106 protein-coding genes (2 of these 106 only partly in view) are annotated in these 114,701 nt (G+C 61.0%); 46 read left to right on the top strand and 60 right to left on the bottom strand.

Annotation, left to right across the window (positions count from 1 at the left end; translation table 11 throughout):
- Positions 1-2,481, top strand: partial view of an ABC transporter permease gene (locus tag GGI48_RS24545; RefSeq protein ID WP_179600408.1) — the 3' portion only. 24 nt of this gene lie to the left of the window's left edge; the window shows 2,481 of its 2,505 coding nt (coding positions 25-2,505); the start codon falls outside the window, past its left edge; it ends in the stop codon at positions 2,479-2,481.
- A 33-nt stretch (positions 2,482-2,514) separates the two neighbouring features.
- On the opposite strand, the gene greB is transcribed toward GGI48_RS24545, so the two are convergent.
- Positions 2,515-2,988, bottom strand: a complete 474-nt coding sequence (greB, locus tag GGI48_RS24540; RefSeq protein ID WP_016967434.1) for a transcription elongation factor GreB — start codon at positions 2,986-2,988, stop codon at positions 2,515-2,517.
- Between the two features lie 301 nt (positions 2,989-3,289).
- Between greB and GGI48_RS24535 the strand changes: the two genes are divergently transcribed.
- Entirely contained in the window at positions 3,290-3,919 is a 630-nt protein-coding gene (locus GGI48_RS24535) for a response regulator transcription factor (RefSeq protein WP_016967435.1), read from the top strand.
- A 138-nt stretch (positions 3,920-4,057) separates the two neighbouring features.
- Here the strand turns inward: GGI48_RS24535 and GGI48_RS24530 are convergent, their stop codons facing one another.
- The 3 genes from GGI48_RS24530 to GGI48_RS24520 all read right to left on the bottom strand — a co-directional run bounded on the left by GGI48_RS24530 (position 4,058) and on the right by GGI48_RS24520 (position 6,623).
- Complete coding sequence (locus GGI48_RS24530) at positions 4,058-4,366, bottom strand: hypothetical protein (protein WP_016967436.1); 309 nt, start codon at positions 4,364-4,366, stop codon at positions 4,058-4,060.
- A 298-nt stretch (positions 4,367-4,664) separates the two neighbouring features.
- Positions 4,665-5,099: a DoxX family protein gene (locus tag GGI48_RS24525; protein ID WP_016967437.1), complete on the bottom strand. Its 435-nt coding sequence runs from the start codon at positions 5,097-5,099 to the stop codon at positions 4,665-4,667.
- Between the two features lie 102 nt (positions 5,100-5,201).
- The gene (locus GGI48_RS24520) at positions 5,202-6,623 is read right to left on the bottom strand and encodes a transglycosylase SLT domain-containing protein (RefSeq protein WP_016967438.1); all 1,422 of its coding nucleotides are present in this window, start codon (positions 6,621-6,623) and stop codon (positions 5,202-5,204) included.
- 235 nt (positions 6,624-6,858) lie between these two features.
- Here GGI48_RS24520 and GGI48_RS24515 point away from each other — a divergent pair, with 235 nt between their 5' ends.
- The 3 genes from GGI48_RS24515 to GGI48_RS24505 all read left to right on the top strand — a co-directional run bounded on the left by GGI48_RS24515 (position 6,859) and on the right by GGI48_RS24505 (position 9,707).
- Positions 6,859-7,665: a TatD family hydrolase gene (locus GGI48_RS24515; protein ID WP_179600406.1), complete on the top strand. Its 807-nt coding sequence runs from the start codon at positions 6,859-6,861 to the stop codon at positions 7,663-7,665.
- A gap of 85 nt (positions 7,666-7,750) precedes the next feature.
- The gene (locus GGI48_RS24510) at positions 7,751-9,232 is read left to right on the top strand and encodes a methyl-accepting chemotaxis protein (protein WP_016964069.1); all 1,482 of its coding nucleotides are present in this window, start codon (positions 7,751-7,753) and stop codon (positions 9,230-9,232) included.
- Positions 9,233-9,344: 112 nt separating this feature from the next.
- Positions 9,345-9,707 carry a terminase gene (locus GGI48_RS24505; protein ID WP_179600404.1) on the top strand — a complete coding sequence of 121 codons (363 nt, stop codon included), beginning with the start codon at positions 9,345-9,347 and terminating at the stop codon, positions 9,705-9,707.
- Positions 9,708-9,711: 4 nt separating this feature from the next.
- Here GGI48_RS24505 and GGI48_RS24500 read toward each other — a convergent pair whose 3' ends face one another.
- The 3 genes from GGI48_RS24500 to GGI48_RS24490 form a co-directional block, all read right to left on the bottom strand.
- Complete coding sequence (locus tag GGI48_RS24500) at positions 9,712-10,509, bottom strand: acyl-CoA thioesterase (RefSeq protein WP_103739936.1); 798 nt, start codon at positions 10,507-10,509, stop codon at positions 9,712-9,714.
- A 107-nt stretch (positions 10,510-10,616) separates the two neighbouring features.
- Complete coding sequence (locus GGI48_RS24495; protein WP_179600402.1) at positions 10,617-11,384, bottom strand: CHAD domain-containing protein; 768 nt, start codon at positions 11,382-11,384, stop codon at positions 10,617-10,619.
- Positions 11,385-11,521: 137 nt separating this feature from the next.
- The gene (locus GGI48_RS24490; RefSeq protein WP_016964073.1) at positions 11,522-11,800 is read right to left on the bottom strand and encodes a hypothetical protein; all 279 of its coding nucleotides are present in this window, start codon (positions 11,798-11,800) and stop codon (positions 11,522-11,524) included.
- Positions 11,801-12,021: 221 nt separating this feature from the next.
- On the opposite strand from GGI48_RS24490, the gene GGI48_RS24485 reads away from it, so the two are divergent.
- Complete coding sequence (locus GGI48_RS24485) at positions 12,022-13,059, top strand: patatin-like phospholipase family protein (protein WP_016964074.1); 1,038 nt, start codon at positions 12,022-12,024, stop codon at positions 13,057-13,059.
- A gap of 25 nt (positions 13,060-13,084) precedes the next feature.
- Here the strand turns inward: GGI48_RS24485 and GGI48_RS24480 are convergent, their stop codons facing one another.
- The 6 genes from GGI48_RS24480 to kdpF form a co-directional block, all read right to left on the bottom strand.
- Entirely contained in the window at positions 13,085-13,780 is a 696-nt protein-coding gene (locus GGI48_RS24480; protein WP_016964075.1) for a response regulator, read from the bottom strand.
- A gap of 100 nt (positions 13,781-13,880) precedes the next feature.
- Positions 13,881-16,532: a sensor histidine kinase gene (locus tag GGI48_RS24475; protein ID WP_016964076.1), complete on the bottom strand. Its 2,652-nt coding sequence runs from the start codon at positions 16,530-16,532 to the stop codon at positions 13,881-13,883.
- A gap of 68 nt (positions 16,533-16,600) precedes the next feature.
- The gene (kdpC, locus tag GGI48_RS24470) at positions 16,601-17,146 is read right to left on the bottom strand and encodes a potassium-transporting ATPase subunit KdpC (RefSeq protein WP_016964077.1); all 546 of its coding nucleotides are present in this window, start codon (positions 17,144-17,146) and stop codon (positions 16,601-16,603) included.
- Between the two features lie 95 nt (positions 17,147-17,241).
- Positions 17,242-19,326, bottom strand: coding sequence for a potassium-transporting ATPase subunit KdpB (kdpB, locus tag GGI48_RS24465; protein ID WP_047305549.1), 2,085 nt, complete (start codon positions 19,324-19,326; stop codon positions 17,242-17,244).
- 10 nt (positions 19,327-19,336) lie between these two features.
- Positions 19,337-21,031, bottom strand: a complete 1,695-nt coding sequence (gene kdpA / locus GGI48_RS24460; protein WP_047305550.1) for a potassium-transporting ATPase subunit KdpA — start codon at positions 21,029-21,031, stop codon at positions 19,337-19,339.
- A gap of 11 nt (positions 21,032-21,042) precedes the next feature.
- Positions 21,043-21,132 (bottom strand): K(+)-transporting ATPase subunit F, encoded by a 90-nt coding sequence (gene kdpF / locus GGI48_RS24455; RefSeq protein ID WP_016964080.1) that lies wholly within the window; start codon positions 21,130-21,132, stop codon positions 21,043-21,045.
- A gap of 332 nt (positions 21,133-21,464) precedes the next feature.
- Between kdpF and eat the strand changes: the two genes are divergently transcribed.
- Both eat and GGI48_RS24445 read left to right on the top strand, forming a co-directional pair.
- Positions 21,465-22,829: an ethanolamine permease gene (eat, locus tag GGI48_RS24450; RefSeq protein ID WP_016964081.1), complete on the top strand. Its 1,365-nt coding sequence runs from the start codon at positions 21,465-21,467 to the stop codon at positions 22,827-22,829.
- Positions 22,830-22,960: 131 nt separating this feature from the next.
- Complete coding sequence (locus tag GGI48_RS24445) at positions 22,961-23,128, top strand: DUF2897 family protein (RefSeq protein WP_080963123.1); 168 nt, start codon at positions 22,961-22,963, stop codon at positions 23,126-23,128.
- Between the two features lie 43 nt (positions 23,129-23,171).
- Here GGI48_RS24445 and GGI48_RS24440 read toward each other — a convergent pair whose 3' ends face one another.
- A complete protein-coding gene (locus GGI48_RS24440) occupies positions 23,172-24,023 on the bottom strand; it encodes an urea carboxylase-associated family protein (protein ID WP_179600400.1) in 852 nt (283 codons plus the stop codon).
- 15 nt (positions 24,024-24,038) lie between these two features.
- The gene (locus GGI48_RS24435) at positions 24,039-24,692 is read right to left on the bottom strand and encodes a GntR family transcriptional regulator (RefSeq protein WP_047305552.1); all 654 of its coding nucleotides are present in this window, start codon (positions 24,690-24,692) and stop codon (positions 24,039-24,041) included.
- A 188-nt stretch (positions 24,693-24,880) separates the two neighbouring features.
- Between GGI48_RS24435 and GGI48_RS24430 the strand changes: the two genes are divergently transcribed.
- The gene (locus GGI48_RS24430; RefSeq protein WP_179600398.1) at positions 24,881-25,441 is read left to right on the top strand and encodes a TetR/AcrR family transcriptional regulator; all 561 of its coding nucleotides are present in this window, start codon (positions 24,881-24,883) and stop codon (positions 25,439-25,441) included.
- Positions 25,442-25,687: 246 nt separating this feature from the next.
- On the opposite strand, the gene GGI48_RS24425 is transcribed toward GGI48_RS24430, so the two are convergent.
- From GGI48_RS24425 to mtnA, 14 genes are all read right to left on the bottom strand, one after another.
- Positions 25,688-26,017 (bottom strand): ComEA family DNA-binding protein, encoded by a 330-nt coding sequence (locus GGI48_RS24425; RefSeq protein ID WP_016964086.1) that lies wholly within the window; start codon positions 26,015-26,017, stop codon positions 25,688-25,690.
- A gap of 111 nt (positions 26,018-26,128) precedes the next feature.
- Positions 26,129-28,123: a nucleoside-diphosphate sugar epimerase/dehydratase gene (locus GGI48_RS24420; protein WP_181957002.1), complete on the bottom strand. Its 1,995-nt coding sequence runs from the start codon at positions 28,121-28,123 to the stop codon at positions 26,129-26,131.
- Positions 28,124-28,214: 91 nt separating this feature from the next.
- Positions 28,215-29,234, bottom strand: a complete 1,020-nt coding sequence (locus GGI48_RS24415; protein WP_179600396.1) for a glycosyltransferase family 4 protein — start codon at positions 29,232-29,234, stop codon at positions 28,215-28,217.
- 94 nt (positions 29,235-29,328) lie between these two features.
- Positions 29,329-30,291, bottom strand: a complete 963-nt coding sequence (locus tag GGI48_RS24410; RefSeq protein ID WP_179600394.1) for an SDR family oxidoreductase — start codon at positions 30,289-30,291, stop codon at positions 29,329-29,331.
- A gap of 359 nt (positions 30,292-30,650) precedes the next feature.
- On the bottom strand, positions 30,651-30,938 hold the full coding sequence (ihfB, locus tag GGI48_RS24405) for an integration host factor subunit beta (protein WP_068587689.1): 288 nt from the start codon (positions 30,936-30,938) through the stop codon (positions 30,651-30,653).
- A gap of 141 nt (positions 30,939-31,079) precedes the next feature.
- On the bottom strand, positions 31,080-31,364 hold the full coding sequence (locus tag GGI48_RS31230) for a hypothetical protein (RefSeq protein WP_260620533.1): 285 nt from the start codon (positions 31,362-31,364) through the stop codon (positions 31,080-31,082).
- 187 nt (positions 31,365-31,551) lie between these two features.
- Complete coding sequence (gene rpsA / locus GGI48_RS24400; RefSeq protein WP_007931318.1) at positions 31,552-33,246, bottom strand: 30S ribosomal protein S1; 1,695 nt, start codon at positions 33,244-33,246, stop codon at positions 31,552-31,554.
- Between the two features lie 122 nt (positions 33,247-33,368).
- A complete protein-coding gene (gene cmk, locus GGI48_RS24395; protein WP_011062580.1) occupies positions 33,369-34,058 on the bottom strand; it encodes a (d)CMP kinase in 690 nt (229 codons plus the stop codon).
- Positions 34,055-36,262 (bottom strand): bifunctional prephenate dehydrogenase/3-phosphoshikimate 1-carboxyvinyltransferase, encoded by a 2,208-nt coding sequence (locus GGI48_RS24390; protein ID WP_181957241.1) that lies wholly within the window; start codon positions 36,260-36,262, stop codon positions 34,055-34,057. Before GGI48_RS24390 ends, cmk begins: the two co-directional genes overlap by 4 nt.
- Positions 36,263-36,290: 28 nt before the next feature.
- Positions 36,291-37,403 carry a histidinol-phosphate transaminase gene (hisC, locus tag GGI48_RS24385; RefSeq protein WP_016964091.1) on the bottom strand — a complete coding sequence of 371 codons (1,113 nt, stop codon included), beginning with the start codon at positions 37,401-37,403 and terminating at the stop codon, positions 36,291-36,293.
- Between the two features lie 10 nt (positions 37,404-37,413).
- Entirely contained in the window at positions 37,414-38,508 is a 1,095-nt protein-coding gene (gene pheA, locus GGI48_RS24380; protein WP_016964092.1) for a prephenate dehydratase, read from the bottom strand.
- Positions 38,508-39,593, bottom strand: a complete 1,086-nt coding sequence (gene serC, locus GGI48_RS24375) for a 3-phosphoserine/phosphohydroxythreonine transaminase (RefSeq protein ID WP_042940789.1) — start codon at positions 39,591-39,593, stop codon at positions 38,508-38,510. The genes pheA and serC overlap by 1 nt, the downstream gene beginning before the upstream one ends.
- 64 nt (positions 39,594-39,657) lie before the next feature.
- Complete coding sequence (gyrA, locus tag GGI48_RS24370; RefSeq protein ID WP_016964094.1) at positions 39,658-42,327, bottom strand: DNA gyrase subunit A; 2,670 nt, start codon at positions 42,325-42,327, stop codon at positions 39,658-39,660.
- Between the two features lie 365 nt (positions 42,328-42,692).
- Positions 42,693-43,769 carry an S-methyl-5-thioribose-1-phosphate isomerase gene (gene mtnA, locus GGI48_RS24365; RefSeq protein WP_047305559.1) on the bottom strand — a complete coding sequence of 359 codons (1,077 nt, stop codon included), beginning with the start codon at positions 43,767-43,769 and terminating at the stop codon, positions 42,693-42,695.
- Between the two features lie 108 nt (positions 43,770-43,877).
- On the opposite strand from mtnA, the gene GGI48_RS24360 reads away from it, so the two are divergent.
- The 5 genes from GGI48_RS24360 (at position 43,878) to GGI48_RS24340 (ending at position 48,735) form a co-directional block, all read left to right on the top strand.
- Complete coding sequence (locus GGI48_RS24360) at positions 43,878-45,209, top strand: TRZ/ATZ family hydrolase (RefSeq protein WP_179600390.1); 1,332 nt, start codon at positions 43,878-43,880, stop codon at positions 45,207-45,209.
- 62 nt (positions 45,210-45,271) lie between these two features.
- Positions 45,272-45,970 carry a bifunctional 2-polyprenyl-6-hydroxyphenol methylase/3-demethylubiquinol 3-O-methyltransferase UbiG gene (ubiG, locus tag GGI48_RS24355; protein WP_016964097.1) on the top strand — a complete coding sequence of 233 codons (699 nt, stop codon included), beginning with the start codon at positions 45,272-45,274 and terminating at the stop codon, positions 45,968-45,970.
- 3 nt (positions 45,971-45,973) lie between these two features.
- Positions 45,974-46,645, top strand: coding sequence for an N-acetylmuramic acid 6-phosphate phosphatase MupP (gene mupP, locus GGI48_RS24350; protein WP_179600388.1), 672 nt, complete (start codon positions 45,974-45,976; stop codon positions 46,643-46,645).
- A 55-nt stretch (positions 46,646-46,700) separates the two neighbouring features.
- Positions 46,701-47,441: a YciK family oxidoreductase gene (locus tag GGI48_RS24345; protein ID WP_179600386.1), complete on the top strand. Its 741-nt coding sequence runs from the start codon at positions 46,701-46,703 to the stop codon at positions 47,439-47,441.
- A 367-nt stretch (positions 47,442-47,808) separates the two neighbouring features.
- Complete coding sequence (locus GGI48_RS24340; protein WP_016964100.1) at positions 47,809-48,735, top strand: GGDEF domain-containing protein; 927 nt, start codon at positions 47,809-47,811, stop codon at positions 48,733-48,735.
- Between the two features lie 93 nt (positions 48,736-48,828).
- Here GGI48_RS24340 and GGI48_RS24335 read toward each other — a convergent pair whose 3' ends face one another.
- The 7 genes from GGI48_RS24335 to GGI48_RS24305 form a co-directional block, all read right to left on the bottom strand.
- On the bottom strand, positions 48,829-49,581 hold the full coding sequence (locus GGI48_RS24335; RefSeq protein WP_181957240.1) for an iron-containing redox enzyme family protein: 753 nt from the start codon (positions 49,579-49,581) through the stop codon (positions 48,829-48,831).
- Between the two features lie 77 nt (positions 49,582-49,658).
- Positions 49,659-52,118, bottom strand: coding sequence for an EAL domain-containing protein (locus GGI48_RS24330; RefSeq protein ID WP_016964102.1), 2,460 nt, complete (start codon positions 52,116-52,118; stop codon positions 49,659-49,661).
- A 200-nt stretch (positions 52,119-52,318) separates the two neighbouring features.
- Entirely contained in the window at positions 52,319-54,103 is a 1,785-nt protein-coding gene (locus GGI48_RS24325) for an ABC transporter ATP-binding protein (RefSeq protein WP_179602114.1), read from the bottom strand.
- 28 nt (positions 54,104-54,131) lie between these two features.
- Positions 54,132-54,734 (bottom strand): DsbA family protein, encoded by a 603-nt coding sequence (locus tag GGI48_RS24320; RefSeq protein ID WP_177435195.1) that lies wholly within the window; start codon positions 54,732-54,734, stop codon positions 54,132-54,134.
- Positions 54,735-54,770: 36 nt separating this feature from the next.
- The gene (locus GGI48_RS24315; RefSeq protein ID WP_016964104.1) at positions 54,771-55,712 is read right to left on the bottom strand and encodes a rhodanese-related sulfurtransferase; all 942 of its coding nucleotides are present in this window, start codon (positions 55,710-55,712) and stop codon (positions 54,771-54,773) included.
- A 105-nt stretch (positions 55,713-55,817) separates the two neighbouring features.
- Positions 55,818-56,117 carry a BolA family protein gene (locus GGI48_RS24310; RefSeq protein WP_016964105.1) on the bottom strand — a complete coding sequence of 100 codons (300 nt, stop codon included), beginning with the start codon at positions 56,115-56,117 and terminating at the stop codon, positions 55,818-55,820.
- 12 nt (positions 56,118-56,129) lie between these two features.
- The gene (locus GGI48_RS24305) at positions 56,130-56,645 is read right to left on the bottom strand and encodes a DUF2059 domain-containing protein (RefSeq protein WP_042940787.1); all 516 of its coding nucleotides are present in this window, start codon (positions 56,643-56,645) and stop codon (positions 56,130-56,132) included.
- A 194-nt stretch (positions 56,646-56,839) separates the two neighbouring features.
- On the opposite strand from GGI48_RS24305, the gene GGI48_RS24300 reads away from it, so the two are divergent.
- Positions 56,840-58,234: a class II fumarate hydratase gene (locus GGI48_RS24300; protein WP_179600384.1), complete on the top strand. Its 1,395-nt coding sequence runs from the start codon at positions 56,840-56,842 to the stop codon at positions 58,232-58,234.
- 72 nt (positions 58,235-58,306) lie between these two features.
- Here the strand turns inward: GGI48_RS24300 and GGI48_RS24295 are convergent, their stop codons facing one another.
- From GGI48_RS24295 to pap, 3 genes are all read right to left on the bottom strand, one after another.
- Positions 58,307-59,266 (bottom strand): DMT family transporter, encoded by a 960-nt coding sequence (locus GGI48_RS24295; protein WP_103739913.1) that lies wholly within the window; start codon positions 59,264-59,266, stop codon positions 58,307-58,309.
- A gap of 159 nt (positions 59,267-59,425) precedes the next feature.
- Positions 59,426-60,610 carry a thiolase family protein gene (locus tag GGI48_RS24290; RefSeq protein ID WP_047305567.1) on the bottom strand — a complete coding sequence of 395 codons (1,185 nt, stop codon included), beginning with the start codon at positions 60,608-60,610 and terminating at the stop codon, positions 59,426-59,428.
- A gap of 103 nt (positions 60,611-60,713) precedes the next feature.
- Positions 60,714-62,228, bottom strand: coding sequence for a polyphosphate:AMP phosphotransferase (gene pap, locus GGI48_RS24285; protein WP_179600382.1), 1,515 nt, complete (start codon positions 62,226-62,228; stop codon positions 60,714-60,716).
- A gap of 148 nt (positions 62,229-62,376) precedes the next feature.
- On the opposite strand from pap, the gene mnmC reads away from it, so the two are divergent.
- From mnmC to GGI48_RS24260, 5 genes are all read left to right on the top strand, one after another.
- On the top strand, positions 62,377-64,353 hold the full coding sequence (gene mnmC, locus GGI48_RS24280) for a bifunctional tRNA (5-methylaminomethyl-2-thiouridine)(34)-methyltransferase MnmD/FAD-dependent 5-carboxymethylaminomethyl-2-thiouridine(34) oxidoreductase MnmC (protein WP_179600380.1): 1,977 nt from the start codon (positions 62,377-62,379) through the stop codon (positions 64,351-64,353).
- Positions 64,354-64,556: 203 nt separating this feature from the next.
- A complete protein-coding gene (locus tag GGI48_RS24275) occupies positions 64,557-66,329 on the top strand; it encodes an N-acetylglutaminylglutamine amidotransferase (protein ID WP_179600378.1) in 1,773 nt (590 codons plus the stop codon).
- 3 nt (positions 66,330-66,332) lie between these two features.
- On the top strand, positions 66,333-68,078 hold the full coding sequence (ngg, locus tag GGI48_RS24270; protein ID WP_103739909.1) for an N-acetylglutaminylglutamine synthetase: 1,746 nt from the start codon (positions 66,333-66,335) through the stop codon (positions 68,076-68,078).
- Between the two features lie 125 nt (positions 68,079-68,203).
- The gene (locus GGI48_RS24265; protein ID WP_179600376.1) at positions 68,204-69,388 is read left to right on the top strand and encodes an osmoprotectant NAGGN system M42 family peptidase; all 1,185 of its coding nucleotides are present in this window, start codon (positions 68,204-68,206) and stop codon (positions 69,386-69,388) included.
- 86 nt (positions 69,389-69,474) lie between these two features.
- Positions 69,475-69,702 (top strand): YheU family protein, encoded by a 228-nt coding sequence (locus GGI48_RS24260; RefSeq protein WP_016964114.1) that lies wholly within the window; start codon positions 69,475-69,477, stop codon positions 69,700-69,702.
- A 35-nt stretch (positions 69,703-69,737) separates the two neighbouring features.
- On the opposite strand, the gene GGI48_RS24255 is transcribed toward GGI48_RS24260, so the two are convergent.
- A complete protein-coding gene (locus GGI48_RS24255) occupies positions 69,738-70,070 on the bottom strand; it encodes a YnfA family protein (protein WP_016964115.1) in 333 nt (110 codons plus the stop codon).
- A 64-nt stretch (positions 70,071-70,134) separates the two neighbouring features.
- Entirely contained in the window at positions 70,135-70,950 is an 816-nt protein-coding gene (locus GGI48_RS24250) for an SDR family oxidoreductase (protein WP_016964116.1), read from the bottom strand.
- Between the two features lie 306 nt (positions 70,951-71,256).
- Between GGI48_RS24250 and GGI48_RS24245 the strand changes: the two genes are divergently transcribed.
- Positions 71,257-71,409 carry a DUF3309 family protein gene (locus GGI48_RS24245; RefSeq protein WP_007945780.1) on the top strand — a complete coding sequence of 51 codons (153 nt, stop codon included), beginning with the start codon at positions 71,257-71,259 and terminating at the stop codon, positions 71,407-71,409.
- A gap of 97 nt (positions 71,410-71,506) precedes the next feature.
- Here GGI48_RS24245 and GGI48_RS24240 read toward each other — a convergent pair whose 3' ends face one another.
- The 9 genes from GGI48_RS24240 to GGI48_RS24200 all read right to left on the bottom strand — a co-directional run bounded on the left by GGI48_RS24240 (position 71,507) and on the right by GGI48_RS24200 (position 82,679).
- Complete coding sequence (locus GGI48_RS24240) at positions 71,507-72,472, bottom strand: fimbrial protein (protein WP_179600374.1); 966 nt, start codon at positions 72,470-72,472, stop codon at positions 71,507-71,509.
- A 7-nt stretch (positions 72,473-72,479) separates the two neighbouring features.
- The gene (locus tag GGI48_RS24235) at positions 72,480-75,158 is read right to left on the bottom strand and encodes a fimbria/pilus outer membrane usher protein (protein WP_260620526.1); all 2,679 of its coding nucleotides are present in this window, start codon (positions 75,156-75,158) and stop codon (positions 72,480-72,482) included.
- Positions 75,159-75,200: 42 nt separating this feature from the next.
- Positions 75,201-75,941 (bottom strand): fimbria/pilus periplasmic chaperone, encoded by a 741-nt coding sequence (locus tag GGI48_RS24230; protein ID WP_218872814.1) that lies wholly within the window; start codon positions 75,939-75,941, stop codon positions 75,201-75,203.
- 96 nt (positions 75,942-76,037) lie between these two features.
- Complete coding sequence (locus GGI48_RS24225; RefSeq protein WP_179600371.1) at positions 76,038-76,559, bottom strand: fimbrial protein; 522 nt, start codon at positions 76,557-76,559, stop codon at positions 76,038-76,040.
- A 342-nt stretch (positions 76,560-76,901) separates the two neighbouring features.
- A complete protein-coding gene (locus GGI48_RS24220; protein WP_179600369.1) occupies positions 76,902-78,989 on the bottom strand; it encodes an LTA synthase family protein in 2,088 nt (695 codons plus the stop codon).
- A gap of 313 nt (positions 78,990-79,302) precedes the next feature.
- Positions 79,303-79,494 (bottom strand): PLDc N-terminal domain-containing protein, encoded by a 192-nt coding sequence (locus tag GGI48_RS24215; protein ID WP_047305577.1) that lies wholly within the window; start codon positions 79,492-79,494, stop codon positions 79,303-79,305.
- An 84-nt stretch (positions 79,495-79,578) separates the two neighbouring features.
- Complete coding sequence (locus tag GGI48_RS24210) at positions 79,579-80,109, bottom strand: hypothetical protein (protein ID WP_179600367.1); 531 nt, start codon at positions 80,107-80,109, stop codon at positions 79,579-79,581.
- Between the two features lie 115 nt (positions 80,110-80,224).
- A complete protein-coding gene (locus GGI48_RS24205; protein ID WP_016964125.1) occupies positions 80,225-80,743 on the bottom strand; it encodes an ankyrin repeat domain-containing protein in 519 nt (172 codons plus the stop codon).
- A gap of 97 nt (positions 80,744-80,840) precedes the next feature.
- Complete coding sequence (locus GGI48_RS24200) at positions 80,841-82,679, bottom strand: long-chain-acyl-CoA synthetase (protein WP_016964126.1); 1,839 nt, start codon at positions 82,677-82,679, stop codon at positions 80,841-80,843.
- Positions 82,680-82,805: 126 nt separating this feature from the next.
- On the opposite strand from GGI48_RS24200, the gene GGI48_RS24195 reads away from it, so the two are divergent.
- Together GGI48_RS24195 and GGI48_RS24190 are read left to right on the top strand one after the other, a co-directional pair.
- Complete coding sequence (locus GGI48_RS24195) at positions 82,806-83,126, top strand: hypothetical protein (protein ID WP_179600365.1); 321 nt, start codon at positions 82,806-82,808, stop codon at positions 83,124-83,126.
- Between the two features lie 233 nt (positions 83,127-83,359).
- Positions 83,360-83,638 (top strand): DUF3509 domain-containing protein, encoded by a 279-nt coding sequence (locus GGI48_RS24190; RefSeq protein WP_016964127.1) that lies wholly within the window; start codon positions 83,360-83,362, stop codon positions 83,636-83,638.
- Between the two features lie 72 nt (positions 83,639-83,710).
- Here the strand turns inward: GGI48_RS24190 and GGI48_RS24185 are convergent, their stop codons facing one another.
- Genes GGI48_RS24185 through aroC form a run of 3 tightly spaced genes read right to left on the bottom strand, consistent with a single transcriptional unit; the run spans position 83,711 to position 86,530 of the window.
- Positions 83,711-84,256 (bottom strand): 1,2-dihydroxy-3-keto-5-methylthiopentene dioxygenase, encoded by a 546-nt coding sequence (locus GGI48_RS24185; protein ID WP_179600364.1) that lies wholly within the window; start codon positions 84,254-84,256, stop codon positions 83,711-83,713.
- A complete protein-coding gene (locus GGI48_RS24180) occupies positions 84,253-85,410 on the bottom strand; it encodes an MFS transporter (RefSeq protein ID WP_179602107.1) in 1,158 nt (385 codons plus the stop codon). The genes GGI48_RS24185 and GGI48_RS24180 overlap by 4 nt, the downstream gene beginning before the upstream one ends.
- A 28-nt stretch (positions 85,411-85,438) precedes the next feature.
- Positions 85,439-86,530, bottom strand: coding sequence for a chorismate synthase (aroC, locus tag GGI48_RS24175; RefSeq protein WP_047305582.1), 1,092 nt, complete (start codon positions 86,528-86,530; stop codon positions 85,439-85,441).
- 142 nt (positions 86,531-86,672) lie between these two features.
- Here aroC and GGI48_RS24170 point away from each other — a divergent pair, with 142 nt between their 5' ends.
- Together GGI48_RS24170 and GGI48_RS24165 are read left to right on the top strand one after the other, a co-directional pair.
- Positions 86,673-87,626, top strand: coding sequence for an alpha/beta hydrolase (locus tag GGI48_RS24170; RefSeq protein ID WP_047305656.1), 954 nt, complete (start codon positions 86,673-86,675; stop codon positions 87,624-87,626).
- Positions 87,627-87,724: 98 nt separating this feature from the next.
- Positions 87,725-88,516 (top strand): hypothetical protein, encoded by a 792-nt coding sequence (locus GGI48_RS24165; protein WP_103739901.1) that lies wholly within the window; start codon positions 87,725-87,727, stop codon positions 88,514-88,516.
- Between the two features lie 50 nt (positions 88,517-88,566).
- On the opposite strand, the gene prmB is transcribed toward GGI48_RS24165, so the two are convergent.
- A complete protein-coding gene (prmB, locus tag GGI48_RS24160) occupies positions 88,567-89,475 on the bottom strand; it encodes a 50S ribosomal protein L3 N(5)-glutamine methyltransferase (protein ID WP_016962780.1) in 909 nt (302 codons plus the stop codon).
- 240 nt (positions 89,476-89,715) lie between these two features.
- Here prmB and GGI48_RS24155 point away from each other — a divergent pair, with 240 nt between their 5' ends.
- From GGI48_RS24155 to GGI48_RS24135, 5 genes are all read left to right on the top strand, one after another.
- Positions 89,716-90,306: a cysteine hydrolase family protein gene (locus GGI48_RS24155; protein WP_016962781.1), complete on the top strand. Its 591-nt coding sequence runs from the start codon at positions 89,716-89,718 to the stop codon at positions 90,304-90,306.
- A 129-nt stretch (positions 90,307-90,435) separates the two neighbouring features.
- The gene (locus GGI48_RS24150) at positions 90,436-90,756 is read left to right on the top strand and encodes a hypothetical protein (RefSeq protein WP_016962782.1); all 321 of its coding nucleotides are present in this window, start codon (positions 90,436-90,438) and stop codon (positions 90,754-90,756) included.
- Between the two features lie 74 nt (positions 90,757-90,830).
- Positions 90,831-91,388: a Smr/MutS family protein gene (locus GGI48_RS24145; protein WP_103739899.1), complete on the top strand. Its 558-nt coding sequence runs from the start codon at positions 90,831-90,833 to the stop codon at positions 91,386-91,388.
- 77 nt (positions 91,389-91,465) lie between these two features.
- Positions 91,466-92,011: a GTP cyclohydrolase I FolE gene (folE, locus tag GGI48_RS24140; RefSeq protein WP_011062625.1), complete on the top strand. Its 546-nt coding sequence runs from the start codon at positions 91,466-91,468 to the stop codon at positions 92,009-92,011.
- A 101-nt stretch (positions 92,012-92,112) separates the two neighbouring features.
- Positions 92,113-92,484, top strand: coding sequence for a glutathione S-transferase N-terminal domain-containing protein (locus GGI48_RS24135; protein WP_047305584.1), 372 nt, complete (start codon positions 92,113-92,115; stop codon positions 92,482-92,484).
- Positions 92,485-92,539: 55 nt separating this feature from the next.
- Here GGI48_RS24135 and GGI48_RS24130 read toward each other — a convergent pair whose 3' ends face one another.
- Positions 92,540-93,142, bottom strand: a complete 603-nt coding sequence (locus GGI48_RS24130; protein ID WP_016962785.1) for a glutathione S-transferase family protein — start codon at positions 93,140-93,142, stop codon at positions 92,540-92,542.
- A 10-nt stretch (positions 93,143-93,152) separates the two neighbouring features.
- Positions 93,153-94,319 carry a PLP-dependent aminotransferase family protein gene (locus GGI48_RS24125; protein WP_179600362.1) on the bottom strand — a complete coding sequence of 389 codons (1,167 nt, stop codon included), beginning with the start codon at positions 94,317-94,319 and terminating at the stop codon, positions 93,153-93,155.
- Between the two features lie 82 nt (positions 94,320-94,401).
- Between GGI48_RS24125 and GGI48_RS24120 the strand changes: the two genes are divergently transcribed.
- Both GGI48_RS24120 and GGI48_RS24115 read left to right on the top strand, forming a co-directional pair.
- Positions 94,402-94,845 (top strand): MarR family transcriptional regulator, encoded by a 444-nt coding sequence (locus GGI48_RS24120; RefSeq protein WP_179600360.1) that lies wholly within the window; start codon positions 94,402-94,404, stop codon positions 94,843-94,845.
- 284 nt (positions 94,846-95,129) lie between these two features.
- Positions 95,130-96,479 (top strand): NCS2 family permease, encoded by a 1,350-nt coding sequence (locus tag GGI48_RS24115; protein WP_179600358.1) that lies wholly within the window; start codon positions 95,130-95,132, stop codon positions 96,477-96,479.
- A gap of 246 nt (positions 96,480-96,725) precedes the next feature.
- Here GGI48_RS24115 and uraH read toward each other — a convergent pair whose 3' ends face one another.
- Positions 96,726-97,079 carry a hydroxyisourate hydrolase gene (uraH, locus tag GGI48_RS24110; RefSeq protein WP_016962788.1) on the bottom strand — a complete coding sequence of 118 codons (354 nt, stop codon included), beginning with the start codon at positions 97,077-97,079 and terminating at the stop codon, positions 96,726-96,728.
- A gap of 425 nt (positions 97,080-97,504) precedes the next feature.
- Here uraH and puuE point away from each other — a divergent pair, with 425 nt between their 5' ends.
- From puuE to GGI48_RS24080, 6 genes are all read left to right on the top strand, one after another.
- Positions 97,505-98,431 carry an allantoinase PuuE gene (puuE, locus tag GGI48_RS24105; protein WP_016962789.1) on the top strand — a complete coding sequence of 309 codons (927 nt, stop codon included), beginning with the start codon at positions 97,505-97,507 and terminating at the stop codon, positions 98,429-98,431.
- Positions 98,428-98,943 (top strand): 2-oxo-4-hydroxy-4-carboxy-5-ureidoimidazoline decarboxylase, encoded by a 516-nt coding sequence (uraD, locus tag GGI48_RS24100; protein WP_016962790.1) that lies wholly within the window; start codon positions 98,428-98,430, stop codon positions 98,941-98,943. The genes puuE and uraD overlap by 4 nt, the downstream gene beginning before the upstream one ends.
- An 88-nt stretch (positions 98,944-99,031) precedes the next feature.
- Complete coding sequence (locus GGI48_RS24095; protein WP_016962791.1) at positions 99,032-99,535, top strand: ureidoglycolate lyase; 504 nt, start codon at positions 99,032-99,034, stop codon at positions 99,533-99,535.
- Between the two features lie 51 nt (positions 99,536-99,586).
- On the top strand, positions 99,587-100,909 hold the full coding sequence (locus tag GGI48_RS24090) for a urate hydroxylase PuuD (protein WP_016962792.1): 1,323 nt from the start codon (positions 99,587-99,589) through the stop codon (positions 100,907-100,909).
- A gap of 172 nt (positions 100,910-101,081) precedes the next feature.
- Entirely contained in the window at positions 101,082-102,440 is a 1,359-nt protein-coding gene (locus GGI48_RS24085; RefSeq protein WP_179600356.1) for a nucleobase:cation symporter-2 family protein, read from the top strand.
- Positions 102,441-103,091: 651 nt separating this feature from the next.
- Positions 103,092-103,877: an outer membrane protein OmpK gene (locus tag GGI48_RS24080; protein WP_179600354.1), complete on the top strand. Its 786-nt coding sequence runs from the start codon at positions 103,092-103,094 to the stop codon at positions 103,875-103,877.
- An 86-nt stretch (positions 103,878-103,963) separates the two neighbouring features.
- Here the strand turns inward: GGI48_RS24080 and GGI48_RS24075 are convergent, their stop codons facing one another.
- Both GGI48_RS24075 and GGI48_RS24070 read right to left on the bottom strand, forming a co-directional pair.
- Positions 103,964-105,157 carry a patatin-like phospholipase family protein gene (locus tag GGI48_RS24075; RefSeq protein ID WP_179600352.1) on the bottom strand — a complete coding sequence of 398 codons (1,194 nt, stop codon included), beginning with the start codon at positions 105,155-105,157 and terminating at the stop codon, positions 103,964-103,966.
- Between the two features lie 49 nt (positions 105,158-105,206).
- Positions 105,207-106,139: a lipid A biosynthesis lauroyl acyltransferase gene (locus GGI48_RS24070; RefSeq protein ID WP_179600350.1), complete on the bottom strand. Its 933-nt coding sequence runs from the start codon at positions 106,137-106,139 to the stop codon at positions 105,207-105,209.
- A 122-nt stretch (positions 106,140-106,261) separates the two neighbouring features.
- Between GGI48_RS24070 and minC the strand changes: the two genes are divergently transcribed.
- The 8 genes from minC to GGI48_RS24030 all read left to right on the top strand — a co-directional run bounded on the left by minC (position 106,262) and on the right by GGI48_RS24030 (position 114,063).
- A complete protein-coding gene (minC, locus tag GGI48_RS24065) occupies positions 106,262-106,999 on the top strand; it encodes a septum site-determining protein MinC (protein ID WP_016963875.1) in 738 nt (245 codons plus the stop codon).
- A 200-nt stretch (positions 107,000-107,199) separates the two neighbouring features.
- Positions 107,200-108,012 carry a septum site-determining protein MinD gene (minD, locus tag GGI48_RS24060; protein WP_011062650.1) on the top strand — a complete coding sequence of 271 codons (813 nt, stop codon included), beginning with the start codon at positions 107,200-107,202 and terminating at the stop codon, positions 108,010-108,012.
- The gene (gene minE, locus GGI48_RS24055) at positions 108,012-108,266 is read left to right on the top strand and encodes a cell division topological specificity factor MinE (protein ID WP_007898843.1); all 255 of its coding nucleotides are present in this window, start codon (positions 108,012-108,014) and stop codon (positions 108,264-108,266) included. Before minD ends, minE begins: the two co-directional genes overlap by 1 nt.
- A 91-nt stretch (positions 108,267-108,357) precedes the next feature.
- Positions 108,358-108,993: an RluA family pseudouridine synthase gene (locus GGI48_RS24050; protein ID WP_016963876.1), complete on the top strand. Its 636-nt coding sequence runs from the start codon at positions 108,358-108,360 to the stop codon at positions 108,991-108,993.
- A 44-nt stretch (positions 108,994-109,037) separates the two neighbouring features.
- Complete coding sequence (locus tag GGI48_RS24045) at positions 109,038-110,150, top strand: hypothetical protein (RefSeq protein ID WP_179600348.1); 1,113 nt, start codon at positions 109,038-109,040, stop codon at positions 110,148-110,150.
- Between the two features lie 99 nt (positions 110,151-110,249).
- On the top strand, positions 110,250-111,539 hold the full coding sequence (locus tag GGI48_RS24040; protein ID WP_016963877.1) for a M18 family aminopeptidase: 1,290 nt from the start codon (positions 110,250-110,252) through the stop codon (positions 111,537-111,539).
- An 81-nt stretch (positions 111,540-111,620) separates the two neighbouring features.
- Positions 111,621-111,827, top strand: a complete 207-nt coding sequence (locus GGI48_RS24035) for a hypothetical protein (RefSeq protein ID WP_016963878.1) — start codon at positions 111,621-111,623, stop codon at positions 111,825-111,827.
- A gap of 79 nt (positions 111,828-111,906) precedes the next feature.
- Entirely contained in the window at positions 111,907-114,063 is a 2,157-nt protein-coding gene (locus GGI48_RS24030) for a mechanosensitive ion channel family protein (RefSeq protein WP_016963879.1), read from the top strand.
- Positions 114,064-114,102: 39 nt separating this feature from the next.
- On the opposite strand, the gene GGI48_RS24025 is transcribed toward GGI48_RS24030, so the two are convergent.
- Positions 114,103-114,701 carry the 3' portion of a UTRA domain-containing protein gene (locus tag GGI48_RS24025; RefSeq protein WP_060844334.1) on the bottom strand. The gene runs 115 nt beyond the window's last position, so only the last 599 of its 714 coding nucleotides appear in the window; its start codon lies beyond the right edge, outside the window; the stop codon is at positions 114,103-114,105.

Genomic DNA, 114,701 nt, shown 5'->3' with positions numbered 1-114,701 from the left:
CTGTTCAGCCTCGCCTTCCGCCAATTGCTGCGCGACGCCCGCGCCGGCGAGTTGCGCGTATTGTTCTTTGCATTGCTGGTCGCCGTAGCGGCAAGTACCGCCATCGGCTACTTCGGCGCCCGTCTCAATGGCGCCATGTTGCTGCGGGCCACCGAGTTTCTCGGCGCTGACCTGCTGTTAGAAGGCAGCTCGCCGGCCCGCCCGGAACAAATCGACAGCGGGCGCGAACTTGGGCTTCAGCATGCGCGCATTGTCGAGTTCTCCAGCGTCATCGCCACGGACAACGGCATCCAGCTGTCGAGCATCAAGGCCGTGGACTCCGCCTACCCGCTTCGCGGCCAGCTCAAGAGCGCGGCAGCTCCCTACGCCACAGAGGAATCGGGCGGGGGGCCGAAGGCGGGCGAGGCCTGGGTCGAGTCGCGACTGTTGACCGCCCTGAACCTGAAGATCGGAGACAGCATCGATGTCGGCCTGCAGACCTTGCGCCTGGCGCGGGTCCTGACCTATGAGCCCGACCGAGCCGGCAACTTCTACAGCCTGACGCCCCGGGTGCTGATCAGCCTGGACGACCTGCAAGCCACCGGCGTCGTCCAGCCTGGCAGCCGGGTCAGCTACAAGGAGCTCTGGCGCGGCCCTGCCGCAGCCCTCGAACGCTACCGCCAATTGATCAAACCGGGACTGGCGGCCAACCAGCGACTGCAGGATGCCCGAGATGGCAACCAGCAGATTGGTGGCGCCCTGGGCAAGGCCGAACGCTACCTGAACATGGCCAGCCTGGTGGCAGTGCTGCTCTCGGGTGTCGCCGTGGCCTTATCGGCCAATCGCTTTGCCGCCCGCCGCTTCGATGCCAGCGCCCTGCTGCGCTGCCTGGGATTGTCACGCCGGGAAACCATGCTGCTGTTCAGCGTGCAATTGGCAGTGCTGGGACTGCTGGCCAGCCTCAGCGGAGCCTTGCTGGGCTGGCTGGCCCAGCTTGGCCTGTTCTATCTGCTGCATGATCTTTTGCCCAACGACGTGCCGCCTGGAGGACTGCTGCCAGCCATCGCCGGGATTGGCACCGGGCTGGTCGCCCTGGCGGGATTCGCCTTGCCGCCCCTGGCCGCGCTGGGCCGGGTCCCGCCTTTACGGGTCCTGCGGCGCGACCTGCTACCGATTCCCTCCAGCACCTGGATGATCTACGGCGCCGCGCTATTTGCCCTGGGCTTGATCATGTGGCGCTTGAGTCTGGATCTACTGCTGACCTTCGCCCTGCTCGGCGGCGGCTTGATAGCCGCATTGCTCCTGGGCGGATTGCTGCTGTTGCTGCTGCAAAGCCTGCGCCGCCTGCTGGCCCGGTCCTCCCTGCCCTGGCGCCTGGGCCTGGGCCAGTTGCTGCGTCACCCGCTGGCAGCGGCCGGGCAATCCCTGGCCTTCGGCCTGATTCTGCTGTCCATGGCCTTGATCGCCCTGCTGCGGGGCGAACTGCTGGACACCTGGCAGAACCAGTTGCCCAAAAATGCCCCGAACTACTTTGCCCTGAATATCCTGCCGGCCGAAAAGCAGGCCTTCAGTGACCGCCTGGTACAACTCTCGGCGCCCTCGGCGCCACTGTATCCAGTGGTTCCCGGACGCCTGGTGAGCATCAATGGCGAACCTGTGAGGGAGATTGTCAGCAAGGACTCCAGTGGTGACCGGGCCGTTCAGCGTGATCTGAGCCTGACCTGGGCCGCTGATCTGCCTGCCGGCAACAGCATCACCGCAGGCCAATGGTGGTCGACCCCGACCAATGACCCGGTGCCTGGCGTGTCCGTGGAGGCCAAGGTGGCACAAAGCCTGAAGTTGAAGCTGGGTGACCGCCTGATCTTCAGCGTCGCGGGAGTCGATCGGGAGGCCCAGGTCACCAGCCTGCGCAGCATCAACTGGGACAACTTCCAACCGAACTTCTTCATGATCTTCCAGCCAGGCACCTTGAAGGACCTGCCCGCCACCTACCTCACCAGCTTTTACCTGAGTCCGGGGCACGACCAGCAGATCGTCGAACTGTCCAGGGCTTTTCCGGCGGTCACCATCCTTCAAGTGGAGGCCCTGCTGGAGCAACTGCGCAGCATCCTGGCCCAGGTCACTCTGGCGGTGGAATATGTGCTGCTGTTTGTCCTGGCGGCGGGAATGGCCGTGCTGTTTTCCGGCCTGCAAGCCACCTTGGACGAACGTATTCGCCAAGGTGCGCTGCTACGCGCCCTCGGCGCCGAACGCAGGTTGCTGGTCAAGGCCCGGCGAATCGAATTCGGCCTGCTTGGAGCGGTCAGCGGCCTGCTGGCGGCCCTGGGCAGCGAACTGATCAGCCTGGTGCTCTACCGGTTTGCCTTCGACTTGCCCTGGCATCCCCACCCCTGGCTCTTGCTGCTGCCGCTGGTTGGCGCGCTGCTGGTTGGCGGGGCCGGCATTTTCGGCGCCCGCCGGGCGTTGAACGCCAGCCCCTTGAGTGTCTTGCGCGAAGGCTGAAGACTCATGGCTCGCCAGCGCCGGCTGCCGAGCCTACTTCACATACTCGATCTGGTTGATCCACCAGCAGGTTTCACCTGCCGGGGTATGAACAATGGCTTCGTCGCCCACTTCCTTCTTCAGCAGGGCCCTGGCCATCGGCGAGTCGATGGATATGTAGTCCTTGCGCAGATAGATCTCGTCATAACCGACGATACGAAAGCGCTTGATCTCGCCAGCTTCGTTTTCCACCTCGACCCAGGCACCGAAAAATACCCGGCCTTCCTGCTCCGGGGCATAGGACACCACTTTCATGTCTTCCAGGCGCTTGCGGATGTAGCGCACCCGACGATCGATCTCCCGCAGCAGCTTCTTGTTGTACTGATAGTCAGCATTCTCGCTGCGATCGCCCAGGGACGCGGCCCAGGTAACTTTCTGGGTGATATCCGGACGTTTCTCCCGCCACAGGTAATCCAGCTCCTGCTTCAGTGCGTCGTAACCATCCTGCGTGATGAGCTTGGTACTCAATTGGCTTGTCACCTTCCAGCCTTGTAGCGGCTGTTCTGTTATTCGAATTGACCGATGAACCCGGCCGATCTCGGGCGGCTGCCCTCCCCGTGAATCGTTGACGCCGCACTATCAGATTTGTCCGATTTAGATTTCAGAGAGGTCGGCCAATCATAGAGCCAAACCGCCGAGGCTTGCGGCCTCAGACACATTTTAAGCAACAGCGTTTGTACTCGGCACGTCTGACCACTTGCAATCAACCTCCGCAAAGAACCCGCCACCAACGACCAAAACCTCTAAAAAGACAAAGGGAATGCACTAAATGGGCAACATCATTATCGTCGATGACCACCCACTGATCCGACTGGCCATCAGGTCGGTGCTGGAACCCCATCACCACACCATCGTCGCTGAGGCCGACAACGGTGCGGACGCCGTGCAACTGGTGCGTAAACACATGCCGGACCTGTTGATCCTCGACCTGGGGATTCCCAACCTGGACGGGTTCTCGGTCATCGCCCATATCAAGTCCGCAGACCTGCATGTGAAGACCCTGGTTTTGACTTCCAGCGATTCGAAGAACTTCGCGTTGCGCTGCCTGCAGGCCGGAGCCGCGGGCTTTCTGTGCAAGACCGAGAATCTTCACGAACTGGCCAATGCAGTGAAAGCGATTCTGTCCGGGTACAGCTACTTCCCGGAGGACACCATCAATATCCTGCAGCAGAACACCAATGCTGCCAGCCAGGAAAGCGTACTGATCTCCCGCCTGACCGATCGCGAGATCACCGTCCTGAAACTGCTGGCCACCGGCCTGAACAATCAGCAGATCGCCGACGCCCTGCTGATCAGCCACAAGACCGTCAGTACCTACAAAGTGCGTTTGCTCAAGCGCTTCAACATTTCCAACCTGGTGGCCCTGGCTGAACTGGCAAAACGCAATGCGGTTGTTTGAATTGCGAGCCCCGATCACTTCATGAGCAAGGGGCAACCCCACAGCTGGAAATACGCCAGCCATTCTCTGCTCGATGCAATCATCATCTGAATACGGCGCAGTTCAGCAGCAAGCTGCACAGCGCCGTCGGAGCCGCCTCTAGCGGCGAATGATCAGCCCTTGGCGAGCGACGCGGGTCAATTGCTTGATGACTTCAGCGGCATGCTCGGCACTGGGCGCCGGAATGACCGCCAGATCAAAGCTGTCACTGGCAAAACGAGCCAGGGACTCGCCCTCTTCGACAAACTGAATCAGAAAGGCCGCCGGGCCCACGGAACGCCGTGGCCAGCCATCGAGATAACGCAACAGGGTGGGTTGGTGCTTGCCGCCAAGCAGGATTTTCGGGTTGCGCTGGGAAAGGCTCGCCGTGAGCGGCGCAAGACGTACAAGGGGGCGTGGTGCATTCATCGTATTGTGTCTCTGCCTCTGGTTTCTGCCGGGCAGGTGAGAGGCAACACCGAACCAGCGCTTTAGCGGTATTTCGAAGCCTGCCTGCAGCTTCTATCGGCGGTCTTGCGACTCACCTGGCGCCCCGCAAGTAGCTGTTTAAATCGGCGCATGAGCAGCATCCTAGAGAAGCTGGCCGGTCAGTGTCAAGATTTTGCAGCAACGAAAAAGGCCTGCATCGGCAGGCCTTGGAAACTTTCCTAAGGGTTGATCCAGAGCGTCCAAACGCCACCAGCGACGGATGGATAAAGCCCTCGGATCACTTGGCGATCGTCGCATCCAGCGACAGTTTGCCGGCACCTTCAAACAGCACCGCAAGGGTACCGCCCAACAGCGCCAGGGCGAATTCATAGCCGTTGTTGGCCATGAACAAACCGTTGCTGATATGCACCGAGAAGATTGCCACCAGCAAGGTGAACGACAGGCCCAAGGCAGCGGGACGCGCCAACAGGCCGATGATCAACGCCAGACCGGCGAAGAACTCGGTACCACCGGCCAGCAACGCCATCAGATACCCCGGCGCCAGGCCGATGCTCTCCATCCACTGAGCCGTTCCCGCCAGGCCACCACCACCGAACCAGCCAAAGAGCTTCTGCGAGCCGTGGGCCGCAAAGATGATGCCGACGAAAATCCGCAAAACGGTCAAGCCATAACCGGCGCGAGTGCTCAGTACGTTTTTGATCAGTGTGCTCATGCTCTGTAGTCCTGTGTAAGACGGGGAAGTTGGTCGCCATACTAATCAGTTTTTATCATGTTAAAAGCGGAATAATTCCGAGATAACAATCAGTATTTTCGATTATTTGCGAGACGCAACTTTTCGCTCCCGAGGCTCCAGAGAGTCCCGTTCACGGTCAAAGGCCAGATAGTATTTGTTGACGCTATTAACATAGCTGACCGCTCCCATACCCACCTGCTCCATGGCGATCCGCTCGACCTGGAAAAACCACTGATTGGGATTGAGCCCACGACGCCGGGCTTCGCTGCGCATGCCCTGCACCCGTTCCGGCCCCATGTTGTAGGCGGCCAGGACAAACGCCATTCGCTCACGTTCGTTGAGCTTGGGACTGGCAAAGAACTTGCGGCGAATCATCGCCAGGTACTTGGCCCCGGCCTGCACATTGCTATCGAGGGACTGGATATTGTTGACCCCGACCCGTTGCGCCGCCGAAGGCGTGATCTGCATCAGGCCGGTCGGGCCGCTACCGCTCCTGGCGCTGGGTTGCAGCGCCGACTCCTTGAAAGCCAGAGCCGCCAGATTCAGCCAGTCCATGCCTTGTTCCCCGGCATGCTTCTGCAACACCGGACGCAGTTTTTCCAGGCGCTGGCGATCGGCTTGGGCCAGGGGGTAATGCACCTGGTACTGCCGCCGATAGATGCGCAGGAACGCCACATCCTGATCCGCCGGGGTCTTATAGCTCTTGAGAAAACGATCGATGCTGGCCCGCAGCATCGATGCATCGCGCCGCACAAACCAGTGCTCCTCGCCCGGCTCGCTGATCTTCAACTGCCGGTCGAAACGCAGCTTGGGCAGGATCTTGCTCCAGCGCTCGGCAATCGGCTGCTCGACAATGGTCAGGTGAAAGATGCCCCCCTGGACCATTTCCAGCACGTCCTCCACCGCCAGACTCGGGTCCACCCACTCGACCTTGATCGGCGCCAGCTTGTGCAACGCCAGGCGCTGATTGATCTGATTCACCGCCTCGCCGGCGGCACTGCCGGTGGTCAGGGCCAGCGTCTTGCCGGACAGCTGTTCGATCCGCGTGTAACGACGCTTGCCCTTGATGCCTACCAACAGCAGCGGAACATTGCTGACGATGGGATCGCTGGAGCTGACCGCATGGCCCGGCAGAGCTTCCAGCAACTCCCCGGGCGCCACCAGATCGCCCTCGCCACGTTGCAAAGCACCCAGCAGTTGATCCTTGGCCTTGGGAATGATCTTGAGGCTGATCTCCTGACCATCACGGGCATGACCATTGAGGTATTGCTCGAACGCGCGCAGGCGGTGGTATTCGACGCCAATCGCCTGCCCTTGGACCTCACCGGAACTGTTGCGGCTCTGATTGACCAGCACCCGCAGCACGCGACTGCTGCGGATCTCCGCCAGATCCCGGACCTTGCCGGATGCCAGGGCTTCCGGCGGTCCGGCCAGGCGCGCCAGCGCCGGCAAGGGCAGCAGCAACGACAGGCACAGCGCGAGCAAGATCGAGGGTCGGGTCATCCGTTCTCCGCAGGGAATGCTGTTCAACCCTTCGTCGCTTCTTGAAGGCTTGATCGACAAAAACAGAGCGCCTTGAGCGCTGGCAAGGTGCGAAAGAGCAGCGGAACGGCGGCAAAAGGCCTGGCCGCAACCTGCTTCTGGCAACAAAAGACAGCGTTAACTCGTTGTAGTTCTTGGCTTTTCTTATAAATCTACAGCTCTGATATGCTTTCCGGCCGCAGGCGGAGATAGCACCATGCAACTCATCGATATCGGCGTCAACCTGACCAATCCCTGTTTTGCCGAAAAACACCAAGCCGTTCTCAATCGCGCCTATGAGGCCGGGGTCTGCCAATTGATCCTCACCGGCACCAGCGTCGAGGGCAGTGAACAGGCCCTGGAACTGTGCCAGCAACTGGATGCCGACGGGCACAGACTGTTCGCCACCGCGGGCCTGCACCCCCACTGCGCCAGCCACTGGAATGCCGACAGTCCGCGGCGCTTGCGCGCCCTGCTCAGCGAGCCACGGATCCGAGCGGTGGGCGAATGCGGACTGGACTTCAATCGCGACTTCTCCCCTCGCCCGCAGCAGGAAAAGGTCCTGGAAGAACACCTGGCCCTGGCGGTCGAACTGCAACTGCCGGTCTTCCTCCACGAGCGCGACGCCAACCAGCGGCTGCTGGACATTCTGCGAGACTTTCGTGACCGTTTGCCCGCGGCCGTGGTGCATTGCTTTACCGGCGAGCAACGCGCGCTGTTCAGCTACCTCGACCTGGACCTGCATATCGGCATCACCGGCTGGATCTGCGACGAACGCCGGGGCACCCATCTGCACCCGCTGGTGCGCAATATCCCCCGGGGACGCCTGATGCTAGAAAGCGACGCCCCTTACCTGCTGCCGCGCAGCCTGCGGCCGAAGCCGAAAAATGGCCGTAACGAACCCGCCTACCTGACCGAAGTCCTGCGGGAAGTGGCCCTGCACCGGGACGAGACGCCGCAAGACCTGGCCAGCCACAGCACGGCCTGCTCCAGAGCCTTTTTCAACCTGCCAGAAATTGCTTGACCCATATCAAGATTTTTCCGAGATCATGGCGGCACAATACTGGCACCTTGCCAATACTGTTTCGCTCAATCAGAGAAGACCTTCTATGGGTGCCTGGCTTAGCAATATCTCGCTGAAATACAAATTCTGGGCGGTCAATGCGGTCGCCTTCGTCACCACCCTGTTATTGGTGCTGTACGCGGTGCAACTGGAGCAGCAGGCCCGCAGTCAGGCCGCCCAGGCCGCAGCCCGCAGCCAGGCCCATCTGCTCAATGCCTGGCCTGCCGGACAGCCCTTGCCCACTGACGAGCACCTGCTGTCCTTCTCCCAGGGCCAGACTCCCAGCCTCAACGGGCAGGCCTTGCCTGAACTGAACGGCGCCAATGGCTGGGTCGAAATCAATCACCTGCCGCTCTTCGGCGACAACCCGCTGCTGGGCGCCGAGGTCATCAACCGCGCCAACGGCCAGCAGGTTGCCGTGCTGGCCCACGCACCGAGCCTGGCTCAGGTGTTCAGCGATCGCTTCACCAACTACGCCGTCGCCGTCTTCATCCTGATGTTCGCCATGCTTTGCGCCTCGCAGTTGCTGATCCGTTTTCTCCTCAGCCAGCTCAACACCCTCAAGGATGTGATGCTGCATGTGGAGAAAACCGGCGACCTCTCGGCCCGGGTGCCGCTGTCCTGCAAGGACGAGGTCGGCCAGATGGCCAGCGCCTTCAATGCCATGCAGGCCGGTTACCAACGGGTGGTGAACACCGTGGCCAACACCGCTCGCCAGCTGGATCAGGGTGCCGCGCGCCTGGCCTCGAGCATGAACGATGTACGTCACGGCATGCTCGGTCAGCAAAGCGAAACCGATCAGGCCGCCACTGCCATCAATGAAATGTCCGCCACCGTCTTCCACATCGCCCAGCACGCCGGCGCCACCCGGGACCTGTCGCAGACCGCCGACACCCTGGCCGGCACCGGCCATGAGGTGGTCGGCCGGGTGCAGAAATCCATTGCCGGACTCTCCAACGGCGTGCAGCAAACCGCCGAGATGATTCAAAAGCTCGCGGAGGACAGCCAGAAGATCAACGGCGTGGTCAACGTGATCCACAGCATCGCCGAACAGACCAACCTGCTGGCACTCAACGCCGCCATCGAAGCGGCCAGAGCCGGGGAAATGGGCCGCGGCTTTGCCGTGGTGGCCGACGAGGTGCGCAATCTGGCCAAACGGGTGCAGTCTTCCACTGATGAAATCACCGGCATGGTCGCCGCCTTGCAGGCAGGCACCCGGGATGCCGTGGACTTCATGCAGGAAAGCTCGTTCAAGGCCGACGACTGCGTGCAGCAGGCCCAGGAAGCGGGGGCGGCTCTGGCGGAGATCACCGGCGCCGTGGCGCAAATGCGGGAAAGCAACACACAGATCGCCGTGGCTGCGGAACAACAGAGCCAGGTGGCCGAAGAAATGAACCGGGCAGTGGTGAGCATCCGCGACGTCACCGAAAACACCGTGCAACAGACCGTGGCGTCGGCCACCACCAGCAGCGAACTGGCAACCCTGGCCGGCGAGCTGAGCAAGGCCATCGGCCAACTGAAGCTCTGACCCCTGCCCATTGCCTGCTGGCTATCGGAGCGATAGCCAGCCTTGATTCGCCCTCTCCCGACCTCGCCCCTATTCTTGGCTCACGAGTTTTCAAGAACCGAGGATGATCACCATGGGCAAACGTCACCCCAACCTTCCGGCCTGGCAATGGCGCGTCTACCCACAGAGCCATCAGCACCCGACCAATCTGGTGTTGCACCTGATTGCCGTACCGCTGTTCATCGTCGGTTTTCTGCTGATCGTCTCGGGGGTGTTTTCCCTGAGCTTCCTGAGCCTGGCCATCGGCGTGGTCGGCGTACTGGCCGCCCTGGGCCTGCAACGCCATGGGCATAGCCTGGAAGCACAAGCCGTCGAGCCGTTCACGGATCGTCAAGACGCCGTGCAACGCCTGCTGGTGGAGCAATTTCTGACCTTTCCGCGTTTTGTCCTGAGCGGTGCCTGGTGGCGGGCCTGGTTGCAACGCCACCGGCACTGAGGCCTCAGGCGAAGACGGTCACCGTCTGCCGGCTCAGGGCGATCAGTTGCCCCTCGGCACTCCAGAGTGCCGCCGCAGCGTGGCCGTAACCGTCGCGGGCATGTTCGGTTTCCACCCGGTACTTGCACCAGTCCAGGGTGCTCACCGACAGCAGCGGTTGCACGAACTCGATGGTCCAGGTCAGGGTGCTGCCGGCGGCCGGCTTGCTCAGGTGCGGCAACAAGGCCGGCGGCCAGGCATCCACCAGCGCCAGAATGTGCGCCTCGGTCACGGGTTCTTCCTTGACCTCACCGCGCAAACGCACCCAGCCCCCCATCTCCCGGGAACGGTTGCCGGTAAAAGGCAGGCCGCCAATGCTCCAGCGCATCGCCAGATGGCGCATGAACTCCGGCGTCACGCCCTTGATGTAGGGCAGCTCCTGACAGTCATCCCAGTGCTTCATCTCGGGCGCCGGCTCGGCGTCAACCGTCACCGAGGACTCGCGTGAAGCGCCAAAGCTGCCCTGCACCAGGGTCACCACCTGGCCTTCCTGCATCACCCGCCCCAATACCTGGCTGACCGCCTTGCCTTCACGCAGGACATCCACTTCAAAACTGACCGGTACGTCCGGCGCCACGGGCCCGACAAAAGTCACCGCCAACGAACGCACCGGGCGCTCCGCCGGAACCTTGGCGCGCATCGCTTCGTACTGCAGGGCGACCACCAGGCCACCGAAACTGGCGCGACCTTGAGCCCACTCTGCCGGAATGGTCAGCGCCTGGGGCTGGCCGCGAACGGCTTCGAGCAAATCATAGAAACGCATGAAAACCTCGGGGCAATAAAAACACTCGGCGATCTTAACCAGCGTCGTAGAGCCGCACAGCCACTATTCCGGCCAAAGCAGCGGACAGATAAGCCGCACCACGATGATCAGTTACCAAAGCAATCGTCGTACAACTGCTCCAGCACCCGATCAGCTGCGGTTTCAGCCTTGAGCATGGTGCGACGCCAGCCGGCGACACAGGGCAGCAGGTCCGGTTGCTGCTCGGCCTGAGCCAGCCATTGCCAGCAGTCATGCCAATCCCCCAAGGCGCCCTGGGCCGCCTTGAGACGCTTGATCGCCAGCGCCGGCAGGCGATCAAGCTGCGGATAGGCATCGGCCGCGTAGCGCACACGCTTGATCAACAGCCGCAAACGATGGCGATCGTGAGCGGGGTCCTGCAGCGCCTCGCCCAGGGCTTTCCACTGCTTGGCCAGGCGCTTTTCAATCCGCACCCGCAACCCCCGGAGCAAGCCCTGGCGCTGGCAAGCCCGCAGAAATCGCGGAAACGCATCCAGTACCAGGAACAGCTGGGCCAACTGCGGCCCGCCCGCCACTGCCGAATACTCCCTGCGCACCTGGGCGGTGCGCCGCTCGGCGGCAAGGTGATGGCCATGCTGGTGCAGATGAGCCGCCAGCACTTCACGGTCACGCATCGGCGTTGTCAGTTGCCCGACCGCGCTGGCCGCGGCCTCCAACTGCTCGACACCGGGCAAGCCGCGCAGCGGACGCAACAGGCTGCGCAAGCGCCGCACGGTGATGCGCAAGTCGTGCAGCGCCTCGGCATCGGTGGCAGCCGCCATGCGCGCCTGACAAGCCAGCAAGCTCACTTCCAGGCTCAGGATCTGAGCCACCAATCGATCAACCAAGGCAGACATCACGGGTTCCCCAATACGACGTGCAAGCCTGAATTCGGCTTATCCAGCTCAAGAATGAAACGTGGGCCCGTGACCGGCATTGCGCCCGGTCATGGCCCACGATGAGGTTGCAGCTTCAGCGTAGCGCCTGGTGCAGATCAGCGCCCGGCACGCGACTCACGAATGTAGAAGCGCGCCTTCTCGGCTTTCTTGGTGCAGCCTTCAAAGGCTTCGAATTGCTGCTGGGTCTTGGCGCCGGTCAGCAGGGACAGGGCCTTGGAATAGCTCACGGTGCCCGCAAACCCTTCGGCCTTGGCCAGGTCCAGCTCATGCCAGGCGGCGTCCAGCTGAGTGCCGCAACTGTCGCGGTAGGCGGTCTTGCCCGCGCAGCCGGTCAGAACCAATGCAATCAGGGGCAAACAGATCCAGGCTTTCATCAATGACACCTCAGGAATAAGAAACAGTCGTACAGGTTAAGACGATGGCAGCTGCAAAAAGTGCCTGACTCGACCTTTGGAAAATATAGCCGCAGGAGCATAGCGTCAGCGCCTTTCAGTCCCTAGGAAAAAACACTGAGGCAAGCCGCCGGCGCATCAGTAATTGAACCCTGGGGCGCTATGGGTGCATTGTTGCAGCCTGTTTGGCGAAGGGACGAATCATGAACAAACGTGTGGCATTGGTCCTCGGCTCAGGAGGCGCGCGCGGGTATGCCCATATCGGGGTCATCGAGGAGATCGAAAGACGCGGGTATGACATTGCCTGCATCGCCGGCTGCTCGATGGGCGCCGTGGTGGGCGGCATCTACGCGGCGGGCAAACTCGCCGAGTACCGGGAATGGATCGAAAGCCTGGACTACCTCGATGTGCTGCGCCTGGTGGACGTGAGCTTCCGCCTGGGGGCGATTCGCGGCGAAAAGGTCTTCGGCCAGATCCGCAAGATCGTCGGTGACATCAACATCGAAGAACTGCGCATTCCCTACACCGCCGTGGCCACCGACCTCACCAACCAGCAGGAGATCTGGTTCCAGGAGGGCTGCCTGCATCAGGCCATGCGCGCCTCAGCCGCCATTCCCAGCCTGTTCACCCCCGTGATGCAGGGCAACCGCATGCTGGTGGACGGCGGCCTGCTCAACCCGCTGCCGATCGTACCGGTGGTGTCCAGTCACTGCGACCTGATCATCGCGGTCAACCTCAACTCCACCAACCAGCGCCACTACCAGTTGCCGGTGATCCAGCGCCCGCCGGCGTTCAAGAGCCGCTTCGACAGCCTGATCAACTCCCTGGGCTCGCACCTGCCATTTCGCCGCAAGCAGGCCGAGCAACTGTTGCTGCTCGAACAGGAAGCCTTCAAGAGCGAAGCGGCCGACATCAATCCCTGGGTCGAAGGCGCCGAGCCGGAGGCCCAGCAACCGGCCGCCGCCCCGGAAACCGAAGGCGCCCCCAAGTCCGCCAGTGGTTCGTTCATCATCGACAACGTCGGCCCGGCGTCGCTGCTGGACCTGGTGAACCAGAGCTTCGAGGTGATGCAGACCTCCCTGGCGCAATACAAGATTGCCGGCTACCCGCCGGACATCCTGATCAACGTGCCCAAGCGCGTGTGCCGCTTCTTCGAGTTCTACAAGGCGCCGGAACTGATCGCCCTGGGTCGACAAATCGCCAGCGACACCCTGGACCGCTACGAACAGGAACAGCACTGAACCTGCAAGACCTGAGCCCGACGGCTCAGGAATCACCGCCCAAGAGCCGGTAGCCCACTCCGGCCTCGGTCACGATGAAGCGTGGCCGGGTCGGGTCGTCCGCCAGTTTCTGCCGCAGATGGCCGACCACGATCCGCAGGTAGTGGCTGTCGTCGGTGTGGGTCGGCCCCCAGATGTCCTTGAGCAACTGCTGCTGGGTGATCACCCGCCCGGGATGCCGTGCCAGCTGCGCCAGCACGGCGTATTCCTTGCGGGTCAAGGCCACTTCAAGACCGTCCAGAAGCACCCGGCGATAGGCCAGGTCCACCGTCAGCGGCCCCACCTGCAAGGCCGCTTCCTGCACCTCGCCGGCGGGCGCCTGACGCAACAGGGCACGGATGCGCGCCAGGAACTCCTGGATGCCGAAGGGTTTGGTCACGTAGTCATTGGCGCCACCGTCCAGGGCTTCAACCTTCTGCACTTCGCTGGCGCGTACCGAAAGCACCAGCACCGGCACCGTCGACCACTCGCGAAACTCGCGCAGGACCTGCTGGCCATCGATGTCCGGCAGCCCCAGATCGAGCACCAGCAGGTCCGGTTTGTTCAGCGCCGCCTGGGCCAGGCCTTCGGCACCGGTTCCGGCTTCAATCACTTTGTATCCTTGTGACGCCAGGCTGATGCGCAAGAACTTGCGGATCTGCGGCTCGTCGTCGATGACCAGGATGGTCGCGGTCTGGCTCATGGGTTCGATTCAAGACAAATAAGAGGCAAAAGAGTAGCGCACGCCCTGCCACATCCAAATGGCATTCGTGCACGGTGGCAGCATTGCGGACCACAGCGTGTCACACATCGTTCTCCAGCTCGGGCTGGGTCTGCAACGGCAGGTGCAAGGTGATGCAAGTACCCTGGCCGTCGATGCCTTCGGCGACGCTGATATGCCCGCCATGGGCACCGACCATGCCCTGGCAGATCGCCAGCCCCAGGCCCGTGCCCTGTCCGCCACGGTCGCCGCGGGCGGCGGTGTAGAACATGTCGAAGATCTTCGCCCGCTCCTCCTCGGGAATCCCCGGCCCTTCGTCGCTGACGGCAAAGCTCAACTCACCCTCACTGGCACTGACCCGCAGTTGCAAACGCCCCTGGGGCGGCGAAAAGCGCGCGGCGTTTTCCAGGACGTTGACCAGCGCCTGCTCGATCAGGGCCGCATGGACATAGAGCAGCGGCAGGTCCGGCGGCAACTCGGTGCTCACCCGCAACGGCGCCAGCACCACCCGCAGGCGGTTCAGGGCACTGCCGACAATGTCCCCCGGCGCCACCCAGTCCCGGGCCAGCTTCAACGCACCATGTCCAAGCCGGGTCATGTCCAGCAGGTTCTGGATGTAGCGATCCAGGCGCTCGGCTTCATCGCGCGTGCCTTCGAGCAACTCGCGCCGATCTTCCAGGGGAATCGCCTCCCCCAGGGCCAGCAGGCTGTCGATACTGCCGCGCATCGACGTCAGCGGCGTGCGCAGGTCGTGGGACACCGAGGCCAGCAAGGCACTGCGCAACTGTTCGGTTTCACCGTGCAGGCGCGCCGCCTCCAGATCCTCGGCCAGGCGCGCCCGGGCCAGGGCCTGGGCCAGCGGCTGGCTGAGGGCCGTGAGCAGGCGCCGGCGCTGGCCACTGAATTCCTCGCCTTCCCTGGGGCAGACTCCCAGCAGCCCCAGGGGGCCGTCGTCCACCGAAAGCGGCCACCACCACCAACGCCCGAATGGCAGGGTCCCGGTGCCCAGGCCCGCCGGTTGATCATGCTGCCAGGCCCAGTCCGCCGCGGCCCGCTCCGCCTCGGAAAACTGCAGCGAACCGCCGGTCTCGACTTTCCAGCCGCCCTGCCCGTCGCGATTGAGCAGGCAGATGCGCAGTTCATCGCGACCGTGCAGGTGCTGGGCAGCGGCGCTGATCACCGCCTGCCGATCGGTAGCGGCCGTGAGCTTGCGCGACAGGTCGAGCAATTCGCCGGTTTCTTCCTGGGTTTCGCGCAGCGCCTGCAGCTGCCGCCGCTGGCGCGCCGCCAGATTGCCGGTGAGCGCGGCCATCAGCAGGAAGAACAACAGGGTCAGCACATCCTCTTCACGCTGGATGGCAAACGAGAAACTGGGCGGGATAAACAGAAAGTCATAGGCCAAAAACGACAGCGCGGCGCAGGCCAGGGCCGGCCCCAGGCTGCTGCGCACCGCCACCAGCAAGACCGCGGCGAGAAACACCAGCGAGATGTTCGGCAGCGGCAGGATACTGGCCACGCCCCAGGCCAGGGCGCTGGCCAGCACGGTGGCCAACAGCGCCAGGCCATAGTCGAACCACTGCAGGGAATGCTGGCTTCGCAACCCCGGCTGATGCGGCAGGGGATCGGTGTCCAGCACATTGATCTCCAGGCCCTCGGCGTTGCGCAACAGGCGCGCCGCCAGGCCACCGCCAAACCAGCGCCGACGCCAGCGACGGCTGGACTGCCCCACCAGCAGCAGGCTGGCACGCCGTTCGGCGGCGTGCTGGATCAGAGTCTTGGCCACTTCGCCGGCCCGCAGCAGGACCACCTCCCCGCCCAGGCGCTCAGCCAGTTGCTGCGCCGCCTGCAACCGCAGGCGCGATTGCTCGTCCTGCAGCCGGCCATTGTCCACATGCACCAGGCTCCAGGGCAGGTGCCGGCGCTGGGCCACGCGACTGGCATGGCGCACCAGGCGCTCGGCCTGGGCGTCGCCATCAATGCCCACCAGCAAACGCCCGCGCACCGCCGGCGCCGCCTGGCCGAGCTGGCGATAGCCCAGGGCCAGGTCGTTATCCACCTGGGCCGCGGCTGTCTGCATCGCCAATTCGCGCAGGGCGGTGAGATTGGTCTGGGTAAAAAACGCATCGATGGCCGCCCGCGCCTGCTCCGGCACATAGACCTTGCCGTCGCGCAGGCGCTCCAGCAGTTCCCGCGGCGGCAGGTCCACCAGCAGCAGTTCGTAGGCTTCCTGCAGCACCCAGTCGGGCAGGGTCTCGCGCACCTGGACCCCGGTGATGCCGCGGACCTGATCATTCAGGCTTTCCAGGTGCTGGACATTGACCGTGGTGAACACATCGATGCCGGCCGCCAGCAGCTCCTGAATGTCCTGCCAGCGCTTGGCGTGGCGACTGCCCGGGGCATTGCTGTGGGCCAGTTCATCCACCAGCACCAGCTTGGGCTTGGCCTTGAGCAGGCCGTCCAGGTCCATTTCCTCGAGCATCACCCCGCGGTATTCCGAACGCACCAGAGGCTGCTGCGGCAAGCCGGCCAACAGCGCCTCGGTTTCGGCGCGACCGTGGGTTTCCACCACCCCGGCGAGCACCTTGACCCCTTGGCGCAGTTGCGCGTGGGCGGCCTGGAGCATGGCGTAGGTCTTGCCGACGCCGGGAGCGGCGCCGAGAAAGACCTTGAGCCGGCCACGGCCGTCCCGGGGCAGTTCAGCGAGCAGCGCATCGGCGCGACCGGAATCACTCATGGGGTATCTCTCTGCAACGAAACATTCAATTCACCAGGCACTCTAGCCGCTGCCACGGGCGCCGGCGCTTACAACTGGTCCAGGGCTTGATTCAGGGTCAGCACGTTGACCACCGGCGGCCCCACCAGGGGCCGCTGGGTATGTGCCGCCACCAGGGCCCGCAGCTTGTCCGCCGGCAGATTGCGCGCCGCCGCGACCCGCGCCAGTTGATAGTCAATTGCCTCGGGTGGCAAGTGCGGATCAAGGCCGCTGCCCGAGGTGGTGAGCAGGGCCAGAGGCACTGGGCCCTGACCCGGAACCTGGAGCTTGTGGGCATCGTCGATCACCCGGGTGGCCAGGGCCGGGTTGCTCGGCGCCAGGTTGCTGGCAGAGCTGGATACCGTGGCAAAGGCCCCCGCCGAAGGGCGCGGATGGAACCAGGCATCGCCGACAAAATCCTGGGCGATCAGGGCCGAGCCCCGCACCTTGCCCTCGGCATCACGCACCAGGCTGCCGTTGGCCTGGTCCGGGAAGGCCACCTGGGCCACTCCAGTGACCACCAGCGGATAAGCCACACCGGTGATCAGAGTCATCAACACCATCAGGCTCAAGGCCGGACGCAATACGCTAGTCATTTCTCATTCCTCGATTCATTCGGTCGCATGTAGGAGCCGGCTGGCCGGCGATCAGGCCGCAAACCTTGCTGCGTCCTGCGCCGGCCAGCGACGGGCTACACCAGGTGCAGCGCGGTCAGCAGCATGTCGATCAGCTTGATCCCGACAAAGGGCACCACTATCCCGCCCACGCCGTAGATCAGCAGGTTGCGTCGCAGCAGGTGGGCGGCGCTGGCCGCCTGGACCCGCACGCCACGCAGCGCCAGGGGGATCAACACCACGATGATCAGGGCGTTGAACACGATCGCCGAGAGGATCGCGCTCTGCGGGCTGGTCAGTTGCATGATGTTGAGCACGCCCAGCTGTGGATAAATCGCCGCGAACAGCGCCGGCAGAATGGCGAAGTACTTGGCCACGTCATTGGCGATGGAGAAGGTGGTCAGGGCGCCACGGGTCACCAGCAACTCCTTGCCGATCTGCACCACGTCCAGCAGCTTGGTCGGATCGCTGTCCAGGTCGACCATGTTGGCCGCCTCGCGGGCCGCCTGGGTGCCGTCGTTCATCGCCATGCCGACATCGGCCTGGGCCAGTGCCGGGGCATCGTTGGCGCCGTCGCCGCACATCGCCACCAGACGCCCGTCGTTCTGCTCATGACGGATGCGTGCCAGTTTCTTTTCCGGCGTGGCCTCGGCCAGCACATCATCGACTCCGGCCTCCGCCGCGATGGCGGCGGCGGTCAGCGGGTTGTCGCCGGTGACCATGACGGTGCGGATTCCCAGCTTGCGCAACTCGGCGAAACGCTCGCGGATACCGGGCTTGACCACATCCTTGAGGTGAATGGCGCCGAGCATCCGCCCTTCGCCACAGACCAGCAGCGGCGTGCCACCGCTCTGGGCGATCTTGTCGATCTCCCGGGACAGCGCCGGGGCCAGGTCGCGGCGCTCCAGGCCGACGAAGCTCAGTACCGAATCCACCGCGCCCTTGCGATAGATCCGCCCCTGGTAGTCGACCCCGGAGAGGCGGGTTTCCGCACTGAAAGGTACGGCGGTCAACACATCGCTGGCCGGCTCGGGCTGTGGATAAAGTTCGCGCAGGTACTCGACGATGGATTTGCCTTCGGCGGTGTCGTCCGCCAGGGACGCCAGCAAGGCCGCCTCCGCCAGTTCCCGGGCGTTGACCCCGGGCGCCGGATGGATGGCGCTGCAACGACGGTTGCCGAAAGTGATGGTGCCGGTCTTGTCCAGCAACAGCACGTGCACGTCCCCTGCCGCTTCCACCGCGCGACCGGATTTGGCGATCACGTTCAGGCGCACCAGCCGGTCCATCCCGGCGATCCCGATCGCCGACAGCAGGCCGCCAATGGTGGTGGGAATCAGGGTCACCAACAACGCCACCAGGAACACCAGCGGCAGGCTGCCATTGGCGAAGTGGGCAAAGGGCTGCAGGGTCACCACCACCAGCAGGAAGATCAGGGTCAGGCCGATCAGCAGGATGTCCAGGGCCACTTCATTCGGCGTCTTCTGCCGCTTGGCGCCTTCCACCAGGGCGATCATGCGATCCAGGGTCGACTCGCCGGGGTTGCTGGTGATGCGCACCAGCAGCCAGTCGGAGACCAACCGGGTATTGCCGGTCACCGCCGAACGATCACCGCCGGATTCGCGGATCACCGGCGCCGACTCACCGGTAATCGCCGCCTCGTTGACCGCGGCGATGCCCTCGATCACTTCACCGTCCCCCGGGATCATTTCCCCGGCTTCGACGCGAACCACATCGCCTTTGCGCAGCTGGGTCGCCGGCACCAGTTGATAGCCGCCGTCGGCGCTGCGGCGACGGGCGCTCAAACCCTCGCTGCCGGCCTTGAGGCTGTCGGCGCGAGCCTTGCCCCGGCCTTCGGCCAGCGCTTCGGCGAAGTTGGCAAACAGCACCGTGAACCACAGCCAGAGGGCGATCTGGGCGGCGACGAAGGTCGGCACCGCCGTGTCCGGCACGAAACACAGCACCGTGGTCAGGACCGCCGTCAGCTCCACCACCAGCATCACCGGCGAGCGCTGCAACTGGCGCGGATCGAGCTTGACGAAGGCCTGGATCAGCGCCGGACGCCACAGCGCCGAGATTGCGGTACTCGACGCTTCGGCCTTGGCCGGCTTGCTCTTGGCGAGCGTATCGGCAGCCTTGTTCGAGGCAGGAACATGCATATTCATCATCAGGTCCTCAGAAGCCCAGGCTCAGGTGTTCGGCGATAGGGCCCAGCGCCAGGGTCGGCAGGAAGGTCAGGCCCCCCACCAGCAAAATGGTCACGGTCAGCAAGGCCACGAACAACGGGCCATGGGTGGGGAAACTGTTCAGGCCGATGGGCGCGGTTTTCTTCAGGCCCAGGCTGCCGGCCAGGGCCAGCACCGGCAGGATGTAGCCGAAACGCCCGATCAGCATGCCCAGGCCCAGCATCAGGTTGTGGAACGGGGTATTGGCGCTGAAGCCGCCAAAGGCCGAACCGTTGTTGGCGCTGGCCGAGGTGTAGGCGTACAGCAACTGGCTGAAGCCGTGGGGCCCCGGGTTGCTGATGGCAGCGGCCGGGCCCGGCAGGCTGGCAGCCAGGGCGCCCAGGACCAGCACGCCAATCGGCATCACCATCAGGGTCACCACCAGCAGTTGCACTTCCTTGGCCTGGAGCTTCTTGCCCAGGTATTCCGGGGTGCGACCGATCATCAATCCGGCCAGGAACACCGCGATCAGCACGTTCAGCAGCATGCCGTAGAGACCGGCACCGACGCCGCCGAAGATCACTTCGCCGACCATCATGTTGATCAGCGCCACCATGCCACTGAGCGGGTTGAGGCTGTCATGCATGCCGTTCACCGAGCCATTGGAGGCGGCGGTGGTGGTCACCGACCACAGCACCGTGGCGGTGGTGCCGAAGCGTGCTTCCTTGCCTTCCAGAGGGGCCGTCTGTTCGACCGCTGCGTTCTGCAGCGCCGGGTTGGGCTGGTACTCGGCCCACAGCGAGGTGGCGCCGCCGATCAGGAACAGGGCGAACATGCAGGCGATGATGGCGCGGCTCTGGCGCAGGTCCTTGACGTAATGGCCGAAGGTAAACACCAGGGCCACCGGAATCAGGATGATCGACACCAGCTCCAGCAGGTTGCTCCAGGCGCTGGGGTTCTCGAACGGATGCGCCGAATTGACGCCGAAGAAACCGCCGCCGTTGGTGCCCAGTTGCTTGATGGCGATCTGGCTGGCTGCCGGGCCCAGGGGGATCACCTGATCGTTGCCTTGCAGGGTCAGGGCGTCCACGTAATGGGCAAAGGTCTGAGGCACGCCCTGCCAGACCAGGAACAGGGCCAGCAGCAGGCACAGGGGCAGCAGGCCATAGAGGGTCGCACGGGTCATGTCGACCCAGAAATTGCCCAGGGTGCGAACCGAACGCCGGCCGATGCCGCGGCACAGGGCAACCAGCACCGCCAGCCCGGTGGCTGCGCTGACGAAGTTCTGCACGGTCAGGCCCACCATCTGACTGAGGTAGCTCAGGGAGGCCTCACCGCTGTAGGACTGCCAGTTGGTGTTGGTCATGAAACTGACCGCCGTATTGAACGCCAGGGTCCACTCCTGCCCCGGAAGATTCTGCGGGTTGAGCGGCAAGTGATCCTGGAACAGCAGGATGGCGAACAGCAGGACAAAGCCGGCAAAGTTGAACGCCAGCAGGGCCAGGGCGTATTTCTGCCAGCTCTGCTCGACCTGCGGATCGACCCCGGAAACCCGGTAACAGACACGCTCCACCGGCCCCAGAAGCGGCGTCAGCCAGGTACGCTGGCCTTCCATCACCCGGTAGTAGAAACGTCCCAGCCAGGGCGCCGGCAACAGCACCAGGGCGAAAAAGGCCAGGATCAGCCAATAGTCATAACTGTGCATAACCGCAGCTCCTAGTTCCGGTCCGCGCGCAACAGCGCAACCAGTAGATAAACGAACAGGCCCACTGCCAGCAGCAGCGATACCGCGTCCAGAATGTTCATGGAATGTCTCCGAGGTACGGCGATTGCCGCGAATGCCGTCATTGTCCGCAGGGTCCCTGTAAAGGAACGAGAGCGACGGGGTGGGCAGCCCATAAAGAAAGCGTAAAGACTGGGTGGGCACGCACGCTGGCAGGACAGGCCTGAGAGGCGAACAGCGGCCGCGCCCCAAAAAGAAGCGCAAGGACAGCGCGGAGGGAAGGAAATCAGCGGCGAAAAACCGGGAAATATCCTCGATACGACGGCTTTCCCGGGTTTACGACGCGGGTTGCTGGACTGGCATGACGGCTGCAGCGGCCTGTGCCGAGCACTTTCAACCGTTCAGGGAGCCACCGATGAACACACAACTCAAACCCACCTTGGGCACGCTGCATCTATGGGGAATCGCGGTTGGACTGGTGATTTCCGGGGAGTATTTCGGCTGGAGCTATGGCTGGGGCGTAGCCGGGACACTGGGCTTTTTGCTGACCTCATTGTTGGTCGCGACCATGTATACCTGCTTTATATTCAGTTTCACCGAGCTGACCACCGCCATTCCCCATGCGGGAGGCCCGTTTGCCTACAGCCGTCGCGCCTTCGGCGAGAAAGGCGGCTTGATTGCCGGGCTGGCCACCCTGATCGAATTCGTCTTCGCCCCACCGGCCATTGCCCTGGCGATTGGTGCCTATCTGAATGTGCAGTTTCCGGCGCTGGACCCCAAGCATGCCGCGGTGGGTGCCTACATCGTCTTCATGGGCCTGAACATTCTCGGGGTGAAACTGGCGGCCACCTTCGAACTGGTGGTCTGTGTGCTGGCGGTGGCGGAACTCCTGGTCTTCATGGGCGTGGTGGCCCCGGCCTTCAGCTTCAGCAACTTCGCCCTCAATGGCTGGGCCGGCGCCGACACCTTTGGAGCTCCGGCGATCGCTGGGATGTTCGCCGCGATTCCCTTCGCCATCTGGTTCTTCCTGGCCATCGAGGGCGCCGCCATGGCCGCCGAGGAAGCCAAGGATCCCAAGCGCACCATTCCCAAGGCCTACATCAGCGGCATTCTGACCCTGGTGCTGCTGGCCATGGGCGTCATGTTCTTCGCCGGCGGCGTGGGCGACTGGCGCACCCTGTCGAACATCAACGACCCTTTGCCCCAGGCAATGAAGGCGGTGGTCGGCGACAGTTCCGGCTGGCTGCACATGCTGGTGTGGATCGGTCTGTTCGGCCTGGTTGCCAGTTTTCACGGGATCATCCTCGGCTATTCGCGGCAGTTCTTCGCCCTGGCCCGGGCCGGTTACCTGCCAGCCTCCCTGGCCAGGCTGTCGCGTTTTCAAACGCCGCACCGAGCGATCATCGCCGGTGGCCTGATCGGTATCGCCGCGATCTACAGCGACGGCCTGATCAACCTGGGCGGCATGACCCTCACGGCGGCGATGATCACCATGGCCGTGTTCGGCGCCATCGTGATGTACATCATGAGCATGCTCAGCCTGTTCAAACTGCGCCGGGCCGAACCGAACCTGCCACGCAGCTTCCGTGCGCCAGGCTATCCGCTGGTGCCCGGCATCGCCCTGGTCCTGGCCCTGGTGTGCCTGGTCGCCATGGCCTGGTTCAACGCCCTGATCGGCCTGATCTTCCTTGCGTTCATGGTGCTGGGCTTCATCTACTTCCAACTCACCGCGCAACTGCGGGCCGATGCCCCCGCGGACGCCATGCTCACCGGGCGCTAAGCATCGGCCGCCACTGACCGGAACAATCGGGCATACAATGGAACCCGTGCGAAGTGCTTTGACTCAAAGCACTACAGGCTGTGCCGGGGACGAACCTTCGTCCTCGGGAACTGCCGTTCAAGGAGAGCCCTATGCCCTGGTATGCCTGGTTGATTCTGGTGGTTGCTATCGGTTCGATCGTCGGCGGCTTGATGATGCTGCGCGACACCGCCAACAAGGTGGAGTTGACCGAAGAGCAGCGTAAACGCGTGGCGGAACGCAACGCGGAAATGGATGCCAAGGAAGCGCGAGATCGTTAAGCCCGAGCCCCTTCACCCAAGAATGAAGGGGCTTTCTGGCGCCCTACTGTTCCCATTCGGCCTTGGCGATATGCAAGCCGTGCAATCCTTTGTAGGCCGCGCGCTGCGGCTGACTCCAGCCTTTGAGCAAGCTCTCGTCGAGACGATATATCTCGACGCCCAGCGGCCGGCATACGCTCAAGGGATCCTGGGCATCCGGGCCCCACATCGGTAGCGACAGGTCACCGCCCGGGCAGGTCGATAACGCACACAGCAAGTCGATCTCGGCGAAGAACTCCAGATAATCGCCCTTCTGTGCCGGACAGGCCTTCATGAAGTACATGTCGTCATGATTCAGGCCGGTGCACTGGAAGATGTTCAAGACATCGTGCACATCAAACTCGGTCAGCCCGTGGGGCAGAACCGCCCGGGTCAGGTTGGAATGGCAGTGGTGGTGAAAGTCCTCGCCGGTGAGCATGCGGTTCACATAGGGATCACAACGAGTGCCCAACAAGTCGTGAAGGCGACCGCCGTGTTCATCGATGCCGTAATTCGCCAGGCTGTCATCGGTAATGGTGACCAGGGGCCGAAGAAAAGGCAGGTTCGACCAGAGTCGATCGTGGGTACTGACGTGAGCCCCTTGCAATTGCCGGGTCCGCGCCGCCCATAACCTTTCCCGCGGGTCGTTGGCATTCCAGACGTTGAAATCACCCACCTGCGGACCTGCCGGCGTGGTGACGCGAAACACATGCCCGGCGGGAACCTTCCAGGCACGCCCGGTGCGAATCGGCACCTCAAACTGCTCGACCAGCGTGCGCTGCTCACGACTGTCGCGAATGCGTTCATAGAATGCCGTGTCCACCTGCAGCGCCGAACCTTTACTGACCTGGTAAGCCGCTGGATAGTCTTTGTACATGGGTATCGCCCTCGCTCAGTGACGTAAGGATTGGCTGAACATGCTCAACAACAAACGCTCGGAGTCGTCCAGATACGTCTCCATGGCCTCGCCGGCGGAGGTTCTGTCCCCCTCGGCCAAGCACTGGTAAATGCTCCGGTCACGCATCAGCCAGGGCGCCTGAAACTGCGCTTCGTCCGGCGCGTTGCAAAACACCAGGCGCAACTGTGCGACCACATTGGTGAAGAACTCATCGAACAGCGGTGAATCCAGCAGCCCCACCACATGCTGATGGAAGCGCAAACCATGGGTACCGACGGCGCGCCAGTCTTCACGTTCCCGGGCCAGTTCAGCCGCTTCGATGGCATCGAGCATGAGATCGGACTGCTGCTCACGCAGGGGGCGGGCGTTGGCGATCGCCTGCAACTCGAGCGTGCGTCGGACCCGGAACAGGTCCCGAACATCGTCATGACCAAGACGGCGGACCACCACGCCTTTATGCCGGACATAAAGGGCCAGCCCCTCCTGACCCAAACGGTGCAGTGCTTCACGGATCGTGTTGCGAGAGGCGTTGTAACTGTTGACCAGCTCGCTTTCCACCAGCGGCATGCCAGGCAGCAAGCGACCACCGATGATGTCCGCACGCAGTTCCACGGTGATCTGGTCCGCCAGGGATAAACCGTTGCTCATAGAGGCGCCTCTGGATTGTTCAACAACTCTTGATCAATCAGATAACAAATATCGTGCCAAACCTTCCTGAAATTCCGAGCACCAAAACCTGTCAGAACCCTGTACCTACCAAGAAAGCCTAGAAGAAGGAGCGGCGTGATCTGACCATCCTTGGTTAAAATGGCGCTCTAGATGTGGAGGTTTCTCAAATGCGTTATTCAGCAGACCATAAAGCCCAGACTCACCAACGCATTATCAAAGAAGCTTCGGAACGCTTTCGCCGTGATGGAATAGGCGCAACGGGGCTACAGCCCCTGATGAAGGCCCTGGGCTTGACCCATGGCGGTTTCTACTCCCACTTCACATCCAAGGATGAGCTGGTAGAAGAAGCACTCAGCTCAGCGGCCCAAGACCTGGATACCCATTGCGCCACCTTGTTCGCACAAGCGCAGCCGCTAGAGGCGTTTATCGACAATTACCTGTCCGAATGGCACCGGACGTCCCCCCACCTGGGCTGCCCGCTACCGACCATGAGCGCGGAGCTCGGCCAACGTGGCCAACCCAGCCCCATCACCGATACCGTGCTTAATGCCAGGCTCGCGCAACTGGAAGGCACCCTGGAAGGCGATAACAAAGCGCAGCGCAGCCTGATGATCATGTCGACCCTGGTGGGTGCGCTGATGCTCTCGCGCAGCGTGGAAAACGCTGAATTGGGCGAGCGGATACTGGATGTTGTGGCTAATGGACTGAAGGAGCAGGAGCGCAAGTAACACCGCGCGCTCCGGGTTGGCCATTGCCCATAGCAAGCCGCGACACGGTTTTTCAAGAAATCGGAGGACGATCCAACGTTGTAGCCGAACTCCAGACAACGCACGACGGTTATGAACGCTTGCCGCCTGAAATCCCTGAGGCGCTGAAACATCCGTGATTTCGCCGCTGACCCACTTCCAGAGCAGAAGCTCCCTGACATGCCAGAGACCGGTCGAAGTCCGGCCTCTGGTGATTACAAAATCAGATCAATTAACCTCGAGCTTGTCCCGATTGCGCTCCAGGATAGTCTTGCCAATCCCCTTGACCTCCAACAACTCATCCACTGAAGCAAAGGGACCGTTCTCTTCGCGATAAGCAACAATCGCCTTGGCCTTGGCCTCGCCAATACCGAAGAGCTCGCGCTGCAGTGCGGCCTGGTCAGCGGTATTGATATTGATCTTGCCACTCTGCGCGGTTGCCAGCTCCACGGTTTCCGCAGAGCTGACCGGCGCTTTGACCAGAGGAGCCGCTTGAGTGGTAAGCGAAAGACTGGCCAGGAAGGCAAAGATCAGAGAGAGGAAATACGAGTTTTGCATAATGACGCTCCATGACATCGAGTGAGGAAAGCAGCTTTTCCGAAGCTGCCTTCCAAACCTAGGTGATGCGTGGAGCAAGTCAAAGGCGGGAAAGTTACGGCGTATGTAGATTCAGGGCTTGAGGCGTTGCTGCTGATAAACCCAGTCGACAATTTCGCCATCCGGTGTATAGCCACTCACCGTCTCACGAAGCAGTTGGCGAACCCTTGCATAATCATCTGCGTCCAGCGCAGCAAGGAGCTCACTGAGCTTGGCCTTCAGTGAATCCCAAGGCAGATGGTCTTCATTGGCGCTCATGATCATCGGATGCTGCGTAGCCACTACGTTGTCACCAATCAGCAACTCTTCGTAAAGCTTTTCACCAGGACGTAGACCGGTAAACTCAATCGCGATATCGCCGTGGGGATTTTTTTCCGAGCGTATGCTCAGCCCGGAGAGATGAATCATCTTTTCTGCCAGCTCGACAATTTTGACCGGCTCGCCCATGTCCAACACAAAAACATCCCCCCCCTGCCCCATCGACCCCGCCTGAATAACCAACTGCGCCGCTTCCGGAATGGTCATAAAGTAACGAGTAATTTTCGGATGGGTGACCGTCAATGGGCCACCAGCTTTGATTTGCTTATGGAACAGCGGAATGACCGATCCCGAGGAGCCCAATACGTTGCCGAAACGCACCATGGTGAAACGAGTTTTATTGACCCTTGAAATATTCGATGGGTCGTTGAATAAGACTGGAGCCAGTTCTTTACTTAACGCCTGCAGAGTGAGTTCCGCCAAACGTTTGGTGCTGCCCATTACATTGGTTGGGCGAACAGCCTTGTCGGTAGAAATCAGTACAAAGTTGGCAACGCCGGACTGCAAGGCGGCTTCTGCGGTATTGAGCGTACCTATCACATTGTTGAGCACACCCTCCGCGATATTATGCTCAACCATAGGCACGTGTTTATAAGCCGCCGCATGATAGACCGTAGCGACATTCCAGGTCTTCATAACCGACAACAACTTATCAAAGTTACGCACCGAGCCTAAAATCGGAAGCAGCTTTACAGTCAGCGCCTCACGCGTTCGCCTCTGTTCAAGCTCGGACAAGATACTGTAAAGATTGAACTCGCTATGTTCGAACAATATTAAGGTAGTAGGGTTCAGGCTCAGAATCTGGCGACACAACTCAGAACCAATAGATCCGCCGGCACCTGTCACAAGGACGGCTTGTCCCTGGATGCAATGCGCTAGCAAATCCCTTTGAGCGGGAACAGAGTCTCGACCGAGCAAGTCGGCAATGTCTACTTCTTGTATGTCATCTACCTTCACTCGACCACTGGCAAGATCCATGAAACCAGGAACACTACGGACATGAAGAGGGAAGCCCTCAAGGAAACCAAGGATTTCTCTACGACGACTACGGGTTGATGAAGGAATGGCCAGAAGTATCTCTTCTGCTCCGGTATCGTCGATCATTTGCTGTAAATGCTTGGGTTTATATACCTGCAACCCAGCAATCATTCTGTCAGCAATACTACTATCATCATCGATAAACGCGACTGGGCGCATTAGACGCCCTAATCGTAACGCTGCAACTAACTGATTACCTGCAGCGCCTGCGCCATAGATAGCCACTTTGGGCAAACCATCATCACGATTGGTGAACGGTACGTGCTGAGCAGCCGTGAACCAATCTCCGAGAAAGTACTGACGCATAACCAGTCTGAGGCCACCAATCATAATCATACTCAACCACCAATAGTTGAATACGATTGAGCGTGGCACTACGGTTTGATGATTGCTATACAGATAAACAACCAGAGCAAGAACCAAGGCAGACAAGGTTACCGCCTTGACTATTGCAATAAGGGCATCGTTCCCGAAGTAACGCATGACCGCACGGTACATTCCAAACTTTATGAAAAAAGGAATAGCAACGACAGGTGCGCTTGCAAAAAGCCAGAAATGCACAACAAAAGGGTTACTGAGATCATCAAAACCCAGCCTCACGACGAACGCCATCCACAATGCCACCCATACCAAAAAGATATCGGTGATCACTTGCAGGACTCGTTTTTGTCGGCGCGGGAGCCTCAAGAGACGTGTTCGTATTTTATCCATAATTGCTTCTTCGAGCCCCAGCCCCTTTCCTCGATATAAGTTTTAGCACTAATGGGGAGCTCTCTTTGGCAGCCCATTATATTGACCACTGTCAGGCGGGTCTTTCTAGTCCGCCAGCATTAAACCTAGCAGCAAGGAAAACCAGCGGCGCGTAAGCCAACACCGTACCCATAAAACCATCCAGATCGAAGAGCCCCACGCAAATGGCTATCGGCAACAACCAAAAAATATTGATTGCCATGACCGCTAAGGTCACAGGTAAATGCCTGCCAAACTGACGCGACGCGAACTGATAAGCATGACTACGATGCGCCTCATAAACTTTATCTCCACGTAATAATCTACGCATCAGTGTAAAGGTCGCATCAACGATGAATACGCCGAGAAGAATCACCCACACCCAGAGGAAGCGCGACGAAACCCAAGCAGCCTGTATTGACAAAATACCTAGAACTAGACCAAGAAAACCACTACCCGCATCCCCCATGAAGATACGCGCAGGAGGAAAATTCCAATACAAAAATCCCAAAACGGCCATAGCCAATAATAGCGGTGACCAGATCAAAGATGTATCGCCGGCCAGCCAATAGATAAGACATGCGCCAAGGCATGCAGTTACTGCCTGAACACTGGCTATTCCATCAATACCATCCATGAAATTATATAAATTAAGCATCCAGACCAGATAGAAAACAGCTAAAAGATGGCCAAACCAAGACAGATCGAAATCGACTCCCAATAACTGAACAGGTGGCAAACCACGCATCCAGAACATTGCCCAAATAGCGGCAGAGAAATGCGCAACTAGCCGCCAACGTGCAGCTATGTGCCCATGATCATCCAAAAAACCGACCACAGCTATGAGCCCACCTGCGCCCCATAGAGTCCAGATAAATGACCAAGACAAATCAGAAAAAAATGACAGGAAAGGGGCTGCCACAAGAAAACTCAAGACAATTGCTACCCCTCCTCCTCTTGGAGTAGGAACAGAATGGGAACTACGATGATTGGGAATATCCATCAAGCTGCGAGTTAATGCATAGCGCCGCAAACCCCATGTCAAAAAAAGCGAAATACCAAGTACCGCTAACATCAACCACCAAATCACCATGTAAAACTCACATCCTAAACCGAATGAAAACGATAACCAACATTGTTCCTCTTAGATACATTCAGCTCTCAACACACCAAGCAGAAATAAAAAATCAAGATCTCCCCTCAAGGAAATATTTAGCCGTAAGAATAAGCGCTGAATCTACATTTACAGGCGGAGTCCACCCCAACAATTCACGATTTTTTGTAATATCAACTTGAAGCGAACCACATAATCGCTGAGAAAGTGATGCCTTCCCTAGCAGATCAGCAAAAAACGTCAAAACACCGCTCGACACCGGCAATAAGCGAGCAGGCTTACCCAGTGCATCCCCCATTTTCCTCATCAGTGCAGTAGTTGATAAATCATCTCCATCACTGACCAAAAAAACTTGATTTGCGGCCTTAGGATGATTAATACAAGTTATAATCAGATCTACCAAATTATCCAATGCAACTAAACTTCGTCGATTGTGTATAGAGCCAAAGGGCAAGGGAACTCCTTTATACAACCACTGCATCATAGTCAAAAAATTCGCCTTAACTCCGGGGCCATACACAAGCGGTGGACGGATGATCACTACCTCCATCCCCGTTTGCGAGGCAATAGTTACAAGTCCTTTTTCCGCCTCCATCTTCGAAATACCATAAGGGTCAAGCGGGAGTAGCTCTGAATCGGCAGTATAGGGGACATCGAGTGACGTCTCCTCACCATTGACTTTGATGGAACTGATAAATATAAAACGACGCACTCCTCTCTGGGCTGCTTGTCGCGCCAAATTTAGTGTTCCTTCCACATTCACCTTTCGAAACGTAGCAAGAGGATCAACAGATAACTCTTGCATTACATGAACACGGGCTGCCGCATGTATGACAACATCACAATCAGGCAGAATCCGAGTCCAATCCGTAGCACCATCAATCTGGCTGATCTGAGCAGCATTCGTAGTAACTGCCAAGCCCTGCAATGGCTTACGTATTGCAACGGTTAATTGATGAGCTGAAACACTAGACAACCGCTCAAGGACAGCCCGTCCTACAAAACCGGAAGCGCCCGTCAAAAGGATTCTACTCATGATCTAACATACCTTACTCAACACGGCGCTACAGAGTAAAATCTGAAACACTTGAAAACTTCATTATGCGCTTACAAGGACATGACAATCCACACCCTTCACACAATACTAGAACCTGAAAAAATAAAACTTACTGATAACTCACTACAGACATCGCCCACCAAAATAGATGGAGACCATACAAAGCCTAAATACAGATCAAAAAAATCAAAAAAACAAGCATAATCTCTAAAAAATCAAAGCCATATACCGAACAACAAGCACACTACCTTGATCCTATTCACAAAACACTCTTTACATCTGCGAGACTCAAAGTAATAAAAGCACCTTATAAAGCAAAAACTCATATAGCTCTTAAATCACTCCTCATCCTCATTCACCCGATCTCTAAGCTCTTTACCAGGCTTGAAATGTGGAACAAATTTTCCATCCAAGCTAACTGATTGACCCGTTTTTGGATTCCGACCTACCCGAGGAGCCCGATAGTGAAGCGAAAAACTACCAAACCCCCTAATTTCAATCCGATCACCTGTAGCCAAACACTGCGACATTTGCTCAAGCATCGTCTTGATGGCCAACTCGACATCCTTAGATGACAGCAGCCCTTGATGGGTGACAATTCGTTCGATCAACTCCGACTTCGTCATATTTTTCCCTTCTTTTTCAAGCAGCTAGGTCAGTGCTCAAAAGGTTTTAGCACGCCCTGAAGGTTTTGAACAGCCCATGCGCAACGCAGATACAAACTCAGGACCCTGCAAAAGAAGTAGCAACCAAAATACCAACTCTCCCTATCGACACACGACCAACATCGTTCGAGTCAGATAACCCGCCGGATTCCAACCAAAGGGGTAATCCCCCTCCTCATCCCTGGCGTCGCTGGACTTGGTGATGACCTGGTATCCACGAGCCCTACACTCAAGCTCAGCACGCTCGTAACACTTGTCCCAGCCCCCCCCCAAAAATCCTGAACAGTCAATCTCTATACCGCTGCCCCCACGAACTGCATGGGTCTTTATATTAGTCACACACCCAGCCAGGAGAAGAAAAAAAACAACAATACTTAGCCTGATCATGCTCTTCCTTAGGGCAGCCAGTGCTACCCGGACAACACACCAATAGACTAAAAGCCTTAAACCTAAAGGAGTCAGCCACTAAGAAAGAGACACCCAATTGCCAACATTGGTTTCCCACTCTTTTCACCTCAAACTTCACGCACAAAAAAGGGCGACCGAAGTCGCCCTTTTTATGGTCAAACAGAACTTAGTTCTGTTTTTCCATCTGTGCACGCAGCAGGTCGCCCAGAGTGGTAGGACCAGCAGCGATATCCGAAGCAGCTGGCTTGTCGCGCAGGCTCTGGATAGCTTCTTTCTCATCTTCAACGTCTTTCGACTTGATCGAGAGCTGGATTACACGGCTCTTACGGTCAACGCTGATGATCTTGGCTTCAACTTCTTCGCCTTCTTTCAGAACGTTACGTGCATCTTCGATGCGGTCACGGCTGATTTCGGAGGCTTTCAGAGTAGCTTCGATATCGTTGGCCAGGGTAATGATGGCGCCTTTGGCGTCAACTTCTTTTACAACACCCTTAACGATTGCGCCTTTGTCGTTCTCTTGTACGTACTCGGAGAACGGATCGCTTTCCAGTTGCTTGATGCCCAGGGAGATACGCTCACGCTCTGGGTCAACAGACAGGATAACGGTGTCCAGCTCGTCGCCCTTCTTGAAGCGGCGTACGGCTTCTTCGCCCACTTCGTTCCAGGAGATGTCGGACAGGTGAACCAGACCGTCGATGCCGCCGTCCAGACCAATGAAGATACCGAAATCGGTGATCGACTTGATGGTGCCGGAAATCTTATCGCCCTTGTTGAACTGGCCAGAGAAGTCTTCCCATGGGTTGGACTTGCACTGTTTGATGCCGAGGGAGATACGACGACGCTCTTCGTCGATGTCCAGAACCATAACTTCCACTTCGTCGCCGACTTGTACGACTTTCGAAGGGTGGATGTTCTTGTTGGTCCAGTCCATTTCCGAAACGTGTACCAGACCTTCAACGCCTTCTTCCAACTCAGCGAAGCAGCCGTAGTCGGTCAGGTTGGTTACACGAGCAGTAACGCGAGTGCTTTCTGGGTAACGAGCCTTGATAGCAACCCATGGATCTTCACCCAGTTGCTTCAGACCCAGGGAAACACGATTGCGCTCGCGATCGTATTTCAGAACCTTTACATCGATCTCGTCGCCAACATTGACGATTTCGGAAGGATGCTTGATGCGCTTCCAAGCCATGTCGGTGATGTGCAGCAGGCCATCGACGCCGCCCAGATCGACGAATGCGCCGTAGTCAGTGAGGTTCTTGACGATACCTTTGACTTGCTGGCCTTCCTGCAGGGATTCCAGCAGAGCTTCACGCTCAGCGGAGTTCTCGGCTTCGAGGACGCTACGACGGGAAACGACAACGTTGTTGCGCTTCTGATCGAGTTTGATGACTTTAAACTCGAGCTCTTTGCCTTCCAGGTGCGTGGTGTCGCGCACTGGACGGACGTCAACCAGAGAACCTGGCAGGAACGCACGGATGCCGTTAACGTCGACAGTGAAGCCGCCTTTAACCTTACCGTTGATAACGCCCTTGACCACTTCTTCGGCTGCGAAGGCTGCTTCCAGAACGATCCAGCATTCAGCGCGCTTGGCTTTTTCACGGGAGAGCTTGGTTTCACCGAAACCGTCTTCAACCGAATCCAGAGCAACGTGAACTTCATCACCAACATTGATGGACAGTTCGCCAGCATCGTTGTAGAACTGCTCAAGCGGGATCAGTGCTTCAGACTTCAGACCAGCGTGAACGGTTACCCAACGCGCTTGGTAGTCGATGTCGACGATAACACCGGTGATGATGGAGCCTGCCTGAAGGTTCAGGGTTTTTAGGCTTTCTTCAAAGAGTTCCGCAAAGCTTTCGCTCATTTTAATTCCTGTTGATAAGGGCGGAGAATACGCCCATCTGCCACATCCCAGACAATGTGGGTTACGTTCATATAAAAGTAAGATCGCAGGACTATGACTGGTCCCCCCGCGATCTTCCTTGTTCACCCGGCGATATCGCGAATGGCGATCTCGCTCAGAATGCGTTGCAACACCTGATCGATGGACAACTCCGTAGAATCCAGCTGTATGGCGTCGGCCGCCGGCTTGAGTGGGGCCACCGCTCGCTGGGTATCGCGCTCGTCGCGCGCACGTATCTCATCTAGCAGACTCGACAGACTAACACCATCGACTTTTCCCTTCAACTGCAAGTAACGTCGACGAGCACGTTCCTCGGCGCTGGCCGTGAGGAAAATTTTCAACGGCGCATCCGGAAACACCACGGTGCCCATGTCACGACCATCGGCAACCAGCCCGGGCGGCTCCTGGAATGCGCGCTGGCGCTGCAACAAGGCATCACGCACGGCAGGCAGTGCCGCAACCTGAGAAGCCCAGGCGCCAACCTGCTCATTGCGCAAGTCGTCGGTCACATCATCGCCTTCGAGAATAATCCGCTGAGGATGATTTTCAGTGGCGCCCAGGAACTGCACGTCCAAATGCGCCGCCAACAACTTCAGCGACTCCTCATTGGTCAGATCGACACCATGATTGCGCGCGGCAAACGCCAGCAGCCGGTAGAGAGCACCGGAATCCAGCAGGCACCAGCCAAGATGCTTGGCCAACTTGCCAGCAATGGTGCCTTTACCGGAACCACTGGGCCCATCGATGGTGATCACAGGCGCCTTGATATTCACGACTGAGCCTCTTGTGCAACCCGAATCCCCACCTGCGCGCACAGCGCAAGAAAATTCGGGAACGAAGTCGCGACGTTCGCGCAGTCATGAATACGAATCGGCGCATTGGCCCGCAACGAGGCCACACTGAATGCCATGGCAATACGGTGATCGCCGTGACCATGCACTTCACCACCCCCAATCTGCCCACCATCAATGATGATGCCGTCCGGAGTCGGTTCGCACTTGACCCCCAAGGTCAACAAGCCGTCAGCCATGACCTGGATACGGTCCGACTCTTTGACCCGCAGCTCTTCCGCGCCACGCAGCACAGTGCGCCCTTCAGCGCAGGCCGCAGCCACGAACAACACAGGGAATTCATCGATTGCCAGCGGCACCAACTCCTCGGGAATCTCGATCCCCTTGAGTTTGGCAGCGCGCACATGCAGATCTGCAACGGGCTCACCGCCAACTTCGCGCTGGTTCTCCAGACGAATATCAGCCCCCATCAACCGCAGGATATCGATTACACCCGTACGGGTCGGGTTGATCCCTACGTGTTCAAGCACCAGTTCCGAACCTTCCGCGATCGACGCGGCAACCAAGAAGAACGCCGCGGAGGAGATATCTGCCGGCACTTCAATATGGGTCGCCTTGAGCTTGCCGCCGGATTCAACCGAAGCGGTGGCACCGTCGACATTCACCGAGTAGCCGAAGCCGCGCAGCATGCGCTCGGTATGATCGCGAGTCGGCGCAGGCTCGGTGACGGTGGTCTTCCCATCGGCGTACAAACCGGCCAACAGCAGGCACGACTTAACCTGGGCACTGGCCATCGGCAAGGTATAGGTCAAGCCCTTGAGCTTGTGACCGCCGCGAATCACCATCGGCGGACGCCCTTCGGCCGCCGTCTCGATGACCGCGCCCATTTCCCGCAGCGGATTGGCCACGCGGTTCATTGGGCGCTTGGACAGCGAGGGATCCCCCGTCAGAGTGCTGTCGAAGCTCTGTGCGGCCAGCAAACCGGAGAGCAGGCGCATCGACGTACCGGAGTTGCCCAGGTAGATCGGGCCCGGCGCCGGCTTCAAGCCGTGCAGACCTACACCGTGAATGGTCACACGCCCATGGTGCGGCCCCTCGATGACCACTCCCATGTCGCGAAATGCCTGCAGCGTGGCCAAGGCATCTTCACCCTCGAGGAAACCCTCGACTTCAGTGGTGCCTTCAGCCAGGGAGCCGAGCATGATCGAGCGGTGGGAAATCGACTTGTCGCCCGGTACACGAATCCGCCCAGACAGGCGGCCACCAGGATTTGCCAGGAAAATCAGATCGTTGGAGTTCATAGCGTCCACATAGGCCCGGCGGGCCAGGATTTTACCGAAATGCTCGCGGGCAACCCGGGCGCGAGTGAATACGCCCAACAACTGATGCCCGTCCCCTGCATCGACCGCATCGCGCAGGGCGTCGAGGTCGTTGCGAAATGTATCGAGTGTGCGCAGAACCGCTTCGCGATTGGCGAGGAAAATGTCGTGCCACATGACCGGGTCGCTGCCGGCGATTCTCGTGAAATCGCGGAACCCGCCCGCAGCGTAACGGAAGATGTCGAGATTTTCACTGCGCTTGGCCAGCGAATCGACCAGACCGAATGCCAGCAAGTGCGGCAAGTGACTGGTGGCCGCCAGGACCTCGTCATGGCGCTCGACCTGCATGTGCTCAACATCCGCCCCCAGTTCACGCCAAAGCCTGTCGACCAGATCCAGTGCATCCGGATCGGTTTGCTCCAGAGGCGTCAGGATCACTTTGTGGCGACGGAACAGCTGGGCATTGGAAGCTTCGACACCGCTCTGCTCGGAGCCGGCAATCGGATGCCCTGGGACGAAGCGCGCTGGCATGCCGGCAAACGCCTCCTGTGCCGCGCGCACCACATTCCCCTTGGCACTGCCGACATCGGTCAGCACCGCCTGCCCCAGATCCATCCTGGCCAGCAACGCCAGAAGCTTTTCCATGGCCAGGATCGGCACGGCCAGTTGAATCACGTCGGCCCCCTGGCAAGCCAGGGCCAGATCCTCCTCGCAGCGATCCACAACCCCCAGCTCGACCGCCAACCGGCGGGACTGCGGATCCAGATCAACACCGACCACTTCGCGGCACACGCCGCTTTCGCGCAACCCCTTAGCGAAGGAGCCACCAATCAATCCCAGACCGATCACCACCAGGCGACCGATCATAGGCACAGCAGATTGCGTTGGAATGACATCAACCACGAGCCAGGACCTTGGCCAAAGCCTCAAGGAAACGCGTGTTTTCCGCCGGCAAGCCGATGGTGACGCGCAAATGGTTAGGCATCCCGTAGTTAGCCACCGGACGCACAATCACCCCTTCGCGCAACAAGCCCTGAAACACGGGGGCAGCCTCGCGCCCCACATCCACGGCAATGAAGTTGCCCTTGGACGCAATCCAGCTCAAGCCCAGATCACGCAAACCCGCCTCCAGCTGCTGCATGCCCGCCTCATTCAAACGGCGGCTCTCAGCCAGGTAGTCCGTATCCTGCAGCGCGGCACAAGCCGCCGCCAGGGCCAGGCTGTTGACGTTGAATGGCTGGCGAACCCGGTTCAGCACATCCGCCACCACCGGGGTCGAGAGCCCATAGCCGACCCGCAGGGCCGCCAGACCGTAGGCCTTGGAGAAGGTCCGCGATACCAGCAGGTTCGGATAGGCCGCCAGGAAGTCCAGACCGTCCGGCAGGTCGCTGCCTTCGGCGTACTCGATGTAGGCTTCGTCCAGCACCACCAGCACATGAGCCGGGACATCCTGAAGAAACTCGTCCAACTCCTCGGCACTGAACCAGGTACCGGTCGGGTTGTTCGGGTTGGCAATGAACACCACACGGGTCTGCTCATCGATGGCCTTGAGCATGGCCGGCAAGTCATGCCCCCAATGCCTGGCCGGAACCACACGCGCCGCAGCTCCCACCGCCTGGGTGACGATGGGATAGACGGCAAAGGCGTGCTCACTGAACACCGCATTCAGCCCGGGCGCCAGATAGGCACGCGCCACCAGCTCGAGGATGTCGTTGGAGCCGTTGCCCAAAGTGACCTGCTGGATGTCCACGCCGCAGCGTTCGGCCAGCAGGGATTTGAGGGCAAAACCGTTGCCATCGGGATAACGGGTCAGTTGCGCCAGTTCGTCACGAATCGCCGCCAGCGCCTTGGGGCTGGCGCCCAGCGGGTTTTCGTTACTCGCCAGCTTGACGATGGTGGCCGGATCGATGTCCAGCTCACGGGCCAGTTCGTCCACGGGCTTGCCCGGAACGTAAGGCGAAAGTTGTTGCACGCCTGGTTGTGCCAGTGCGAGGAAGTCGCCACTCATTGTTAAAGCCTCAGAGAACCGCTTTCGGGTAGGAACCCAGCACCTTGAGTGCCACTGCTTCCTGACTGATTTTCTCCAGCACATCCTTGATCAACGGATCACGGTGGTGGCCAACGAAGTCGATGAAGAACACATAGGTCCACTTGCCGCTGCGCGAGGGTCGAGTCTCGATACGCGTCAGGTCGATGCCATTGTCATGGAAAGGCACCAGCAGCTCGTGCAAGGCACCGGGCTTGTTGCTCATGGAGACAATGATCGAGGTCTTGTCGTCGCCGGTCGGCGGCACTTCCTGATTACCGATCATCAAGAAGCGCGTGGAATTGTCCGGACGATCCTCGATCTTCTCGGCCAGGCGCGTCAGACCATACAGGCCCGCAGCCATATCACCGGCAATGGCCGCCGAGTTCCATTCGCCCTTGACTCGCTTGGCGGCCTCGGCGTTGCTGGACACCGCCACGCGCTCGACATTCGGATAATGGGCGTCCAGCCACTTGCGGCACTGGGCCAGGGACTGGGCATGGGAATAGATACGGCTGATGCTGTCGGTCTTGGTGTTCTCGCCCACCAGCAGATGGTGGTGGATACGCAGCTCGACTTCGCCGCAGATCACCATGTCGTGTTCGAGGAAGCTGTCGAGGGTATGGTTGACCGCGCCCTCGGTGGAGTTTTCCACCGGCACCACGCCGAAATTGACCGCCCCGGCCGCCACTTCGCGGAACACTTCGTCGATCGCCGCCATCGGCTTGCTGATTACCGCATGACCGAAGTGCTTCATGGCCGCAGCCTGGGTGAAGGTGCCTTCCGGACCGAGATAAGCCACCTTCAGCGGCTGCTCCAGCGCCAGACACGAAGACATGATTTCGCGGAACAAACGCGCCATCTCTTCATTGCCCAGCGGCCCCTGGTTGCGCTCCATCACCCGCTTGAGCACCTGAGCTTCACGCTCGGGACGGTAGAACACCGGCACTTCGCCTTCAGCCAGGGAAGCCATCTTCACCCGGGCAACTTCCTGGGCGCACCGCGCACGCTCACTGATCAACTCCAGGACCTTCTCGTCCAGAGCATCAATGCGCAGGCGCAGGGCCTTGAGTTCTTGCTCAGACATCAGCCGTGTTCCTTCTCGAACTCTGCCATGTAAGCCACCAGCGCATTGACGGCGTTGATGTCCACGGCGTTGTAGATGGAGGCGCGCATGCCGCCCACCGAGCGGTGCCCCTTGAGGTTGAGCAGGCCGCGAGCCTCGGCGCCAGCCAGGAACGGCTTGTCCAGGCGGTCGTCGGCCAGACGGAACGGCACGTTCATCCACGAGCGGTCGGACTTGTTGATCGGGTTGCTGTACAGGCCGCTGGCATCGATGAAGTCATACAGGGTGCGCTGCTTGACTTCGTTGAGTTTGGCGATGGCTTCCACCCCGCCCTGCTCCTTGAGCCATTCAAACACCAGGCCGGACAGGTACCAGGCCAGGGTCGGCGGTGTGTTGTACATCGAGCCGTTATCCGCGGCGACCTTGTAGTCGAGCATGGTCGGGCACAGGGAACGGGCACGCCCCAGCAGATCCTCGCGAATGATGTTCACCAGGATGCCGCTAGGGCCGATGTTCTTCTGCGCACCGGCGTAGATCATGCCGAAACGGGAGATATCCACAGGGCGCGAGAGAATGTCGGACGACATGTCGGCCACCAGGGGGACATCACCGGTTTGCGGAATCCAGTTGAATTCCAGGCCACCGATGGTTTCGTTCGGCGCGTAGTGCACGTAGGCGGCGTCTTTCGACAGCTGCCATTCGTTCTGGCCGGGAATCGCAAAGTAGTCGTAAGGCTTGGCGGTGGCCGCGACATTGACCTGACCGTAGCGGGAAGCCTCTTCGATGGCTTTCTGCGACCAGATACCGGTGTCGATGTAGTCGGCCTTGCCACCTTCAGGCAGCAGGTTCAGTGGAATCTGGGCAAATTGCTGGCTGGCGCCGCCTTGCAGAAACAGCACTTTATAGTTCGAGGGGATATTCAGCAGATCACGCAGATCCTGCTCGGCCTTGGTGGCAATGGAGACGAACTCATCGCTGCGATGACTCATCTCCATGACCGACAGACCCTTGCCATGCCAATCCAGCAATTCGGCCTGGGCACGCAACAGGACAGCTTCAGGTAGCGCAGCGGGACCTGCGCAGAAGTTATAGGCTCGTTTGCTCACATCCACTCTCGCTATGCATTCACGGTAGCGGACAGAGCAAACACTCTGCCCTGCTACGATTTATTTAGTCTTGCGACTCTTCTTCGCCTGCGGCGTCTGCCTGTTGGCTATCGGTTGCATCATCCGGTTCGGCTACCGCATCCAGCACGGTGCCCTCGATTTCAGCGCCCTCTTCACCTTCGTACTCTTCGCCCTCGATCTCCGATGGCTCCTGCACACGCTCCAGGCCCACCAGGGTTTCATCGTTGGCCAGCTTGATCAGGGTCACGCCCTGAGTGTTACGGCCCAGGCTCGACACTTCGTCGACACGGGTACGAACCAGGGTGCCCTGATCGGAAATCAGCATGATTTCCTCACCGTCCAGCACCTGCACCGCCCCTACCAGGCGACCGTTACGCTCGTTGCTGACCATGGCGATAACGCCCTGACCGCCACGCTTGTACTCAGGGAACTCGCTGATGGCCGTGCGCTTGCCAAAACCACGCTCGGAGGCGGTGAGAATCTGGCTGCCTTCTTCCGGGATCAGCATGGAGATCAGCTTCTGGCCTTCGGCCAGACGCATGCCGCGCACACCGCGGGCGGTACGGCCCATGGCGCGTACGTCGGACTCCTTGAAGCGAGTCACCTTGCCACCGTCGGAGAACAGCATGACTTCGCGCTCGCCATCAGTGATCGCGGCGCTGATCAGCACATCACCCTCGTCCAGCTCCAGGGCGATCAGACCGACGCTGCGCTGACGGCTGAAGGATTCCAGCGGGGTCTTCTTCACGGTGCCGTTGGCGGTGGCCATGAAGATGTAGTGACCTTCGGTGTATTCCTCTACAGGCAGCATGGTGGTGATGTATTCGCCATCGTCCAGCGGCAGCAGGTTCACCAGCGGACGGCCGCGCGCGGCGCGGGATGCTTCGGGAATCTCGTAAGTCTTGAGCCAGTACACCTTGCCCTTGCTGGAGAACAGCAGCAGCGTGGTGTGGCTGTTGGCTACCAGCAGGTGAGCGATGTAGTCCTCATCCTTGACGCCGGTAGCCGATTTGCCTTTACCGCCACGACGCTGAGCCTGGTACGCAGCCAGCGGCTGGGTCTTGGCATAGCCGCCGTGGGAAATGGTCACCACGCGCTCTTCTTCCGGAATCATGTCGCCCAGGGTCAGATCGAGGCGAGCATCAAGGATCTCGGTGCGGCGGGCATCGCCGTATTCGGCGCGGATCACTTCCAGCTCTTCGCGGATCACTTCCATCAGGCGCGTGGCGCTGTTGAGGATGCGGATCAGCTCGCCGATCTGGTTGAGGATCTCCTGGTACTCGGCCAGCAGTTTTTCGTGCTCAAGACCGGTCAGGCGGTGCAGACGCAGCTCCAGAATGGCTTGCGCCTGCTCCGGGGACAGGAAGTACTTGCCATCGCGCAGACCGTACTGCGGATCGAGGTTTTCCGGACGGCAGGAATCGGCACCGGCGCGCTCGACCATGGTCATCACCGCGCTGGATTCCCATGGCGTGCTGATCAGTGCTTCCTTGGCTTCCGATGGCGTTGGCGAGGCCTTGATCAGGGCAATGACCGGATCGATGTTGGACAGGGCAACGGCCTGGCCTTCAAGGATATGGCCACGCTCACGGGCCTTACGCAGCTCGAATACGGTGCGGCGGGTCACCACTTCGCGACGGTGACGAACGAAGGCTTCCAGCAGGTCCTTGAGGTTGAGGATCCGCGGACGACCGTCGATCAGCGCCACGATGTTGATACCGAACACCGCCTGCAGCTGGGTCTGGGCGTAGAGGTTGTTGAGGATCACCTCCGGCACTTCACCGCGACGCAGCTCGATCACGACGCGCATGCCGTCCTTGTCGGACTCATCGCGCAGTTCGGTGATGCCTTCGAGTTTCTTCTCTTTCACCAGCTCGGCGATCTTCTCGATCAGACGGGCCTTGTTCAGCTGGTAAGGCAGCTCGGTGATGACGATCTGCTGGCGGCCACCGACCTTGTCGATGTCTTCGATGATCGAGCGGGCACGCATGTAGATGCGGCCGCGGCCGGTGCGATAAGCCTCGATGATGCCTTCACGACCGTTGATGATCGCCGCGGTCGGAAAGTCCGGACCGGGGATGTATTGCATCAGGTCGTCAACGCTCAGCTCGGGGTTGTCGATCAGCGCCAGGCAACCGTCGATGACTTCACCGAGGTTGTGCGGCGGAATGTTGGTCGCCATGCCCACGGCGATACCGCTGGAACCGTTGACCAGCAGGTTGGGGATCTTGGTCGGCATGACCGCCGGGATCATCTCGGTGCCGTCGTAGTTCGGCACCCAGTCCACGGTTTCCTTGTGCAGGTCGGCCAGCAGCTCGTGCGCCAGCTTGGTCATGCGCACTTCGGTGTATCGCATGGCCGCCGCGTTGTCGCCGTCGACCGAACCGAAGTTACCCTGGCCGTCTACCAGCAGGTAGCGCAGGGAGAATGGCTGGGCCATACGAACGATGGTGTCGTACACCGCGGTATCACCATGCGGGTGATACTTACCGATCACGTCACCGACAACACGGGCAGATTTCTTGTACGGCTTGTTCCAGTCGTTACCGAGCTCGCTCATCGCGTACAGCACACGCCGGTGCACGGGCTTCAAGCCATCGCGCGCATCAGGCAGTGCCCGCCCGACGATTACGCTCATCGCGTAGTCGAGGTAGGACTGTTTCAGCTCGTCTTCGATATTGACCGGGAGGATTTCTTTGGCCAGTTCGCCCATGAGAAGCCTGATTCCTTTTTCTGGTGAAACTTCGTCACATCCATATGGGACGAACGAAGCTCGCCGCTGCAGGCCTAGTGCCATGCACCGACTTACGACAAATCAACAAGTTATGCCATGGATTTGCGCAGTGAAGGCAGCCGCATCGGACCACCTTGGAAACCGCCGGATGTTATCACAATCGCCGCCACGCACCTATCCCCCAGACGCGCATGGAGCATAGTTAGTTGACCGGTGACAGCCTGATAAGAGACGAGAGAGCCTCAGAGGACAAATTCGCACACATTTGACCGGTTTTTGCTGACTGGACAGCCGCCCCGGGAAGTCGCCACCAACGACTTCCGCGCACCACGATCAACGCAAGGTCAATGCAAGCGCTTGCGACACATCAATTGCGCCATCTTGGCGGCGTCCGGGCGCTCGACAATGCCCTTCTCGGTGACGATGGCATCGATCAGGTCCGCCGGGGTCACATCGAAAACCGGGTTGAAGACCTCCACCAAGGCGCCCAGCAACTGCCCGGCCACATCCAGCAGCTCGGCACCTTCGCGCTCCTCCAGGACAACATCCTCGCCACTGGCCAGGCTCATATCAATGCTCGAACTGGAGGCCACCACCATGAAGCGCACACCATGGTGCATGGCATTGACCGCCAGCTGATAAGTGCCGATCTTGCTCACCACATCACCATTGGCGCAGATCCGGTCAGCACCGATGATCACCCAGGTCACCCCCTTGGTCTTCATGATGTGCGCGGCGGCTGAATCGGCATTGACGGTGCACGCAATCCCCTCCTGGGCCAGCTCCCAGGCCGTCAAACGCGAGCCTTGCAGCCAGGGCCGTGTTTCATCGACATAGACCCGTTCCACCATGCCTTCCAGCCAGGCCGCACGGATCACCCCCAGCGCAGTACCGAATCCACCGGAGGCCAAGGCGCCGGTATTGCAGTGAGTCAACAGGGCCTGGGGATTGCCCTGATGCCGGCGAATCAGCTCCACGCCCAATTGGGCCATGGTCAGATTGGCCTCACGATCACTTTCGTGGATCGCCAGCGCCTCGGCTTCCAGGGCCGCCAGTGGACTGGCCTGATCCTTGACCCGATCCAGACGCTCGCGCATGCGATTCAAGGCCCAGAGCAAATGGCCACCGGTAGGACGCGAGTCCGCCAGCAGGTTGAAATCCTCATCCAGGGCTGCCAGCCAGTCACCGCCCGCGGCAAGGCGCGCGTCCGCTGCCAGGACCACGCCATAGGCCGCGCAGATGCCAATGGCCGGAGCACCGCGCACCACCATCGAGCGAATCGCCTCAGCCACCCCGGCCACACTGTCGCAAGCAACCCAGACTTGCTCGCGAGGCAGTTTCCGCTGATCGAGCAGATACAGAGTGCTATCTCGCCATTCAATGGCCTTGACCTTCTCCGCAGCCAACAGACGATCGCGCATCCCTCACCCCGCACTCATGAACAAAAGCGGCCGATTATAGCGATCACCCCGCCAGGACGCTCGGGTATACTTCGCCATCCTTTATATGAAGCCCTGGACCGATATTCGATGCCAAACCGTGACGTTGCGCTCGACCTGCTGCTGTTGCCGACCTGGTTGGTACCGGTGGAGCCGGCCGGGGTCGTCCTCAAGGAGTACGGACTGGGCATCCGCGACGGCCGCATCCACTTCATCGGACCACGCAGCGAAGCCTTGAAGTGCCGCGCCAGCGAAGTCCGCGAACTGCCCGGCATGCTGCTCAGCCCCGGCTTGATCAACGCCCATGGGCACGCGGCCATGACCCTGTTCCGCGGCCTGGCCGACGACCTGCCACTGATGACCTGGCTGGAGAAGCACATCTGGCCCGCCGAAGCCAAGTGGGTGGATGAAGCCTTCGTCCGTGACGGCACAGACCTGGCCATCGCCGAGCAGATCAAAGGCGGTATCACCTGTTTCTCTGACATGTATTTCTTTCCAAAGGTTGCCAGTGAACGGGTGCATAACAGCGGCATTCGCGCACAGATCGCCATGCCGATCCTGGACTTCCCCATCCCTGGCGCCCACGACGCCGACGAAGCCATTCGCCAGGGGGTGGAACTGTTTGGCGACCTCAAGCATCACCCACGGATCAAGATCACCTTCGGCCCCCACGCCCCCTACACCGTGGGCGACGAAAACCTGGAAAAGATTCGGGTGATTGCCGAAGAACTCGACGCCTCAATCCACATGCACGTGCATGAAACCGCGTTCGAGGTGCAGCAATCCCTGGAGCAGCGCGGTGAGCGACCACTGGCGCGCCTGGCTCGCCTCGGACTGCTGGGACCGCGCTTCCAGGCCGTTCACATGACCCAAATCAGCGATGAGGACCTGGCTTTACTGGTAGAAACCAACACCAGCGTCATTCATTGCCCGGAGTCCAACCTGAAACTGGCCAGCGGCTTCTGCCCGGTGGAGCGCCTGTGGCAGGCCGGGGTCAACGTTGCCGTGGGCACCGATGGCGCGGCCAGCAACAACGATCTTGATCTGCTGGGGGAGACTCGCACGGCGGCCCTGCTGGCCAAGGCCGTGGCCGGATCGGCAACCGCCCTGGATGCCCATCGCGCCTTGCGCATGGCCACCCTCAACGGTGCCAGGGCCATGGGCCTGGAGGGCGAAGTAGGCTCCCTGGAAATCGGCAAGGCCGCGGACCTGGTGGCCTTCGACCTGTCAGGACTGGCCCAGCAACCGATTTACGACCCGGTGTCGCAACTGATCTACGCCACCGGCCGGGACTGCGTGAAACACCTGTGGGTCGCCGGCAAGCCACTGCTGGAGGACCGGCGCCTGACCCGCCTCGACGAACAACAGCTGGGAGCCACCGCCCGCAGCTGGGGCCAGCGCATCAGCGGCCACGCCCAATAACCCGGGCCTTGAGCGGATACTCGAGGCCCCACACAGCATTCATTAGCTTTGGAGCACCACCCATGAGCAACGTCGACCACGCTGAAATCGCCAAATTCGAAGCCCTGGCCCATCGCTGGTGGGACCGCGAAAGCGAATTCAAGCCCCTGCACGACATCAACCCGCTGCGGGTCAACTGGATCGATGAACGGGTCGGCCTGGCGGGCAAGAAAGTCCTCGACGTCGGCTGCGGCGGCGGCATCCTCAGCGAAGCCATGGCCCAGCGCGGTGCCACCGTGACCGGCATCGACATGGGCGAGGCGCCCCTTGCCGTGGCGCAGCTGCACCAGCTGGAATCCGGCGTCAACGTCGAGTATCGGCAGATCACCGCCGAAGCCCTGGCCGAGGAAATGCCCGAGCAGTTCGACGTGGTCACCTGCCTGGAGATGCTTGAACACGTTCCCGACCCTTCATCGGTAATCCGTGCCTGCTTCCGCATGGTCAAGCCCGGTGGCCAGGTGTTCTTCTCCACCATCAACCGCAACCCCAAGGCCTACCTGTTCGCCATCATCGGCGCGGAATACATCATGAAGCTGCTGCCTCGCGGCACTCATGACTTCAAGAAATTCATCCGCCCCTCGGAGCTTGGCGCCTGGAGCCGCTCCGCCGGCCTGACCGTCAAGGACATCATTGGCCTGACCTACAACCCGCTGACCAAGCACTACAAACTGGCAGCGGACGTTGACGTCAACTACATGATCCAGACCCTGCGAGAGGAGTGAGACATGGCTATCAGAGCCGTTCTTTTCGATATGGATGGCACCTTGCTCGATACTGCGCCGGACTTCATTGCGGTCTGCCAGGGCATGCGTCGTGATCGCGGCTTGCCACCGATCAATGATCAGCACATTCGCGACGAAGTCTCCGGCGGCGCCAAGGCCATGGTGGCCGTGACCTTCTCCATGGATCCGGAGTCCCCGGGCTTCGAAGAGTTGCGCCTGGAGTTCCTGGAGCGCTACCTCGCGCATTGCGCCGTGCACAGCCAACTCTTCGACGGCATGGCCGAGCTGCTGGCCGATATCGAAAAAGCCAATCTGATCTGGGGCGTGGTCACCAACAAGCCGCTGCGCTTCGCCGAACCGATCATGCAGCAACTGGGGCTGTCCGAGCGCTCGGCGCTACTGATCTGCCCCGATCACGTCAAGAACAGCAAACCCGATCCGGAGCCGCTGATCCTGGCGTGCAAGATGCTCGACCTGGACCCGTCCACCGTGCTCTTCGTCGGCGACGACCTGCGGGACATCGAGTCCGGCCGCGATGCCGGCACCAAGACTGCCGCAGTGACCTATGGCTACATCCATCCGGACGACAACCCCCGCCATTGGGGCGCCGACGTGGTGATCAATCACCCGCTGGAACTGCGCCAGGTTCTGGATAACGCATTGTGCAGCTGCTGAGCAGCGGCATTCCCGGCCAAGACCGGGAACGTACCACTTTCTGTTGAGGCCCTTTATGTTTGATTACTCCGCTCGCCCCGAACTGCTCAAGGACCGGATCATCCTGGTCACCGGCGCCGGTCGCGGCATCGGCGCCGCCGCCGCCAAGACCTTTGCCGCCCACGGCGCCACGGTACTGCTGCTGGGCAAGACCGAAGCCAACCTGACCGAGGTCTACGACGCCATCGAAGCCGCTGGCCATCCTCAGCCCGCGGTGATCCCGTTCAACCTGGAAACCGCCCTGCCACACCAGTACGACGAGCTGGCGGCGATGATCGAGACCGAGTTCGGCCATCTCGACGGCCTGCTGCACAACGCCTCGATCATTGGCCCGCGCACGCCACTGGAACAGCTGTCGGGGGAAAACTTCATGCGGGTGATGCAAGTCAACGTCAACGCCATGTTCATGCTGACCAGCACCCTGCTGCCCCTGCTCAAGCTGTCCCAGGATGCCTCGGTGGTCTTCACCTCCAGCAGTGTCGGGCGCAAGGGACGGGCCTATTGGGGCGCTTACGGCGTGTCCAAGTTCGCCACCGAGGGCCTGATGCAAACCCTGGCCGATGAGCTGGATACCGTGGCCCCGGTTCGCGCCAACAGCATCAACCCCGGCGCCACCCGCACCAGCATGCGGGCCCAGGCCTATCCTGGGGAAAACCCGAGCAACAACCCGACCCCGGAAGAGATCATGCCGGTCTACCTGTACCTGATGGGCCCGGACAGCGCCGGGATCAACGGCCAGGCTTTCGACGCGCAGTAACCCCCTCCGTTCGTCGCGCCAGAATACTGGCGCGATGCCTCCACCCCTCCCGGTTCTCGGGGAATCTGAAGCCAAACAAGTGTCACTTGAGGCGACATACCGCCTCAACGAATCGCCAACCATTTGAATTGAAACGGTTTTTATTCAGATGAACCGAATGGCACGAGTTTCGCTCTAAGAACACTCAACACACAGTGCATCAACACTGTGGCGACCGGCTTGCGCCAAGGGCTTTATGGCCAATGGCGAGCGGCATAAAATGCGCGCATTGTCCTACGGGACTGAAGGAACAGTATGACGCGCAGCTCCGAGCCGCTCTCACCCAGGCAGTAACAGCGTACACAGTGCTCAGGGGGCTCAAGCTCAGATGAAAACACCTACCCAGACCAACGCAATTGACTTCGATAGCGCCAAATTGCAACGCCTGGGCTTTGGCCAACAGACGCCGCCGGTCAAGCACCCCATCAGCCTCGGACAATTGCGCCAGCAACTGAGCCTGCAACTGCAGACCAGCCTTGAGCCGCAACGCATCCTCGGCCTGTTCTTTCGCGAAGCGCAACGACTGGTCCCCCTTGATGCCCTGCGCTATGAGCACGCCCCCAGCGATCTGCGCCTGGAGTTCGGCCAGCGCGGGCACCACTCCATCAGCTACAGCCTGAGTCATGAAGGCGAACCCATGGGCGAGCTGGTGTTCCGGCGCAACCAGCGCTTCAGCGATAGCGAACAGGGCAGCCTGGAGTCTTTGCTGTCCACCCTGCTATACCCCATGCGCAACGCCCTGCTGTATCGCGCCGCAACCCGCAGTGCACTGCGCGATCCGCTGACCGACACCGGCAACCGCATCGCCATGGACCAGACCCTGCAACGGGAAATCGAGATGGCTCGTCGCCACCAGCTACCACTGTCATTACTGATGCTGGATATCGATCACTTCAAACGGATCAACGACAGCTACGGCCACAGCACCGGCGACGAAGTGCTCAAAGCCGTGGCGGCCTCGATCAAGGCGCAGTTGCGCAATGTGGACATGGTGTTTCGCTTTGGCGGAGAGGAGTTCCTGATCCTGCTTTCCAACACCGGGCGCGAGGCCGCGGCCATGGTGGGGGAACGGCTGCGACATGCCGCGCAAGCGCAGGAATATCGGGCCGATGAGCGTTCAATCGAACTGACGGTGAGTCTGGGATGCTCGACTCTGCTGCCGGGAGAGTCCGCCGAGAGCCTGTTGCGTCGCGCTGACAGCGCGCTGTACGTGGCCAAGCGCGAAGGTCGCAATCGCCTGGCGATGGCCGGCTAGACGCCAGGCCACACCTTACGGGCAGTTGCGGGCAACGCCATCGTCACAAGCGCCCAACGCCTGCGACCATCGACCTGCCCGCGCGCCCTTGCCTTACCCTTCAACCAGCGCGAGACGCTCGCGGGTTACCGTGGCCTTTTCCTGCTGCATGCAACGCTCCAGAAACAGGAACATGTAGTCATAGCTCTTGCAGATCGCCTGCCGCAGCTCGGCTTGCAGAGCCTTGCTCGGATTCAGGCCCGCCAGGGTGACAATGATCTCCAACGCTTCCCAGGGATGAGCATCATCGTACTGGGCATGCATCTTCAGCCACTTCATGGCGCGCTTGCGCTCCTCTTCAGGGAACGCGGCAGCATAGACACCGCTGGAGCAAACCAGGGCCGACCATTCGCCCGTCGCGCCTTCGATGGCGTAGTTGGTGGCCGCGATAGCCACGATCAGCGAATCCGCCGAGCTGGTGTGCCAGCACCAGTGACTCAGGGCGTGCAGCTCCGGCGGCACTTGCTGGGCCTGCAAGTCTTCCAGGGTCACCCCGTGGGCCCGACTCCAGTGCACCCAGTAATCGGCATGGTTGAGTTCGACACGAATGTTGCGCATCAGCCAGCGGCGCGCCATGTCCTCGCCGGGGTGGCGGGCAAAACGGGTCTTGGTCAGGTTCTGCGCCATGTACAGGGCAAACTGCTCAACCACCGGCCAGCCGCCGATCAGGTACTGGCGCATGATTTTGGCGCTGAGCTTGTTGTCGCGCATGCGCTGGTACAGCTCATGCTCCACCACACGGCGCTTACTCTCGCTGCAGTCCTGGATCAATTGCTGGGTCCAGGCGGGGTAGCTGGCAGCTTCCATGAGCGGGCCGGTTCGGTTGAATGTATCGATCACTGTCGGACTCCTTTTGATTGTGATGTGCGGACCCAAAAGAGGTTTCAACGGAAGGTGCCGGGCGCCTTGAACAACAGGGGCCGTGGTCGCACGGGCCGACACTGCAGGCTGTCACAGGTAAACAATTGCGGGCGTTCAACAATGTAGCCTTGAGCATAATCCACGCCGATCTCAAGCAAGGCCTGCTCTATCTGCGGCGTTTCGACAAACTCGGCAATCGTGCGCTTACCCATGACATGACCGATGTGGTTGATCACTTCGACCATGGCGCGGTTAATCGGGTCGTCCAGCATATCCTTTACGAAACTTCCATCGATCTTGAGGAAGTCTACAGGCAAATGTTTGAGATAAGCGAACGACGACATTCCCGCACAAAAGTCGTCCAGCGAAAAATGGCAGCCCAAGCCCTTGAGTTCATTTATAAAACGGATCGCGCTGCCCAAATTGGCAATCGCACTGGTTTCGGTTATTTCAAAGCAGATCATCTGCGGCGGTACGCCATAGACAATGAACTGCTCCCTCAGGAAGTCGAGAAACTCGTCGTCGCCAATGGTGATCCCCGACAGGTTGATCGCGCACATGGCCATGGGCCCTTCACGCCCCTCGGCGATGCACTGGGCAATGACCTTGAATACGTTCTGCACCACCCAGCGATCCAGAGAGGTCATAAGGCCGTAGCGCTCCGCCGCCGGGATAAAACTGTCCGGCAGGATCATCCGGCCGGCCTCGTCGTGCAGGCGCAGGAGAATCTCGACATGGCCACCTTCACGCTCGGTATGACCCAGGGCCGTGATCTCCTGGGAATAGAGACAGAAGCGGTTCTCCTCAAGAGCCATATGCAGGCGCTGGACCCAGGCCATTTCGCCGAATCGCAGGGAAAGCTCGGAATCGTCGGCATGGTAGACCTGAACCCGGTTGCGCCCTTTTTCCTTGGCCATGTAGCAAGCCATGTCCGCCGCTCGCAATGACGCCTCCAGGGTGGTCGGGGTCTGGGCGATATGCACCAGACCGATACTCACCGTGGTGACGAACGGCCGGCCCTTCCAGACAAAGTGCAGGTTCTGCACGGTCTGACGCAGCCCCTCGGCAATCTTTTCCGCGGCCTCCGGCGAGCAGTTTTCCAGGAGAATCCCGAACTCGTCGCCCCCCAACCGCGCCAGGGTGTCACCTTCCCGCAGACCCGACTGCAGCAGCGCACAAATATGCCGCAGCAACTCATCTCCGGCGGCATGCCCACAGGTGTCGTTGACCAGCTTGAACTGGTCCAGGTCCAGGAACATCAATGCGTGCCGGGCCGGCTGGCGGATCAGGTTGTGCAGCGCCTGCTCCAGACGGAACTCGAACTCGCGGCGATTGGCCAACCCGGTCAGCGCATCGTGGGTCGCCTGCCAGGACAGATTGGCGATGTACTGTCGCTCCTGAGTCATGTCATGCAGCACCAGCACCGTGCCACTGACCTTGCCGGCATTACGGATTGGCGCGCCCACCAGGGTCACCGAAACCGTGCTGCCATCCAGGCGCTGGATCAGCTTGGAATGTTCGCTGCCACCACTGAGCTGGCCACTGAGAATGTGCTCGATCAGGGTGAACCCATCGGTCTGGGCATTCTCGTCCAGCAGATTGAACAGGGCAGCCAGGGGCAACCCCACCGCCTGCTCAGCCTTCCAGCGGGTCAACTCTTCCGCGGCCGGGTTCATATAGGCAATGGCACCCTCGACATCCGTGGTGATCACCCCGTCGCCAATGGACTGCAGGGTAATCTGCGCACGCTCTTTCTCCAGCTGCAAGGCGTCGGCAAAGGCATGGCGCTGGGCCAACAGCATGTGGGTGCGCAGCAGCGCCAGGGCAATCAGGACCAGCGCCGTGGCCAGGTTGGTCACCAGCAACAGGCGCAGAATCACCCGCGAGCCCTCTCCCAGAGCGTCGCTGAAGGCCTTGGCCGCCGGTGTGACCCCATCGTTGATGGCAAAGATCTGACTCTTCCAACGTTGCACGTCGGCTTCGCTGGCGTTGTTGCTGCCGATCCCCCGGTGCATCTCGCGGGCCACCGTATCGAGCTGCAGCAGGTAGCCGTCGCCCACGGTCCACAAATCGATGGCCTTTTCCAGGTAACTGAAATGGCGGAAGTTGAGGTACAGCCAGATCAGACTGGGGACGTCATCCGGGTGATTGCCGCCCTTGAGAATCCCCAGCCGCGCCGCCTCGAGATCCGGCGGCTGACGATCCAGGGCCACCCGTAGCTCATGCCCGCCCTGAGGCACGGCTATGGCGTTCTGGTATTTGAGAAAGGTGCCTTCGTCGCGGCTGTCGGCGTACAGATTGAGGTAGTAGATGGCGTCCTTCTGGCCTTTGGACCACAGGCTTTCGCCGGCCACATAACCACGCACTGCCGACAGGACATAGAGGCTGAGGCCGCCCAACAAGGCTTGGAATAACACCACGGCGATAAAGGGCCAGACGATGCCCAACAACCGCGGCGTTGCGAAAGTCCGCTTTTGCTTCATGAGGGTCCTTGCTCGCGCACTGCCAAATGAACACCCAGTAGTCCCGTCCCAGCCAGCACAGATTAGGCTAATTTCCTCAGACCCGACGCAGGGCGAACGGACCTGCCCAGCAAGAGGAAACGGCCGCTGCCTCAGGCTGAAACGGTTATTCCACCAGGAAATTCAAGCACTAAGCACAGAAAGCCGGATAAAACTCAAGACTATCGAACCTGCTGCAGATGCCCGTAAAGCTTGGCATAAAGGCCGCCATCGGCAATAAGCTGCTGATGGTCGCCATCTTCGGCAATCTGCCCGCCATCGAACACTAAAACCCGGTCGGCCTGTTTTACCGCCGACAGGCGATGAGCAATGATCAGCGTAGTCCGCCCACGCAGAAAACGCGTCAAGGCTTGATGCAGGTTGTACTCGGTAGCGGCATCCAGGGCAGAGGTGGCTTCGTCGAGGATCACCACCTTGGGCTCGGCCAGGACCATCCGCGCAATGGCCAGGCGCTGACGCTGGCCACCGGACAAGCGCACGCCGGAACGCCCGACCACGCTGTCCAGTCCCTGCGGCAAGGCCCTGACGGTGCTGTCCAACTGGGCGATTTCCAGCGCCTGCCAGCAGGCGTTGTCATTGCGCTCGCGGCCCATGGTCAGGTTGGCGCGAATGGTGTCGTTGAACAGCGCAGGATGCTGCAACACCACGGCAACGTTATCGCGCACCGTTTCCAGGCCGATGTCCTGCTGGGTCGCGCCACCAAAACGGATCACCCCGGTCTGTGGCGTGTACAACCCCAGCAACAGCTGCACCAGGGTGCTCTTGCCACCGCCACTGGCGCCGACAATGGCCACCTTTTCGCCAGGCGCAATGGACAGGTTCAGGTTGTCCAGCACCCGTTCGTCGCCGTAGCCAAAGCTCAGGCCGCGAACCTCGATGCCAACGGTTTCGCAGCCCAGGAACGGATCCGCACCACCGCTGTACTGCGGCTCGTCGGCCCGCGCCAACAACTCGTTGATCCGGGTCAGGGCGCCACCGGCGGCGTAATAGGCGTATTGCAGGTTCAGCAGTTGCTCCACCGGGCCGATCATGAACCACAGGTAGCTGAATACCGCCAGCATTTGGCCGATGGACAGGTCGGAAAACAGCACCGTGAGCATCGCTGCGGCGCGGAAGATATCGATGCCGAACTGAAACAGCAGACCGCTGGCCCGGCCAGAGGCATCGCTCTTCCACTGCGAGGCCACGGCATAATCGCGCACCTCTTCGGCACGCCGTCCCAGGCGGCCGAGAAAGTAGCCCTGTCGGTTGCCGGCTCGAATTTCCTGAATCGCCTCCAGCGTCTCGGTCAGAGCCTGGGTGAAGCGCGAGGTGCTGTCGTTTTCCAGCTTCTTCAGGTGCTTGACCCGCTTGCCCAACTGCACCGTGGCAAAGATCACCAGCGGGTTGAACAGCAGGATCAGCAGCGCCAGCTTCCAGTGCATCCACATCAGGATGCCGGCCGTGCCCACCAGGGTCAGCATGGCCACCAGGAAACGGCTCAGGGTTTCCCCGACGAACTTGTCCACGGTGTCCAGATCGGTGACCAGGTGAGTGGTGACCGTGCCGCCGCCCAGGCTTTCGTATTCCCCCAGGGAAATACGCTTGAGCCGCTCGATCAGGCGCACACGGATGCGGTAGACGATGTCCTTGGCCAGACCAGCGAACAGCCGCGCCTGGACCACGTTGAACACCAGGGCGGAGCAACGCAGGATCAGGGTCGCCAGCAGCATCAGGCCGATATAGCCCGCCGCGCTCTGCCAGCCCTGAGGCAGGAACCGGTTCATGACCTGCAGCGCAGCATTGCCATGCCCCAGCAGCACCTCGTCCACCAGCAATGGCAGCAACAGCGGAATCGGCACGCTGCACAGCGTGGCCAGCACGGCCACGCCATTGGCGATCCACAGCGATTTCCGGTGGTGCAAGGCCAGACGACGGATTTCACCCCAGCTCAGACGATCGACGATTTTGCCGGGTACGCTGGATTCGACCGGCTCAGGCACAGGCGGCGCGCTCCAGCCAGCGCCCGAGCAACGGCGACAACTCGCTCAGCGGCTGATAGCCATTGGTCAGCAGCGCCAACTGGCCGTTGCGCTCCGCCAGCAAGGTGGGAAATCCAGCGATCCCCAGGTCCTGGACCCAGGTGAAGTCCGCTGCCGTGGCCGCGTGCTGCTCGGCCCGGTCGAATGCTTCTGCGAATTCGATCCGCGGCACCCCGGCCTGCTCCGCCAGCTCGACCAGCACGCTGGCCAGGGTGACATCACGGCCTTCGACATAGAACGCCCGCTGGATCAGCCCCAATAGTTTCCAGGCACAGTCCGGGGCCAGGCTCCGGGCGGTGACGATCGCCCGACAAGCCGGTTCAGTGTCATAGACAAAGCCATCGGGCAAGGCGCCCGCGAAGGTGAACGGCTGCCCCGTAGCCTGCTGCACCGCCTGCCAGTGCTCAAGAATATAGCGCCGGGTGTTGGGCTCCAGCGCCGAGCCGCTGCCGGTGCGCAAGCCGCCCACCACCAGATGCAGCTCGACGCCGGCGGCCTGGGCCTGCTCTGCCAGGGCCTGGGCCACGGGCGCAAAACCCCAGCACCATGAACACATCGGGTCCATCACATAGAGCAGGCGGGCAGACATGGCTCAAGCCTCGGAGGAAGATTGCTTGTAGTTGTAACCGATCGGGTGCGGCATGTTGCGCGCCTTGGCCAATTCGATCTGCTTCTGCCGGTCAATGGCGCTGCGGCGGGTCTTCTCGCTCAGTTTGTCCCAGCAATGCGGGCAACTGATACCGGGCACATAGTGCTCGGAGGCGCGATCCTCGACGCTCACCGGAGTGCGGCAGGCATGACATTGATCGTAGTCGCCTTCGCTCAGGTCGTGGCGAACGGTGACGCGGTTATCGAACACGAAGCAGTCGCCCTGCCACTTGCTCTCTTGCTGCGGCACCTCTTCGAGGTACTTGAGAATCCCGCCCTTGAGGTGGAACACCTCGTCGAAACCCTCGCTGAGCATGTAGCTCGACGCCTTCTCGCAGCGGATGCCGCCAGTGCAGAACATCGCCACCTTCTTGTGTTTGCTCGGGTCGAAGTTGGCTTTGATGTAGTCCGGAAACTCGCGGAAGCTGGTGGTCTTGGGGTCGATGGCGCCTTCGAAGGTACCGATGGAGACTTCGTAGTCGTTACGGGTATCGATCAACAACACTTCGGGATCGCTGATCAGGGCGTTCCAGTCCCGGGGCTCGACATAGGTGCCGACTTTCTTGTTGGGGTCGACGCCGGGCACGCCCAGGGTGACGATCTCTTTCTTGAGCTTGACCTTGGTGCGGTAGAACGGCTGCTCGTCGCAATACGACTCTTTGTGATCGATATCGATCATGCGCGGATCGTTCTTCAGCCAGGCCAGCAGCCCGTCGATGCCTTCGCGGCTGCCGGAAACCGTGCCGTTGATGCCTTCTTCGGCGATCAGCAGGGTGCCCTTGATGCCGTTATCGAGCATGGCCTGCAGCAGGGGCTCGCGCAGGCTGACGTAATCTTCGAGGGTGACGAACTTGTACAGTGCCGCCACGACAATGGGTTGTGTCATGGGAAATCTCTCCAGGTGGCTACCCTCGTAAAGGGTGAACCGGATGCAAAAAAAAAACGCGCCGACGTAAGCAGCGCGTTGCGGATTCTATCAAAAAAACCGCTATTAATGCTTGCTGCCCCCAGCGCAGGTCGGCGAAGCCGGAGCCACACCGATCTTCGACCACTCCTCGGGGGTGTAAGTGTGCAGCGCCAACGCATGGAATTGACTCATCAGCTCACCCAGGGTGGCGTAGACCTTCTGGTGGCGCTTGACGCTGTTGAGGCCGGCGAACTGCTCGCTGACCAGTACCGCCTTGAAGTGGGTTTCCAGGCCACGGCTGTGCATGTGGCTTTCATCCAGCACTTGCAGGTGCTCGGGCTGCAATGCCCCGAGCGCCGCTTCGATACGTTGTTGCATGGTCATTGCGGGCTCCGCTTACTTCTTCTTCGCCGGTGCAGCCTTGGGCTCGAGCTCGGCGGTCATGTCGGCCAGCAGCTTGTTCACTACCGGCACCGCGCTTTCCAGCTTGGCCTGGGTCATCTGCGCCGATTGCTGGGTCAGCTGGGGCATTTTTTCCAGGACTTTCTTGCCCAGTGGCGACTGGTAGAACGCTACCAGGTCCTTGAGCTCGGACTCGCTGAAGTTGCTGGTGTAGAGCTTGACCATGTCCGGTTTCAGCTTGTTCCAGCCAATGGCCTGGTCCAGGGCGGCGTTGGCCTTGGCCTGGTAGGTTTCCAGCAGGGCACGTTTGGATTCGGGGGCTTTGGTCTGTTCAAAACGCTGGGCGAACATTTGCTGGACTTGCATGTACACCGGCGTACCGAGCTTGTCCGCATGGGCCAGGGTCAGGAAGGCCTCGGCACTGGCGTTGTGGCTGGCGGTATCGGCAAGAACCTGGCCGCTGGCACACACCAGAACAACCGCGGTACAGATGGCACGAAAACGGGTCATCGAGTTTCCTTTATCTAGCAGGCGAGGTAGAACCCCAAGGGCGCCCATTCTGCGCCTATTAATCCGCGTCCCTCAACCCCACTCCCCGGCGAGCCAAGGTTTTGCCCGGGTAACCGACACAAAACCTCCTGGCACGGAACCCGAGCCGCGGATCAGGGCCTAAACTGGCCAGTCAGACTTGGAGGAATGTCACGATGAATCGAATCGAAACCGACAGCCTGGGCCAGGTTGAAGTCCCGGAACAAGCCTATTGGGGCGCGCAGACCCAGCGCTCGCTGATCAACTTCGCCATCGGCAACGAGCGCATGCCTCTAGCAGTGCTGCATGCCCTGGCCCTGATCAAGAAAGCCGCCGCCCGGGTCAACGATCGCAATGGCGATATCCCCGCCGACATCGCCCGGCTGATCGAACAGGCCGCCGACGAAGTGCTGGCCGGAGAACATGACCATCAGTTCCCCCTGGTGGTGTGGCAGACCGGCAGCGGCACCCAGAGCAACATGAACGTCAACGAGGTACTGGCCGGCCGGGCCAATGAACTAGCGGGCAATCCTCGGGGCGGCAAGTCGCCGGTGCACCCCAACGATCACGTCAACCGCTCGCAAAGCTCCAACGACTGCTTCCCCACCGCCATGCACATCGCGGCGGCCCAGGCCGTGCAGTCCCAACTGCTGCCGGCGATCACCGAACTGTCCGGCGGCCTGGCCGAACTGTCGGCCCGGCACATGAAGCTGGTGAAGACCGGACGCACCCACATGATGGATGCCACGCCCATTACCTTTGGTCAGGAAATCTCCGCCTTCATCGCTCAACTGGGCTACGCCGAGCGTGCCATCCGCAGCGCCTTGCCTGCGGTATGCGAGCTGGCCCAGGGCGGCACCGCCGTGGGCACCGGACTGAACTCGCCCCACGGTTTCGGTGAAGCCATCGCCGCCGAACTGGCCGCGTTGTCCGGCCTGCCCTTCGTCACCGCCCCCAACAAGTTCGCGGCGCTGGCCGGCCACGAGCCGCTGACCACCCTGTCCGGCGCGCTGAAAACCCTCGCGGTGTGCCTGATGAAAATCGCCAACGACCTGCGCCTGCTGGGCTCCGGTCCACGGGCGGGACTGGCCGAAGTCAAGCTGCCGGCCAACGAGCCGGGCAGCTCGATCATGCCCGGCAAGGTCAACCCGACCCAATGCGAAGCCCTGTCGATGCTGGCCTGCCAGGTCATGGGCAACGACGTGGCGATCGGCTTTGCCGCCAGCCAGGGCCATCTGCAGCTAAACGTGTTCAAGCCGGTGATCATCCACAACCTGTTGCAATCGATCCGCCTGCTGGCCGATGGCTGCAGCAACTTCCAGCGGCACTGCATCGCCGGGCTGGAGCCCGATCCCCTGCAGATGGCCACGCACCTGGAACGCGGGTTGATGCTGGTGACCGCGCTCAACACCCACATCGGCTACGACAAGGCCGCCGAGATCGCCAAGAAGGCCTATGCCGAGAACCTGACCCTGCGAGAAGCCGCGCTGGAACTCGGCTACCTGACCGACGAGCAGTTCGATGCCTGGGTGCGCCCGGAAAACATGCTGGAGGCCGGGAAACAGGGCTAGCGCGGCGTCTTTTTCGCGGGCAAGCCAGCTCCTACCGCCACACCTCTGTAGGAGCTGGCTTGCCAGCGAAGTTCACCCCGCAGCAACCCGCTGGCGCCGAGCGCGCAACCCCGCCATCAGTGACGGCCCCAACGCCGTCAAGGCCGAGCCCAGTACCACCAGCAACGCCCCGCCATAACCCAGGCCATTGATCTGTTCGGCGTGCACGTACTCCGGCCAGACCCAGGCCGCCCAGGCCACCGCGGCAAAGGTCACCAGCGGCGTGATCGCCAGGGTCGCACTGACCCGCGACGCCTCCCAATGGGCCAGGGCTTCGGCAAAGGCGCCATAGGCAATCAGGGTGTTCAGGCAACAGGCCAGCAACAGCCAGCCTTGCAACGGACTCAGCTCCAGAGCCTCCAGGGGATGCACCCACGGGGTGAGCAACAGTGCACAGAACAGGTAGATCACCATCATCACCTGCAATGAATTCCACACGCTCAACAACTGCTTCTGGCCCAAGGCATAAAAGGTCCAGACCGCCGAAGCCGCGAGAATGGTCAGAACTCCAGCGGTGTAGTCACTCAGGGAGGTCAGCAGCTCGGTCAGGCGCTGATTGAAGAACAGCCCGAAACCGAGCAGCAGCACCAGCAAGCCCAGGCCCTGCCCCAGGCTGAAGCGCTCCTTGAACACGAAGACGCTGGCGATCAGCAGCAGGATCGGCCCCATCTGCACCACCAGTTGCGCGGTGCCCGGGCTCAGCAGGTTCAGGCCCATCAGGTACAGCACGTAATTGCCCACCAGCCCCAAGACCGAGATCGGTACCAGCCATGCCCCTTTCGGGCCGAGCGCGCGCCAGCGCGGCAAGCGCCCCACCGCCGCCAGATAGAAAAACAGGCAGCCGCCGGACACCAGCAGGCGAAACCAGGTCACGGTCACCGGGTCCATCACCTGCAGTACTTGCTTGAGCTTGATGGGCAGGATGCCCCACAACAGCGCGGTCAATAAGGCGAGGAACAAGCCATAGACCCAACGACCGGACGAGACGTGCATGCGAACCCCACAAAGCCTGACGAGCAAGGTGCGCATTCTAGGCCCGGGCCAGGGGCCGACACAGAGACAGTTGCCAGCAAAGCGCAAACAAGATTGTGCAGGTCGTAAAGAACCCAAGCCGTCTCCCGCAGGAGCCGGCTTGCCGGCCAAACCCGAAACCTAGCGCACAGCCTCGAACAGCCCCGTTGCCCCCATGCCACCGCCCACGCACATGGTGACAATGCCGTACCTCAGGTTGCGCCGCTGCAACTCACGCACCAGATGCCCGACCTGGCGCGAACCGGTCATGCCGAACGGGTGACCGATGGAGATCGAGCCACCGTTGACGTTGTATTTGGCGTTATCGATCTCCAGCCGGTCACGGGCATACAGGCACTGGGAGGCGAACGCCTCGTTGAGTTCCCACAGATCGATATCGTTGATGCTCAGGCCCTTGGCCTTGAGCAGCTTGGGCACCGAGAACACCGGGCCGATGCCCATCTCGTCAGGCTCGCAGCCAGCCACGGTAAAGCCACGGAAGAACGCCTTGGGCTTGAGCCCCAGGGCCAGGGCCCGTTCCAGGCTCATCACCAGGGTCATGGAGGCGCCATCGGAGAGCTGCGAGGAGTTGCCCGCCGTCACCGAACCGTCTTCGGCAAACACCGGCTTCAAGGCCGCGAGGTTCTCCAAAGTGGTGTCGGGACGGTTGCAATCGTCGCGATCCACCACGCCGTCGAGGATCTGCACCTGCCCGGTGTTCTTGTCCTCGACCTTGTACTTGACCGTCATCGGCACGATTTCGTCGCGAAACAGACCGGCGGCCTGGGCCTGGGCGGTACGCTGCTGGCTTTGCAGGGAGTACAGGTCCTGGGCTTCGCGGCTGACGTTGTAGCGCCGGGCCACCACTTCGGCGGTCTGGCCCATGGGGAAGTAGATGCCCGGCACCTGCTCCTTGAGCAACGGGTTGATCAGGTTGTCGGTGTTGACGCTCTTCATGGTCAGGCTGATGGATTCGACACCGCCGGCGACGATGATGTCGCTGCAGCCGGAGGCGATCTGGTTGGCGGCGATGGCGATCGCCTGCAGCCCCGAGGAGCAGAACCGGTTGAGGGTCATGCCCGCCGTGCCGGTGCCCAGGGCCGAGAGCACCGCGACGTTGCGGCCGATGTTGAAACCCTGGGCCCCTTCGTTGGAGCCGGCGCCGACGATGCAGTCCTCGACGCTGGCCGGGTCGATGCCGTTGCGGGCGAGCAGCGCATTGACGCAGTGAGCGGCCATGTCATCCGGACGGGTCTGGTTGAACTTGCCGCGAAAGGACTTGGCCAGGCCAGTCCGTACGCTGTCGACGATCACCACTTCACGCATGACGCACCTCATTGTTGTTGGCGGCAGGAAAGAGCCTCGAGCATAGAGGCCCCTCGCCCACCACCGCGACAATCATTCACTGGGCGTATGCGCGACCATCGGTCTACTTCTTGTCCTTCTTGTCGTGCTTGTCGGAACGCTCGAAGGCGGCCTCCAGGGCCAGATTGATGGTGCGCAGGACCTTGACCCGGGCCCAGCGCTTGTCGTTGGCCTCCACCAGGGTCCAGGGCGCCACTTCGGTGCTGGTCCGGTCGACCATGTCGCCGACGGCGATGCGGTAGTCGCCCCACTTGTCGCGGTTGCGCCAGTCGTCCTCGGTGATCTTGAAGCGCTTGAAGGGAATCGCCTCCCGAGCCTGGAAACGCTCCAGCTGGGTGTCCTTGTCGATCGCCAGCCAGAACTTCACCACGATCACCCGGGCATCGGCCAACTGCTCCTCGAAGTCGTTGATCTCGCTGTAGGCCCGCAGCCAGTCCGCCGGCTGGCAGAACCCCTCGACCCGCTCCACCAGCACCCGGCCATACCAGGAGCGGTCGAAGATGGTGAACTTGCCGCGCGCCGGAATATGCCGCCAGAAACGCCAGAGATAAGGCTGCGCCCGTTCATCTTCGGTGGGCGCGGCAATCGGCACGATGCTGTATTGGCGCGGGTCCAGGGCCGCCGCGACCCGGCGAATGGCGCCGCCCTTGCCCGCCGCATCATTGCCCTCGAAGACCGCCACCAGAGCGTGCTTGCGCATGCGCTTGTCCCGCAGCAGACCGGCCAGGCGCGCCTGCTCGGTAATCAACTGTTCCTCGTAGTCGTCCTTGTCCAGGTGCTGGGTCATGTCCAGGCTGTCCAGCAGACTCAGCTCATCCACCGCCGTCGGCAGCGGTGCGGCGTTGACCTGGGTCGGCTTCAGCGGCTGACGGTTCAAGGCATTCTGCAACCCCTCCAGCAGGATCCGGCCCACGGTGAGGCTGCGGTAATGCGGATCGACGCCCTCGATCACATGCCAGGGCGCGTAGTCACGACTGGTGCGGCGCAACACCCGCTCGCCGTACTTGACGAACTTGTCGTAGGTTTGTGACTGCTGCCAGTCCAGCGGGCTGATGCGCCAGCTGTGCAGCGGGTCATCCTGCAACGACTTGAGGCGGTCCTTCATCTGTTTCTTGGACAGGTGAAACCAGAACTTGAAGATCAGCGCGCCTTCATCGCAGAGCATCTTTTCCAGGCGTTCGGCGCCATTGATCGCCTGGTCCAGGCGCGGGTCCTTGATCTCGCCATGCACCCGGCCCTGGAGCATCTGGCTGTACCAGTTGCCGAAGAACACGCCCATGCGGCCCTTGGCCGGAAGCATCCGCCAGTAGCGCCAGGCTGGCGGTCGCGACAGTTCCTCGTCGGTCTGCTGGTCGAACGTCCGCACCTCGATCAAGCGTGGGTCCATCCATTCACTGAGCAGCTTGACCGTCTCGCCCTTGCCCGCGCCCTCGATCCCGTTGATCAGCACGATCACCGGAAAGCTCGCCTTCTGGCGCAGCTCGAACTGGGCTTCAAGCAAGGCTTCACGCAAGGCAGGCACTTCGGCGTCGTAGGTTTCTTTGTCGATGGCGTGACCGATTTCAGCGGATTCGAACATGGGTGGCTCCCTTCCAAGAATTGTCCAAGACTAGCGGATCGACCTTGGCCAGGGAAAACAAATCCCCGAACCGGCGGCGGCTTGCCATGGATCAGGCGCTGCCTGCGCGATCGGCTAGAATGGCCGCCTTGCGCAACATGAGCCGAACATGACACCTGAACTGCCCCACGCCCAGCTCGACTGGGACGACCAAGGACGCCCGCGCTCGCGGGTCTTCGACGATGTGTATTTCTCCAGCGACTCGGGCCTGGATGAAACCCGCCATGTGTTCATCGAACAGAATCGCCTGCGCGAACGCTTTGCCGCGCTGTCGGCGGGCGAAAAATTTGTCATCGGTGAAACCGGCTTCGGCACCGGGCTGAATTTTCTCTGCGCCTGGCAGTTGTTCCAGGAGCAAGCGCCGGCCACTGCCCGGCTGCATTTCGTCAGCGTGGAAAAGTACCCCCTGAGCCCGGCCGATCTGCAACGGGCCCTGGCCCTGTGGCCAGAACTGGCGGACCTGAGCCAGCAGCTGCTCAAGCACTACGTCGCCGTGCACGGCGGTTTCCAGCGCATCATGCTGGACGACGGCCGGGTCACCCTGACCCTGCTGATCGGCGACGCCCTGGAGCAACTGCCGCAACTGGACGCGCAGATCGACGCCTGGTTTCTCGACGGTTTCGCCCCGGCGAAAAACCCCGACATGTGGACCCCGGAACTGTTCGCCGAACTGGCGCGCCTGGCCGCTCCGGGCTCTACCCTCAGCACCTTCACCAGCACCGGCTGGGTACGCCGCCTGTTGAACGCGGCGGGCTTCAAGATGAAGCGCACCCCGGGCATCGGTCGCAAATGGGAAGTGCTGCGCGGCGAATTCCTCGGCTGGCCCGAGGACAGCCCACCGCCAGCCCGGGCCAAGCCTTGGTTCGCCCGCCCACCGGCCCAGGCCAAAACCGCCCTGGTGATCGGCGGTGGGCTGGCCGGTTGCGCCAGTGCCGCCAGCCTCGCTGCCCGCGGTTGGCAGGTGCAGTTACTGGAGCGCCATGAGCAACTGGCCCAGGAAGCCTCGGGCAATCCGCAAGGGGTGCTCTACCTCAAGCTTTCAGCCCACGGCACGGCGCTGTCGCAAATGATCCTCAGCGGTTTCGGCTACACCCGGCGCCAGCTGGAACACCTGCAACGCGGCCAGGACTGGGACGCCTGCGGGGTGCTGCAACTGGCGTTCAATCCCAAGGAAGCCGAGCGTCAGGCGCAGTTGGCCGCGGCCTTCCCCGCCGACCTGCTGCGGCAGCTGGATCAGCCAGAGGCCCAGGCCCTGGCCGGCATCGGCCTGGACCACGGCGGCCTGTTCTATCCCGAAGGCGGCTGGGTGCATCCGCCAGCCCTGTGCCAGTGGCAGGCCGGGCATCCGCAGATCCAGGTCCTGGCGCACCGGGAGGTGCTGGAGTTGCGCCGGGGCGATCAGCAATGGCAAGCCTGGGACGGCGAACGGATGCTGGCCAGCGCGGCGGTGGTGATCCTTGCCGGGGCCGCAGAGATCAAACGCTTCCCGGCCAGCGCCGAATTGCCCCTCAAGCGCATTCGCGGGCAAATCACCCGCCTGCCGCAGACCGCGCAGAGCCAGAGCCTGGCCACCGTGGTCTGCGCCGAAGGCTACGTCGCGCCGCCGCGCCTGGGCGAGCACACCCTGGGCGCCAGCTTCGACTTCAACAGCCAGGACCTGACCCCAACCGCTGAGGAACATGCCGGCAACCTGGACATGCTGCGGGAAATCTCCAGCGACCTGCTGCAACGCCTGAACGCCGAGCAGTTACCCCTGGAAAGCCTAAAAGGTCGTGCGGCCTTTCGTTGTACCAGCCCGGACTACCTGCCCATCGTCGGCCCCCTGGCGGACCCGGCAGCGTTCGCTGAAACCTACGCCGCCCTGGGCAAGGACGCGCGCCAGGTCCCGGACCTGCCCTGCCCCTGGCTGCACGGCCTGTACATCAACAGTGGCCATGGTTCTCGCGGCTTGATCACCGCGCCGTTGTCCGGCGAGCTGCTGGCCGCCTGGCTGGAAAACGAGCCATTGCCACTGCCCAGAAGCGTGGCCGAGGCCTGTCATCCCAATCGCTTTGCCCTGCGCCGCCTGATTCGCGGCCAGGCCTGAGGCAGAGCGGCGGCGCTGATTTTTCAGCGCCGCCCATGAGCGCTTGCCAGCACGGCCGACTACAGCCAAAAGCTGCCCCCCGCTCAACCGCTTATAACCGATCGATCTAAAACTCCCGAGTTATGCACAGGTCAGTTTCCAGGTAGCCGCCCTTTTGGCGACTGCGGATTGACTCTCCCCAACGGAAAAACCGGTAAGGACTTATGTGCGGATTAGCTGGCGAATTACGCTTTGATCATCAACCTGCCGACCTGGCAGCGGTTGAACGAATCACCCACCACTTGGCCCCCCGCGGCCCGGACGCCTGGGGCTTTCACAGCCAGGGCCCGATCGCCCTGGGCCATCGACGGCTGAAAATCATGGACCTGTCGGACGGCTCGGCGCAGCCCATGATCGACAATCAGCTGGGGCTGTCCCTGGCCTTCAACGGCGCGATCTACAACTTCCCCGAATTGCGCGCCGAACTGGAAGCCCAGGGCTACGCCTTTCATTCCGGCGGCGACACCGAAGTGCTGCTCAAGGGCTACCACGCCTGGGGCGCGGACCTGCTGCCCAAGCTCAACGGCATGTTCGCCTTCGCTATCTGGGAACGCGACGCCCAGCGCCTGTTCATCGCCCGCGACCGCCTCGGGGTCAAGCCTTTGTACCTGTCGCGCACAGGCCAGCGGCTGCGCTTCGCCTCGGCCCTGCCGGCCTTGCTCAAGGGCGGCGATATCAATCCGATCCTCGACCCGGTGGCGCTCAATCACTACCTGAACTTCCACGCCGTGGTGCCGGCACCGCGCACCTTGCTGGCGGGCATTGAAAAACTGCCGCCGGCCACCTGGATGCGCATCGAGGCCGACGGCCGCAGCGAACAGCAGACCTGGTGGTCCCTGCCCTACGGCCCCCGTGCCGACGAAGCCCAGCTGACACTGGAAGACTGGACTGACCGGGTGCTCGATAGCACCCGCGAGGCGGTGGCCATCCGGCAACGGGCGGCGGTGGATGTCGGCGTGCTGCTGTCCGGCGGTGTCGACTCCAGCCTGCTGGTAGGCCTGCTGCGGGAAGTCGGAGTAGACGACCTGTCGACCTTCTCCATCGGCTTCGAGGATGCCGGCGGCGAACGCGGCGACGAGTTCCAGTACTCGGACCTGATTGCCCGCCACTACGGCACCCGGCATCACCAGTTGCGCATCGACGAGCGCGAGATCATCGAGCAGTTGCCGGCGGCGTTCCGCGCCATGAGCGAGCCGATGGTCAGCCACGATTGCATCGCCTTCTATTTGTTGTCCCGGGAAGTGGCCAAGCACTGCAAGGTGGTGCAAAGCGGCCAGGGCGCCGACGAACTGTTCGCCGGCTACCACTGGTACCCGCAGGTAGACGGCGCCAGCGACCCGTATGCCGCCTACCGCGCGGCCTTCTTCGATCGCAGCTACGACGACTACGCGGCCACCGTGCAGCCGCAATGGCTGACCGCCCACGACGCCGCCGGTGACTTCGTCCGCGAGCATTTCGCCCAGCCCGGCGCCGATGCGCCGGTAGACAAGGCCCTGCGCCTGGACAGCACGGTGATGCTGGTGGATGACCCGGTCAAACGGGTGGACAACATGACCATGGCCTGGGGCCTGGAGGCACGCACACCGTTCCTCGACTACCGCCTGGTGGAGCTGTCGGCCCGGGTGCCGGCGCGTTTCAAGCTGCCGGACGGCGGCAAGCAGGTGCTCAAGGAAGCGGCGCGGCGGGTGATCCCCAGTGAGGTGATCGACCGCAAGAAAGGCTACTTCCCGGTGCCGGGCCTCAAGCACTTGCAGGGCGACACCCTGGACTGGGTGCGTGAACTGCTGCTGGACCCGAGCCAGGATCGCGGCCTGTTCAACCCGGCCATGCTCGATCGCCTGCTGACCGATCCCCAGGGCCAACTGACGCCCCTGCGCGGCTCCAAGCTGTGGCAACTGGCGGCCTTGAACCTGTGGCTCAGCGAACAAGGAATCTGACCGATGAAAGCGAATGCCACGGCTTACAGCCAACGCCTGCTGCGTGGCCAGGCGCCGTCCTATGAACGCCTGCAAGCGCGCTTCGCCGAGGACGGCAGCGAACCCGGCAACGTTCCCATTGCGCTGCACTGCGGCTGGGGCCGACTGCTGATCGGCCACACCTTTCCCGATCCCGGCAGCCTGGCCGCGGAGCTGCTCAACGAGCAGCCCGGTGAACGCGACATCGCTCTTTACGTGGCCGCGCCGCAGCAGGTGCTGGGCCTGGAACCGGCGCAATTGTTCCTTGACCCTTCCGACACCCTGCGTCTGTGGTTCAGCGACTATCGCCAGGCCACCCGGGTGTTTCGCGGCTTCCGCATCCGTCGGGCACAAAGCGAATCCGACTGGCAGGCCATCAATCAGCTGTACCAGGCCCGGGCCATGCTGCCCATCGATCCGCAGCTGCTGACCCCGCGCCATCAGGGCGGTCCGGTGTACTGGCTGGCCGAGGACGAAGACAGCGGCGCGGTGATCGGCAGCGTCATGGGCCTGAACCACCACAAGGCCTACCAGGACCCGGAGCACGGCAGCAGCCTTTGGTGCCTGGCGGTGGACCCCGATTGCAGCCGTCCGGGCGTCGGCGAAGTGCTGGTGCGGCACCTGATCGAACACTTCATGAGCCGCGGCCTGAGCTACCTCGACCTGTCGGTGCTGCACGACAATCGCCAGGCCAAGAATCTCTACGCCAAGCTGGGCTTTCGCACCCTGTCGACCTTCGCCATCAAGCGCAAGAACGGCATCAACCAGCCGTTGTTCCTCGGCCCCGGCCCCCAGGCGGAGTTCAATCCTTATGCGCGAATCATCGTCGAGGAGGCCCATCGCCGTGGCATCGACGTGCAAGTGGACGACGCCGACGCCGGGCTGTTCACCCTCAGCCACGGCGGGCGCCGGGTGCGTTGCCGGGAATCCCTGAGCGACCTGACCAGCGCCATCAGCATGAGCCTGTGCCAGGACAAGAGCCTGACGCACAAGGTGCTCAAGGGCGCCGGCCTGCAACTGCCCGCCCAGCAATTGGCGGGCAACGCCGACGACAACCTGGCGTTTCTCGACGAGCACCAGCGGGTGGTGGTCAAGCCGTTGGACGGTGAACAGGGACAAGGCGTGGCCGTGGATCTGAGCACGATTGAAGAGGTGCAGCGCGCCATCGACCAGGCCCGCCGCTTTGACAGCCGAGTGTTGCTGGAAAGCTTCCACCAAGGGCTGGACCTGCGCATCCTGGTGATCGGCTTTGAAGTGGTGGCCGCGGCCATCCGCCGTCCCGCCGAGATCATCGGCGACGGTCGGCATTCCATTGGCGCCTTGATCGAGGCCCGCAGCCGCCGACGCCAGGCGGCCACCGGAGGGGAAAGCAAGATCCCCCTGGACGCGGAAACCCAGCGCACCCTGCATGCCGCCGGTTACGACTACAACAGCGTGCTGCCGGCCGGCGAGCGGCTGTTCGTCCGGCGCACCGCCAACCTGCACACCGGCGGCACCCTGGAAGACGTCACCGGCATTCTCCATCCGACCCTGGCCGACGCCGCCATCCGCGCGGCCCGGGCCCTGGACATTCCGGTGGTCGGCCTGGACCTGCTGGTGCCGGCAGCGGACCAGCCGGACTACGTGTTCATCGAAGCCAACGAGCGCGCCGGGCTGGCCAACCACGAACCGCAACCCACCGCCGAGCGTTTTATCGACCTGCTGTTTCCCCACAGCCAACCGGCGCCTTGATCCTTCGCCGGCCAGCCGGCTCCTGCCCCATTGGTAGGAGCTGGCTCGCCAGCGAAGGCGCCCCCAGGCCCTCCATCCATGCCCTCATCGAAACCATCGATGGCCTTTTTTCATCAGGAGTTTCCATGACCCGCCCGATTCCCCAACCGGACCTCGCCTACCTGCAGAAAGTCCTCCTGGAAATGCTCGCCATTCCCAGCCCCACCGGCTTTACCGACACCATCGTGCGCTACGTCGCCGAACGCCTGGAAGAACTGGGCATCCCCTTCGAACTGACCCGGCGCGGCACCATCCGCGCCACCCTCAAGGGCCAGAAGAACAGCCCCGACCGGGCCGTCTCGGCGCACCTGGACACCATCGGTGCCAGCGTCCGTACGGTGAAAGACAATGGCCGCCTGACCCTGGCCCCGGTGGGCTGCTGGTCCAGCCGCTTCGCCGAGGGCAGCCGGGTCAGCCTGTTCACCGACAACGGCGTGCTGCGCGGCAGCGTGCTGCCGCTGATGGCCTCCGGCCACGCCTTCAACACCGCGGTGGATGAGCTGCCCATCAGTTGGGACCACATCGAACTGCGCCTGGACGCCTACTGCACCACCCGCGCCGACTGCGAATCCTTAGGCATAGGCGTGGGCGACTTTGTCGCCTTCGACCCCTTGCCGGAGTTCACCGAAAGCGGCCACATCAGCGCCCGGCACCTGGATGACAAGGCCGGCGTCGCCGCCCTGCTGGCGGCGCTCAAGGCCATCGTCGACAGCGGTGAAAGCTTGATGATCGACTGCCACCCGCTGTTCACCATCACCGAGGAAACCGGCAGCGGTGCGGCGGCGGCCCTGCCCTGGGACGTCAGCGAGTTCGTCGGCATCGACATCGCCCCGGTCGCCCCGGGCCAGCACTCCAGCGAGCATGCGGTGAGCGTGGCCATGCAGGACTCCGGCGGCCCTTACGACTATCACCTGTCCCGGCACCTGCTGCGTCTGGCCGCCGAGCACGAACTGCCGGTGCGCCGCGACCTGTTCCGCTACTACTTCAGCGACGCCCACTCGGCCGTCACCGCCGGCCATGACATCCGCACCGCCCTGCTGGCCTTTGGTTGCGACGCCACCCACGGCTACGAGCGCACCCATATCGACAGCCTGGCGGCACTCAGCCGCTTGCTCAGCGCCTATATCCTCAGCCCGCCGGTGTTCGCCAGCGATGCACAGCCGGCCCAGGGCTCCCTGGACCGCTTCAGTCATCAGCTGGAACACGACACGCAGATGGAGAGCGACACTCGGGTGCCCTCGGTGGACAGCCTGGTGGGCAACAAGTCTTGAACCGCGACCCGGGGTTTGTGCGCGCTACAACTGGCGGCACGCCCCCGGGCGCAGTAGCATCCGGGATTGTTTTTCGGAGGCCCCCCATGCTGATTCCCCACGAGCAACTTGAAGTCGACACCCTGACCCGTCTGATCGAAGACTTCGTCACCCGCGAGGGCACCGACAACGGCGACGAGACGCCTCTGGAAACCCGCGTGCTGCGGGTGCGTCAGGCCCTGAGCAAGGGCCAGGCGGTGATCGTTTTCGACCCCGACAGCGAGCAGTGCCAGTTGATGCTCAAGCACGATGTGCCCAAGGAATTGTTCGACTGATGCCTGGACCGGCCCAAGCCCTTGGGCCGGGATGCTCAACCGTTGGAAAAGCGCGGGCCAAACAGAATCACACTGGCCCCGATCACACACAGTGCCAGCCCCAGCCAGTCCGAGCCCAGGGGCCGCACCCGCTCCACCACCGCCAGCCAGCCAATCGACGCAACGATGTAGATGCCACCGTAGGCGGCGTAGGCGCGCCCGGCGTAAGTGGCTTCGACTTTGGTCAGCAACAGGGCGAACAGGGTCAGGCTGATCAGGGCGGGAATCACCCACAAGGCGCTCTTGCCCTGGCGCAGCCACATCCAGAAGGCATAGCAGCCGGCGATTTCAAACAGCGCGGCGAGGAAGAACCACAGGTAATTGAGCATGCAAGGTCTCGTCAGGATTGCCAGGTGCCGGCAACCCTAACGAGGCCATGGCGGTGGAGCAAGCTCAGTGGGCGCCTTGTTTGGCCTTGGCGCGCATCTTGTCGGCCATCAGGGTCATTTCGTCGTACAGCGCCTGAGGGTTTTTCTGCTTCAGGGCCCAGGCCATGCGCCCTTGTTCGTGGGGCAGGATCATGAACTGGCCAGCATTGACCTGGGTGTGGATGTAATCGGCAATCTGGGCGGCGGTAATCGGCGAACTTTCCAGCAATTTGCCCACCTGGGCCTTCATCGCCGGGGTCGGACCACGGAAAGAGTCCAGCAGGTTGGTCTGGAAGAACGACGGACAGACCACGTGCACGCCGATTTCCTGCTGCGCCAGCTCGACCAGCAGGCTCTCGGACAGCGCCACCACTCCGGCCTTGGCCACGTTGTAGTTGCTCATGGCCGGGCCCTGCATCAAGGCGGCCATGGAGGCGATGTTGATGATCTTGCCCTTGCTCTGTTCCAGCAGCGGCAGAAAGGCCTTGCAGCCCTTGACCACGCCCATCAGGTTGATCGCGATCTGCCAGTCCCAATCCTCCAGGGACAGCTCGCTGAAGAACCCGCCGGACGCCACGCCAGCGTTGTTGACGATGATGTCGATGCCGCCGAACTTCACTTCGCAAGCCTGGGCGAAGGCAGTCAGCTGGCTGTAGTCACGCACATCGCAGCGCTGCACGAAGCCGTCGCCACCGGCGGCGCGTACCAGCTTCAGGGTTTCCTGCAGGCCCGCCTCGCTGACATCGGACAAGGCCAGCCGCCAGCCATCGCGGGCCCAGCGCAAAGCGATTTCGCGACCCAGGCCGGAGCCGGCGCCAGTGATCATCATGCGATTTTGCATAAGAGTTGCCTTGTTGTTCCGGGGAAGATGGGCCGCAGTGTAGCGAAGGCCCCTGCGCCACCCACGCACCATCAGAATGCTGAATGCCCCGGGCAAACCGCTGGCCGGGTGGACACTGGCGCGCCAGCGCGGCGCAACCCATGACAGACGCAAAGGAAATAACCATGGCGGCGCAGTGCATTAAAAAATTGGAATTTTCTCGATAGGCGCAGAGTCGGATTTATTAAGCGCCTGGCTTTATGCATAAAGCCAAGTTGTCTTTGAACAACCGCGTTGTTCAACACTCTTCAATTTAAGGAAACCACCATGGGCACCATTCTGATTGTTATTCTGATTTTGCTGCTGATTGGCGGCCTGCCGGTATTCCCCCACTCCAGAAGTTGGGGTTATGGCCCTTCGGGAATCATCGGTGTCGTGCTGGTGGTGCTCTTGGTGTTATTGCTGCTGGGCAGGATTTGAATCAGCAAAACAGCTTTATCGTCGGCTGTCTGAAGCAAAAAGCGTCCTGATCAACAGGACGCTTGGCGCCGTTCACCCATCAAGGAAAAATCTCCGTTCATTCATACATGAACGTCACCATGGCATTGCTCCGAACATAGCCAGCCGTCACTTTCGGACCGAAATTCACGTAAAAGACGGTTAACGGTAAGCTGAGCATTTCGTCATCGACTGTAGTTTGCGTAGTCTTGAATTCCGTCCGGGTCCCAAGTTTTTGAATAACCTGGCTGCTGGCATCACCTTGTACCAGAATCAACCCCACGCCCTTGGCCATGCCCTCATCTTGGCTATTAAGCAAAACATGCCCATTGTAGATGACCCCATCAATGACATAGGCCACCTTGACCCCTTTGTCACACTTAAGATCAATCGCGAACGACTTAGGGCCAAACACAAGTTCATCCTTAGCGAACTTGCTCAACGGGACAGAAGGCATGATGACCGTTTGCACCGGACGGAGGACACTACAACCACTGCGCTGAGCGTTGTAAGACACGTTATTGAACAAGATCTCATTGCTCAATTGGTTGTGGTAATAAATCCTGATCTTGTGGTCGAGGAACTTTCCGGAGCTGATGGGGCCAGTCTTGACCAGTTCCAACTTGAACTTATGCGGTGGTGTATACGTAGTGGGGTTCAGCCGACGCTCGAACCTGGGCCACTCCATGTACACCCCACCCTCGTTGTACCAGTAAATCCGCATGCCAATCCCCGGTACTCCGGTCTGATAGACATGTTCATAGGCCGTCTTGGTGGCGCCCCCGACAAAACCGTAGTCAAACCAGAGCCCATCACCGCTACAGTTCATGGTCGTTTTACCCTGGTCAATTTCCTTGACCAGGATAGTGCTGCCCACCGGAATGTCGCGAGGAGGCTTGAGCATGGCGAAGTCGGCACTGGTGAAGTGCGTCGACAGTGGATTTCCGGTGCATGTGTTGGCCCACACCTGATTGCCGTGCAGAGCCGTCAACAGAAACCACGCGACCAAGGACCATCGGTTGTTTAGCAGGACGTTGATGTTCATCCATTACCTACCTGTTTAAGTTTCGGCTGCCCGTAAGGCAGGGCAACTCCAGTTGCTGGTAGTAGTCGTCGTTCGGGGAGGGATCGCTGGGCATGCGATACGACGCGAGGCAGCTCTGCCCAGCTCCCCACTGAATCAACAACTGGCCCTGACCTTCCAGCCCTCGGACAAAGGTTCGGCCGCCCTGTCCGACCTGAGTCAAGACTTCACCCGCAGGCCCCAGGACTTGCGCCCCCAGGGGGATCATCTCGCCATCGTCGCGCACCAGTTTGAGCAGCATCGCCCGCCCCACCACGGTCGGATAACGCAACATGACCACGGCGCCCGCACGCGGGGCGACCTGCTGCGAGGTCATCTCCAGCTCGACATCCCGGGACGTGCCTTTGGGGTCTAGGGCCATGTCGTTGCGTCGGTAAGGCGTCAACCCCGTCACCACCGCATAGCCGTTATCAGCGATTCGGGTAGTCGCGTTGCTGAGCACTTGAGCGCCCTTGGCCCCGGCGGCTTCGAGCACGGCCATGGTTTCGCCCTGACCCGAGGTTGCGTTGATGCCTCCCGGGTGCGCGACCAGAGTGCCTTGCATGGCAAAGTTGGCTTGCTGATAGTTCTGTCCGCGGCTGGCGCCCAGGTTGTAATTGGCATGGGCCGCGTCATAACGCAGGTTCCCGCCATAGTTGCTGTTGCCCTGCCCCTCATAACGGTCACGTGAACCGTAGAGGCTGTAACCGACCTGGGCGTTTTCGCCGAGATTGCCGCTCAAGGAAGTATTGACGCCGTGATTGCCCCTGCCGTCGTAACTGATGGACGAGCTCAGGTAGGGTGAGTAGCGGCTGCGTCCCAGGGGCAAGCTGATACTCAGCAGATACTGATTGTCCATGCTGCCGCCACCGCTGCGGGTACGGCTGGCGCTGAAACTGAAGCTCCCCCAGTTGAAGCTGTTGGAGTAACCCACCTGATAGCTCAGATCCCGTCCCTGATCGCGATTCCAGTAGTTTTGCGCCAAACCGGAAAAGTTCAGTTGCCCCAGGCGTTCGCCTATCGGCTGGCTCAGGCTCAACTGCAGCCGACTGCGTTGCTTGAACGACAGGTTTTGCGACGGGCTGTCCTGCAGGCGAGCGTAATCGTCGAAGTTCAGATAGCCCTCGCTGGAAAACCGGTAGGCCGCCACGCTGAAGTTGGTGGAGGTGGTTTCAATCAGTTTGTTGTAGGACAAGCGCAGGCTGCGACCGCTCAATTGCGCGCGGCCACCGGCAGGCGCATCACTCAAGCCTGAAGCCTGGGAATGGGTCAGGTCCATTGCCACCGCCCCCAAAGCAGTGCTCAAGGCCGCCCCCCCCTGCCAGGCTTGATAGTCCTGAGCCAGGAGACTGCCGCCATAAGCGGTCCACAGGTTGGACAAGCCGTGCTGATAGATTCCCTGGACAAAACCGGGCAGGCTATCAAGGCTGTCATCGCGGTAGCGTCCGGCGCTCAAGCTGAAGCGCGAGCTGCCGGGACGCAGTAGCTGGGCCATCGAGGCATAAGGCACCACAAAACTTTTGGTCCGCCCATCGGCCTCGGTGATGGTGACATTGAGGTCACCGGCGTAACCGGCGCTGTTCAGATCGTCAATGGCAAATGGCCCGGGAGACACCGTGGTTTCATACAACAGATTCTGCCCCTGGCGCACGCTGACCTTGGCGGTGGTATCGGCGACGCCACGCACCACAGGCGCAAACCCGCGCATCGAATCAGGCAACATGCGCTCATCGCTGCTCAGTTGTATGCCGGTAAAGGAAAAACTGTCGAACAGATTGCCGGGGGTATAGAACTCGCCCAGGGTCAGTTGGGCCTGGGCCGCAGTGATATCGCGCTGCACATAGCTACTCAAGGCGTTGTATTGACTGCGACGGCCAGAACCTGACTGGCCATCGTAGCTGTAGGAGCCATTGTGTCGCAGACGCCACTGGCCGAGGTTCAGCCCCGTGTTCAGGCCGCTATAGAACTGCCGACTGCGTTGTCCGTTGCTACGATTCTCGGACAGGTTGTTGCTGTAGCCGAGAAAGCCTGCATTGACCCCCGCATCCCATTCTTTGGGAGATACATAACCGCGCTTGGTCCGGCTCAGGTACAGCTGAGGAATGGAAAGATCGGCGCGCAAGTCGGCCATGTCCACTTCCAGACGCCCCTGAGGCACGATTTCATCGGGCCGCAGGCACTCGGCCGCCCGAGCCAGGGCGGCCTGATCCTCGGGCAGCCGAGTGAAATCAACGCCAAGCTGCTCCAGCAAAGCCGGTGGCAGACAAGGCTCGACCTTCGAGCCATCGGCCGAGGTCTTGAACAGGATTTCTTCAGTCCCCACGCGGTTCTGGTTGAGATACAGATCAAGGCGATAGGTACCGGGCGTCAGCGTATTGCCTTGTTCATAACTGGACAGATCCAGCGTTTCTCCACGATTGTTGCCAAAAAATGCCGGATTGAAGCGAATCAGTTCTTCAGCCTCACAGAGATCACTCACCATCCACGACACAAGTGCCGTACTTGCCAAAATAAAAACATCACGCACAACAGTGAATTTACTCAAGTAGACAAGAGTACGAGCCATATAAAAAACAGGTCCTGACAAAGCACTCATCTCGCCCGCCCGTAAAATCAGCACGATAGTTCCGTTACTTAAATACCAAGACAACAACCTCGGCTTCAGCAAGTAGTGAGCGATACAGCCAATAAAAACCGGTTTAAGACGTTTCTAGAATTGCAGCTTGGCTTCATTACGCACATTGGAGCCGTAATCATTGATCCATTCATAAACAACACTAGCGTTGACATCCGAGGCACTAAGTGCCTTCTCGATAACGAATTCAGCAGACGTCTTGGGCGCAATCATTTTACTTTCAACCTTTAAACTACTACCGTCGTTGAGTTTCACCTCCACCGAATTAAAAGACACATGAAAGGCCCCGTCATTGCGCACCTGCAGCAGAGTTTTCTTACCGGACCTCAACAGATTCCAGTGCAATTTTTCTGCACTTTCAGTTGCACTACCTGGTAGATCGACAGGCCGGAAAAACAACTTGATACGCGTGCGAAATGCCAGCTGCATATGGTTGCTGAGCTGCGCGGAAGGCAATGGCGGCACATCCAGTACATTAAGCCAGAACACCGACTCACGATCCTTTGGCACGCTTGATGAGGAGCTATAGGCAATGCGCAAAGACTGGCCCTTGTCAGGGTTGATACGCACCATGGGCGGCATTACCACAAACGGTACATCTACGTCATCGGGCTTTGCATCCGGATTACCATCGTCGATCCAGGCTTGTACCAGCGCCGCTTGTTGCCCTTGATTGCTGAGCCTAAGGGAGACTTCGCGCTCTTTGGCCGCATAGATAAGCCGCGTTGCGTCAATCACTACGCTGGCTTGTGCAGAGATGGACCACCACAGAAACATGCCACAACAAAACAGTCGCAAAAGTAAACGGCAGGACATGGGTTGAATCGCTCAAAAACGTTAAGCCTTGAAGCTTGCGCTTCAAGGCTTTGACTACGCTCACATATAAATTAAAAAATTGAGCTGTTTTTTGTTTCACTCATATACAAGATCAAACATCAATTTGGCTTTAACATCACCTGCTGTAACCGGCTCAGCGCCAGCAAGGTATTGCGCGTAGAAGTTAAAGGATGCGCCTGATGCATCAGCCAAAGCGGGTTGCATAGGATCTTCCATGTGAGCCCGAGCTAGATTGATAGGTGCATAGTCTTGGTCCAGCACTTGTATTTTCACCGTAGATCCACCGGGCTCGGCATTAAGCAGTGCCCCGGAAGAAAGGTCTAAGTCGCTGATTGGAGCATTAAACTTCCCGCGGATTTTAGTAGCATCACACCCAGTAACGTTGACACTAAAAATCTTCATGCCCGCAACATCACCAGCGCCCTTAAAAGCGTTGGTACTGACACTATTAAGGTTGACATCGGATGCACTTGACACTGCACACGTTGACTCTGTGACTTTACCTTGAAAGTTCAGTTGCACATCATGTGCATAAGCATTGCTTACTGCCAGAGACAGACAAGATGCCAGACCCGCTACCCACCAAGACCTTTTCATTTAACTCTCCATTTACCAATAGTCGTGACGTAATGCCGACCACACCATTCAAGAATCAATGCTGCGTGCCACATCTGGAGTGCTGTACGTATCCGTCCGGGCCGAAGCGGATGCGATCATTACAGTCTGTTGTATTGGCTAACATCAGATGAATCCTAAAAGACAAGAAACTTCCCGCAATCAACCAAGAAATCGACTAGTCACATGGGAATTTTTCCCAAGAAAAGTAGGAAACACCTTAAAAGCCCTGGGCGGTCAGGGCCTGTCAGCAGGCAAAAAAAAACACCCCAGATGGGGTGTTTTTTCAGTTCAACCTTGCCCAGATAGCGGCAAGTCCAACGATCAATCCGGCTTGCCGTTGACCACGCCGGCCGTGTTGTCGATCAGACTCTTGGTCGCAGTCTGGAGGAACGACTCCAGCTTCTGCTTGAGTTGCGCCTCATCGGCGGCTCCGGAAATCAGCTCGCCGCCAGGGGTTGCACCCAGTTCGTACTTGTACAGTCTGGGCGGCATTTCCTTGGGCAATACCAGCACCCGGTCCGCCGTCAGCAGCGCCACGGTCTGATCGCTGCCCGACGGCTTGATCACGCCAAAGCCCTTGTCGCCTTCGGGCAGGTTGAGCAGGTCACGCCCCCAGCACTGGTGCAACACATCGCCACCGAGGCGGCCCATGATGGTCGGCACGATATCGATCTGCGTGCCCACGGTGTGGTCGCGCTGGCCGAACTTCTCCTGGATACCGGGTGCAATCATCAGCATCGGCACGTTGAAACGGCCCAGGTCCATTTCGGTGATCTGTTGCTCATTGCCAAAACCGTGGTCGCCGACCACGACAAACAGCGTTTCCTTGAAGTACGGCTCCTTGCGCGCCTTCTCGAAGAACTGGCCCAGGGCCCAGTCGGAGTAGCGCATGGCGGTCAGGTGCTCGTTGAGGCTGCCGCGGTCGGTGACCTTCTCCACTGGCAGTGGCGTCGGCAACGCATAAGGGGTGTGGTTGGACAGGGTTTGCAGCAGGGCGTAGAACGGCCCCTTGCCATCACGGGCCTTCAACTCTTCCAGGCCACGGTTGAACATGTCTTGGTCGGACACGCCCCAGGTCGGGTCGGAGAACACCGGATTGACGAAGTCGTTGCGGCCGACGAAGTTGGTCATGCCCTGGTTGCCAAAGAACCCCGACTGGTTGTCCCAGGCGAAATCACCGTTATAGACATACACATCGTCGTACTTGCGAGCACTGAGCAACTGCGGCAAGCCGGACAGCTTGTGGCTGCCTTCCGGGGTCTGCATCAGGTATTCGAAGCCCGGCAGGTTGGGGAAGCAAGCCATGGTGGCGAACATGCCCTGGTGGGTATGGGTGCCATTGGAGAAGAAGCGATCGAACAGCAGGCCTTCCTTCGACAGCTTGTCGAAATAGGGGGTGATCTGACCCGGACGCTCCAGCGCCCCGACCGAGTGCCCGGCGAAGCTTTCCATCAGGATCACCACGACGTTCTTGATCGGCAGGGTCTTGTCCGCATCCGGCGTGTAGTTACGGCGCACGGCGGCGATGTCCGCATCCACCAGCTTGTCGTTGGGCACCAGCAACATGTCGCGCACGGTCTGCTGAGCCAGTGGCTGAGGCAGGGTCGCCTTCCAGATATTGTTGCGGTCTTCGGACAGGCGATCCTTGGCGGCCGCCATCAACTGCAGGGTGCCGTTGAGGCCCAATTGGTTGGCGAAGTTCGATTCGGTGGTGTAGACGTCACCCCAACGCATCGGCGGACCCTGACGCAGGGTGCCACGAGCGGCGACCACACAGATCAGCAGGCAGACCACGAACACCGCGATGCGCGCATACCAGGGCGCAATCTGCCGAGTGCCGACATTGCCCCCGCTGAACGGGCCACGAGGCCGGGTAGCGCGGTCAGCGCCCTTGAATGCCAGGCTGAGAATCCAGGTCCCCACAGCCCAGGCCAACAGGTAGCGAACCACCGGGAAACCGTACCAGAGCATGCTCATTACGGTCTTCGGATCTTCCTTGACGTACTGAAAGACCAGACCGTTGAGGCGCTGGTGGAATTCACGGTAGAAGTCCATCTCCATCAGGCCGAGGAACAGCGCGATGCTGGAGGTCAGCGTCAGCCAGAAGCGCAACAGTCCGCGCGCCGCCATGGCCCGGGCACTGATCAGCGCGAGGATCAGCGGCACACTGAGATAGACCACCAGCCGCAGGTCAAAACGCAGCCCATTGGCGAACGCCTCAAGGAAGGTCGAAGCCGGGGTGTCGAGAATCATCTCGCGGTTGTAGATCAGCAGCGCAACGCGCAACAAAGAGAGCATCACCATCACGACCAGCGCACACAGCAGCGTGTAGGCCAGATGGGATTTAACGGTCGGTTGCAGCAGGCGATTCGAGGATCGCTGCTGACTCAGGGCATCCGAGTTTGCCATGTCGTTTTAGGACCCATTGGAAGTTTAAGTTGCAAAGAAAAAGCGGCGTTCTGCCCTCTTTTTGTCGCCAGGGCGACGGGGATTACGCGGTGCGCAGATGTTGCACGATCACTGAAGGCATTGCCATTGATTAGTGGGCACTACCGACAAGCCCAGCCACTGCGGCTCTGGAACAACAGATTGCAGGGATTTACACCCCTGGAAAAACGCTGGCGAATTGTCTTTGAGGCTTTGTGAAAATTTCGTCCAACGCATGTTTAGTCACACAAAAAGGGCCTGACGGCCCTTTTATCGATCTTGCAACCTTCGCAGGTCAGAGCCGCACGTTGCCTCGCGGCCCGGCGATGGCCCAGATGATCAACCCCAAAACCGGCAGGAAGAGGATCAACAGCACCCACAGGATCTTCATCCCGGTTTCGGCGCCACTTTTCAGCACGTTGATGATGGCCCAGATATCCAGGGCCAGAATGATCAGGCCAATCAGGCCATTGAAGGTGGAACCCATGGTGTCGCTCCCAAATGATGGTGTGCCTCTTTAGGATAGCCGCCCGCCTTCGGGGTTCCGCTGTATTGCGCGGGGAGCCGCGATTCAGGCGTGCACGGCAATCTTCAGGGCTTCCAGGGCCGGCGCCGCGGCGATACCGACTTCAGCACACAGCTCCAGCACTCGCGGCAGGTCATTGCCGTAGACCAGCACCATCTGCAGCTCGTCATCCAGCAACTGGCTGAAATTCATCAGCACATAGCCACCGTTTTCCGGGTTCATGCTGCCCATCTGGATCTGGATGCGGTTCAAGGCCATCAAGGCTTCGATCTTCGCCAGTTGCTTGGGCTTGATATTGAAAGGCACGTCCTTGCCGAAGGACGCGACGATCTGTGCGAACAGGTCGACATAAGTGTCGGCCTGAAACAGCACGGTATCCGGCAGGCTGCCGACCACCACCCACTCGCCCAGGGGAATGGGAAAGCTGTCGTCATAGTTGATGTCCGGGTTGGCCGCCAGGAACGCCTGGGGATCGGCGTAGGCCTGGGCCGCTTCGTCGGCGATCCGCTGGATTTCGGCGTCGCCCATGCACCCGGAGCTGATTTTGCTGATGAGTTCGATAAGGGCGGTTTTCATGGGGACATCCTGAAGGCAAGGAAATTCGAGGGCGCGAAGGATAGCCTAAAGTGCGCGCCCAGACCTACGCCTGTGACAAGGGCCTGGCGCCCTCGCCCCCTCGGACCTTGACGGCTCAGGCCAGGAGTTTTTCCAGCTGTGCGGTCGTGTCCTGCGCACCCATGGTCTTGGCGGCTTCCAGGGCACTCACGCCATTGCTGTCGCGAGCCTTGGGATCGGCGCCCTGGCTGATCAGGTAGCTGACGATTTCCGTGCGGTTGAACATCGCCGCCATCATCAGCGCGGTACGCCCGTCAAAGGACGAGCCTTCCACTTGCGCGCCGCCCTCCACCAGGGCCTTGACCACCGCCAGGTCGCCCTTGAAGGCGGCGCCGGCGATCGGACTCTGGCCATTGTCGTTGCGGATCTCGGGATCGGCCTGGTGCTTGAGCAGCACCTGCACGGCGTCCACATGCCCGTGATAGGCAGCCAGCATCAGCAAGGTGTCCCCTTTGTGATTGCGCAGGTTGACCGGCAGGCCATTGGCCGCCAGCTTGTCGAGCATCTGTGCGTCACCCTGACGGGCCACATTGAATACCTGTTCGACAAACTGGGCGGCCTCTTCCTCAGTCATCTGGCGGCTTTTGTCGGTCATCGGAAACTCCAGGTTCGGCAAATCGGAAAGGCGCTAGTTTCCCCAAGCCGGCCGCGGCCTGTCATCCCTTTTTTCCCAAGAACCGCCATAGACAGAATCAATAACGCAGACGTCCGGCCTGAATGTCCGCCAGAATCGGCGGGGTCAGCCGCACGTAGGTGTCCGACCCCGGCAACCAGGCATAGACCGGATCATCGGCCACCTGCTCCAGATCGAATGCCTGCTCCTTGAGGCGGCTTTTCTGGTATTTGAACGTGCCGGTGGTGTCCATCTTCACCTTGATCCGCAGAAACAACGGCACGGCATAGGCCGGCAACTGCTGCCTGGCAAATTGCAGCAATTCGCTGAAATCCAGGGTCGCCAGGGACTGCGCCGGCGTGATCGCCACCATCCCCGCCCGGCCGTTGGTGTTGTGGATTTCAACGCCATAGGCCACCACTTCGGCAATCTGTGGATGGCCCAGGAGAATATTCTCCACTTCAGTGGTGGAAACGTTCTCGCCTTTCCAGCGATAGGTGTCCCCCAGCCGATCGACGAACTGCGCATGGCCAAAACCGATGTCGCGCAGCAAATCGCCGGTGTTGAAGTAGCAATCGCCCTTCTCGAACACATCCTTGAGGATCACCTTGAGGTTCTTCTCCGGATCGGTGTAGCCATCCAGCGGCGCCTTGTCGTCGATCTTCGCCAACAGCAGGCCCTGACCGCCCTTGGCGACCTTCTGCATGAAGCCCTGGCTATTGCGCAATGGCGCCCCGGTGTCGTGGGCGTATTCCACCAACGCCCAGGGAATCAGGGAAAACCCCACGGTGTTGTCAAAGTTGAGGATATTGCTGAAACCGATATTGCCGTCGCTGGCTGCGTACAGCTCACAGACATGACCGACGCCGAAACGCTGCTTGAACTCGCTCCACACTCCCGGGCGCAGGCCGTTGCCGATCATCTTCAGCACACCATGCTCGGTGTCCCGCGCATTGCTTGGCTGATCGATCAGGTAGCGGCACAACTCACCGACGTAGCCCAGGGTCGTCGCCTTGTAGCGGCGCGCATCATCCCAGAACTGACTGGCGCTGAACTTGCGGCGAATGGCGAACCCCGAGGCACCGGTGATGGCCGAGCCCCAGCACACGCACAATCCGGTGGCGTGGTACAGCGGCAAGGTGCAATACACCACGTCGTCGGGCCGCATATCCAGGGCGATGGTGCCGAAACCGGCGGATGTGCGCATCCAGCGCCCATGCTTGAAGATCCCCGCCTTGGGCAGGCCGGTGGTGCCGGAGGTATAGATGTAGAAGCAGGGATCATTGAAGAAGATCTGCTGAGTCTGCTGCAGATTGTCCGCGGGATAAGCGGCACTCTCGCGCATCAGGTTGAACATCCCGTCCGGGGCACTGCCCGGATCGGCGAGGGTATCCTGGTCGGCCACGAACCAGGTGCGCTGCGGATCGATCCCCACCTGCTCGCGCACCGCTTCATAAGCCGCCAGCAACTCACCGCCCAGCATGATGCCCGCCGGTTTCACCAGCTGCAGGCTATGCGCCAGCACGTTGTGGGTCTGAGCGGTGTTGAGCATGGCGCAGATCCCGCCGAGCTTGGCCACCGCCAGCACCGTGACCAGCAGTTCCGGGCGGTTCTCGATGAAGATCGCCAGCACATCGCCCTTGCCGATGCCCCGGTCGTGCAGGTAGGCGGCGATACGGTTGGCCCACTGATTGACCTGGGAATAGCTGAGAACCCGCTCGCCGCACAACAAGGCCGGCCCATCGGGATTGCGCCGGGTCGCCTGCTCGAAACTCCAGCCCAGGCCACAGGCCTGATCAGGCTTGTCGATGTTGCCCGCCTTGACGCCGCGCACCACCCGCGGCAACGCCCTGGCAATGGAGGGCAGCTTACGCAGCATCATGCCCCAGGTGATCATGTCGCTATTGTGCTTGTTCATGCTTGCTCCGCTTCGAAGACAAAAGTCTGTGCCCCGACCACACGGGTCGGACGTGACAAGGCCTGGAACAAGGCTCAACCGGGCGCTGCGCCCCTGGTGTCGGCAACGGGCAAGCGGAGAGGGAGGATGGCTCCCGGGACGGGACGGAAAAACAACGAGTGCAGCGCTGCTGACAGCACCGGCATCGGTACGGTGGGAGCGTTCATGGAGGGCGTCCTGGTATTTTTATTATCTGGCGGGCTGGATCGCTGGATCGCACCACAACCATTCCATGTCACAGACACGCCTCGCAAAGGTCTTCGGCAAAGTGCCAAGGCCGGTTTGAAACGGCGCGACTGGCTGGAAAATACGTCAGCCGTCGCCGGACTGTACATGGAGTTTTTGCAAACTTTTGTATCTCGCCCGCGGCGTTCTGCCGAGCCTCGCAACCCCTGCACCAGCGATTGAATTTTCCGCCGGAGCCTGTGGTCACAGCCCTGTAGCTACGCCTGCCCTGCCCCGCCGCGAACCTGCAAAATGCAGGATGCACGATGGCCTTTCATGCAATTTGCACGAATCACGATTACGCTGAAAAATATAAGTGATTGATTTTAAAGGAGTTTTAAAAACGACAGTGCTGGCACAATCGCTGCAACTATCCGTTCACGCTTGCCATTCAAGAGCCAACGGAGCTGATAGACATGAGCCTGATCCAAGAAAAATTCTCCTCCCTGTTCTCCAACTTCGAAGTCACCACCCAACCTCGTCCCGACGGCGGCATCCTGTTGACCCTGCGCAACAGCGAAGGCAAACAGTTCAAGCGTTCGATTTCCTACGCGCAGCTGCATGCCGCCGACCAACTGTCGTGGGTCATCAGCGCGATTCGTCGGGATTTGGCCGAACAGGCCAGTGAGCTGCCACAGATTTCCCTGCTGCAAAGCCAGAACCGCTTTGCCTTGCCGACCTACCACAGCGCGTAAGCCTGCCGCCGTTCTTCGACTGGCCGGCCCACCTTGCGTGGGACCGGCCGGTTGCCGTTGCGCCCAGCGTCCCTAGTCTTCCAGGCGCGGGAACTGGCTGGCGATCGCGTCGCCGGTCGGTTGGGCGGCCCAGCCTTGTGGGCTACTGAACAGGCGGATGGCCACCAGGTGTGGTTCCGCGCCCATGTCAAACCAATGTGCGGTGCCCGCAGGCAGCGAAATCAGGTCGTTTCTTTCACAGAGCACGGCGTAGACATAGTCGTCGATGTGCAGGGAAAACAGACCGCGTCCGGCCACGAAAAATCGCACCTCATCCTCGCCATGGCGATGCTCGTCGAGAAAACGGGCGCGCAGCTCGGCTTTTTCTGGGTGGTCGCGATTGAGACTGATCACATCGACGCTGAGATAGCCCTGCTCGGTCATCAACCGGTCGACCTGCTCCCGATAGGCCTCGATCACCTCCTGCTGACTGGCGCCCGGCTCGATGCGCGTGGCGGCGGACCAGCGTTCGAAGCGAATGCCCTGCTCGGCCAGGGTCGCCGCGATATCGTCGAAATGGGTCAGAACCTTGTTCGGCAGGTCCGGGCTGGATACGTGGTAGACGGACAGGCTGCTCATGACGGCAACTCCTCTTGCATGCGGGTGGCAATGATAACGGCTGCGGCCATGGCGGCGACGCTGGCAATACTAAAGGTCAATGTGGCGCCCAGGGCGTTCCAGCTGTAGCCGGCATACAAGGCCCCCAAGGCGCCACCGGTTCCCGCCAGCGCGGCATACAACGCCTGCCCCTGACCTTGCTGGCGCGCACCGAAACTGCGCTGGACAAAATGAATGGCCGCGGCGTGAAAACTGCCGAAGGTCGCCGCGTGCAGCACCTGGGCCAACAACAGCACCCAGAGATGCTCCGCCAGACTGCCCAACAGCAACCAGCGCAGCGCCGCCAACAGAAAACTCGCCAACAGCACCCGACGCACGGAAAACCGCGCGAGAATCCAGCTCATGGCCAGGAACATCAGCACCTCGGCCACCACTCCCAGGGCCCAGAGCATGCCGATCAGGCCGCGTGTATAGCCCAGGCGTTCCAGGTGCAGGGTCAGGAAGGTGTAGTACGGCCCGTGGCTCATCTGCATCAACGCCACGCACAGGTAGAACGCCAGCACACCGGGACCGCGCAACTGCTTGAGAAATCCGTCCCCGGCCAGTCGCGGCCCCTGCACCAGGGGGCGGGCATTGGGCACCCACAGGCTGCTGAGCACGATCCCTCCCATGATCATCACCAAGGCCAGCGGATAGATATCCAGGCTCAGCCATTCGAACAGGCGACCCAGCACCACCACCGTCAGAATGAAACCGATGGAGCCCCAGAGACGGATCTGGCTGTAGCGAGAGGCCTGCCCGTGCAAGTGCGCCAGGGTGATCACCTCGAACTGCGGCAGTACCGCGTGCCAGAAGAAGGCGTGCAAAGCCATGACCATGGCCAGCCAGGCGTAGCTCTTGCTGACGAAGATCAGGGAGAAACAGATCAGGGTGCAGATTGCGCCAAAACGCACGATTGCCAGGCGCCGGCCGGTGTAATCACCGAGCCAGCCCCACAAGTTGGGCGCCACGCAACGCATGAGCATGGGAATGGCCACCAGCTCGCCGATCCGCGCGCTGGAAAAACCCAAATGATCGAAATACAGCGCCAGGAACGGCGCGGTCGACCCCAGCAGGGCGAAGTAGAACAGGTAGAAACTGGAAAGCCGCCAGTACGGCAGCGCCGCCCCGGCCATCAGGCCGTGGCGACTGGCAGAACCGCCATTACAGCTGACCCAGTACCGGCGTGCTGACGCGCACGTCGGCATTCTGGCCGCGATGACGCAGCAGGTGATCCATCAGCACGATGGCCATCATTGCTTCAGCGATCGGCGTGGCGCGAATCCCCACGCATGGGTCATGGCGGCCCTTGGTGATCACGTCCTGAGGATTGCCATCGACATCGATGGAGCGCCCTGGGGTGGTGATGCTGGACGTCGGCTTGAGCGCCAGGTGGGCAATGATCGGCTGCCCCGAGGAAATACCGCCCAGGATGCCGCCGGCGTTATTGCTGAGAAACCCTTGCGGGGTCAGCTCGTCACGGTGCTCGGTCCCACGCTGGGCGACGCTGGCGAAACCGGCGCCGATTTCCACGCCCTTGACCGCATTGATGCTCATCAACGCGTGGGCCAGCTCAGCATCCAGGCGATCGAAGATCGGCTCGCCCAGGCCCGGCATCACGCCTTCGGCGACCACGGTGATCTTCGCTCCCACCGAATCCTGATCCCGGCGCAATTGGTCCATGTAGGCCTCCAGCTCCGGAACCTTGTCCGGATCGGGACTGAAGAAGGCGTTGTCTTCCACCGATTCCCAGGTCTTGAAGGGAATCTCGATCGGGCCCAGCTGGCTCATGTAGCCACGGATCACGATGCCCTGGCTGGCCAGGTACTTCTTGGCAATGGCACCGGCCGCCACGCGCATGGCGGTTTCCCGGGCCGAGCTGCGACCGCCGCCACGGTAGTCGCGGATGCCGTACTTGTGGTGATAGGTGTAGTCGGCATGCGCCGGACGAAACAGATCCTTGATCGCCGAGTAGTCCTTGGACTTCTGGTCGGTGTTGCGGATCAGCAGGCCAATGGAACAGCCGGTGGTCTTGCCCTCGAACACCCCGGAAAGGATCTCGACTTCGTCGGGCTCCTGGCGCTGGGTGGTGTGACGGCTGGTGCCGGGCTTGCGCCGGTCCAGATCACGCTGCAAATCCTCCAGGGACAGCTCAAGACCCGGCGGGCAGCCGTCGACAATGGCGACCAACGCCGGGCCATGGCTTTCGCCCGCGGTGGTGACAGTGAACAGCTTGCCGTAGGTATTGCCGGACATGCGGGGAGCTCCGTGAAATCAGCCGAAATAACTCGATCAGGATTACTGAAGGGCGCAAGTATACGCAGGCTACCCAACTAGTTCATCCTCGAACCTTCTGCCGCTGCCTGAGTCCAAACGGCACCTTATCCATGATGGCGTGATGATGCTGCGAGCCCTTCTCTTGAGCCTTTCCCTGTTCACCGGCCTGGTCCAGGCCGCCGTCCTGCAACGCCCAGTCAGCCTGGATACCGGCCACGGCGAGCTGTATGGCTCGTTGCTGCTGCCCAAGTCCGAACAGCCGGTGCCGGTGGTGCTGATCATTTCCGGCTCGGGTCCCACCGACCGCGACGGCAACAATCCCGACGGCGGACGCAACGACAGCCTCAAGCGCCTGGCCTGGGTCCTGGCCAAGCACAACATCGCCAGCGTGCGCTACGACAAGCGCGGTGTGGCGGCCAGCCTCGCGGCAACCCCGGATGAACGCAACCTGACGCTTGATGCCTATGTGGCCGACGCTGTGGCCTGGGGCAAGCAGCTCAAGGCCGACCCGCGCCTGGGCCAATTGATCGTGCTGGGCCACAGCGAGGGCGCGCTGATCGCCAGCCTCGCCGCACCGCAACTGGATGCCGCCGGGGTGATCTCCATCTCCGGTACCGCCCGCCCCGTGGATCAGGTGCTGCGCCAGCAATTGAGCTATCGCCTGCCGCCGGCGCTGATGGTGCGCAGCAACGAACTGCTGGACAGCCTCAAGGCCGGCCAGGTGGACACCGATGTGCCGCCGGCCCTGCAAGTGATCTTCCGCCCCAGCGTGCAGCCCTATCTGATCACCCTGTTCCGCGAAGACCCGGCCGCCGCCTTCGCCCGCTTGAAAATGCCGGCGCTGATCATTCAGGGCAGCAACGACATCCAGGTCAGCGTCGACGACGCCCGGGTGCTCAAGGCGGCGAAACCGGACGCCCAATTGACCCTGATCGACGGCATGAACCACGTCATGCGCATCGTGCCCAATGATCTCAAGCGCCAACTGGCGTCCTACAAGGACCCGCAACTGCCCCTGGCGGCAGAACTGGGCCGGTCGATCATCAGTTTTATTGACGGACTTCACACCCGTTAGGCTGTTTTTACCCTCCAGTCCTGAAAGAAACGGCCGATAAGTCTTTGCCGGCCGTTCGATTGCTGTCGGCGCGCAGCGATTGGACAGGACTTGCCGTTATGACTGATACCCCGAATTCACCCGCCTCCGAGCAAGAAGCCGCCGCCCCGGAAGCGCCGCCGTTGCCGTGGGCGGATGTGCAGGCCGAACATCACAAGATGCTGCGCCTGGCGCCCCTGCAAACCGATCGCGCCACCGGTGTGCGACCTTTGCGCTTTGTCGAGTTCGGTTATGCCGAACGCAACAACAAAGAGCACAGCCTGCTGCGCATGACTGTCCGCCTGCCCGGTCAGCGAGTGCGCAAGGAACAGAATCATCTGGATGTCTGGGTCGAACACGAGGCCCGCCGGGTGTACTTCGAGCCCGAGGGCGGGTTGCAGATCGAACCGCTGAACCGGGGCATCGGGCGCTTCCTGCTGGCCCAGGCCGCGCAGTGGGCACAGAAGAAGTGGCCGCACTACCGGGTGGACGGCTTCGACCTCGCCAACAAGGACGCCCTCAATGAACACACTCGCCTGCGTCGCGACCATGTGTTGCGCATCCAGGGCTTCGACGTGGTGTATGCCGATGCCCAGCACCTCAAGGGCAGCGTCAAGGATGTCCAGGTCGGCGAGTTGCTGAGCCAGTGGAACACCGAGAAACTGCAGTTCGTGGAAATTCTGGAAGCGGCGCAGATGCTCCAGCAGGCCGAGCAGAACCTGGAAGAGCTGGAAGTCAATCTGCGCAAGCAGGAAGAGAAAGTCACCAAGTACAAACGTGAAGACACCGGCCTGCGCTTCACCATCACCTGCCTGGTGGCCTTCGCGGTCTTCCAGGCGGGGCTGCTGATCTGGATTGCGACGCACCGCTGAGTCGCACCCACTGATTGCTCAAGGCCCGCCTTACGCGGGCCGCTCATCACTCAAACGCGCGAAGCAAAGAGTGCCTGATGCTCGCGGCACTGCTCCGCCGTGAGCATGAACACGCCGTGACCGCCGCGCTCGAAGTCGAGCCAGGCGAAGTCGACTTCGGGGTACAGCGCCTCGACATGAACCTGACTGTTGCCCACTTCGACGATCAGCAAGCCCTTCTCGGTCAGATGATCAGCGGCTTCGGCCAGCATGCGGCGCACCAGGTTCAGGCCATCGTCGCCGCAAGCCAGGCCCAGCTCGGGTTCATGCTGGTATTCGTCCGGCATGTCGGCAAAGTCTTCGGCATCGACATAAGGCGGGTTGGACACGATCAAGTCGAAGCGCTGTCCCGGCAAGCCATCGAAGCCATCGCCCTGCACGGTGAACACTCGCTCGTCGACGCCGTGACGCTCGATGTTCTGGTTGGCCACTTCCAGCGCTTCGAAGGACAGGTCGGCCAGCACCACTTCGGCGTCGCGGAACTCGTAGGCGCAGGCGATACCGATGCAACCGGAGCCGGTACACAAGTCGAGAATCCGCGCCGGCTCGTTGCCCAGCCAGGGTTCAAAGCGTTTTTCGATCAGTTCGCCAATGGGTGAACGGGGAATCAGCACCCGCTCATCGACAATGAACGACATGCCGCAGAACCAGGCCTCGCCCAACAGGTAGGCCGTGGGCACACGCTCTTCGATACGGCGCTTGAGCAGGTGCTGCAGATGGGCCAGCTCGTCCTCTTCCAGCGCGCAGTCCAGGTAGCTGTCGGCAATTTCCCAAGGCAGGTGCAAGGCACCGAGCACCAGTTGGCGGGCCTCGTCCCAGGCATTGTCGGTGCCATGGCCGAAGAACAGATCCTCCCCATGAAAGCGGCTGACAGCCCAGCGGATATGGTCGCGCAAGGTGCGCAGGCGGGAAGTGATCACGGGACAGACTCCTGACAAAACGACCGGCAATACTACCAGCCAAAACGCCCGCCGACGACGAATGAAAAACCGCAGGCAGGCAAGCGGCCGCTACGCAGGTTTTGCCGCTCGAAGGTCAATACCTTGCCCCTCTTGACAAGGCTGCAGGCCAACAACGGCGCACCTTACGTTAGTAGCGATTCACAGAAGCGCTCTGCCAGAGGACAATGTCGCAAAAGCCCCACTCACAGGAGCCCCAGAATGTCCGTTCCAAAGACGATGTTTCAACTCAGCGGTCGTGGTTATGCAGCGGCCAATTTGAGCCACGCGACCCTTGTGATCATCGACGCCCAAAAAGAGTACCTCAGCGGTCCCCTGGCCCTGTCCGGCATGGACAAGGCAGTGGCCAACATCGGTCAACTGCTGGCTGCAGCCCGCGCTGCCGGCCGGCCCATCGTGCACGTGCGCCATCTCGGCACCGTCGGCGGCCTGTTCGACCCCCAGGGCGAACGCGGCGAATTCATCCCCGGGCTTGAGCCGCAAGGCGACGAAACCATCATCGGCAAGCTGCTGCCCAGCGCCTTCCACGGCACCGAACTGGAAAAACGCCTGCAGGATCTGGGCTCCCTGGACCTGATCGTCGCCGGCTTCATGAGCCATTCCAGCGTCAGCACCACCGTGCGGGCTGCGAAGAACCTGGGTTTCCGTTGCACCCTGGTGGAAGACGCCTGCGCCACCCGCGACCTGCCCTACAAGGGCGGCATCCTCAGTGCCGAGCATGTTCAGCAGACCGAAATGGCGATCATGGCCGACAACTTCGCCACCCTCGCCCAGACCGCAAGCCTGATCTGATCAGCCCTGGTGAGCGGCTGGCGGGCCGCTCATCCATAAACGCCTCGCATTTGCAGCAATTGCCTTAGCCTCAGGAACCACCCGGTCAACTCCCGGTCGAAGGGCCGATACCCATTGAGGAAGGTCGGAATGAAGATATCCGATGGTTTTGACGCACGCCGGTTGCGGCCCAAAAGCCCGCGAAACTGGCGATTGCGCCTGGGGGCGGGATTCTCCGCATTGCTGGCGACATTCGGCGTACTGCTGGCGATGGCGGGTGCGGCCAGCCTGCTGGGCCGCGCTCCGGCGCTGGGAGAACTCAATGCCAGCCCGGCGGGGTCGGCGGTGATTCTGGCGGTTGGCCTGTTACTGCTGTATGTCGGGGTTCGCCTGTGGCGGCGTTGCCGGCGGCGCATGCGTCAGCCCCTGGCGCTGAACATGGCGCCACACCTGATGAAAAAACACGACTGACGCATCTGGGCGCGATTTGCACGCCTGAAGGCGTACCGAGTTGGGTAAACTAGCCGCCCTTCGCGGAGGCTGACATGCAAGACGACGATTTTTCCCTGTTCAAAAACGAGATCCGCGGCGTCAAGCCGATCAAGCACGACCGTGCCGACACAGGCAAACCCAAGGCTGACCGCGCGCAGATCGCCAAGCTGCGCCAGGCCGCCACCGTGCGCAGCGAAACCACCACGGTGGATGGGCTGTCCGATCAGTTCGTCATCGATGTGGGGCCGGAAGATGAGCTGATGTGGGCCCGCGACGGGGTTCAGGAAAGCCAGATGCGCAAGCTGAAAATCGGCCAGATCCCTTTCGAAGGCAGCCTCGACCTGCACGGCATGACCGTGGAAAAGGCCCGGGAAACCCTCTGGGCATTTCTCGCTGAAGCCACCAAATTCGAAATCCGCTGTGTACGGGTCACCCACGGCAAGGCCGTGCGTCTGGACGGCAAGCGCCCGATGATCAAGAGCCACGTCAACACCTGGTTGCGCCAGCATCCCCAGGTGTTGGGCTTCACCTCGTGCCAGGCCAAACACGGCGGCACCGGTGCACTTTACGTGATGCTCAAACGCACCATGATGGAAGGCCGTGACGAATAAAGCCGCTGCATCACGCTTGCAGCGTCGGGTCCGCCACCGTACCCTTGCCCTTTGCGTAAAATCCCACAGGTAGTTTCATGTCCCTGGAACAGAATTACACCGCGATCCTCGGCCAATTGGGCGAGGACGTCTCCCGCGAGGGCCTGCTCGACACGCCCAAGCGTGCCGCCAAAGCCATGCAGTACCTTTGCCGCGGTTATGCCCAAACCCTGGAAGAGGTCACCAACGGTGCCTTGTTCAGCTCCGACAACAGCGAAATGGTGCTGGTCAAGGACATCGAGCTCTACTCGCTGTGCGAACACCACCTGCTGCCGTTTATCGGCAAGGCGCACGTCGCCTACATTCCCAGCGGCAAGGTCCTGGGACTGTCGAAAGTAGCGCGCATCGTCGACATGTATGCCCGTCGCCTGCAGATCCAGGAAAACCTCAGCCGGCAGATCGCCGACGCCGTTCAGCAAGTGACCGGTGCCCTGGGCGTTGCCGTGGTGATCGAGGCCAAGCACATGTGCATGATGATGCGCGGTGTGGAGAAGCAGAACTCGTCGATGATCACGTCGGTGATGCTGGGCGAGTTCCGCGAGAATGCCGCTACCCGCAGCGAGTTCCTCAGCCTGATCAAGTAACAGGCTGCAAGTAAAAAAACCGGCGATGATCGCCGGTTTTTTTTCGCCCGGCAAAATCAGGTAAGCTGCCGCCCCTTCATTCATGGGCAAGAGGCAATACCGTGATCGTCAAAGCGCTGCGAGTCGGCCTGGGTCAACTCATCATTTTCATCGACTTCATCACCCGCCCGCGCAAGCAACAGCGCACAGCTGCCGCTCAGGCGAGCGTCGATGCGGCGGCCAAGGGCCTGACCCTGTATCAGTTCCACGCCTGCCCGTTCTGCGTGAAGACCCGCCGCACCCTGCACCGCCTGAACGTACCGGTGGCCCTGCGTGACGCCAAGAACAACGAGCAGGATCGCCAGACCCTGCTGGAACAGGGCGGCAAGATCAAGGTGCCGTGCCTGCGGATCGAAGAGAACGGCCAGACCACCTGGATGTATGAATCCAAGGTGATCATCGACTACCTGAACCAGCGTTTCTCGGCGGCCTGAAGCCACTGCCCGGGACGATGCCGTCCCGGGTCAGTTGCCCCCTCGAAAAATCCGCTCAATCGAACATCCCGACATGCCGCGGATGGCTCTGCACTCGCTGGATCCAGGCCTGGATGCCCGGGTATCGGGCCAGGTCGAAGCCGCCTTCATGGGCCACATGGGTGTAGGCATAGAGCGCGATATCGGCAATGGAATAGTGCTCGCCCACCAGGTAGGGCGTGCGGCTCAACTGCTTTTCCATCACATCCAGTGCCTTGTAGCCGCGCTTGTGCAACTTCAGGTATTCCTCCCGGCGCGCTTCGGGCAAGCCTTCATAGACTTGGATAAAACGCGCCACGGCGATATAGGGCTCATGGCTGTATTGCTCGAAGAATTGCCATTGCAGAACCTGGGTACGCAGGCGCGGTTCGCTGGGCAGGAACTCGCTGCCATCGGCGAGAAAGTTGAGAATCGCGTTGGACTCCCACAGGCAGGTGCCGTCCTCCAGCTCCAACACCGGGATCTTGCCGTTGGGATTTTTCGCCAGGAAAGCCTCGGTCTGGGTATCGCCTCCGAGAATGTCCACCGCCTGCCATTCATAAGGCAGCCCCAGCAGATTGAGCATCAGCTTGATCTTGTAGCAGTTGCCCGAACGGTAATCGCCGTAAACCTTGTACATGGCCCTCCCCTTAGGCTGCCTGTGCAGCCTGTGCTTGACGTATCACGGTGGCCAGCCGCTTGAGGCCTTCGTCCAGCCGCGCCGGATCGATATGGCTGAAATTCAGCCGCAGATGCCCAAGATTGCGCTCCGGTTCAGTGAAGAACGGTTCGCCGGGCATAAAAGTCACGTCCTGCTCCAACGCCGACTTGAGCAACGTGCGGGTATCCAGGGGCTGTTTCAAGCTCAACCAGAAAAACAGACCGCCCTCGGGCACCTGCCAATCCGCCAGATCGGCGAAATGGCCATGCAAGGCCGCCTGGAAAGCATCCCGGCGCTGGCGGTAGAAACTGCGCAGCTCATCCAGGTGCTGCTGGTACTGCTGGCTGCCGATCCATTGCATGGCCTGCCACTGGCCGACGCGGTTGGTGTGCAGGTCAGCCGACTGTTTCAGACGCAGCAGATGGGGGAACAGATCCGGGCTGGCAATCAGGTAGCCGACCCGCAATCCCGGGAGCAGGGTTTTCGACACCGTGCCGGTATAGATCCAGCTGGCCTTCTGCAGACGACTGACAATCGGCGTGGCGCTGCCAGCATCGAAAGTCAGCTCGCGATAGGGCTCGTCCTCGATCAGGGTGACCCCGAACTCGTCCAGCAACGCCGCCACGGCTGCGCGCTTGCCCTGGCTGTAGCGCACGCCCGACGGATTCTGGAAGGTCGGAATCAGGTAGACGAACGCCGGACGATGCTGTTCCAGGCCGGCGCGCATCTGCGCCAGGTCCGGACCGTCAGCCTCCAGAGGCACCGTCAGGCAGTCGGCACCGAACAGCTGGAAGATCTGCAGGGCCGCCAGGTAGGTCGGGGCCTCCAGCATGATCCGCGTGCCCTTGTCGATGTAGAGCTTGGCCGCCAGATCGAGGGTCTGCTGGGAGCCGCTGACCACCAGGACCTGACCCGCCTCACAGGGCACCCCCAGCTTGCGCGCCTCGGCGGCCAGGGCCTCGCGCAACTGCGGCTCGCCTTCACTCATGCCGTACTGCCCCATGGACAGCGGCATATCTTGCCACTGCACCTTGGGCAGCATCACTTCGGCCGGCAGGCCTCCAGCGAACGACATCACTTCCGGGCGCTGGGCCGCTGCCAGGATTTCACGGATCAGGGAGCTTTTGAGGCGCGATACACGTTCGGAGAAAGCCATGGAGATCACCGCTAGCGAAGGAGGGAGAAAATACGTCAAACTGCTTGACCGAAATTACGCCGACTCTCGCAGATACGTCAATATGCTTGACCTTAAAAACCAGACCTCGCAACAAGCCGCCATGGAGGCCTTCTTCTTTGGCTATCAAGCCTTCACTGCCAAGGCCGACGAAATGCTCGAACGCCGCGGCCTGAGTCGCGTGCACCAACGCATCGTGTTCTTCATTGCGCGCTACCCGGGCCTGAGCGTGAAAGAACTGCTCAACCTGCTGGGTGTGAGCAAGCAGGCGTTGAACACGCCGTTGCGCCAACTCATGGAAATGCACCTGGTGGACAGCGTTGCCCCGGACAGCGACAAACGAAAACGCCTGCTGCAGTTGAGCGCCGATGGTGCGCGTTTCGAACAATCCTTGCGCCGCGAGCAGGTCAAGCTGCTGCAGCGCGCCTTCAGCGAAGCTGGAGAAAACGCCGTCGACGGCTGGCTGGCGGTGAACCAGGCCCTGGCCGGAAAAACCGCAGACCACTGACCTGCCCGCCCTCGCCGCCCGCTCGGGCGGCGTCCACCGCACACACGGCAGTCGACCCCAAGGCATAAGCAGGGGCCGGCATATAGCCGCGCCCTCAGATTTTTCGCACACAAAAGCAAAAACATTATTTGCTTTCTTTGTATACAAAAGCATAATTCGCCCGTGTGAGTTCTTGACCTAAAAGTCAACAATCCCCACAAGCCCTGCCTGCCTCAAAGAGCCGCCGCCCACCCTCTGATGCCCGGTTCTGGAAAAAACAATAAAACTCTTGAGGAGTACTCGCTGTGGAAAGCCGCAAATCCGAAGCCTCTCCGCTGGACCTCTCGCCCTCGCTGAACAGCGGCTGGCTGGAACGCATCTTCAAACTCAGGTTGCACGGCACCACGGTGAAGACCGAGCTGATTGCCGGTCTGACAACCTTCATCACCATGGCCTACATCATCTTCGTCAACCCCAACATCATGGCCGACGCCGGTATCGATCATGGCGCCGCCTTCGTCGCCACTTGCATCGCCGCCGCCCTGGGCTGCCTGTTGATGGGCCTGTACGCCAACTGGCCGGTGGGCCTGGCCCCAGGCATGGGCCTGAATGCCTTTTTCACCTACACCGTGGTCGGCACCATGGGCTACCACTGGGAAACGGCCCTGGGCGCCGTGTTCATTTCCGGGGTGCTGTTCATGATCCTGACCCTGTCCAGGGTCCGTGAATGGCTGCTCAACAGCATTCCGGTGAGCCTGCGCTATGCCATGGGCGCCGGGGTTGGCCTGTTTCTCGGCCTGATCGGCCTGAAAACCGCTGGCATCATCGTCGATAGCCCAGCGACCCTGATCAAGCTCGGCTCCCTGCGCGAACCCGGCCCGCTGCTGGCGGCCATCTGCTTTCTGATGATTGCGGTGCTCAGCTACCACCGGGTGTTCGGCGCGATCCTGATCAGCATCATCGCCGTGACCCTGGCCGGCTGGGGCATGGACCTGGTGCACTACAACGGTATTCTCTCCACCCCACCGAGCCTGGCACCCACCTGGATGGCCATGGATATCGCCGGAGTATTCAACGTCAGCATGATCAGCGTGGTCCTGGCCTTCCTTTTCGTGCACATGTTCGACACCGCCGGCACCCTGATGGGCGTGGCGCAGCGTGCCGGCCTGGTCAACCCGGACGGCAAGATCGAGAACCTTTCCCGAGCCCTCAAGGCGGACAGCGCCTCCAGCGTCTTTGGTGCCGTGGTCGGTGTACCGCCGGTGACCAGTTACGTGGAAAGTGCCGCTGGAGTGGCGGCCGGCGGGCGCACCGGCCTGACCGCCGTCACCGTGGGCGTGCTGTTTATCGCCGCCATGTTCTTCGCGCCGCTGGCGGGCATGATCCCCGCCTACGCCACCGCCGGCGCCCTGATCTATGTCGCGATGCTGATGATGGGCGGCATGGCCCATATCAACTGGGACGAAGCCACCGACAGTATTCCGGCCATCGTCACCGCAATCATGATGCCCCTGACCTTCTCCGTTGCCGACGGCATTGCCCTGGGCTTCATCACCTATGTGGTGCTGAAGGCCGGAACCGGCAAGCACAGGGAAATCTCCATCAGCCTGTATGTGCTGTGCGCGATCTTCATCGCCAAGTTCATTTTCTTGTAAGTTGCCCCGGCCTCACCTGCCCCATCCCGCCGGATGGGGCTTTTGTGCATGCAGAGAACCGGATGAACCTGGCGGCTGTTCAGCGCTGCCAGAGCCACATCCCTGCCAAGTTGTTGACAGGGTTTGTGCCAGCCATCCCATGGCCGCCTGAACCGGCAAGCACCTTCTGCGGGACGAAAAAAAGCCCGCAGTGTGAGCGGGCAAGGACCAAAAGAAGCTATTTGCGCAGGATTCTTGGGGGTAGTCCTAGCTTCCTCTGTAGGTCGAATAGCTGTAAGGCGAGATCAACAGCGGCACGTGGTAGTGCTCCTGCTCGGCACTGATGCCAAAACGCAGCACCACGACATCCAGAAAGGCCGGCTGCGGCAGTTGCACGCCTCGGGCGCGGTAGTAGTCACCGGCATGGAACTGCAGCTGGTAGACCCCGGAACGGTAGTCTTCGCCCTGCAGCAAAGGACTGTCGCAGCGACCATCGCTGTTGGTCAGGGTGCTGGCGACCAGTTCCAGCTGCGCGCCCTCGACCCGATACAGCTCGACCTTGATAGCGCTGCCGGGGCAGCCATGTGCGGCATCCAAAACATGTGTAGTCAAACGTCCCATTGATTCTGCGTGCCTGTCGCCCATTGAGTGAGCAGGCCTCGCGCCTCCCGGAGTCAGTGATTGAAAGGGGACCGCGGCGTTTCAGCAGTGGAAAGGCTGCGGAGAGGTTCCGATTAAGACATTTTTCAAAAAAATTGTACACAATAATAATCACAAATCTGCCGACAATCGGGGCCATCCCCGGCAACCTGCGAATGGCCCTCTAAACCTCAGCGGCAGACGACTTTCCAGGCATAAGCTGACCAACCGGGCAAGTTTCTTGCAAGCGGGATGCATCGCGACAAAAGCGGAAAAATGCAAAAAAACGGGCTTACAAACTGAATATAAACTTGTATACAATCGCTCCATCGCAGTGACGCCCACCTGGCTTCCCGGCTTCAGGTTCCGCCACGCCACCGTTATCACGAACAAGAAGGAAGACTGCAGTGAGCGCTGACTACCCTCGCGACCTGATCGGTTACGGCTCCAACCCTCCTCATCCTCACTGGCCGGGCAATGCCCGAATCGCCCTGTCCTTCGTGCTCAATTACGAAGAAGGCGGCGAGCGCAACATCCTTCATGGCGACAAGGAATCGGAAGCCTTCCTTTCGGAAATGGTTTCGGCGCAGCCACTCCAGGGCGAGCGCAACATGAGCATGGAATCGCTGTACGAATACGGCAGCCGCGCCGGCGTCTGGCGGATTCTCAAGCTGTTCAAGGAATTCGACATTCCGCTGACCATCTTCGCCGTGGCCATGGCCGCCCAGCGCCACCCGGACGTGATCCGCGCCATGGTCAAGGCCGGCCACGAGATCTGCAGCCACGGCTACCGCTGGATCGACTACCAGTACATGGACGAGGCCCAGGAACGCGAGCACATGCTCGAAGCCATCCGTATCCTCACCGAGATCACCGGTGAGCGCCCCCTGGGCTGGTACACCGGCCGCACCGGCCCGAACACCCGGCGCCTGGTGATGGAGGAAGGCGGTTTCCTCTACGACTGCGATACCTACGACGATGACCTGCCCTACTGGGAACCCAACAATCCCACCGGCAAGCCTCACCTGGTGATCCCTTACACCCTGGACACCAACGACATGCGCTTCACCCAGGTGCAGGGTTTCAACAAGGGCGACGACTTCTTCCACTACCTCAAAGACGCTTTCGACGTGCTCTACGCCGAAGGTGCCGAAGCGCCGAAGATGCTTTCCATCGGCCTGCACTGCCGCCTGATCGGCCGCCCTGCACGCCTGGCTTCGCTCAAGCGTTTCATCGAGTACGCCAAAGGCCATGAACAGGTATGGTTCACCCGCCGCGTCGACATCGCCCGCCACTGGCAACAGACCCATCCTTACCAGGGAGCGACGAAATGACTGCCTTCCAGAGCCTCAAGCCCTCGACCCTGAGCCGCGAAGCCTTCGTCAAGGCCTTCGCCGACATCTACGAGCATTCGCCGTGGGTGGCTGAAAAAGCCTACGACCTGGGCCTCGACGCCTCCGTCGACCAGATCGAAGGCCTGCACCAGCGCATGAGCGATATCCTCTTGAGTGCCGATCACGCCGCCCAACTGGCACTGATCAACGCTCACCCGGACCTGGCCGGCAAAGCCGCCGTCCAGGGCCAGTTGACCGAGGCCAGCACCAACGAACAGGCCGGTGCCGGCATTCACCAATGCACCGCCGAAGAGTTCCAGCGTTTCACCGAGTTGAACGATGCCTACAAGGCCAAGTTCAAGTTTCCCTTCATCATGGCGGTGAAGGGCAGCAACCGGCACCAGATCCTCGCCGCGTTCGAAACCCGCATCCACAACGCCGTGGATACAGAGTTCAAATGCGCGCTGGCCGAGATCAACAAGATCGCCTTGTTCCGCTTACAGGCCCTGTAGCGGCAGCTCAGCATCCCTGCCCCTCTTGAGCCGGCGATCCCAGGGATGATGAACCGACACCCTCATCAGAGAACATAAGAAGAACAGCATGCGCACATTAGTGATTGAACCCCTGAGCAAAGAAGCCTTCGCCCCCTTCGGTGACGTAATCGAGACCGACGGCAGCGACCACTTCATGATCAACAATGGTTCGACCATGCGCTTCCACCGCCTGGCGACGGTTGAAACCGCCCAGCCGGAGGACGAAGCGATCATCAGCATCTTCCGCGCCGATGCGCTGGAAATGCCCTTGACCATCCGCATGCTGGAACGCCATCCGCTGGGCAGCCAGGCCTTCATCCCGCTGCTCGGCAACCCCTTTCTGATCGTGGTCGCGCCACTTGGCGATGAACCTGTATCAGGCTTGGTCCGCGCCTTCGTCAGCAATGGCAGGCAGGGCATCAATTACCATCGCGGCGTCTGGCACCACCCGGTGCTGACGATCGAAAAGCGGGATGACTTCCTGGTGGTTGATCGCAGTGGCAAAGGCAATAACTGCGATGAGCATTTCTTCAAAGAGGATGAGCGTTTGATCCTCGCCCCCCACCAATAAGAGAAGGTCTGATCACTCGACAACAAGGGTGACAGGCAAGAGGTAAAGACTGTGGAAGCACATCTGTTGGAATGGCTCAACCTGAGCGTGCGTTGGGTACATATGATCACTGGTGTGGCCTGGATCGGCGCATCGTTCTACTTTGTCTGGCTGGAGAACAACCTCAATCGCGTCAACCCCAAGGACGGCCTGTCCGGCGACCTCTGGGCGATTCACGGCGGCGGTATCTATCACCTGGAAAAATACAAGCTGGCCCCTCCCTCGATGCCGGAGAACCTGCACTGGTTCAAGTGGGAAGCCTACTTCACCTGGATGTCGGGGATTGCCCTGCTGTGCCTGGTGTTCTACTACAACCCGATGCTCTACCTGGTGGCTCCCGGCAGCGGCCTGACCGGCCCTGAAGGTGTGGCCATCGGTATCGGCGCGTTGATCGCCGGCTGGTTCATCTACGACTTCCTCTGCGATTCGCCACTGGGCAAGAAACCCGCCCTGCTCGGCTTCATCCTGTTCCTCCTGCTGATCGGCGCGGCCTACGGCTTCAGCAAGGTGTTCAGCGGCCGTGGCGCGTACCTGCACGTGGGCGCCATCATCGGCACCATCATGGTGGGCAACGTGTTCCGCATCATCATGCCGGCCCAGCGTGCGCTGGTAGCAGCGATTGCGGAAAACCGCACCCCGGATCCGACCCTGCCGGCCAAGGGCCTGTTGCGTTCGCGTCACAACAACTACTTCACCCTGCCCGTGCTGTTCATCATGATCAGCAACCACTTCCCGAGCACCTACGGCAGCCAGTACAACTGGTTGATCCTGGCCGGGATCGCGGTCCTGGCAGTGCTGGTGCGGCACTACTTCAACACCCGGCATGACAGCCACAAGTTCGCCTGGACCCTGCCCGTGGCGGCGCTGGGCATGATCTGCCTGGCCTATGTGACCGGCCCGACGCCAGCACCCAGCGCCCCGGAAGTGGCCAAGGCCCCTGCCCAGACCCAGTTCCAGCCATTGCCGGAAACCGCCCTGGGTGGCAAACCGGCCACCTCGGCCGAAGCTCAGCCTGCACCAGCGCCAGCGGCGCCCGCTGCGGCCAGCGCCCCGGCGCAGGCGTCGAATGCCGGCCCGGCCTTCGACAAGGTGCACAGCGTGATTCAGGAGCGTTGCGCGGTCTGCCATTCGGCCAAGCCCACCAGCCCGCTGTTCAGCGCCGCGCCGGCCGGGGTGATGTTCGACACGCCGGAGCAGATCCGTCTGCAAGCTGCGCGTATCCAGGCCCAGGCTGTGACCAGCCAGATCATGCCGCTGGGCAACATCACCCAGATGACCCAGCAGGAACGTGAACTGATCGGCGCCTGGATTGCCCAGGGGGCCCAGACCCACTGATCAGTGCCTGCACCCAGGCTGCTTCGCGAGCAAGCTCGCTCCTACAGAACCGGATTTTTCTGTAGGGGCGGGCTTGATTGCCGTCAGCCGTCCAGGATTCGCCTGCTACAAACCCGCTGCGCACCAAGACGCAGCGGTTAAATCACAAGAATAAAAAGATTCGAGGTGTTGCATGTCCGATTCATCCGAACAGTGCGTCCCCGCTGCGCCCGCCATTGTGCGCTTGCCCTTCCTGCAACTGATCCTGGTGGGTCTGCAACACGTTCTGCTGATGTATGGCGGTGCAATTGCGGTTCCGCTGATCATCGGACAAGCCGCCGGCCTGAGTCGTGAAGAAATCGCCTTCCTGATCAACGCCGACCTGCTGGTCGCCGGAATCGCCACCATCGTCCAGTCGATGGGCATCGGCCCCATGGGCATTCGCATGCCAGTGATGATGGGCGCCAGTTTCGCCGCCGTGGGCAGCATGGTGGCCATGGCCGGGATGCCCGGCATCGGCATGCAGGGCATCTTTGGCGCCACCATTGCCGCAGGCTTCTTCGGCATGCTGATTGCGCCCTTCATGTCCAAGGTGGTGCGCTTCTTCCCGCCCCTGGTCACCGGCACGGTGATCACCTCGATCGGCCTGTCACTGTTTCCGGTGGCGGTGAACTGGGCCGGCGGTGGCAGCAGTACCGCGCAGTTCGGTTCGCCCATCTACCTGACCATCGCCGCACTGGTGCTGGGCACCATCCTGCTGATTCATCGCTTCATGCGTGGATTCTGGGTGAACATTTCCGTGCTGATCGGCATGGGCCTGGGCTACGTGCTGTGCGGCATGATCGGCATGGTCGACCTCAGCGGCATGGCCCAGGCGCCCTGGCTGCAGGTCGTCACACCGCTGCACTTCGGCATGCCGCAGTTCCATCTGGCGCCTATCCTGTCGATGTGCCTGGTGGTGGTGATCATCTTTGTCGAATCCACCGGGATGTTCCTCGCCCTGGGCAAGATCACCGGCCAGGAGGTCACCCCGCGCATGCTGCGCCGCGGCCTGCTGTGTGATGCCGGCGCCTCGTTCTTCGCCGGTTTCCTCAACACCTTCACCCACTCCTCGTTCGCCCAGAACATCGGCCTGGTGCAGATGACCGGGGTGCGCTGCCGCTCGGTGACCATTGTCGCCGGCGCTCTGCTGATCGTTCTCAGCCTGCTGCCCAAGGCCGCCTTCCTGGTGGCCTCGATTCCACCGGCGGTCCTGGGCGGGGCGGCCATCGCCATGTTCGGCATGGTGGCCGCCACCGGGATCAAGATCCTCCAGGAAGCCGATATTGGCGACCGGCGCAATCAACTGCTGGTGGCGGTGAGCATCGGCATGGGCCTGATTCCCGTGGTGCGTCCAGAGTTCTTTGCCCACCTGCCACTGTGGATGAGCCCCATCACCCACAGCGGTATCGCCATGGCGACCTTGAGCGCGCTGCTGCTGAACCTGCTGTTCAACATCCTTGGCGGCACCGAGCGAGCCATCAGCACCGCTGAACAAGCTCATCAGCATTAAGGCCTGGCTTGGGCGCCGCATCGGCGCCCCCCTCCCATTCGTGGGTCACCGCTCAGGCATGAGCGCAGTGATCGTCAGCCATGCACCGAGCACTGCCCAACCACCCAACAACGCCGCGCCTTGAAAATAAAAATAAACAGGGAGCCCGCCATGCAGCCTGCACCGGCCCGAATCACGTCCGCCGCAAAACCACTCGTGGCCATCAGTTGTGCCCCTGAGGGCGGGGCGTATGCGTTGCTGCTTCACCTCTCATCACCGGCACCTCGCTGAGATGAGCGCCATGCCTGCCCCAAAGTGGCTGCAAGTGCGCTGTTGCGGAGCACTTGAGCCCTGCGGTGGGAGCCAGTATTCTCCGCGGCCGCGCAAATCCGCTCTAAAAAAAAGCCCGGATGAAAAACCTGACCCAAGAGCCAACTTATCCCGGCCTGGACAGGTAACAAGGCGCCCGAAAATATCGCGAAAACACTCTCGTTCGACTGTATCGCTACAGCCGACCGGGAGTTTTTTGCTTTTTGTCGGCCTTGGCTCAGCTCTTGCTATCAGCAACAAAGCTGACCGATCGGATGGTTTTTTACAGTAACGATAAAAGGCGCCACACCAGAGCGCCGAGCCATAAAAAAACGTGGAACTACCTACTTTGGGAGCAACCGAATGAAACCGATGTGCAAGAGCCTGATGTTGGCCGCCAGCGCGCTGGTGGGGGGACAGGCCGTGGCTGGCGACCTGTTGCAGTGGCAGAACAACAGCCTGACTTACCTGTATGGCAAGAACTTCGAGGTCAACCCACAGATTCAACAGACGGTGACCTTCGAACATGCCGACGCCTGGAAATACGGCGACAACTTCTTCTTCCTCGACCGGATCTTCTACAACGGCAAGGAAGACGGCAACGTCGGCCCGGACACTTACTACGGCGAATTCAGCCCGCGCCTGTCGTTCGGCAAGATCTTCGATCAGAAACTGGAGTTCGGCCCGATCAAGGACGTGCTGCTGGCCTTCACCTACGAGTTCGGCGAGGGCGATAACGAGTCATACCTGATCGGTCCCGGTTTCGACCTGGCCGTGCCCGGCTTCGACTACTTCCAGCTGAACTTCTATCAGCGCCACACCGAAGGCAGCCGCCCGGGCGACAACGTCTGGCAGATCACCCCGGTCTGGTCGTACACCATTCCCGTGGGCCGCTCGGACATCCTGATCGACGGCTACATGGACTGGGTGGTCGATAACGACCAGAACACCAAAGGCACCTACCACGCCAACCTGCACTTCAACCCGCAGGTCAAGTACGACCTGGGCAAGGCGCTGAACTGGGGCGCCAAGCAGTTGTACGTCGGTTTCGAGTACGACTACTGGAAGAACAAGTACGGTATCGAGGATTCGCGCAACTTCGAGACCAACCAGGACACCGCCAGCCTGTTGGTCAAGTACCACTTCTGATCGCAGGACAAGCTGCCGACGCCGTACGCAGCCTTAGGGGGCGTTCGGTTGACGGCGTGCATCGCTCTTCGCGGGCTAGCCCGCTCCTACGGCGCAGGTTCTGTAGGAGCGGGCTGGCCCGCGAGGCCATTGAGCCCCAGAAACCGCGCCAACTCCTCCCCTTTGGCCAAGGCATCGCTGCGCCCCAGCTCGATCAGCTCGCTGCAATACGCCGCCTCGAACAACAAATAGCTCAGGACCCCGGCACCGCTGGTGCGGGTCGCCCCCGGCCCGCGCAAGAACAGGCGCAACGCCGCCGGCAACTCCTGCCGGTGCCGCGCCGCGATTTCGTCGATCGGTTGGCTCGGGGCAATCACCAGCACTTCCACAGGCGCAATGCCCAGGCCGCGATCCGCTGCGCTGCCCGGCAACAGGCGACTGAAATGATTGAGTCGCTCCAGCAGTTCGATATCGCTTTCCAGGCTGTCAATGAAGGTGCTGTTGAGCATATGACCGCCGATCTGCGCCAGGGTCGGCTGCTGCCCGGTGTAAGTGCGCTGCTGTGAAGTGTCCGGATCGTTGCCCCGCGGGTTGCCACTGACCCCCACCACCAGCACGCGGCTGGCTCCCAGGTGCAAGGCCGGACTGATGGGCGCCGACTGGCGCACGGCGCCATCGCCGAAGTACTCCTGGTCGAGCTTGACTGGAGCGAACAGCAGGGGAATGGCCGCACTGGCCAGCAGGTGATCCACCGTAAGCTGGGTCGGAATGCCGATCCGCCGGTGGCGCAACCAGGGATTGATGACCCCACCCCCTTGATAGAAGGTCACCGCCTGTCCGGATTCATAACCGAAAGCCGTTACCGCCACCGCGTGCAACTGCCCCTGGGCAATCGCCTGATGGATGCCCGAAAGGTGCATGTGCTGGTTGAGCAGGTCACGCAACGGCGAATTGTTGATCAGCGCCACCGGCACCTGAGCACCAAGCCCCAGCAGACTGTGACCGACAAAGCGACTGGCCTGACGAATCACCCCGGGCCAATCGCTGCGCATTACCTGATCACTGCGAAAGCTGCTCCAGAACGCCGTGAGACGCTTGATGGCCGCGGAAAAATCCGTGGCGCCGCTGGCCAGGCTGACCGCATTGATAGCCCCGGCCGAGGTGCCGACAATCACCGGAAACGGATTGCGCGCCCCCGGCCCGATCAATTCGGCAATCGCCGCCAGCACGCCCACCTGATAGGCCGCCCGGGCGCCACCACCAGAAAGAATCAAACCGGTGACCGGTTCCGCCGCACTCATCAATTCACTCCATCCATGGCGCACAAGACTCCGATCAGTACCCGTAAGCTCAACGGCGCTTCGTGTAGAGCTTGGGCTCGCCCGGCGGCCGGCTCTTGAAGCGCCGATGGGCCCAGAGGTACTGCTCGGGGCAGGCGCGCAAGGCCGTTTCCACCCACTGATTGATCCGCAGGCAATCCTCTTCTTCCGTGGCGCCAGGGAAATCCGTCAGCGGCGCATGAATCACCAGGCGGTAGCCACTGCCGTCGGCCAGACGCTCCTGGGTGAAAGGCACCACCAGGGCCTTGCCCAGGCGCGCGAACTTGCTGGTGGCGGTAACGGTCGCGGCCTGGATGCCGAACAACGGCACAAACAGGCTCTGCTTGACGCCATAGTCCTGATCCGGCGCGTACCAGATCGCCCGGCCGGCCCGCAGCAGCTTGAGCATGCCCCGCACGTCTTCACGCTCGACGGCCAGCGAGTCCAGGTTATGCCGTTCACGACCACGGCGCTGAATGAAGTCGAACAACGGGTTCTTGTGTTCGCGGTACATGCCATCGATGGTGTGCTGCTGGCCCAGCAGCGCCGCGCCGATCTCCAGCGTGGTGAAGTGCAGGGCCATGAGAATCACCCCATGACCGTCACGCTGGGCCTGTTTCAGGTATTCCAGCCCTTCGACATGGGCCAGGCGCGCCAGGCGCGGCTTGGACCACCACCAGCTCATGGCCATTTCGAAGAAGGCGATCCCGGTGGATGCGAAGTTTTCCTTGAGCAGGCGCTTGCGCTCTGCGGCGGACTTTTCCGGGAAGCACAGTTCCAGGTTGCGCTGGGCAATCGCCCGCCGGTCACCGGCCACCCGGTACATCAACGCCCCCAGGGCGCGACCGATTTGCAGGAGCACGGGATAGGGCAGCTGGACAATCAGCCATAACACGCCAAGTCCCAGCCACAGCGGCCAGAAACGTGGAGACAAGAATGCAGCTCGAAAACGCGGGCGATCCATTACAGATTCCGGGACAGACAACAAGGCCGCGCATTCTACATCGGTTCGACCTGGCTTGCGGGGCGCGGGCGATCTCGTTATAAGTCTCGGCACTTTTAGTGACAAGCCGCCTTCTGCAGACCATGAGCCAAACCGAATCGCTAGACCAAGATCCTGTGTTCCAGTTAAAGGGCAGCATGCTCGCCATCACGGTGCTGGAACTGGCCCGCAACGACCTTGAAGGCCTTGATCGCCAACTGGCCGCGAAAGTCGCCCAGGCCCCGAACTTCTTCAGCAATGCGCCACTGGTGCTGGCGCTGGACAAGCTGCCTGCCGCCGAGGGCTCGGTGGATCTGCCCGGGCTGATGCGCGTCTGCCGCCACCACGGCCTGCGCACCCTGGCCATTCGTGCCAGTCGCATAGAAGACATTGCCGCGGCGATTGCCGTCGACCTGCCGGTGCTGCCGCCTTCCGGTGCCCGGGAACGGCCACTTGAACCGCCGGAGAGCGAAATCAAGAAAGTGCCGGAAAAGCCGCCGGAGCCCACGGTCAAACCGACCCGCATCATCACTTCGCCAGTACGCGGCGGGCAGCAGATTTATGCCCAAGGTGGCGATCTGGTGGTGGTGTCCTCGGTCAGCCCCGGAGCGGAACTTCTCGCCGATGGCAATATCCATGTATACGGCCCGATGCGCGGCCGGGCCCTGGCTGGCGTCAAAGGTGACACCAAGGCACGGATTTTCTGTCAGCAATTGAGCGCTGAACTGATCTCCATCGCCGGTCAGTACAAGGTTTCCGAGGACCTGCGACGCGACCCTCTGTGGGGCTCTGGAGTCCAGGTCAGCCTGTCGGGTGACGTGTTGAACATCACACGTCTTTAACGGATACTGCCGCATTTTCCAAGCATCTCTAAAACGTAGCGATTACGGCTCAAACGAAGTAGGAAATTGGCAATCAGCAGTGTTTATCGACGATAAATCCTGCCGCTGACCGAGCTCCAGCCAAGGCTGTCCGACTGCAGTAGTTTTCAAGAGATGTTTTTCAGGGGCTAAAAGTCCTTTTTCCTTAGGGGTGAAACACCTTGGCCAAGATTCTCGTGGTTACATCCGGCAAGGGTGGCGTGGGTAAAACCACCACCAGCGCCGCTATCGGTACCGGCCTCGCTCTGCGTGGTCACAAAACAGTCATCGTCGACTTCGACGTCGGCCTGCGTAACCTCGACCTGATCATGGGCTGCGAGCGTCGCGTGGTGTATGACTTCGTCAACGTGGTGAACGGCGAAGCCAACCTGCAGCAAGCCCTGATCAAAGACAAGCGCCTGGAAAACCTCTACGTGCTGGCCGCCAGCCAGACCCGCGACAAGGACGCACTGACCCTCGAAGGCGTGGAAAAAGTCCTGATGGAACTCAAGGAAACCTTCGAGTTCGTGGTCTGCGACTCGCCTGCAGGTATCGAGAAAGGCGCCCACTTGGCCATGTACTTCGCCGACGAAGCGATTGTCGTGACCAACCCTGAAGTGTCTTCGGTGCGTGACTCCGACCGTATGCTCGGCCTGCTGGCCAGCAAGTCCCGTCGCGCCGAGAAGGGCGAAGATGCGATCAAGGAGCACCTGCTGCTGACCCGTTACAACCCGGAGCGCGTCAGCAATGGCGAAATGCTCGGCGTTGAAGACGTCAAAGAAATTCTCGCAGTAACCCTGCTGGGCGTGATTCCCGAATCCCAGGCGGTGCTCAAGGCTTCCAACCAGGGCGTGCCGGTGATTCTCGACGACCAGAGCGATGCGGGCCAGGCCTACAGCGACGCGGTCGATCGTCTGCTGGGCAAAACCGTGGAACATCGGTTCCTTGATGTCGAGAAGAAGGGATTCTTCGAGCGCCTGTTTGGAGGTAGATAATGAATCTTTTTGACTTCTTTCGTGCCAGCAAAAAGGTCAGCACCGCGTCGGTAGCGAAAGAGCGTCTACAGATCATCGTGGCGCATGAACGCGGCCAGCGCAGCACCCCTGATTACTTGCCCGCCTTGCAGAAGGAACTGGTGGAAGTGATCCGCAAGTACGTCAATATCGGGTCCGACGACGTGCACGTCGCTCTGGAAAACCAGGGCAGTTGCTCGATCCTGGAACTCAATATCACCCTGCCTGATCGCTGATTGATCCGCCAGGAGCCACGGCGGCTCGCAGGCCTCATGCATTGAATGGGGTCGGCGAGCCGCCGTTGGCGTTTGTTACGAGGCTGTTTTAATGCCGTTGTCGAATATCCACATCCTGCATCAGGACGCCGCCGTCCTGGTGGTGAACAAACCCACCCTGCTGCTTTCAGTCCCTGGTCGCGCCGATGACAACAAGGACTGCCTGATCACCCGCCTGCAAGAAAACGGCTACCCCGAAGCTCGGATCGTCCACCGGCTGGATTGGGAAACCTCAGGCATCATTCTCCTGGCCCGGGACCCGGACACTCATCGCGAGCTGTCGCGGCAGTTTCATGACCGTGAAACCGAAAAAGCCTACACCGCCCTGTGCTGGGGCCAGCCGGAACTGGACAGCGGCAGCATCGACCTGCCCTTGCGCTATGACCCGCCAACCAAACCGCGGCACGTGGTGGATCACGAATTCGGCAAACACGCCCTGACCTTCTGGCGCGTGCTGGAGCGTTGCGGCGACTGGTGCCGGGTCGAACTGACGCCGATCACCGGACGCTCCCACCAACTGCGGGTGCATATGCTGTCCATCGGCCATCCGCTGCTGGGCGACGGCCTCTACGCCCACCCGCAAGCCCTGGCTGCCTGGCCACGCCTGTGCCTGCACGCAAGCATGCTCAGCTTCACCCACCCCCAGACCGGTGAGCGCCTGCGCTTCGAATGCCCTGCGCCGTTTTGATAACCACCTGATCAGCCCGCGCCCTCAGTAAGGACACTTGACCGATGTCGTGCATAGCAGCACTTGCCCCGCACTCCCTGGTAAAAACCCCAGAGCAACTGCTCTACCTGGTTTACGGTAACCACGAGGTTTATCGGCGCGAAGTCAAATTCAGCATCCTCACGGCACTTAGCCTGTTGAATAACGGAGAGTCGCTGTGCATCAGGATAATGACCGACCGCCCCCAGGATTATGTTGGCTGGCCAGTAGATATCGTCGCGTTGAACGAGGAAATCCTGCACCAGTGGCAAGGCCAGAACGGCTATCACCATCGGCGCAAAGCCTGTGCTATGGCCGCTGGGCTTAAACTCGCGGAAAAAACCCTTTTCGCAGACACCGACACACTCTTTCTGAAAAACCCTCATTTGCTGCTGAAAAAGATCAGTCCTCAGAACTACTTGATGGACGAGTTTGAATACCATTGGCGAGATGTGAGCACGCGTCAGAACTACCTCAAGCTTGGCGCATGCTTGCAAACGCATGGCGTACAGCCTGACAGCGATTTCAAGCTCTACAACAGTGGCCTGTGCGGACTGACCGATAGCGATACACCACTGCTGGAAAAGTCCATCGGCTTTATCGACGAGTGGACCCAGGCCCCATTCGATATCCACACGATCGAACAGATTGCTTTGTCATTTGCAATGCGTGACAAGCCCGTGCAAGAAACCAAGAAGTACGTCTATCACTACTTTGCCAAAAAGCGTTTCTTCCACACGATGCAGGCGCGCTTTTTCGCACTTTACGGCGAAGACTATCGCTCTGAACTGATCTCGCTATCTCGAGAGGTTCCACGCCAGGTGCCCGAGCCATCGCTGCGGAAACAAATTCAAATTAAGTGGCGCCTACGCAAACTTGACGGCGAACTGAAAAGGATTGCCCGGGACCTGCACTATGGAAACGAATTGTCCAGCAATCCTTATCACTTGGCCTGTAGGCACGAGTGGTGGAAAAACGCCTCCAGGGATATCGGACGCTGGGATCCGCAAAAACAACAACGACTACTGAATCTCGACAGTGGCTCCTGGCCGAAGGTGTTGCCCAAACCGACCAGCCAGGAAGATCAACAGGCCATCCTGAACTATCTGCGCGAGCAGTTGGCGTCAACCCCCCATTGACGTGGGTTCTGCTGTCAATGGGCAACCAGCTTCAAACGCTCTTGCCCATCGCCACGATCCAATACGTTAAACTCGCGCCACTGCTGTCTGGAGCTATTTATGCGCGAAGAGTTGAACCAAGGCCTGATCGACTTCCTCAAGGCCTCCCCTACCCCTTTCCATGCCACTGCCAGCCTTGTTCAACGTCTGGAAGCGGCCGGTTATCAACGCCTCGACGAGCGCGAGCCATGGACCACCGAGGCCAACGGTCGCTACTACGTCACCCGTAACGACTCCTCCATCGTCGCCTTCAAGCTGGGGCGGCACTCGCCGTTGCAAGGCGGCATCCGCCTGGTGGGCGCGCACACCGACAGTCCGTGCCTGCGGGTCAAGCCCCAGCCGGAGCTGCAGCGCCAGGGCTTCTGGCAGCTGGGCGTGGAAGTCTATGGCGGTGCGCTGCTGGCTCCCTGGTTCGATCGTGATCTGTCCCTGGCCGGCCGCGTGACCTTCCGCCGCGACGGCAAGGTGGAAAGCCAACTGATCGATTTCAAGGCGCCGATCGCGATCATTCCCAACCTGGCCATTCACCTCAACCGCGAAGCCAATCAAGGCTGGGCGATCAATGCGCAGAATGAACTGCCGCCGATCCTGGCCCAGTTCGCTGGCGACGAGCGCGTGGATTTCCGTGCGGTACTCACCGACCAGCTGGCTCGGGAACACGGCCTGAACGCCGACGTGGTGCTGGACTACGAGTTGAGTTTCTACGACACCCAGAGCGCCGCAGTGATCGGCCTGCACGGTGATTTCATTGCCGGTGCGCGCCTGGACAACCTGCTGTCCTGCTACGCCGGACTGCAGGCCCTGTTGAACGCCGACAGCGAAGAAACCTGCGTGCTGGTGTGCAACGACCACGAAGAAGTCGGCTCCTGCTCGGCCTGCGGCGCCGACGGTCCGATGCTCGAACAGACCTTGCGCCGCCTGCTGCCCGAAGGCGACGAGTTCGTGCGCACCATCCAGAAATCGCTGCTGGTGTCCGCCGACAACGCCCACGGCGTGCACCCCAACTACGCCGACAAGCACGACGCCAACCACGGCCCGAAACTCAATGCCGGCCCCGTGATCAAGGTCAACAGCAATCAGCGTTACGCCACCAACAGCGAAACCGCCGGTTTCTTCCGTCACCTGTGCATGGCCGAAGAAGTGCCGGTGCAGAGCTTCGTGGTGCGCAGCGACATGGGCTGCGGCTCGACCATCGGCCCGATCACCGCCAGCCACCTGGGGGTACGCACCGTGGATATCGGCCTGCCGACTTTCGCCATGCATTCGATCCGCGAACTGTGCGGCAGCCATGACCTGGCCCACCTAGTGAAGGTGCTGAGCGCCTTCTACGCCAGCCGCGAACTGCCATGAGGCAAGCGGCGGGCGTGTACCTCCACGCCCGCCGGCTTCTGATGCACATCAACCCAGGTCGCGACAAAGCGACCTAGACTCATGAGTACCTTTTCTGACAAGGCCGTCGCCATGATCTCGATGTCTTCGTTCCATTCCATGCTCATCCCGATTCTCACGGGCATGATCCTGTTGGCCATCGGCTTCAACTTCCGGGACAAGAACCTCGGGGTGTTCAGCATGTGGGTCGGCATGCTGCTGATTCTCGGCACCGTGGTCTACAAGATCCTGGCCAAGCTCGCGGAATAAATGCAGCGCCTGCCCTCGCATTGAATTTGGTGGCCTCGTACACTCGGTCGATCCGTTTGTCTGCGAGGTTGACCGCCCAGTGTTTGCTCGTCTTTTCGCCCTGCCCTGCTATGTACTTGTCTGCCTGCTGACCCTGCTGCCGCTGGGCAGCGCTCAGGCGGTGGGCCTGCCCGGCCTGCTGGGCAACCAGACCAAGGCGCAGCCCCAGGCCGAGGAACCCTTGGGGCAATCCCTGGATGAGGTGATCAAGTCCCTGGAGAACGACCAGCAGCGAGCCAAGCTGCTGGCGGACCTGAAGAAGCTGCGGGACGCCACGAAAAAAGCCCAACCCACTCCCGAAGAAGGCGTGCTCGGTCTGATCGGCGGCACCTTGTCGAACCTGGAAAAACAATTCTCCGGCGCCGACAGCCCGGTGACCCGCTGGTCCGACGAGTTCGACCAGGCCAAGGAGGAGCTTTCGGCACTGATGCTGCCGGCCAGCCAATGGCTGCCGATCATCTTTGCCTTTGCCTTGATCCTCATGGTCTGGAGCCTGTTGGCGGCGGCCTTGATCTGGCTCAGCCACCGGGTGCGCCTGCGTTTTGGCCTCACCGACGAACTGCCCCAGCACCCCAAGACCTGGGACTTGCTGCGTTTCGCCCTGCGCAAGCTCGGCCCCTGGCTGATCGCCCTGCTGATCACCGTGTACCTGACCTATTCCCTGCCCTCCTCGCTGGGCAAGGACCTGGCCATGGTCCTGGCCTACGCGCTGGTGGTGGGCACCTGCTTCTCGGCGATCTGTGTGGTGGCGTTTTCCGTGCTCGATGGCCCGCACCGTCATCGCGCGCTGTACATCCTGCGCCGCCAGGCCTTCCGCCCGCTGTGGTGGATCGGCAGCTTCGCCGCTTTCGGCGAGGCCCTGAGCGACCCGCGCATGGTGGCCAGCCTCGGCCAGCACCTGGCCCATACCGCGGCAACCTTCGCCAATGTGATGGCGGCGCTGTCCACCGGGGTGTTCATCCTGCGCTTCCGCCGGCCAATCGCCCACCTGATCCGCAACCAGCCACTGTCCCGGCGCCTAACTCGCCGGGCCCTGAGCGACACCATCGAAATCATCGGCACCTTCTGGTATCTGCCGGCCCTGGTGCTGGTGGGCATTTCACTGTTCGCCACCTTCGTTTCCGCCGGCGACACCAGCACCGCCCTGCGTCAGTCGCTGCTGTGCACCGTGCTGCTGGTGCTGTGCATGGTGATCAACGGCCTGGTGCGGCGCCACGCCCTCAAGCCGCAACGCGGACACAAACGCCATGCGCTGTATTCCGAACGACTGAAAAGCTTCTTCTATACCCTTGCCCACCTGGCGGTATGGCTGGCGTTCATCGAACTGGGCCTGCGGGTCTGGGGCATGTCGCTGATCCGCTTCACCGAAGGCGACGGCCATGAAGTCAGCGTCAAGCTGTTCAGCCTCGCCGGCACCCTGATCTTCGCCTGGCTGATCTGGATCTTGAGCGACACCGCGGTGCATCACGCCCTGACCCGCTCGCGCAAGGGCCTGGCCAATGCCCGCGCGCAAACCATGATGCCGCTGATCCGCAACGTGCTGTTCGTGGCGATCTTCATCATTGCCACCATCGTCGCCCTGGCCAACATGGGCATGAACGTCACGCCGCTGCTGGCCGGTGCCGGCGTCATCGGCCTGGCCATCGGTTTCGGCGCCCAGTCGCTGGTGGCGGACCTGATCACCGGCCTGTTCATCATCATCGAGGACTCCCTGGCCATCGACGACTACGTGGATGTCGGCGGCCACCTCGGCACCGTCGAGGGCCTGACCATCCGCACCGTGCGCCTGCGGGACATCGACGGCATCGTGCACACCATCCCGTTCAGCGAGATCAAGAGCATCAAGAACTACTCCCGGGAGTTCGGCTACGCGATCTTCCGCGTGGCGATCCCCTACAACATGGAGATCGACGACGCGATCAAGCTGATGCGCGATGTCGGCCAGAAGATGCGCACCGACCCATTGCAACGGCGCAATATCTGGTCACCGCTGGAGATTCAGGGCGTGGAAAGCTTCGAGTCCGGCAGCGCCATCCTCCGGGCCCGCTTCAAGACCGCACCGATCAAACAGTGGGAAGTGTCCCGAGCGTTCAACCTGTCCCTCAAGCGCCACCTGGACGAAGCCGGACTGGACCTGGCCACCCCGCGCATGAGCATCCAGGTGATCACCCCCGGCAGCGCCCCGGAAAAACAATGACCCGGTAGGAGCCGGCGTGCCGGCGAACGGCATTGGCCTCTAAAGAACGTCGACACCGACATGAATCGCATCATGCCGCCAGAACTCCAGATCACAATCGATCAGCCGCTCGTGCTGGTCATAGTTGACCCGGGCGATGCGCAGCCCGGGGCTGCCCACCGACACCTTCAAGGCCGCCGCCGCTTCCGGCTGCAATGAGGTGGGCACGATCTCGAAGCGCACCCGCCCGTAATGCAGGTCGTAATGCCGGGCGTAGAGCTCGGTGATCGACTGGTTCAAATCCAGGTCGAGAATGTGTGGAAAGTACTTGGGGTTCAGGTAGTGCTCCACATACAGCACCAGCCGCTCATCGATGCGCCGCGCCCGACAGATCTGGATCACGCTGGACAGCGCCGGTAATTGCAGCCAGGCGCAGACCGCCGCCGACGCCGGTTGCAGGCGCGCCGAGATCACCTCAGTGGAAGGCACTCGCCCCTGGGCACTGACCATGGCGTGGAAGTGACTGCGCTGCATCAGGTTGTAGGCCAGCCGCGGCGGCGAAACGAACCAGCCCCGGCGCTCCTCGCGGTAGATCTGCCCCTGGGCCTCCAATTGCAGCAAGGCCTCGCGCACGGTGATGCGGGTGGTGGCGAACAACT

The organism is Pseudomonas protegens, assembly GCF_013407925.2.
Classification (GTDB): Bacteria; Pseudomonadota; Gammaproteobacteria; order Pseudomonadales; family Pseudomonadaceae; genus Aquipseudomonas; species Aquipseudomonas fluorescens_AP.
Note: the sequence above shows the minus strand (reverse complement) of the source record. Positions and strands in the feature narration are given on the sequence as shown.

What these genes read in the sequence shown, in the direction of transcription:
- GGI48_RS24535 (WP_016967435.1), top strand. Translation starts at nt 3,290, where the DNA reads ATGGGCAACATCATTATCGTCGATGACCACCCACTGATCCGACTGGCC.
- GGI48_RS24530 (WP_016967436.1), bottom strand. Translation starts at nt 4,366, where the DNA reads ATGAATGCACCACGCCCCCTTGTACGTCTTGCGCCGCTCACGGCGAGC.
- GGI48_RS24525 (WP_016967437.1), bottom strand. Translation starts at nt 5,099, where the DNA reads ATGAGCACACTGATCAAAAACGTACTGAGCACTCGCGCCGGTTATGGC.
- GGI48_RS24520 (WP_016967438.1), bottom strand. Translation starts at nt 6,623, where the DNA reads ATGACCCGACCCTCGATCTTGCTCGCGCTGTGCCTGTCGTTGCTGCTG.
- GGI48_RS24515 (WP_179600406.1), top strand. Translation starts at nt 6,859, where the DNA reads ATGCAACTCATCGATATCGGCGTCAACCTGACCAATCCCTGTTTTGCC.
- GGI48_RS24510 (WP_016964069.1), top strand. Translation starts at nt 7,751, where the DNA reads ATGGGTGCCTGGCTTAGCAATATCTCGCTGAAATACAAATTCTGGGCG.
- GGI48_RS24505 (WP_179600404.1), top strand. Translation starts at nt 9,345, where the DNA reads ATGGGCAAACGTCACCCCAACCTTCCGGCCTGGCAATGGCGCGTCTAC.
- GGI48_RS24500 (WP_103739936.1), bottom strand. Translation starts at nt 10,509, where the DNA reads ATGCGTTTCTATGATTTGCTCGAAGCCGTTCGCGGCCAGCCCCAGGCG.
- GGI48_RS24495 (WP_179600402.1), bottom strand. Translation starts at nt 11,384, where the DNA reads ATGTCTGCCTTGGTTGATCGATTGGTGGCTCAGATCCTGAGCCTGGAA.
- GGI48_RS24490 (WP_016964073.1), bottom strand. Translation starts at nt 11,800, where the DNA reads ATGAAAGCCTGGATCTGTTTGCCCCTGATTGCATTGGTTCTGACCGGC.
- GGI48_RS24485 (WP_016964074.1), top strand. Translation starts at nt 12,022, where the DNA reads ATGAACAAACGTGTGGCATTGGTCCTCGGCTCAGGAGGCGCGCGCGGG.
- GGI48_RS24480 (WP_016964075.1), bottom strand. Translation starts at nt 13,780, where the DNA reads ATGAGCCAGACCGCGACCATCCTGGTCATCGACGACGAGCCGCAGATC.
- GGI48_RS24475 (WP_016964076.1), bottom strand. Translation starts at nt 16,532, where the DNA reads ATGAGTGATTCCGGTCGCGCCGATGCGCTGCTCGCTGAACTGCCCCGG.
- kdpC (WP_016964077.1), bottom strand. Translation starts at nt 17,146, where the DNA reads ATGACTAGCGTATTGCGTCCGGCCTTGAGCCTGATGGTGTTGATGACT.
- kdpB (WP_047305549.1), bottom strand. Translation starts at nt 19,326, where the DNA reads ATGAATATGCATGTTCCTGCCTCGAACAAGGCTGCCGATACGCTCGCC.
- kdpA (WP_047305550.1), bottom strand. Translation starts at nt 21,031, where the DNA reads ATGCACAGTTATGACTATTGGCTGATCCTGGCCTTTTTCGCCCTGGTG.
- kdpF (WP_016964080.1), bottom strand. Translation starts at nt 21,132, where the DNA reads ATGAACATTCTGGACGCGGTATCGCTGCTGCTGGCAGTGGGCCTGTTC.
- eat (WP_016964081.1), top strand. Translation starts at nt 21,465, where the DNA reads ATGAACACACAACTCAAACCCACCTTGGGCACGCTGCATCTATGGGGA.
- GGI48_RS24445 (WP_080963123.1), top strand. Translation starts at nt 22,961, where the DNA reads ATGCCCTGGTATGCCTGGTTGATTCTGGTGGTTGCTATCGGTTCGATC.
- GGI48_RS24440 (WP_179600400.1), bottom strand. Translation starts at nt 24,023, where the DNA reads ATGTACAAAGACTATCCAGCGGCTTACCAGGTCAGTAAAGGTTCGGCG.
- GGI48_RS24435 (WP_047305552.1), bottom strand. Translation starts at nt 24,692, where the DNA reads ATGAGCAACGGTTTATCCCTGGCGGACCAGATCACCGTGGAACTGCGT.
- GGI48_RS24430 (WP_179600398.1), top strand. Translation starts at nt 24,881, where the DNA reads ATGCGTTATTCAGCAGACCATAAAGCCCAGACTCACCAACGCATTATC.
- GGI48_RS24425 (WP_016964086.1), bottom strand. Translation starts at nt 26,017, where the DNA reads ATGCAAAACTCGTATTTCCTCTCTCTGATCTTTGCCTTCCTGGCCAGT.
- GGI48_RS24420 (WP_181957002.1), bottom strand. Translation starts at nt 28,123, where the DNA reads ATGGATAAAATACGAACACGTCTCTTGAGGCTCCCGCGCCGACAAAAA.
- GGI48_RS24415 (WP_179600396.1), bottom strand. Translation starts at nt 29,234, where the DNA reads ATGGTGATTTGGTGGTTGATGTTAGCGGTACTTGGTATTTCGCTTTTT.
- GGI48_RS24410 (WP_179600394.1), bottom strand. Translation starts at nt 30,291, where the DNA reads ATGAGTAGAATCCTTTTGACGGGCGCTTCCGGTTTTGTAGGACGGGCT.
- ihfB (WP_068587689.1), bottom strand. Translation starts at nt 30,938, where the DNA reads ATGACGAAGTCGGAGTTGATCGAACGAATTGTCACCCATCAAGGGCTG.
- GGI48_RS31230 (WP_260620533.1), bottom strand. Translation starts at nt 31,364, where the DNA reads ATGATCAGGCTAAGTATTGTTGTTTTTTTTCTTCTCCTGGCTGGGTGT.
- rpsA (WP_007931318.1), bottom strand. Translation starts at nt 33,246, where the DNA reads ATGAGCGAAAGCTTTGCGGAACTCTTTGAAGAAAGCCTAAAAACCCTG.
- GGI48_RS24390 (WP_181957241.1), bottom strand. Translation starts at nt 36,262, where the DNA reads ATGATCGGTCGCCTGGTGGTGATCGGTCTGGGATTGATTGGTGGCTCC.
- hisC (WP_016964091.1), bottom strand. Translation starts at nt 37,403, where the DNA reads ATGAGTGGCGACTTCCTCGCACTGGCACAACCAGGCGTGCAACAACTT.
- pheA (WP_016964092.1), bottom strand. Translation starts at nt 38,508, where the DNA reads ATGTCTGAGCAAGAACTCAAGGCCCTGCGCCTGCGCATTGATGCTCTG.
- gyrA (WP_016964094.1), bottom strand. Translation starts at nt 42,327, where the DNA reads ATGGGCGAACTGGCCAAAGAAATCCTCCCGGTCAATATCGAAGACGAG.
- mtnA (WP_047305559.1), bottom strand. Translation starts at nt 43,769, where the DNA reads ATGCGCGATCGTCTGTTGGCTGCGGAGAAGGTCAAGGCCATTGAATGG.
- GGI48_RS24360 (WP_179600390.1), top strand. Translation starts at nt 43,878, where the DNA reads ATGCCAAACCGTGACGTTGCGCTCGACCTGCTGCTGTTGCCGACCTGG.
- ubiG (WP_016964097.1), top strand. Translation starts at nt 45,272, where the DNA reads ATGAGCAACGTCGACCACGCTGAAATCGCCAAATTCGAAGCCCTGGCC.
- mupP (WP_179600388.1), top strand. Translation starts at nt 45,974, where the DNA reads ATGGCTATCAGAGCCGTTCTTTTCGATATGGATGGCACCTTGCTCGAT.
- GGI48_RS24345 (WP_179600386.1), top strand. Translation starts at nt 46,701, where the DNA reads ATGTTTGATTACTCCGCTCGCCCCGAACTGCTCAAGGACCGGATCATC.
- GGI48_RS24340 (WP_016964100.1), top strand. Translation starts at nt 47,809, where the DNA reads ATGAAAACACCTACCCAGACCAACGCAATTGACTTCGATAGCGCCAAA.
- GGI48_RS24335 (WP_181957240.1), bottom strand. Translation starts at nt 49,581, where the DNA reads ATGGAAGCTGCCAGCTACCCCGCCTGGACCCAGCAATTGATCCAGGAC.
- GGI48_RS24330 (WP_016964102.1), bottom strand. Translation starts at nt 52,118, where the DNA reads ATGAAGCAAAAGCGGACTTTCGCAACGCCGCGGTTGTTGGGCATCGTC.
- GGI48_RS24320 (WP_177435195.1), bottom strand. Translation starts at nt 54,734, where the DNA reads ATGTGTTCATGGTGCTGGGGTTTTGCGCCCGTGGCCCAGGCCCTGGCA.
- GGI48_RS24315 (WP_016964104.1), bottom strand. Translation starts at nt 55,712, where the DNA reads ATGACACAACCCATTGTCGTGGCGGCACTGTACAAGTTCGTCACCCTC.
- GGI48_RS24310 (WP_016964105.1), bottom strand. Translation starts at nt 56,117, where the DNA reads ATGACCATGCAACAACGTATCGAAGCGGCGCTCGGGGCATTGCAGCCC.
- GGI48_RS24305 (WP_042940787.1), bottom strand. Translation starts at nt 56,645, where the DNA reads ATGACCCGTTTTCGTGCCATCTGTACCGCGGTTGTTCTGGTGTGTGCC.
- GGI48_RS24300 (WP_179600384.1), top strand. Translation starts at nt 56,840, where the DNA reads ATGAATCGAATCGAAACCGACAGCCTGGGCCAGGTTGAAGTCCCGGAA.
- GGI48_RS24295 (WP_103739913.1), bottom strand. Translation starts at nt 59,266, where the DNA reads ATGCACGTCTCGTCCGGTCGTTGGGTCTATGGCTTGTTCCTCGCCTTA.
- GGI48_RS24290 (WP_047305567.1), bottom strand. Translation starts at nt 60,610, where the DNA reads ATGCGTGAAGTGGTGATCGTCGACAGCGTACGGACTGGCCTGGCCAAG.
- pap (WP_179600382.1), bottom strand. Translation starts at nt 62,228, where the DNA reads ATGTTCGAATCCGCTGAAATCGGTCACGCCATCGACAAAGAAACCTAC.
- mnmC (WP_179600380.1), top strand. Translation starts at nt 62,377, where the DNA reads ATGACACCTGAACTGCCCCACGCCCAGCTCGACTGGGACGACCAAGGA.
- GGI48_RS24275 (WP_179600378.1), top strand. Translation starts at nt 64,557, where the DNA reads ATGTGCGGATTAGCTGGCGAATTACGCTTTGATCATCAACCTGCCGAC.
- ngg (WP_103739909.1), top strand. Translation starts at nt 66,333, where the DNA reads ATGAAAGCGAATGCCACGGCTTACAGCCAACGCCTGCTGCGTGGCCAG.
- GGI48_RS24265 (WP_179600376.1), top strand. Translation starts at nt 68,204, where the DNA reads ATGACCCGCCCGATTCCCCAACCGGACCTCGCCTACCTGCAGAAAGTC.
- GGI48_RS24260 (WP_016964114.1), top strand. Translation starts at nt 69,475, where the DNA reads ATGCTGATTCCCCACGAGCAACTTGAAGTCGACACCCTGACCCGTCTG.
- GGI48_RS24255 (WP_016964115.1), bottom strand. Translation starts at nt 70,070, where the DNA reads ATGCTCAATTACCTGTGGTTCTTCCTCGCCGCGCTGTTTGAAATCGCC.
- GGI48_RS24250 (WP_016964116.1), bottom strand. Translation starts at nt 70,950, where the DNA reads ATGCAAAATCGCATGATGATCACTGGCGCCGGCTCCGGCCTGGGTCGC.
- GGI48_RS24245 (WP_007945780.1), top strand. Translation starts at nt 71,257, where the DNA reads ATGGGCACCATTCTGATTGTTATTCTGATTTTGCTGCTGATTGGCGGC.
- GGI48_RS24240 (WP_179600374.1), bottom strand. Translation starts at nt 72,472, where the DNA reads ATGAACATCAACGTCCTGCTAAACAACCGATGGTCCTTGGTCGCGTGG.
- GGI48_RS24230 (WP_218872814.1), bottom strand. Translation starts at nt 75,941, where the DNA reads ATGTCCTGCCGTTTACTTTTGCGACTGTTTTGTTGTGGCATGTTTCTG.
- GGI48_RS24225 (WP_179600371.1), bottom strand. Translation starts at nt 76,559, where the DNA reads ATGAAAAGGTCTTGGTGGGTAGCGGGTCTGGCATCTTGTCTGTCTCTG.
- GGI48_RS24220 (WP_179600369.1), bottom strand. Translation starts at nt 78,989, where the DNA reads ATGGCAAACTCGGATGCCCTGAGTCAGCAGCGATCCTCGAATCGCCTG.
- GGI48_RS24215 (WP_047305577.1), bottom strand. Translation starts at nt 79,494, where the DNA reads ATGGGTTCCACCTTCAATGGCCTGATTGGCCTGATCATTCTGGCCCTG.
- GGI48_RS24210 (WP_179600367.1), bottom strand. Translation starts at nt 80,109, where the DNA reads ATGAAAACCGCCCTTATCGAACTCATCAGCAAAATCAGCTCCGGGTGC.
- GGI48_RS24205 (WP_016964125.1), bottom strand. Translation starts at nt 80,743, where the DNA reads ATGACCGACAAAAGCCGCCAGATGACTGAGGAAGAGGCCGCCCAGTTT.
- GGI48_RS24200 (WP_016964126.1), bottom strand. Translation starts at nt 82,679, where the DNA reads ATGAACAAGCACAATAGCGACATGATCACCTGGGGCATGATGCTGCGT.
- GGI48_RS24195 (WP_179600365.1), top strand. Translation starts at nt 82,806, where the DNA reads ATGGCTCCCGGGACGGGACGGAAAAACAACGAGTGCAGCGCTGCTGAC.
- GGI48_RS24190 (WP_016964127.1), top strand. Translation starts at nt 83,360, where the DNA reads ATGAGCCTGATCCAAGAAAAATTCTCCTCCCTGTTCTCCAACTTCGAA.
- GGI48_RS24185 (WP_179600364.1), bottom strand. Translation starts at nt 84,256, where the DNA reads ATGAGCAGCCTGTCCGTCTACCACGTATCCAGCCCGGACCTGCCGAAC.
- GGI48_RS24180 (WP_179602107.1), bottom strand. Translation starts at nt 85,410, where the DNA reads ATGGCCGGGGCGGCGCTGCCGTACTGGCGGCTTTCCAGTTTCTACCTG.
- aroC (WP_047305582.1), bottom strand. Translation starts at nt 86,530, where the DNA reads ATGTCCGGCAATACCTACGGCAAGCTGTTCACTGTCACCACCGCGGGC.
- GGI48_RS24170 (WP_047305656.1), top strand. Translation starts at nt 86,673, where the DNA reads ATGATGCTGCGAGCCCTTCTCTTGAGCCTTTCCCTGTTCACCGGCCTG.
- GGI48_RS24165 (WP_103739901.1), top strand. Translation starts at nt 87,725, where the DNA reads ATGACTGATACCCCGAATTCACCCGCCTCCGAGCAAGAAGCCGCCGCC.
- GGI48_RS24155 (WP_016962781.1), top strand. Translation starts at nt 89,716, where the DNA reads ATGTCCGTTCCAAAGACGATGTTTCAACTCAGCGGTCGTGGTTATGCA.
- GGI48_RS24150 (WP_016962782.1), top strand. Translation starts at nt 90,436, where the DNA reads ATGAAGATATCCGATGGTTTTGACGCACGCCGGTTGCGGCCCAAAAGC.
- GGI48_RS24145 (WP_103739899.1), top strand. Translation starts at nt 90,831, where the DNA reads ATGCAAGACGACGATTTTTCCCTGTTCAAAAACGAGATCCGCGGCGTC.
- folE (WP_011062625.1), top strand. Translation starts at nt 91,466, where the DNA reads ATGTCCCTGGAACAGAATTACACCGCGATCCTCGGCCAATTGGGCGAG.
- GGI48_RS24130 (WP_016962785.1), bottom strand. Translation starts at nt 93,142, where the DNA reads ATGTACAAGGTTTACGGCGATTACCGTTCGGGCAACTGCTACAAGATC.
- GGI48_RS24125 (WP_179600362.1), bottom strand. Translation starts at nt 94,319, where the DNA reads ATGGCTTTCTCCGAACGTGTATCGCGCCTCAAAAGCTCCCTGATCCGT.
- GGI48_RS24120 (WP_179600360.1), top strand. Translation starts at nt 94,402, where the DNA reads ATGCTTGACCTTAAAAACCAGACCTCGCAACAAGCCGCCATGGAGGCC.
- uraH (WP_016962788.1), bottom strand. Translation starts at nt 97,079, where the DNA reads ATGGGACGTTTGACTACACATGTTTTGGATGCCGCACATGGCTGCCCC.
- uraD (WP_016962790.1), top strand. Translation starts at nt 98,428, where the DNA reads ATGACTGCCTTCCAGAGCCTCAAGCCCTCGACCCTGAGCCGCGAAGCC.
- GGI48_RS24095 (WP_016962791.1), top strand. Translation starts at nt 99,032, where the DNA reads ATGCGCACATTAGTGATTGAACCCCTGAGCAAAGAAGCCTTCGCCCCC.
- GGI48_RS24085 (WP_179600356.1), top strand. Translation starts at nt 101,082, where the DNA reads ATGTCCGATTCATCCGAACAGTGCGTCCCCGCTGCGCCCGCCATTGTG.
- GGI48_RS24080 (WP_179600354.1), top strand. Translation starts at nt 103,092, where the DNA reads ATGAAACCGATGTGCAAGAGCCTGATGTTGGCCGCCAGCGCGCTGGTG.
- GGI48_RS24075 (WP_179600352.1), bottom strand. Translation starts at nt 105,157, where the DNA reads ATGAGTGCGGCGGAACCGGTCACCGGTTTGATTCTTTCTGGTGGTGGC.
- GGI48_RS24070 (WP_179600350.1), bottom strand. Translation starts at nt 106,139, where the DNA reads ATGGATCGCCCGCGTTTTCGAGCTGCATTCTTGTCTCCACGTTTCTGG.
- minC (WP_016963875.1), top strand. Translation starts at nt 106,262, where the DNA reads ATGAGCCAAACCGAATCGCTAGACCAAGATCCTGTGTTCCAGTTAAAG.
- minE (WP_007898843.1), top strand. Translation starts at nt 108,012, where the DNA reads ATGAATCTTTTTGACTTCTTTCGTGCCAGCAAAAAGGTCAGCACCGCG.
- GGI48_RS24050 (WP_016963876.1), top strand. Translation starts at nt 108,358, where the DNA reads ATGCCGTTGTCGAATATCCACATCCTGCATCAGGACGCCGCCGTCCTG.
- GGI48_RS24045 (WP_179600348.1), top strand. Translation starts at nt 109,038, where the DNA reads ATGTCGTGCATAGCAGCACTTGCCCCGCACTCCCTGGTAAAAACCCCA.
- GGI48_RS24040 (WP_016963877.1), top strand. Translation starts at nt 110,250, where the DNA reads ATGCGCGAAGAGTTGAACCAAGGCCTGATCGACTTCCTCAAGGCCTCC.
- GGI48_RS24035 (WP_016963878.1), top strand. Translation starts at nt 111,621, where the DNA reads ATGAGTACCTTTTCTGACAAGGCCGTCGCCATGATCTCGATGTCTTCG.